113 protein-coding genes and 4 pseudogenes (1 of these 117 running past the window's edge) are annotated in these 112,226 nt (G+C 57.2%); 66 read left to right on the top strand and 51 right to left on the bottom strand.

Translation table 11 applies throughout. From position 1 onward, the window contains the following. Positions 1–84: the final stretch of a DUF488 domain-containing protein gene (locus BMZ63_RS10150; protein ID WP_091705170.1), read on the top strand. Its footprint begins 279 nt before the window's first position; 84 of the gene's 363 nt are visible here — the last part of the coding sequence; the start codon falls outside the window, past its left edge; the stop codon is at positions 82–84. Positions 85–192: 108 nt separating this feature from the next. Further along, positions 193–1,290: a methyl-accepting chemotaxis protein gene (locus tag BMZ63_RS10145; RefSeq protein ID WP_177187062.1), complete on the top strand. Its 1,098-nt coding sequence runs from the start codon at positions 193–195 to the stop codon at positions 1,288–1,290. A gap of 12 nt (positions 1,291–1,302) precedes the next feature. Here BMZ63_RS10145 and BMZ63_RS10140 read toward each other — a convergent pair whose 3' ends face one another. Both BMZ63_RS10140 and BMZ63_RS10135 read right to left on the bottom strand, forming a co-directional pair. Beyond that, entirely contained in the window at positions 1,303–2,463 is a 1,161-nt protein-coding gene (locus BMZ63_RS10140) for an NnrS family protein (protein WP_227663623.1), read from the bottom strand. Positions 2,464–2,466: 3 nt separating this feature from the next. Next, positions 2,467–3,630: a cytochrome P450 gene (locus tag BMZ63_RS10135; protein WP_091705164.1), complete on the bottom strand. Its 1,164-nt coding sequence runs from the start codon at positions 3,628–3,630 to the stop codon at positions 2,467–2,469. A 157-nt stretch (positions 3,631–3,787) separates the two neighbouring features. Here BMZ63_RS10135 and BMZ63_RS10130 point away from each other — a divergent pair, with 157 nt between their 5' ends. Further along, positions 3,788–3,991 carry a YgaP family membrane protein gene (locus BMZ63_RS10130; protein ID WP_091705161.1) on the top strand — a complete coding sequence of 68 codons (204 nt, stop codon included), beginning with the start codon at positions 3,788–3,790 and terminating at the stop codon, positions 3,989–3,991. Between the two features lie 7 nt (positions 3,992–3,998). On the opposite strand, the gene ubiT is transcribed toward BMZ63_RS10130, so the two are convergent. The 3 genes from ubiT to BMZ63_RS10115 all read right to left on the bottom strand — a co-directional run bounded on the left by ubiT (position 3,999) and on the right by BMZ63_RS10115 (position 7,149). After that, positions 3,999–4,520, bottom strand: coding sequence for a ubiquinone anaerobic biosynthesis accessory factor UbiT (gene ubiT, locus BMZ63_RS10125; RefSeq protein WP_091705159.1), 522 nt, complete (start codon positions 4,518–4,520; stop codon positions 3,999–4,001). An 89-nt stretch (positions 4,521–4,609) separates the two neighbouring features. Next, positions 4,610–5,269: a two-component system response regulator NarL gene (gene narL / locus BMZ63_RS10120; protein ID WP_091705156.1), complete on the bottom strand. Its 660-nt coding sequence runs from the start codon at positions 5,267–5,269 to the stop codon at positions 4,610–4,612. 26 nt (positions 5,270–5,295) lie between these two features. Then, positions 5,296–7,149 (bottom strand): histidine kinase, encoded by a 1,854-nt coding sequence (locus tag BMZ63_RS10115; RefSeq protein ID WP_091705154.1) that lies wholly within the window; start codon positions 7,147–7,149, stop codon positions 5,296–5,298. Between the two features lie 191 nt (positions 7,150–7,340). Between BMZ63_RS10115 and BMZ63_RS10110 the strand changes: the two genes are divergently transcribed. From BMZ63_RS10110 to BMZ63_RS10090, 5 genes are all read left to right on the top strand, one after another. Then, positions 7,341–8,606 (top strand): MFS transporter, encoded by a 1,266-nt coding sequence (locus tag BMZ63_RS10110; protein ID WP_091705152.1) that lies wholly within the window; start codon positions 7,341–7,343, stop codon positions 8,604–8,606. 109 nt (positions 8,607–8,715) lie between these two features. Continuing rightward, positions 8,716–9,465, top strand: coding sequence for a Crp/Fnr family transcriptional regulator (locus BMZ63_RS10105; protein ID WP_091705149.1), 750 nt, complete (start codon positions 8,716–8,718; stop codon positions 9,463–9,465). Between the two features lie 45 nt (positions 9,466–9,510). After that, complete coding sequence (locus tag BMZ63_RS10100; protein WP_091705355.1) at positions 9,511–9,903, top strand: YbaN family protein; 393 nt, start codon at positions 9,511–9,513, stop codon at positions 9,901–9,903. A 24-nt stretch (positions 9,904–9,927) separates the two neighbouring features. Further along, positions 9,928–10,365 carry an RrF2 family transcriptional regulator gene (locus BMZ63_RS10095; protein WP_091705146.1) on the top strand — a complete coding sequence of 146 codons (438 nt, stop codon included), beginning with the start codon at positions 9,928–9,930 and terminating at the stop codon, positions 10,363–10,365. Between the two features lie 38 nt (positions 10,366–10,403). Beyond that, the gene (locus tag BMZ63_RS10090; RefSeq protein ID WP_091705143.1) at positions 10,404–11,762 is read left to right on the top strand and encodes a TrpB-like pyridoxal phosphate-dependent enzyme; all 1,359 of its coding nucleotides are present in this window, start codon (positions 10,404–10,406) and stop codon (positions 11,760–11,762) included. 14 nt (positions 11,763–11,776) lie between these two features. Here BMZ63_RS10090 and BMZ63_RS10085 read toward each other — a convergent pair whose 3' ends face one another. The 4 genes and pseudogenes from BMZ63_RS10085 to tmpT all read right to left on the bottom strand — a co-directional run bounded on the left by BMZ63_RS10085 (position 11,777) and on the right by tmpT (position 14,930). Beyond that, positions 11,777–13,351, bottom strand: a complete 1,575-nt coding sequence (locus tag BMZ63_RS10085; RefSeq protein ID WP_091705140.1) for a SpoVR family protein — start codon at positions 13,349–13,351, stop codon at positions 11,777–11,779. Next, positions 13,348–13,578, bottom strand: a pseudogene (locus BMZ63_RS10080) (DUF444 family protein); the annotation flags it as partial. The pseudogene BMZ63_RS10080 and the gene BMZ63_RS10085, both read right to left, overlap by 4 nt. A gap of 1 nt (position 13,579) precedes the next feature. Beyond that, positions 13,580–14,050 (bottom strand): annotated as a pseudogene (locus BMZ63_RS10075) (PrkA family serine protein kinase); the annotation flags it as partial. 220 nt (positions 14,051–14,270) lie between these two features. Beyond that, entirely contained in the window at positions 14,271–14,930 is a 660-nt protein-coding gene (gene tmpT, locus BMZ63_RS10070) for a thiopurine S-methyltransferase (protein WP_091705137.1), read from the bottom strand. Positions 14,931–15,013: 83 nt separating this feature from the next. On the opposite strand from tmpT, the gene BMZ63_RS10065 reads away from it, so the two are divergent. The 10 genes from BMZ63_RS10065 to BMZ63_RS10020 all read left to right on the top strand — a co-directional run bounded on the left by BMZ63_RS10065 (position 15,014) and on the right by BMZ63_RS10020 (position 23,892). Beyond that, positions 15,014–15,952: a D-2-hydroxyacid dehydrogenase gene (locus BMZ63_RS10065; RefSeq protein ID WP_091705134.1), complete on the top strand. Its 939-nt coding sequence runs from the start codon at positions 15,014–15,016 to the stop codon at positions 15,950–15,952. A gap of 229 nt (positions 15,953–16,181) precedes the next feature. Then, complete coding sequence (locus tag BMZ63_RS10060; RefSeq protein ID WP_177187061.1) at positions 16,182–17,690, top strand: COG3014 family protein; 1,509 nt, start codon at positions 16,182–16,184, stop codon at positions 17,688–17,690. A gap of 21 nt (positions 17,691–17,711) precedes the next feature. Beyond that, positions 17,712–18,107, top strand: a complete 396-nt coding sequence (locus tag BMZ63_RS10055; RefSeq protein ID WP_091705131.1) for a YcfL family putative periplasmic lipoprotein — start codon at positions 17,712–17,714, stop codon at positions 18,105–18,107. A gap of 12 nt (positions 18,108–18,119) precedes the next feature. Then, positions 18,120–18,722: a penicillin-binding protein activator LpoB gene (gene lpoB, locus BMZ63_RS10050; RefSeq protein ID WP_091705128.1), complete on the top strand. Its 603-nt coding sequence runs from the start codon at positions 18,120–18,122 to the stop codon at positions 18,720–18,722. An 11-nt stretch (positions 18,723–18,733) separates the two neighbouring features. Then, complete coding sequence (locus BMZ63_RS10045) at positions 18,734–20,134, top strand: DUF6844 domain-containing protein (RefSeq protein ID WP_091705125.1); 1,401 nt, start codon at positions 18,734–18,736, stop codon at positions 20,132–20,134. Further along, the gene (locus BMZ63_RS10040) at positions 20,128–21,384 is read left to right on the top strand and encodes a CsgG/HfaB family protein (RefSeq protein ID WP_091705123.1); all 1,257 of its coding nucleotides are present in this window, start codon (positions 20,128–20,130) and stop codon (positions 21,382–21,384) included. The genes BMZ63_RS10045 and BMZ63_RS10040 overlap by 7 nt, the downstream gene beginning before the upstream one ends. A gap of 78 nt (positions 21,385–21,462) precedes the next feature. Next, positions 21,463–21,681 (top strand): zinc ribbon domain-containing protein, encoded by a 219-nt coding sequence (locus BMZ63_RS14970; protein WP_091705120.1) that lies wholly within the window; start codon positions 21,463–21,465, stop codon positions 21,679–21,681. A 40-nt stretch (positions 21,682–21,721) separates the two neighbouring features. Then, a complete protein-coding gene (locus BMZ63_RS10030) occupies positions 21,722–22,060 on the top strand; it encodes a DUF805 domain-containing protein (protein ID WP_091705118.1) in 339 nt (112 codons plus the stop codon). Positions 22,061–22,074: 14 nt separating this feature from the next. Beyond that, entirely contained in the window at positions 22,075–22,428 is a 354-nt protein-coding gene (locus BMZ63_RS10025) for a DUF4870 family protein (RefSeq protein WP_227663624.1), read from the top strand. 132 nt (positions 22,429–22,560) lie between these two features. Next, complete coding sequence (locus BMZ63_RS10020) at positions 22,561–23,892, top strand: YihY/virulence factor BrkB family protein (protein WP_091705115.1); 1,332 nt, start codon at positions 22,561–22,563, stop codon at positions 23,890–23,892. A 4-nt stretch (positions 23,893–23,896) separates the two neighbouring features. On the opposite strand, the gene BMZ63_RS10015 is transcribed toward BMZ63_RS10020, so the two are convergent. The 3 genes from BMZ63_RS10015 to BMZ63_RS10005 form a co-directional block, all read right to left on the bottom strand. Next, on the bottom strand, positions 23,897–24,949 hold the full coding sequence (locus BMZ63_RS10015; RefSeq protein ID WP_091705112.1) for an HDOD domain-containing protein: 1,053 nt from the start codon (positions 24,947–24,949) through the stop codon (positions 23,897–23,899). 85 nt (positions 24,950–25,034) lie between these two features. After that, complete coding sequence (locus BMZ63_RS10010; protein ID WP_091705109.1) at positions 25,035–25,763, bottom strand: 16S rRNA (uracil(1498)-N(3))-methyltransferase; 729 nt, start codon at positions 25,761–25,763, stop codon at positions 25,035–25,037. A gap of 23 nt (positions 25,764–25,786) precedes the next feature. Further along, positions 25,787–27,136 (bottom strand): adenosylmethionine--8-amino-7-oxononanoate transaminase, encoded by a 1,350-nt coding sequence (locus BMZ63_RS10005; protein WP_091705105.1) that lies wholly within the window; start codon positions 27,134–27,136, stop codon positions 25,787–25,789. 181 nt (positions 27,137–27,317) lie between these two features. Between BMZ63_RS10005 and BMZ63_RS10000 the strand changes: the two genes are divergently transcribed. Beyond that, the gene (locus tag BMZ63_RS10000) at positions 27,318–28,376 is read left to right on the top strand and encodes a mechanosensitive ion channel family protein (RefSeq protein WP_091705103.1); all 1,059 of its coding nucleotides are present in this window, start codon (positions 27,318–27,320) and stop codon (positions 28,374–28,376) included. 15 nt (positions 28,377–28,391) lie between these two features. Here BMZ63_RS10000 and BMZ63_RS09995 read toward each other — a convergent pair whose 3' ends face one another. The 7 genes from BMZ63_RS09995 to BMZ63_RS09960 form a co-directional block, all read right to left on the bottom strand. After that, positions 28,392–29,138 (bottom strand): amino acid ABC transporter ATP-binding protein, encoded by a 747-nt coding sequence (locus BMZ63_RS09995; protein ID WP_091705101.1) that lies wholly within the window; start codon positions 29,136–29,138, stop codon positions 28,392–28,394. A 13-nt stretch (positions 29,139–29,151) separates the two neighbouring features. Then, positions 29,152–29,823, bottom strand: a complete 672-nt coding sequence (locus tag BMZ63_RS09990) for an amino acid ABC transporter permease (protein ID WP_091705099.1) — start codon at positions 29,821–29,823, stop codon at positions 29,152–29,154. A 90-nt stretch (positions 29,824–29,913) separates the two neighbouring features. Then, entirely contained in the window at positions 29,914–30,663 is a 750-nt protein-coding gene (locus tag BMZ63_RS09985) for a transporter substrate-binding domain-containing protein (protein ID WP_091705097.1), read from the bottom strand. A gap of 300 nt (positions 30,664–30,963) precedes the next feature. Further along, positions 30,964–31,833, bottom strand: a complete 870-nt coding sequence (metF, locus tag BMZ63_RS09980) for a methylenetetrahydrofolate reductase [NAD(P)H] (protein WP_091705095.1) — start codon at positions 31,831–31,833, stop codon at positions 30,964–30,966. A gap of 12 nt (positions 31,834–31,845) precedes the next feature. Further along, complete coding sequence (gene ahcY / locus BMZ63_RS09975; protein ID WP_091705093.1) at positions 31,846–33,228, bottom strand: adenosylhomocysteinase; 1,383 nt, start codon at positions 33,226–33,228, stop codon at positions 31,846–31,848. Between the two features lie 429 nt (positions 33,229–33,657). After that, positions 33,658–34,848: a methionine adenosyltransferase gene (gene metK / locus BMZ63_RS09965; RefSeq protein ID WP_091705089.1), complete on the bottom strand. Its 1,191-nt coding sequence runs from the start codon at positions 34,846–34,848 to the stop codon at positions 33,658–33,660. A 49-nt stretch (positions 34,849–34,897) separates the two neighbouring features. Beyond that, a complete protein-coding gene (locus tag BMZ63_RS09960; protein ID WP_091705087.1) occupies positions 34,898–35,887 on the bottom strand; it encodes an ArsR/SmtB family transcription factor in 990 nt (329 codons plus the stop codon). A gap of 201 nt (positions 35,888–36,088) precedes the next feature. Here BMZ63_RS09960 and tkt point away from each other — a divergent pair, with 201 nt between their 5' ends. The 4 genes from tkt (at position 36,089) to fba (ending at position 41,851) form a co-directional block, all read left to right on the top strand. After that, positions 36,089–38,089 (top strand): transketolase, encoded by a 2,001-nt coding sequence (tkt, locus tag BMZ63_RS09955; RefSeq protein ID WP_091705084.1) that lies wholly within the window; start codon positions 36,089–36,091, stop codon positions 38,087–38,089. Beyond that, complete coding sequence (gap, locus tag BMZ63_RS09950; RefSeq protein ID WP_091705082.1) at positions 38,089–39,120, top strand: type I glyceraldehyde-3-phosphate dehydrogenase; 1,032 nt, start codon at positions 38,089–38,091, stop codon at positions 39,118–39,120. Before tkt ends, gap begins: the two co-directional genes overlap by 1 nt. A 250-nt stretch (positions 39,121–39,370) precedes the next feature. After that, complete coding sequence (locus tag BMZ63_RS09945; protein WP_091705079.1) at positions 39,371–40,531, top strand: phosphoglycerate kinase; 1,161 nt, start codon at positions 39,371–39,373, stop codon at positions 40,529–40,531. A gap of 255 nt (positions 40,532–40,786) precedes the next feature. Next, complete coding sequence (fba, locus tag BMZ63_RS09940; protein ID WP_091705076.1) at positions 40,787–41,851, top strand: class II fructose-bisphosphate aldolase; 1,065 nt, start codon at positions 40,787–40,789, stop codon at positions 41,849–41,851. 127 nt (positions 41,852–41,978) lie between these two features. Here fba and BMZ63_RS09935 read toward each other — a convergent pair whose 3' ends face one another. From BMZ63_RS09935 to BMZ63_RS09920, 4 genes are read right to left on the bottom strand one after another with little or no spacing between them, the layout of a single operon-like run. Beyond that, entirely contained in the window at positions 41,979–42,602 is a 624-nt protein-coding gene (locus tag BMZ63_RS09935; RefSeq protein ID WP_091705074.1) for a DUF2894 domain-containing protein, read from the bottom strand. Then, on the bottom strand, positions 42,602–43,258 hold the full coding sequence (locus tag BMZ63_RS09930) for an OmpA family protein (RefSeq protein WP_091705071.1): 657 nt from the start codon (positions 43,256–43,258) through the stop codon (positions 42,602–42,604). Before BMZ63_RS09930 ends, BMZ63_RS09935 begins: the two co-directional genes overlap by 1 nt. After that, positions 43,258–44,721: a hypothetical protein gene (locus tag BMZ63_RS09925; RefSeq protein ID WP_425319894.1), complete on the bottom strand. Its 1,464-nt coding sequence runs from the start codon at positions 44,719–44,721 to the stop codon at positions 43,258–43,260. The genes BMZ63_RS09930 and BMZ63_RS09925 overlap by 1 nt, the downstream gene beginning before the upstream one ends. A 44-nt stretch (positions 44,722–44,765) precedes the next feature. Further along, positions 44,766–45,428 carry a DUF3348 family protein gene (locus BMZ63_RS09920; protein ID WP_091705066.1) on the bottom strand — a complete coding sequence of 221 codons (663 nt, stop codon included), beginning with the start codon at positions 45,426–45,428 and terminating at the stop codon, positions 44,766–44,768. Between the two features lie 180 nt (positions 45,429–45,608). Between BMZ63_RS09920 and BMZ63_RS09915 the strand changes: the two genes are divergently transcribed. Both BMZ63_RS09915 and BMZ63_RS09910 read left to right on the top strand, forming a co-directional pair. After that, positions 45,609–46,577: a DnaJ C-terminal domain-containing protein gene (locus tag BMZ63_RS09915; RefSeq protein WP_091705063.1), complete on the top strand. Its 969-nt coding sequence runs from the start codon at positions 45,609–45,611 to the stop codon at positions 46,575–46,577. A 10-nt stretch (positions 46,578–46,587) separates the two neighbouring features. Then, entirely contained in the window at positions 46,588–46,932 is a 345-nt protein-coding gene (locus tag BMZ63_RS09910) for a chaperone modulator CbpM (RefSeq protein ID WP_091705060.1), read from the top strand. 38 nt (positions 46,933–46,970) lie between these two features. Here the strand turns inward: BMZ63_RS09910 and BMZ63_RS14895 are convergent, their stop codons facing one another. Further along, complete coding sequence (locus BMZ63_RS14895) at positions 46,971–47,147, bottom strand: DUF6435 family protein (RefSeq protein ID WP_143072209.1); 177 nt, start codon at positions 47,145–47,147, stop codon at positions 46,971–46,973. 81 nt (positions 47,148–47,228) lie between these two features. Here BMZ63_RS14895 and BMZ63_RS09905 point away from each other — a divergent pair, with 81 nt between their 5' ends. The 4 genes from BMZ63_RS09905 (at position 47,229) to BMZ63_RS09890 (ending at position 50,517) form a co-directional block, all read left to right on the top strand. Then, positions 47,229–47,807, top strand: coding sequence for an acyl carrier protein phosphodiesterase (locus BMZ63_RS09905; RefSeq protein ID WP_091705058.1), 579 nt, complete (start codon positions 47,229–47,231; stop codon positions 47,805–47,807). After that, positions 47,800–48,525 (top strand): DsbA family protein, encoded by a 726-nt coding sequence (locus BMZ63_RS09900; RefSeq protein WP_091705055.1) that lies wholly within the window; start codon positions 47,800–47,802, stop codon positions 48,523–48,525. Before BMZ63_RS09905 ends, BMZ63_RS09900 begins: the two co-directional genes overlap by 8 nt. A 219-nt stretch (positions 48,526–48,744) precedes the next feature. Further along, positions 48,745–49,764 (top strand): oxygen-dependent tRNA uridine(34) hydroxylase TrhO, encoded by a 1,020-nt coding sequence (gene trhO, locus BMZ63_RS09895; protein ID WP_091705052.1) that lies wholly within the window; start codon positions 48,745–48,747, stop codon positions 49,762–49,764. Between the two features lie 24 nt (positions 49,765–49,788). Next, on the top strand, positions 49,789–50,517 hold the full coding sequence (locus BMZ63_RS09890; protein ID WP_091705050.1) for a DUF481 domain-containing protein: 729 nt from the start codon (positions 49,789–49,791) through the stop codon (positions 50,515–50,517). Between the two features lie 65 nt (positions 50,518–50,582). Here BMZ63_RS09890 and BMZ63_RS09885 read toward each other — a convergent pair whose 3' ends face one another. The 3 genes from BMZ63_RS09885 to BMZ63_RS09875 all read right to left on the bottom strand — a co-directional run bounded on the left by BMZ63_RS09885 (position 50,583) and on the right by BMZ63_RS09875 (position 55,105). Next, on the bottom strand, positions 50,583–51,530 hold the full coding sequence (locus BMZ63_RS09885) for a YbgA family protein (RefSeq protein WP_091705047.1): 948 nt from the start codon (positions 51,528–51,530) through the stop codon (positions 50,583–50,585). Positions 51,531–51,794: 264 nt separating this feature from the next. Further along, positions 51,795–54,050 carry a glycosyltransferase gene (locus tag BMZ63_RS09880; RefSeq protein WP_091705044.1) on the bottom strand — a complete coding sequence of 752 codons (2,256 nt, stop codon included), beginning with the start codon at positions 54,048–54,050 and terminating at the stop codon, positions 51,795–51,797. Next, positions 54,050–55,105, bottom strand: coding sequence for a lysylphosphatidylglycerol synthase transmembrane domain-containing protein (locus BMZ63_RS09875; protein WP_091705041.1), 1,056 nt, complete (start codon positions 55,103–55,105; stop codon positions 54,050–54,052). Before BMZ63_RS09875 ends, BMZ63_RS09880 begins: the two co-directional genes overlap by 1 nt. Positions 55,106–55,245: 140 nt before the next feature. On the opposite strand from BMZ63_RS09875, the gene gloA reads away from it, so the two are divergent. Further along, complete coding sequence (gene gloA / locus BMZ63_RS09870) at positions 55,246–55,794, top strand: lactoylglutathione lyase (RefSeq protein ID WP_091705040.1); 549 nt, start codon at positions 55,246–55,248, stop codon at positions 55,792–55,794. 42 nt (positions 55,795–55,836) lie between these two features. Here the strand turns inward: gloA and BMZ63_RS09865 are convergent, their stop codons facing one another. The 5 genes from BMZ63_RS09865 to atzF all read right to left on the bottom strand — a co-directional run bounded on the left by BMZ63_RS09865 (position 55,837) and on the right by atzF (position 63,978). Continuing rightward, positions 55,837–56,781, bottom strand: coding sequence for a DMT family transporter (locus BMZ63_RS09865; protein ID WP_091705038.1), 945 nt, complete (start codon positions 56,779–56,781; stop codon positions 55,837–55,839). A 112-nt stretch (positions 56,782–56,893) separates the two neighbouring features. Beyond that, the gene (locus BMZ63_RS09860; RefSeq protein ID WP_091705035.1) at positions 56,894–57,166 is read right to left on the bottom strand and encodes a ComEA family DNA-binding protein; all 273 of its coding nucleotides are present in this window, start codon (positions 57,164–57,166) and stop codon (positions 56,894–56,896) included. 376 nt (positions 57,167–57,542) lie between these two features. Continuing rightward, positions 57,543–58,250 (bottom strand): GntR family transcriptional regulator, encoded by a 708-nt coding sequence (locus tag BMZ63_RS09855; protein ID WP_091705032.1) that lies wholly within the window; start codon positions 58,248–58,250, stop codon positions 57,543–57,545. Between the two features lie 180 nt (positions 58,251–58,430). Then, entirely contained in the window at positions 58,431–62,063 is a 3,633-nt protein-coding gene (gene uca / locus BMZ63_RS09850) for an urea carboxylase (protein ID WP_091705028.1), read from the bottom strand. A gap of 91 nt (positions 62,064–62,154) precedes the next feature. Further along, positions 62,155–63,978 carry an allophanate hydrolase gene (atzF, locus tag BMZ63_RS09845; protein WP_091705027.1) on the bottom strand — a complete coding sequence of 608 codons (1,824 nt, stop codon included), beginning with the start codon at positions 63,976–63,978 and terminating at the stop codon, positions 62,155–62,157. Between the two features lie 338 nt (positions 63,979–64,316). Here atzF and urtA point away from each other — a divergent pair, with 338 nt between their 5' ends. The 14 genes and pseudogenes from urtA to BMZ63_RS09780 all read left to right on the top strand — a co-directional run bounded on the left by urtA (position 64,317) and on the right by BMZ63_RS09780 (position 78,559). After that, a complete protein-coding gene (gene urtA / locus BMZ63_RS09840) occupies positions 64,317–65,624 on the top strand; it encodes an urea ABC transporter substrate-binding protein (protein WP_091705024.1) in 1,308 nt (435 codons plus the stop codon). Positions 65,625–65,705: 81 nt separating this feature from the next. Next, entirely contained in the window at positions 65,706–67,304 is a 1,599-nt protein-coding gene (gene urtB, locus BMZ63_RS09835) for an urea ABC transporter permease subunit UrtB (protein ID WP_091705021.1), read from the top strand. 3 nt (positions 67,305–67,307) lie between these two features. Further along, positions 67,308–68,444 carry an urea ABC transporter permease subunit UrtC gene (gene urtC, locus BMZ63_RS09830; RefSeq protein ID WP_091705019.1) on the top strand — a complete coding sequence of 379 codons (1,137 nt, stop codon included), beginning with the start codon at positions 67,308–67,310 and terminating at the stop codon, positions 68,442–68,444. Next, complete coding sequence (gene urtD, locus BMZ63_RS09825; protein WP_091705016.1) at positions 68,441–69,265, top strand: urea ABC transporter ATP-binding protein UrtD; 825 nt, start codon at positions 68,441–68,443, stop codon at positions 69,263–69,265. Before urtC ends, urtD begins: the two co-directional genes overlap by 4 nt. Next, entirely contained in the window at positions 69,265–69,963 is a 699-nt protein-coding gene (gene urtE, locus BMZ63_RS09820) for an urea ABC transporter ATP-binding subunit UrtE (RefSeq protein ID WP_091705014.1), read from the top strand. Before urtD ends, urtE begins: the two co-directional genes overlap by 1 nt. Then, positions 69,960–70,103 (top strand): annotated as a pseudogene (locus tag BMZ63_RS15155) (urease accessory protein UreD); the annotation flags it as partial. The gene urtE and the pseudogene BMZ63_RS15155, both read left to right, overlap by 4 nt. Beyond that, a pseudogene (gene ureG, locus BMZ63_RS09815) lies at positions 70,090–70,672 on the top strand (urease accessory protein UreG). The pseudogenes BMZ63_RS15155 and ureG, both read left to right, overlap by 14 nt. A gap of 41 nt (positions 70,673–70,713) precedes the next feature. Beyond that, positions 70,714–70,899, top strand: coding sequence for a hypothetical protein (locus tag BMZ63_RS09810; protein ID WP_091705011.1), 186 nt, complete (start codon positions 70,714–70,716; stop codon positions 70,897–70,899). Positions 70,900–71,298: 399 nt separating this feature from the next. Beyond that, positions 71,299–72,201, top strand: a complete 903-nt coding sequence (locus BMZ63_RS09805) for a hypothetical protein (RefSeq protein ID WP_227663641.1) — start codon at positions 71,299–71,301, stop codon at positions 72,199–72,201. 1 nt (position 72,202) lies between these two features. Continuing rightward, positions 72,203–72,661, top strand: a complete 459-nt coding sequence (locus BMZ63_RS09800) for a hypothetical protein (RefSeq protein ID WP_091705008.1) — start codon at positions 72,203–72,205, stop codon at positions 72,659–72,661. Positions 72,662–72,663: 2 nt separating this feature from the next. Next, complete coding sequence (locus BMZ63_RS09795; protein WP_091705006.1) at positions 72,664–74,691, top strand: hypothetical protein; 2,028 nt, start codon at positions 72,664–72,666, stop codon at positions 74,689–74,691. Between the two features lie 195 nt (positions 74,692–74,886). Then, positions 74,887–76,278, top strand: coding sequence for an RNA-binding domain-containing protein (locus BMZ63_RS09790; RefSeq protein WP_091705004.1), 1,392 nt, complete (start codon positions 74,887–74,889; stop codon positions 76,276–76,278). Between the two features lie 477 nt (positions 76,279–76,755). Further along, on the top strand, positions 76,756–78,042 hold the full coding sequence (locus BMZ63_RS09785) for a S41 family peptidase (RefSeq protein WP_177187060.1): 1,287 nt from the start codon (positions 76,756–76,758) through the stop codon (positions 78,040–78,042). Positions 78,043–78,064: 22 nt separating this feature from the next. Next, the gene (locus BMZ63_RS09780; RefSeq protein WP_091704999.1) at positions 78,065–78,559 is read left to right on the top strand and encodes a gamma-glutamylcyclotransferase family protein; all 495 of its coding nucleotides are present in this window, start codon (positions 78,065–78,067) and stop codon (positions 78,557–78,559) included. 237 nt (positions 78,560–78,796) lie between these two features. Here BMZ63_RS09780 and BMZ63_RS09775 read toward each other — a convergent pair whose 3' ends face one another. Both BMZ63_RS09775 and BMZ63_RS09770 read right to left on the bottom strand, forming a co-directional pair. Continuing rightward, positions 78,797–79,087: a helix-turn-helix domain-containing protein gene (locus BMZ63_RS09775; protein ID WP_091704996.1), complete on the bottom strand. Its 291-nt coding sequence runs from the start codon at positions 79,085–79,087 to the stop codon at positions 78,797–78,799. Continuing rightward, positions 79,084–79,407: a type II toxin-antitoxin system RelE/ParE family toxin gene (locus BMZ63_RS09770; protein WP_091704994.1), complete on the bottom strand. Its 324-nt coding sequence runs from the start codon at positions 79,405–79,407 to the stop codon at positions 79,084–79,086. Before BMZ63_RS09770 ends, BMZ63_RS09775 begins: the two co-directional genes overlap by 4 nt. Positions 79,408–79,514: 107 nt before the next feature. On the opposite strand from BMZ63_RS09770, the gene BMZ63_RS09765 reads away from it, so the two are divergent. Next, positions 79,515–79,994, top strand: a complete 480-nt coding sequence (locus BMZ63_RS09765) for an FKBP-type peptidyl-prolyl cis-trans isomerase (protein WP_091704990.1) — start codon at positions 79,515–79,517, stop codon at positions 79,992–79,994. A gap of 64 nt (positions 79,995–80,058) precedes the next feature. On the opposite strand, the gene BMZ63_RS09760 is transcribed toward BMZ63_RS09765, so the two are convergent. From BMZ63_RS09760 to rlmF, 3 genes are all read right to left on the bottom strand, one after another. Then, entirely contained in the window at positions 80,059–80,271 is a 213-nt protein-coding gene (locus BMZ63_RS09760; RefSeq protein ID WP_091704988.1) for a penicillin-binding protein, read from the bottom strand. Between the two features lie 99 nt (positions 80,272–80,370). Then, positions 80,371–81,039, bottom strand: a complete 669-nt coding sequence (tenA, locus tag BMZ63_RS09755) for a thiaminase II (RefSeq protein ID WP_091704986.1) — start codon at positions 81,037–81,039, stop codon at positions 80,371–80,373. Between the two features lie 107 nt (positions 81,040–81,146). Beyond that, positions 81,147–82,094 carry a 23S rRNA (adenine(1618)-N(6))-methyltransferase RlmF gene (gene rlmF / locus BMZ63_RS09750; RefSeq protein ID WP_091704984.1) on the bottom strand — a complete coding sequence of 316 codons (948 nt, stop codon included), beginning with the start codon at positions 82,092–82,094 and terminating at the stop codon, positions 81,147–81,149. 126 nt (positions 82,095–82,220) lie between these two features. On the opposite strand from rlmF, the gene trxC reads away from it, so the two are divergent. Together trxC and BMZ63_RS09740 are read left to right on the top strand one after the other, a co-directional pair. Next, complete coding sequence (gene trxC / locus BMZ63_RS09745) at positions 82,221–82,661, top strand: thioredoxin TrxC (RefSeq protein ID WP_091704981.1); 441 nt, start codon at positions 82,221–82,223, stop codon at positions 82,659–82,661. Between the two features lie 38 nt (positions 82,662–82,699). Further along, the gene (locus tag BMZ63_RS09740; protein WP_091704979.1) at positions 82,700–83,086 is read left to right on the top strand and encodes a DUF2750 domain-containing protein; all 387 of its coding nucleotides are present in this window, start codon (positions 82,700–82,702) and stop codon (positions 83,084–83,086) included. A gap of 33 nt (positions 83,087–83,119) precedes the next feature. Here the strand turns inward: BMZ63_RS09740 and BMZ63_RS09735 are convergent, their stop codons facing one another. Beyond that, the gene (locus BMZ63_RS09735) at positions 83,120–83,578 is read right to left on the bottom strand and encodes a YchJ family protein (RefSeq protein ID WP_091704976.1); all 459 of its coding nucleotides are present in this window, start codon (positions 83,576–83,578) and stop codon (positions 83,120–83,122) included. 35 nt (positions 83,579–83,613) lie between these two features. Continuing rightward, a complete protein-coding gene (locus BMZ63_RS09730; protein ID WP_091705350.1) occupies positions 83,614–83,970 on the bottom strand; it encodes a helix-turn-helix domain-containing protein in 357 nt (118 codons plus the stop codon). Between the two features lie 106 nt (positions 83,971–84,076). On the opposite strand from BMZ63_RS09730, the gene BMZ63_RS09725 reads away from it, so the two are divergent. From BMZ63_RS09725 to radD, 3 genes are all read left to right on the top strand, one after another. Then, on the top strand, positions 84,077–85,069 hold the full coding sequence (locus BMZ63_RS09725; RefSeq protein WP_177187059.1) for a GGDEF domain-containing protein: 993 nt from the start codon (positions 84,077–84,079) through the stop codon (positions 85,067–85,069). A gap of 182 nt (positions 85,070–85,251) precedes the next feature. Then, on the top strand, positions 85,252–85,494 hold the full coding sequence (locus tag BMZ63_RS09720) for a hypothetical protein (RefSeq protein ID WP_091704970.1): 243 nt from the start codon (positions 85,252–85,254) through the stop codon (positions 85,492–85,494). A gap of 142 nt (positions 85,495–85,636) precedes the next feature. Continuing rightward, complete coding sequence (gene radD / locus BMZ63_RS09715; protein WP_091704967.1) at positions 85,637–87,406, top strand: DNA repair helicase RadD; 1,770 nt, start codon at positions 85,637–85,639, stop codon at positions 87,404–87,406. Positions 87,407–87,418: 12 nt separating this feature from the next. Here the strand turns inward: radD and BMZ63_RS09710 are convergent, their stop codons facing one another. Next, positions 87,419–88,024 carry a DUF938 domain-containing protein gene (locus tag BMZ63_RS09710; protein ID WP_091704965.1) on the bottom strand — a complete coding sequence of 202 codons (606 nt, stop codon included), beginning with the start codon at positions 88,022–88,024 and terminating at the stop codon, positions 87,419–87,421. A gap of 86 nt (positions 88,025–88,110) precedes the next feature. Next, positions 88,111–88,878, bottom strand: a complete 768-nt coding sequence (locus tag BMZ63_RS09705; protein ID WP_091704962.1) for an SDR family oxidoreductase — start codon at positions 88,876–88,878, stop codon at positions 88,111–88,113. Between the two features lie 268 nt (positions 88,879–89,146). Here BMZ63_RS09705 and BMZ63_RS09700 point away from each other — a divergent pair, with 268 nt between their 5' ends. From BMZ63_RS09700 to BMZ63_RS09680, 5 genes are all read left to right on the top strand, one after another. Continuing rightward, positions 89,147–89,665: a DUF4823 domain-containing protein gene (locus BMZ63_RS09700; protein ID WP_091704958.1), complete on the top strand. Its 519-nt coding sequence runs from the start codon at positions 89,147–89,149 to the stop codon at positions 89,663–89,665. Positions 89,666–89,712: 47 nt separating this feature from the next. After that, on the top strand, positions 89,713–90,714 hold the full coding sequence (locus BMZ63_RS09695; protein WP_091704955.1) for a hypothetical protein: 1,002 nt from the start codon (positions 89,713–89,715) through the stop codon (positions 90,712–90,714). Positions 90,715–90,762: 48 nt separating this feature from the next. Further along, complete coding sequence (locus tag BMZ63_RS09690) at positions 90,763–94,230, top strand: class I SAM-dependent DNA methyltransferase (protein ID WP_091704952.1); 3,468 nt, start codon at positions 90,763–90,765, stop codon at positions 94,228–94,230. Between the two features lie 189 nt (positions 94,231–94,419). Further along, positions 94,420–94,893: a sll1863 family stress response protein gene (locus BMZ63_RS09685; RefSeq protein WP_143072208.1), complete on the top strand. Its 474-nt coding sequence runs from the start codon at positions 94,420–94,422 to the stop codon at positions 94,891–94,893. Next, positions 94,820–95,503 (top strand): glutathione S-transferase family protein, encoded by a 684-nt coding sequence (locus tag BMZ63_RS09680; RefSeq protein ID WP_342351336.1) that lies wholly within the window; start codon positions 94,820–94,822, stop codon positions 95,501–95,503. The genes BMZ63_RS09685 and BMZ63_RS09680 overlap by 74 nt, the downstream gene beginning before the upstream one ends. On the opposite strand, the gene BMZ63_RS09675 is transcribed toward BMZ63_RS09680, so the two are convergent. Together BMZ63_RS09675 and ltaE are read right to left on the bottom strand one after the other, a co-directional pair. Further along, positions 95,500–96,147 carry an HPP family protein gene (locus BMZ63_RS09675; protein ID WP_091704944.1) on the bottom strand — a complete coding sequence of 216 codons (648 nt, stop codon included), beginning with the start codon at positions 96,145–96,147 and terminating at the stop codon, positions 95,500–95,502. The genes BMZ63_RS09680 and BMZ63_RS09675 overlap by 4 nt on opposite strands. Before the next feature lie 107 nt (positions 96,148–96,254). Further along, the gene (ltaE, locus tag BMZ63_RS09670; protein ID WP_091704942.1) at positions 96,255–97,268 is read right to left on the bottom strand and encodes a low-specificity L-threonine aldolase; all 1,014 of its coding nucleotides are present in this window, start codon (positions 97,266–97,268) and stop codon (positions 96,255–96,257) included. Between the two features lie 109 nt (positions 97,269–97,377). Between ltaE and BMZ63_RS09665 the strand changes: the two genes are divergently transcribed. Continuing rightward, positions 97,378–98,016 (top strand): SDR family oxidoreductase, encoded by a 639-nt coding sequence (locus BMZ63_RS09665; RefSeq protein WP_091704939.1) that lies wholly within the window; start codon positions 97,378–97,380, stop codon positions 98,014–98,016. A 17-nt stretch (positions 98,017–98,033) separates the two neighbouring features. Here the strand turns inward: BMZ63_RS09665 and BMZ63_RS09660 are convergent, their stop codons facing one another. From BMZ63_RS09660 to BMZ63_RS09645, 4 genes are all read right to left on the bottom strand, one after another. Then, positions 98,034–98,171 (bottom strand): entericidin A/B family lipoprotein, encoded by a 138-nt coding sequence (locus tag BMZ63_RS09660; RefSeq protein WP_091704936.1) that lies wholly within the window; start codon positions 98,169–98,171, stop codon positions 98,034–98,036. A 96-nt stretch (positions 98,172–98,267) separates the two neighbouring features. Further along, a complete protein-coding gene (gene arfB, locus BMZ63_RS09655) occupies positions 98,268–98,681 on the bottom strand; it encodes an alternative ribosome rescue aminoacyl-tRNA hydrolase ArfB (RefSeq protein ID WP_091704934.1) in 414 nt (137 codons plus the stop codon). Between the two features lie 232 nt (positions 98,682–98,913). Next, positions 98,914–99,270: a DUF3703 domain-containing protein gene (locus tag BMZ63_RS09650; RefSeq protein WP_014420763.1), complete on the bottom strand. Its 357-nt coding sequence runs from the start codon at positions 99,268–99,270 to the stop codon at positions 98,914–98,916. Between the two features lie 64 nt (positions 99,271–99,334). After that, entirely contained in the window at positions 99,335–100,231 is an 897-nt protein-coding gene (locus BMZ63_RS09645; protein WP_014420764.1) for a cation efflux transmembrane domain-containing protein, read from the bottom strand. A 172-nt stretch (positions 100,232–100,403) separates the two neighbouring features. Here BMZ63_RS09645 and BMZ63_RS09640 point away from each other — a divergent pair, with 172 nt between their 5' ends. From BMZ63_RS09640 to BMZ63_RS09625, 4 genes are all read left to right on the top strand, one after another. After that, complete coding sequence (locus tag BMZ63_RS09640; RefSeq protein ID WP_091705348.1) at positions 100,404–100,871, top strand: hypothetical protein; 468 nt, start codon at positions 100,404–100,406, stop codon at positions 100,869–100,871. 602 nt (positions 100,872–101,473) lie between these two features. Continuing rightward, positions 101,474–103,336, top strand: coding sequence for a copper-translocating P-type ATPase (locus BMZ63_RS09635; RefSeq protein ID WP_425319893.1), 1,863 nt, complete (start codon positions 101,474–101,476; stop codon positions 103,334–103,336). A 31-nt stretch (positions 103,337–103,367) separates the two neighbouring features. After that, positions 103,368–103,553, top strand: coding sequence for a hypothetical protein (locus tag BMZ63_RS09630; RefSeq protein WP_091704931.1), 186 nt, complete (start codon positions 103,368–103,370; stop codon positions 103,551–103,553). Beyond that, on the top strand, positions 103,531–104,280 hold the full coding sequence (locus tag BMZ63_RS09625) for a TVP38/TMEM64 family protein (RefSeq protein ID WP_091704929.1): 750 nt from the start codon (positions 103,531–103,533) through the stop codon (positions 104,278–104,280). Before BMZ63_RS09630 ends, BMZ63_RS09625 begins: the two co-directional genes overlap by 23 nt. Positions 104,281–104,313: 33 nt before the next feature. Here BMZ63_RS09625 and merA read toward each other — a convergent pair whose 3' ends face one another. The 3 genes from merA to merT all read right to left on the bottom strand — a co-directional run bounded on the left by merA (position 104,314) and on the right by merT (position 106,468). Next, the gene (gene merA / locus BMZ63_RS09620; protein ID WP_091704926.1) at positions 104,314–105,720 is read right to left on the bottom strand and encodes a mercury(II) reductase; all 1,407 of its coding nucleotides are present in this window, start codon (positions 105,718–105,720) and stop codon (positions 104,314–104,316) included. An 86-nt stretch (positions 105,721–105,806) separates the two neighbouring features. Further along, the gene (gene merP / locus BMZ63_RS09615) at positions 105,807–106,103 is read right to left on the bottom strand and encodes a mercury resistance system periplasmic binding protein MerP (RefSeq protein WP_011784884.1); all 297 of its coding nucleotides are present in this window, start codon (positions 106,101–106,103) and stop codon (positions 105,807–105,809) included. A gap of 14 nt (positions 106,104–106,117) precedes the next feature. After that, entirely contained in the window at positions 106,118–106,468 is a 351-nt protein-coding gene (gene merT, locus BMZ63_RS09610) for a mercuric ion transporter MerT (protein ID WP_011784885.1), read from the bottom strand. Positions 106,469–106,541: 73 nt separating this feature from the next. Here merT and merR point away from each other — a divergent pair, with 73 nt between their 5' ends. From merR to BMZ63_RS09580, 6 genes are all read left to right on the top strand, one after another. Further along, the gene (gene merR / locus BMZ63_RS09605) at positions 106,542–106,982 is read left to right on the top strand and encodes a mercury resistance transcriptional regulator MerR (RefSeq protein ID WP_011784886.1); all 441 of its coding nucleotides are present in this window, start codon (positions 106,542–106,544) and stop codon (positions 106,980–106,982) included. Between the two features lie 693 nt (positions 106,983–107,675). Beyond that, on the top strand, positions 107,676–108,494 hold the full coding sequence (gene dsbG, locus BMZ63_RS09600) for a thiol:disulfide interchange protein DsbG (protein WP_011784888.1): 819 nt from the start codon (positions 107,676–107,678) through the stop codon (positions 108,492–108,494). Further along, positions 108,494–109,684, top strand: a complete 1,191-nt coding sequence (locus BMZ63_RS09595; protein WP_091704924.1) for a protein-disulfide reductase DsbD family protein — start codon at positions 108,494–108,496, stop codon at positions 109,682–109,684. Before dsbG ends, BMZ63_RS09595 begins: the two co-directional genes overlap by 1 nt. A 16-nt stretch (positions 109,685–109,700) precedes the next feature. Continuing rightward, entirely contained in the window at positions 109,701–110,291 is a 591-nt protein-coding gene (locus BMZ63_RS09590; protein ID WP_091704921.1) for a protein-disulfide reductase DsbD domain-containing protein, read from the top strand. Between the two features lie 49 nt (positions 110,292–110,340). Next, positions 110,341–111,036: an SCO family protein gene (locus tag BMZ63_RS09585; protein WP_091704918.1), complete on the top strand. Its 696-nt coding sequence runs from the start codon at positions 110,341–110,343 to the stop codon at positions 111,034–111,036. Between the two features lie 137 nt (positions 111,037–111,173). Further along, the gene (locus BMZ63_RS09580) at positions 111,174–111,668 is read left to right on the top strand and encodes a TlpA family protein disulfide reductase (protein WP_227663643.1); all 495 of its coding nucleotides are present in this window, start codon (positions 111,174–111,176) and stop codon (positions 111,666–111,668) included. A 46-nt stretch (positions 111,669–111,714) separates the two neighbouring features. Here BMZ63_RS09580 and cadR read toward each other — a convergent pair whose 3' ends face one another. Beyond that, positions 111,715–112,116: a Cd(II)/Pb(II)-responsive transcriptional regulator gene (cadR, locus tag BMZ63_RS09575; protein ID WP_008173755.1), complete on the bottom strand. Its 402-nt coding sequence runs from the start codon at positions 112,114–112,116 to the stop codon at positions 111,715–111,717. Between the last annotated feature and the right edge of the window lie 110 nt (positions 112,117–112,226).

Here is a 112,226-nt window from a genome sequence, read left to right as displayed (position 1 = left end):
ATAACGCTGGTATTTGCCGCGAAGGATACCGAACACAACAATGCCGTGGCCCTTCGGAGCTATATCCTGAACGGGCAGCTCTGAAGGCATTTCCTGTCCCGGGCATTGACCGTTTCCCTGTAACAAATCCTTACTGCTTTGCCCATAAACATGTATACAATATGAATGAAATTGAAAGGCTGGAGCATTGGTATGGGTTTTTGGTCATCCATCAAGCGCGCGAAGGTGCTGGAAGCGGAGCTGTCGGAACTGAACAAGGCATTTGCCGAAGTCAGTGAGCGAAACGGCGAGCTGGAGGCGGAGTTGGAGCAGGAGCGCCGGGCCCTGACGAAAACACGGGCAGAGCTTCAGCTCGGGCATCGATTGATGGCCGGTCTCGGTCAGTTCGGTTCCTCATTGACCGAACTCAAGGGGTCTTTCAGCGATTTGTCGCACTTGCTTGGCTCCCGTCGCAGCGAGGCCTTGAAGACCCGTGATGAATCCGGTCAGGTGCGGGATGGCATGGCAACGCTGGTTCAGCGTCTGGATGGTGCCCGTGAGAGGGCTGTGAGTTCAGCCGGGCAGATGGAAGCACTGGAGGCAGAAACCGGGAGTATCACGTCACTGGTGGATGTCATTGATGGTGTGTCTGACCAGACCTCATTGCTTGCCCTGAACGCCAGTATTGAAGCGGCGAGGGCCGGCGAGCATGGTCGGGGGTTCAGCGTGGTGGCAACGGAGGTTCGTAACCTTGCGTTCAGGGCCGGCGAGGCCACCCGTGAAATCGATGAAGCCATCAACCGGATCCGCAGCCAGACCTCCGCGGTCTCCGGTGCCAGCAAGTCGAGCAGCGAAGAGATGCAAGCGCTTGCTGAAGAAGCCGGAGTCGCCCGGGACCGTTTGATGTCGCTGATTGGTCTTGCCGACAATTCGTCCACGGCCCTGGGTAACGCCGCCCTTCTGGCGGAAATTGAACTGGCGAATCTGGAAGAGCTCGAGATCAAGCTTACCGTGTATCAGATCCTGGCCGGTCTGTCAGACCGCAGTGCAGACAGCCTGCCAGCGGAGACCGAGTGCCGGCTTGGCCAGTGGTATTATCAGGGTGACGGAAATGAACACTACGCCGGGCGAATGGACTTCAAGGCGATAGAGGAGCCGCATCGGCTGGTGCACGTGTACGCCGTCGAAGCCGTGCAGGCACACCAGGACAACCGGCCCGAAGACGCCCTGAGAGCGTTGGAAGCCATGGAAGCCAATAATCTGGATGTGATGAGCCGATTGAGAAAGCTGGTTTCTGCGGAATCATCGTAAGGGGAGCACCCATCATTTCCGGCGCTGTTGGCTGTGGCGAAAGAGCAAGACCAGTTGCGTCGCACACAGTCCGTAAGCCGCCGACCAGCACGTGGCTGAGAGCCAGAGTGTTTCAGGATGCGCGAAGGGTGTGGTGCCAGCCTGCAGGCGCGCCAGTGCCGCCACCAGGATCAGGCCGGCAATGCCGAGCACCTGCCAGGTGGGAGGGAAGCTTCGCCTGGCACGCTGCCAGGCCAGGCGCAGCATGACGCTGATGGACAGTGTGCCGAGAGCACCGATGGTGATGACATGCAGCGCTGGAAGCGGGTTCCTGTCCTGCCACAGGTGCATGCCGGTCAGGCCTGCTCCCGCGGCAAGCCAGAGGTATCCGGTTGCCAGTACCAGCAAATCCGGCCGGTGGGCGCAGTGCCACAGTTTCCAGCGCAGAGTGCGGACCACTATCAGAGCGGACGCCAGCAGCAGAAGGGGAGTCGTCACCCGGTCGGGTATTGGTACCATGGTTAAAATCATGGCCAATGGCAGAATGACCAGCAGCGCACCCTCAATGCGTGGTTGCACCCGCGCTTCCAGATTGATGCCTTGTTTTTCCAGGGTGCCCGCCACTGCCGGGGCAATGATTCTGCCTCCCATAAACGTCATCAGCAGTAACAGGCCAATAATGGCAACCACCATAATCTGGCGTGTATCCGGCGCGGTAAAGGCGGAGCTGGCCCGGGCATAAGCCGTCAACCCGAACACCACGGATAACAGGCAAAGAACCAGGATCAGCGGGCCGGCGATTTTGTTGCGCCACTTTTTGGCGGCCTGAAACCTGGGAACGACGTATCGCGCAAGCAAAAGGGCGAAGGCCGGGCTCAATAGCTGAGAGGCCAGGTTATCCGGGGCCAGCAGCCAGCTCAGGCGGGCAAGCAGCCAGAGCAGGAACAGGGGCGCAAGAATACGCCAGGGCTGGGGACCCAGGGTATACCCCGCGATAAGGGCGAGGGCAAAGCCGAAAATCAGCTCATGGCCATGGCCGGCGCCCAGAAGCCCGGGAGGCCAGCCGGAACCTGACAGTACCGCATGAATGGAAAGCGGCACAGCCAGAGCGGCCCACACCGACGCGGCAGGGAAAAACAGCCAGAATGCGTGAAACGGTTTGGTCTTGCCGGACGCCATTGTGTGCTGTGTCAAAGGTTAACGTTTCTCGACAACCAGTGGCAGGTGATGAAAGCCACCGGCCGGGAACAAGGCCCGTTCAGGCTTTGAGTGATCGGCTGCCGTGACCCTGGTTACCGCTGCCAGCCACTCCTCCATCAGAATTCTTAATTCCATTCTGGCCAGGGGAGCGCCCGGGCAAACATGGATGCCTGCGCCGTAAAGCAGGTTGTTCTGGTGGTTCCTTGCCGGACAGAAGGCGTCCGGGTCACCGAATACCCGTTCGTCCCGGTTGGCCGAGGCCCACAGAATCGTGATTTTCTCGCCGGCCGGAATGGTGCGCCCGCCAAGCTCGACCGGCCTGGTTGTAACGCGGCGGTTGGACATTAATGGCGCGTCCATCCTCAGGATTTCATCAATTGCCTCCGGCAGTTCCAAAGGGTTCCGGGCCAGTTGCCGGTGCAGTTCCGGATGGCTGGCCAGGTAATTCAACAGAATGGACACACAGGCACTGATGGTGCCCAGCTCGCCTACCGTCCAGTTGCGCAGCAGGCTGATCAGCTCTTCGTCGGTCATTCGACGTCCGTTAACGGTTTCTTCCATAAGCAGGCTGGTGTTGTCTTTGGCAGCCTCAGCGCCTGCGTTCCGGCGAACCTCGAGCAACTGCCGGATATAGCCATCAAATTGCTCGGCAATAAAGGCCATGGCCTCCCTGTCGCCGGACAGTGTGGCCCGATGGTTGGCCTTGACCCACTGGTTCAGTGGCGCCTGCAGGGATTCCGGCCAGCCCATGAAGGCGCACTGGATTTGCAGCGCGAATGGCTGGCTGAGCGCATCCACCGCATCAAACGGTTCGTTGGTCTGGAGTTTTTTGACCAGCTTACGGGCGATGCTCCGGCAAGTGGGTTCAAACCTGGCCATGGCCTGGTCGGAAAAGTAGGGTTCAATCACCTTCCGGTAGGGCGTGTGGATTGGCGGATCCATGCCGTTGGGCACCGACAGGTGACTGGACACCACGTTGCTGAACGTGTCGTGGTCATTCAGAACGGTCATTACGTCTGCGTGGCGGAAGACGGTCCAGTGCTGGTACTCGCTCCAGGCCACCGGGCAGCTTTCGCGCATCTGGTCGTAGGTGGCCAGTTGGTTGTTCAGTGCCTCTTCTGAGCGGGGTTGCCAATCGGGGGTGCGGTCAACTTCCGGCATGCCATGGCCTCCTCTGTGCTGTTTGAATCAGCATCATAACGGCTTTGCCCATTCTCATCCTGAAGATCGGTCAAGTTCCGCTGGCGTCAATGATTTGAATTGTGGGTTATGCTATATAATGTTTAGGCATAACTAAATTTCTATCTGGAGGTGCGGTATGACTGTCAACGAAGGCCTTCGCCTGATAGCCGGCGTGTTTACGCTGATTTCCATCCTGCTGGCCCACTATGTGAGCCCCTACTGGCTTTTGTTCACCGGCTTTATTGCCCTGAATCTGATCCAGTCTGCCTTCACCAAATGGTGTCCGGCGATGGTGATCCTCAAAAAGATGGGGTTCAAAGAGGAGCGGCCGGTTAGCTGAGCCCCTGTTAGCCGGCGTGGAACAGTAGTTGTTTCAGGCTGATATCCCACTCCAGGCTGTCCAGCAGGTTCTTCAGGGCAAGGCCCAGTTCGGTGTCGCCTTCAATGACCAGGCGGCGCTGAAAAAACAGCTGGTCCGGGTCCTGTTTGCGTTCGGCCAGGGTTTTGAAGGCCGCCAGTGAGCCCCGGATGGTGGCTTCGCCGGGGCCTGTCAGCACGCGCAGCCTGTTGTTCTGAAAACCCAGTGTCAGGCCCGGATGACCACCGGTGACTTCCAGGCGAATGCGGCGGTCTTCGAAGTCATCAAAATCGCCGTCGGCAATGGCTTCCTGAAACAGCCGGTTCAGCGACGGCTCCACGGCCCGGCGTTTGATGGCCAGTGGCAGGCGCCGGTCGATGCCGCCCAGCAATGGCAGGGGCGAGGGCAGGTACTCGCCGAGCAGGGCAATGGACTGATCAAGCAGGCCGCCGGATGAAGGGGCGGACAACTCGGGCATACGGGGCAGTGTGCGGGGCAAAGACAGCGGCATGGCAATCTCCGGACATGGGGTGTTGTGCCCAGAGTATCGAAAATTGGCGACAACCGGTTTGATATAACTCAGTTGCCGCCTTGCTGGCTTCAGGCCCGGTGAAAGCCTTCCTCCACTGCCCAGACAGCTACTTCCACCCGGGAGCGCAGGTTCAGTTTCTTCAGCAGGTGTTTGACGTGCACTTTCACGGTGCCATCGCTGATGTCGAGTTTGCGGCCGATCATCTTGTTCGACAGACCCTCGGCAATCAGTCGAAGAATGTCCTTCTCCCGCGGGGTCAGGCTGTCGAAATCCGGGCGTGAGGCCTGCCGGGGTTTGTTGGAGCGAAGGGCTTCGGCCAGCAGGGTTGTCAGGCGGTCACTGATCACCATTTTGCCTGTGGCGGCCTGGTGCAGCTGGGCGATCATGTCTTCCGGCTCCATGTCCTTGAGCAGGTAGCCATCGGCACCGGCGCGCAGGGCCGCAACCACGTCTTCTTCCTGATCCGAGACGGTGAACATGACAATGCGCGAACTGATGTTGCGCTCGCGCAGGGCACGAAGCGCCTGGATACCATCCATTTCTGGCATGTTCAGGTCCATCAGGATCAGGTCGGGTTCCAGCTCCTCGGCCATCCGGATACCATCGGCGGCATTGCTGGCTTCGCCGGCAATCATCATGTCATCTTCCATGTTCACCAGTTGTTTGATGCCCTGGCGCAACATCGGGTGGTCATCAATCAACAGGATAGTCGCGGGTGTTTCTGCCATGTGGTCTCTCTTCGGTGTTGCTGGCGCTAAGCGGTGGTTGTGTCGGTGGAAATCAGGTTCCGGCTCTTGGGAACGAAGGATAGCGTGACTGCCACGCCGCCTTCATCCCGGTTTTGTACTTGTACCTGACCGCCGAGGGTGCGGGCCCGGTCCTGCATGATCACCATGCCATAGTGATTCACCGGTTGCCCGGTGCCTGGCAGCCCTTTGCCATCGTCCTGTATCCGTACTTTCACGGCGGGGGTTTCAAACAGAACGGCCACGCTGATTTCTTTCGCTTCGGCATGCTTGACCGCATTGGCCAGGGCCTCGCGGATGATCTGCAGGGTGTGAATTTCTTCATTGGGCGAGAGGGTTTGCGGCGGCAGGTTGTAGTCCAGAGCCACCGGGTGCCCGAGCCTCTCGGTAAATTCATCAATGGTTTTGCGCAGGGCGGTGAGCAGGTCCGGCGTGTCCAGCTTCAGGCGGAACGTGGCCAACAGCTCCCGCAGTTGGCGGTAGGCGCTGTTCAGGCCGGTGCTGAGCTCATCGAGGATGTCGTCGTGCATGGCTTTCTGGTCGCCTTCAATGTTCAGGCGCCGCATGCGGGCCACCTGCATTTTCAGGTAGGAAAGCGACTGTGCCAGGGAGTCGTGCAGCTCACGGGCAATCACCGTGCGTTCTTCGGCCAGGGTTTGTTGCTGCTCTTCGGTGATCTGTTTTTCCAGGTAAATCGCGGTGGCCAGTTGGTCGCTCAGGGTTTCCAGCAGGCGGCGGGCGGTGGCCGGTAAACCCTGTTCTGCGGGGTACCAGACTTCCAGGGTGCCGAGAATCTGCCCTGGTGTGCGTATGGGCAGCAGCAGTCGGCGCCCATCATTGCCGGGTAGGGGGAGTTCGTCCAGCTGTTCGGGGGTGACCAGGCAGGCCGTGCAATGGTGATCCCTGCAGTAAAAGGGCCGCTCATCGGTTGCCGTGGTCACCGCTTCAACCGGTTGCTCCGACTCCTTGTCGTGCAGGTACAGGCGAATGGGCCCAATGCCTAGCAGGCGTTCAAGTTCCTGCAGCATGGGGATCGACCCGCCGCACAAATCATGGTTGGCAAACAGGTTGCGGCTGGCCGAATGCATGACCTGCAAGGCGGAATGGCTGACTTCCAGTTCCCGGGTTTTTTCCCTCGCCTGGCTCTCAAGCTGTTGGTAGGTTTGTGCCAGCTGGTCGGTCATCTGGTCAAAGGCGTTGCCCAGGCGTGCCAGTTCGTCGCTACCCTTGAGCTTTGCCTTGTGGGAGAAGTCTTTTTCACCCACGGCGCCGGCGATATAAACCAGTTTGCGCAGTGGTTTGATGACCCGGTTCCGGAGATCAACAAACAGGGCGCTAACGATCAGTACCGAGAACACCATGCTGCTGATCTGGATCAGGTGCAGCAGGTCAATGCGTGCCTCTGTGCGGTGTTCGAGCATGGTGACGAGTGAGTTCACTTCACCGATGTAGTGCTCGGCTGCAGCCATCATTTCACGGGTCACCGGGGTGCCTGCCTGGTGAAACTCAATGGCCGGTTTGAGCAGAGATTGCCAGGTTTGCCGGACTTGCTGGTATTGACGGGCCAGAGGGTGGTCTTCGGTGCGGGGGATGGAGCCGGTGATCGCGTTGGACTCCAGTTTCTGGTTGTAATCCTGTATCAGCTTCTGAACCTCGTCATTGCCCCGAGTTTCCCTGGCTGCCGAGCGCGAGACCAGCTCAAACGCTCCGAGGCGCAGAGCGCCCGCCTTGTTGATGGCCGTGGCATTGCCCTCGATGCTTGTGGAAACCGCCAGGGTACTGGCCATGCCGACCAGAGCGGTCAGCAGTATGGCGCCGATTACAACGGCGACCCTGTTTACCAGGGGGTGCTTTGAGGTCATAACAGCTTTAGCCTGAATACAGAGATGATGATTTGGCCCTTGCGCGCGAAAGTATGTCCGAAAACCTGTTGTTTTAGTACCTCTTTCAGGATAGTCAATTACCCCCATGGTTGGTAACCCGTTATAGCTTTTGACCGGGATTGTTGTGACATCTGACAATGTTCGCTGGTTTTTTACGCTGGGGGCTCGCTTTGCAAAGTCTGGCAGACGATGATGACAAACTGGCATCGCTGGCGGTGGTCTTGCCGTTGGCGGTGATCGGCTTTGTCATTGCGGCAGGCTGTTGGACGCTGTTTGCGGTAGCCGGTGTTCATATGCGTGAGGGACTGGAGCTGAACAGCATCCAGTTTGGGCTGTTGTTGTCGGTGCCCATGTTGTCCAGCGCGCTCATGGCCATGCCGGCCGGGCTGGCTGCACACCGTTACGGCGCCCGCCGCGTAATGCTCTGGTGTCTGGTCGGGCTGGCCCTGTGTATGGCGCTGCTGCTGGCCACCAGCAGTTATTATGGTTACCTGGTGGTGGCAACCGGGCTGGGGTTTGCCGGCGGATTTTACAGTGCCGGCCTGCAATTTGTGATCGCTCACTGTGATCGCCGTCATCTCGGGCTGGTTCTGGGGATTTTCGGAGCCGGGGTTACCGGCGCCGGCATTAGTTATTTTCTGGTGCCGGTGTTCCATGAGGCGTTCTCGTGGCAGGGCGTACCGATTGCCTATCTGATTGTTCTTTTGCTGCTGATTGCCTTGCTATTGCTACTGACTTCGCCGGAACCTAGGTCTGCGCAGCCGGTACACGAAACTTCCCGACTTCGTTTCTATTGTTTGCTGAAACAGGGCCACACTCTGCAAATGGCACTGCATTTTGGTCTTGTCGCCGGCAGTTTTTTTGCGCTGGCGGTGTGGCTGCCGGATTTTCTGTCATCCCAGTTTGAGTTGCAGCTGGAAACCGGCGCGGGCATGGCTCAGTGGTTCATCCTGCCGGGCGCGATCGCCCAGGTGGCGGGTGGCTGGTTGTCTGACCGAATCGGCAGTGGGCGGGTAACCAAGTGGGCGTTGGCGCTTTGTCTGGTGGCCTTGTTTGTTCTCTCGTACCCGCCCATGACCATGCTGATTCGGGGCATTGATTCGGTCATCGTGGTGAATTTCGCCTTGCCGTTGGTTCTCGCGGTGGCACTGGTTGTGGTGCTGGGGGTGGCCATGGGGTGTGTGATGGGTAGCACGCAGCGGAGCGTGATTCTGGAAAATCGTACCGATGCTGCGTTGTTCGCGGGCTTTTTGCTGGTGGTGGCCTGCTCGGTGGCATTTGTGTTGTCGTTGCTGTTCGGTGCCATCAACCAGTGGGTAGGCGTACGTACGGCGGTCTTCATGGTGTTGTTCGGCCTGTTCGGTGGCAGCTTGCTGCTGTTTGTCTGGCGCACCAGGGGGGAGGAGGTTAGCCAGAGGTGTGCCGGAGTGCCATAACGGGACACCAGGGCGGACATCTACCTCTACAGGGGGAGCGATTTTTGCTCAATTGCCTTCTACTATTCAATAACAAACATTATTAATGCATGAAATAAGAGGCCAAACCATGGTAATGACTCAAGCTGCGGACAGTCACTACGCCAAACCCCTTCTGGTGGCGGTTAATGAAGCGCTGGGCGATTACGATGACCTGGAGGCCCTGTGCGAGCACACCATGTTCCGGGCCATGGCTCCGGATGATGTTGCGGACCTGGTTGGGCAATCCCGCAGGCTGGTGCTGGGGCATCATCAACTGCTTTACCGACAGGACATGCCCGCCCACCATTTTTTCTTCGTGATTTCAGGACAGTTGCGGTTGTACCGGCTTGATTCCTCAGGTATTGACCGCACTCTGGACAGTATCGCACCGGGCGACTGTTTTGCCGAGGTGATGATTTATGCCGAGCCGGCCCGTTACGCGTGCTACGCCGAGGCGCTGAAATCCAGTGAGGTGTTGATGATCCCGATCAAGGCCTACCGGGATTTGCTGGACCGCAATCCCGAATACGCCCGGGCTGCGCTGAGTCATTACGCCAGCCGGGCGGTCAGCCGTTTCCATGATCTGGAAATCATGACCGTGCAAAATGCCCGGGAAAGGCTGGTCCGGTATCTGATTGATTTGTTGCCTGAAGGTTGTGACCGGGAGACGGAAGTGGAGCTGCCTCTACCGAAACGGCTGGTCGCCTCGCGCCTGGCGATGCAGCCGGAAACCTTCTCGCGCATCCTGGCTGACTTGAAAGCCAGCGGGCTGATCAGGGTGGACCGTTGTCGTCTGTTTATTCCCGAACCAAGCAAACTGCTGGATATTTGCCAGTAGGGTATGTGATTTTGCGTAACAAATAAGGGTAGAATGGTGCGTTATATGAGCAGTCACGAGGTGCAGGTCGTGGGTTTGTTCAGTCGCAAAACCGGTTACCAGGTTCTGGCGTATATATTTGCATTGTTGGCGTTGGCCGGCGTGGTTCTGCCGCTTTTGCCGACAACGCCCTTTGTTATAGTGGCGGCGTTTTTTGCCAGCAAAGGGTCGCCGGCGTTTGCCCGGTGGCTGGAGCAGCATCCGACATTCGGCCCCGCCATAGCGCATTGGCGGCACCGGAGAGCTATTTCTGCCAGGGCCAAGGGGCTGGCCTGTGTGATGATGGTTGTGAGCTGGGGCACCCTGGTGGTGCTGGGAAGCCCGGCGCTGGTGTTGACCATTTCGGGGCTGTTTTTGCTGGGGGTTGCCACGTATTTGTTGACGCGCCCGACCTGTTGACGTCTTCCGTTTTTGGAGCAGCACATGCACATCACCCGCTACACTGATTATTCCCTTCGGGTTCTGATCTATCTGGCCGCCGAGCCCGAGCGACTGGCGACCATCCAGGAAATTGCCGACAGCTACGATATTTCCAAGAATCACCTGATGAAGGTGGTGCACCAGTTGAACAAGAAAGGCTACATCGAGACTATTCGCGGCAAGAAAGGCGGTATGCGCCTGCACATGGCGCCTGAAGATATCAATATCGGTATCCTGGTCCGGGAAACAGAGCAGGACCTGAATATCGTCGAATGTTTCTCCTCAAAAAATGCCTGTAAGATCACCCCTGTTTGCGGTCTGAAAAGCATGTTCAATGAAGCCCTCAAGGCTTTTCTGGAAGTGCTGGACAAGTACACACTGGCGGATGTTATCCGCGGTCATCACCGCCCTCAGTTGTTGCGCCTGCTGCAGATCGCCTGAACGTGTCAGTTTAACCGTAGTGAATATCAGGGAACCCCATGCAGACCAAATTCCTTCTTGATGAAAACCAGATGCCGAAGTACTGGTATAACCTTCAGGCCGACCTGCCGAAGCCGTTACCACCGGTACTGCACCCCGGAACGCACCAGCCTGTCACCGCCGATGACATGGAACCCTTGTTCCCCAGGGCACTGATCGAGCAGGAAATGACCACCGAGCGGGAAGTGGAAATTCCCGGGCCGGTTCGCGATGTTTATCGTTTATGGCGTCCGGCACCTTTGTACCGCGCGCATGGCCTTGAGAAAGCTCTGGGCACGCCGGCCAAGATTTTTTACAAGTACGAAGGTGTAAGCCCGGCTGGCAGTCACAAACCCAATTCGGCCATTCCGCAGGCTTTCTATAACCGGGAGGCGGGTATCCGTACCCTGACCACGGAAACCGGGGCCGGGCAGTGGGGCACCTCGCTGTCGTTTGCCGGTTCGCTGTTCGATATGGACGTGACCGTGTTCCAGGTGAAGGTTTCCTACGACCAGAAGCCTTATCGCCGGGCGGTGATGGAAACCTACGGCGCCAACTGCGTGGCTTCGCCCTCGAATCTGACCGAGTTTGGCCGTAAGGTGCTGGCGGAAACCCCGGATCATACCGGCAGTCTGGGCATTGCCATTTCCGAGGCGGTGGAGCTGGCGGTCAAAGACCCCAACACCAAATACGCGCTGGGCTCGGTGCTCAATCATGTACTGCTGCACCAGTCGGTGATCGGCCTGGAATCCATGCAACAGATGGAAATGGCGGACTGCTGGCCGGATGTGATTGTGGGCTGTACCGGCGGCGGCTCGAACTTCGCCGGTATGGCTTTCCCGTTCATGGGGCACGCCCTGCGCGGGGGTGAAAAGTCCCGTATTGTGGCGGTGGAACCGTCCGCCTGCCCCACACTGACCCGCGGCAAGTACGCCTACGATTACGGCGATACCGCCCAGATGACCCCGATGACCAAGATGCACACCCTGGGCTCGGGCTTCACCCCGCCCGGCTTCCACGCCGGCGGCCTGCGCTACCACGGCATGGCACCGCTGGTGTCCCACGCCAAGGAGCTGGGCCTGTTTGATGCCGTGGCCTATACCCAGCGCCAGTGTTTCGAGGCCGGCGTGCTGTTTGCCCGCCATGAAGGCATTGTGCCGGCGCCGGAAGCCAACCATGCGGTCAAGGGCGCTATTGAAGAAGCTCTTCGCTGCAAGCGCGAAGGCAAGGAAGAGGTGATCCTGTTCAACCTCTGTGGTCACGGCCATTTCGACATGGCGGCCTACACCTCTTACTTCGCCGGTGATCTGAGTGACCATGAATACGATGACCAGGAACTGGCCATGGCGCTCTCGGGCCTGCCGTCCGTTAAATCCTGATTACTGACCAGCTATTACTGCCCGGGTCTTGCGCCCGGGCAGTGGAACTCTTCCACCACCACACCTTCGTCCACGCTCTCCAGGTGCACGTCAAAGCCCCATAAGCGGTGCACGTGACGAATGACCTCTTCGGTGTCCTCGCCCAGTGGTACCCGGTCCACCGGCACATGCCGCAGAGTCAGTGAGCGATCGCCACGGACATCCACGTTCCACACCTGAATGTTCGGTTCCCGGTAACTGAGGTTGTACTGGCGCGCCAGTTTCTCACGCAGCGGCCGGTAGCCAGGGTCATCGTGGATGGCGGTGACGGTGTAGTGATCTTCCAGTTCGTCGTTTTCGATGGCAAACAGCCGGAGATCACGCATGACCTTCGGTGACAGGAACTGCTGGATAAAGCTCTCGTCCTTGAAGTTGTGCATGGCGAAATGCAGGGTTTCCAGCCAGTCGCTGCCGGCGATGTCCGGGAACCACTCGCGGTCCTCGTCGGTGGGGTGTTCGCAGATCCGGCGCAGATCGCTGAAAATGGAAAATCCCAGGGTGTAGGGGTTGATGCCGGAGTAGTAGGGGCTGTCGAAGGGCGGCTGGTAGATCACCGCCGAGTGGCTTTGCAGGAATTCCAGCATGAAGCCGTCGTTCACCAGGCCCTTGTCGTACATGCGGTGCAGCAGGGTGTAGTGCCAGAAGCTGGCCCAGCCCTCGTTCATTACCTGGGTCTGGCGTTGGGGGTAAAAGTACTGACCCAGCTTGCGCACGATGCGCACGATTTCCCGCTGCCAGGTTTCCAGCAGCGGCGCGTTCTTTTCGATGAAGTACAGCAGGTTTTCCTGGGGCTCTTCCGGGTAACGGCGCCGACGGTGAGCCGGGTCTTCGTCTTCCTCGGGCCTGGGAATGGTGCGCCACAAATCGTTCAGGCGCCGTTGCAGGTACTCCTCCCGCTCCTGCTGCCGGCGAGCTTCCTCGGCGGCGGAGATGGGTGGCGGGCGCTTGTAACGGTCCACGCCGTAATTCATCAGCGCGTGGCAGGAATCCAGGATTTCCTCCACCGCATCCACGCCGTAGCGCTCCTCGCATTCGGACACGTAAGTGCGGGCAAACACCAGGTAGTCGATAATGGCGCTGGCGTCGGTCCAGGTGCGGAACAGATAATTGCCCATGAAGAAGGAGTTGTGGCCATAGCAGGCATGGGCAATGACCAGGGCCTGCATTGGCAGGGTGTTTTCCTCCATCAGGTAGGCGATGCAGGGATTGGAGTTGATGACGATTTCATAGGCCAGCCCCACCTGCCCGCGCTCGTAACCCTTGGCGGTGTTCAGAAACTGCTTGCCGAAGGACCAGTGGTTGTAGCCCACCGGCATACCCACGGAGCTGTAGGCGTCCATCATCTGCTCGGCACTGATCACCTCGATCTGGTTGGGGTAGGTGTCGAGGCCGAACTCATCGGCGCACTTGGCGATTTCCTCGTTGTATTCCCGAATCAGGTCGAATGTCCACTCCGAGGTGGTGGAGATCGGTTTGCGGGCCGGTGCGGGTTCCACCGGCTCCACAGGCTCGCGCTCCGGGGCGTTCGGACGGTCAGCGTTACGGCTCATGCGGCTTTCCTCTCGAACAGTTGTCGGAATACCGGGTAAATGTCGCCGGGGTCGGCGATCTGCTGCATGGCAAAGGCGTCGGGGAGCTGCTCCTGGACTTCCTCGTACTGGTACCAGAGCATCTGGTGGTCGTTCGGGGTGATCTCCACGTAGGCGTAATACTGCACCAGCGGCAACAACTGGTTGGCCAGCAGCTTGCCGCAGATGGGGGAATCGTCGTTCCAGTTATAGAATATGGGCATCCTCGGCCGGGTCAAACAGCCCCAGGGGCGATTCGTTTACCGGCGAGCCCTTGATGGCGTAGAAGGGCACCTTCTGCATCAGTTGTTTGAGCTTTTCAGCCAGTGAGGATTTGCCACTGCCGACGGGGCCGAGCAGGTACAGGATCTGTTTCTTTTCCTCCAGCCCCTGGGCGGCGTGGCGGAAGAAGGAGACGATGTTTTCCACGGCGTCTTCCATGCCGTAGAACTCGGAGAATTCCGGGTATCGCTTGATCACCTTGTTGGAGAAGATGCGGGAAAGCCGAGGGTCGAGGGACGTGTCCACCAACTCCGGCTCGCCAATGGCGAGGAGCATGCGCTCGGCGGCGGTGGCGTAGGCGGCCGGGTCTTCCTTGCAAATCGCCAGGTACTCTTCCAGGGAATATTCTTCCTCCTGGGTGGCCTCGTAACGGTCCTTGAACTGCTTCAGTATACTCATGGGTCTTCCCCCGATCGCTCTGTTATCTGCCTGTTAGATCACGCAATATCCCCGTTGGTTTAAGTCGCCGAGTGTGGCGATGGGTGTCTGGTTAATGAGAAAAGAGTGGTGGCAGGCTCCCTTAATTATTATCTGGGCCGGGAGCGCTGCCTGATTTCATATTAGTTCAGAGAAGGCCGGGTGGGGCAGAAAATGTGCGAATCGGTCTTATTAAATTCTGTTATTTTCGGGTGAGGACGAATACGCTCTCGCTCACGCCGTTTTGCAGGCCTTTTCGTTTGACGAACAGATCATCCCTGGCCAGATCATTTCTCAGGATCTGGCGGACGTCATAATCCTCGTCAAACAGCTGGTGCACTTCACTGTCCGGCACATTGAACGGTGGTCCCTGCATCTCCGTGCCGTCGTAATCCAGGGTGATCAGCAGGATCCGCGCCTGCTCCGGTAGGATGGCGTTAAGGTGCTGCACATATTCCGGACGCAGGGTGGGCGGTAGCGCGATCAGTGCCGCGCGATCGTAAACCAGTCGCACATGTCGCAGGTCGTCCGGCACCAGTTGGAAAAAGTCTCCACACCAGATCTCCAGGTCATCGTGCCGGAAGGTGGTGAATGGTTCGCCGGGATGTACCGATGCCTTTTCACCGGCTTCCTCGAAGAAGTCCTTGCAGGCGATGTCGCTCAGTTCCACCCCGATCACCGGATGGCCACGGTCGTGCAGCCACCAGATATCATGGGCCTTGCCGCACAGCGGCACGAAAACCGTGTCGGTGCTGTCGCCCGCCAGCTCTGGCCAATGATCGTGCAGATACTGGTTCACCGTGCCCTGGTGAAAGCCTATTTCGTTTTTTTTCCAACGTTCGTGCCAGAATTCGTGTTCCATGGTCGCTCTCCGAATTTGGACGTTTCTCCCAGTCTAACTTAATCTGAGGTTTTGTTTAGGAGCCTCTGATTCAGGAGAGAGCCATGAAAGCCGTTTTTCTTGATGCCGCGACCCTGGGCCACGACGTTGACCTGGAGCCGATTGAAGAAGTGACCGGCGGGTTGACCTGTTATCCGCGCACTGAGCCAGAAGAAGTCACCGAAAGGCTGCAGGGATTCGATACCCTGCTGGTGAACAAGGTGGTCATCGGCCGTCAACACTTTGAGGCCTGCCCCGAGCTGGAAACCATCGCCGTGGTGGCCACCGGCCTGAACAACATCGACCTGCAGGCCGCCAATGACCATGGTGTTCAGGTGATGAACGTGACCAACTATGGCCGTTCGACCGTGGCACAGCACACCATGGCCCTGATCCTGGCGCTGGCTACACGCTTGCTCGACTATGACCGGGACGTGCGGGCCGGGCGCTGGGGCGAGAGCGACATGTTCTGTCTGATGAACCACCCGATCATCGAGCTGGAGGGCAAAACCCTGGGGATCATCGGCTACGGTGACCTGGGACAGGGAGTGGCTGAACGTGCTAAAGCGTTTGGTATGAATATCGTGCTGGGCTGCCGGCCTGGGCAGAAGCCCGGTGTTGTTGACGGTTACGAGCGCCTTCCCCTCGAGGAGTTTTTGGCTGTTGTCGATGTGTTGTCCCTGCATTGCCTGCTGACCGAGGACACGCGTCACCTGATTGGCCGGCGTGAACTGACTCTGATGAAACCCGGCGCGTTGTTGGTCAATACCAGTCGCGGCGGCCTGGTGGATGAGGTTGCGTTGGCCGATGCCCTGCGCAACGGCGAGATTGCCGGGGCCGGCTTTGATGTGTTGACCGAGGAGCCACCCCGCCATGGCAACCCGCTATTGGACAATGCTATCCCCAACCTGATTGTTACACCGCATTCGGCCTGGGCCAGCCGGGAGGCGCGACAGAGGATTGTGGAAATTACGGCGGATAATCTCAAGAGTGTTCCGTTGTGAACTTTGTCAATTCATATGAGGGCGATTTTGTGTATCTATTTGTGCAGTTAATGTAAAAAAGTGCAACATTTTCAAGGTGTGAGCTTCCGGTTTATTAACTTTCAGACTAACTTAGCCCTCCTGTAGATGTAATAAGCATGTCGTAATGGACTCCGGTGGTAAATGGAATTGCCGCAATCGCCTAATTCCTTGTATTGCCGGGTGATTGATATTTCCAGGGAGTGTTCTTGTGAAATTACTGAACCATTCTGTTCTTGCCCTCACTGTTACCGCACTGATATCCGGTTGCTCCTCGTTCCAGCAGCGGGATCAAATGTCCAAGTTCAATGATGCCTATGCCTCTGGTGATTACCACGGAGCACTGGACGTTGTCAGCTTTAAAACGGACGAAGACAAACCGGTGGATTCGGAGAAGTATCTACTGGAGTTGTTACACCAAGGCGAGATGTTCCGTCTCAATGGTCAGTTCGAAGAGGCCGCGCAGGCTTTTGATCTGGCAGAGGAGGGCATGAAGTATTTGGACACGGAAAGCCTGGCTGAAGAGGCGGGTGAGGGCTTTCTTGCGGTTATGGTTAATGATTCGGAGCGAGATTATGAGGCTCTGATGTCGGAGGCCGTCCTGGTCAATACCTATAAAGGCTTGGCGTTCCTGGCCGCTGGCAATAACGACTATGCCAGGGTGGAATTCAACCGAGCTGATGACCGTACCCGGCGTGCTGTTGAATTCTTCCAAAAAGAAATCGCAGAGCAGAAAGAAGCCCTGGCCAAAGAAGCTGAAAAGGAGGAGAGCCAAGCATCGCTGATTAGCGATAATCTGCAAAGCGACGATCTGAACTCGGCCATTGCCGAGAACTATGGGGCCTTGTCTGAGTGGTCTGTTTATCCGGAATTCATGGTGCCCGCCAGCACCTACCTGCACGGTTTGTACTTTTTGGCAAATTCAAGCACCAGTGCCGAATTTGGAAATGCCGCGACTTCCCTTATGCGCGTTTCGGAAATGAATCCAGACAGCGACGTGTTGAAAGCGGATGCCAAGTTGGCAAAAGAGTTGGCCGATGGACGCCAACAAGCTACTGATCTGCAGCCGCAAGTCTGGGTGGTCTATGAAAATGGCCTTGGCCCGGTATTGGAAGAAACCAGGTTTGATATTCCACTGATCTTGTTCCATCAGAACCAGCAGGCTCCGGCGTATTTTGGCATTGCTCTGCCGAAATACGCTGATCGCGCCGCCGTGCCTGGCAACTTGGATATTGCAGCTGATGGTGGCGACGTGGTGTCCACTGAACAGATTGCCGATATGGGAACGGTGATTCGCACGGAAATGAAGGAGCGGTTCCCCGGCGTCCTCACCCGTGCGGTGGCGTCAGCTGTTGTTAAAGCTGTGATTCAGAATGAGGCGAGTGAGCGGCTGGGTGTCTGGGGGCAGTTGGGGTCAGCTGCATTGACCATTGCAACGACTCAGGCGGATCTCCGTGGCTGGCAAGCAATGCCCAATCACTGGCAGGCGGCACGTCTTGATCGCCCGGAAAGTGGCACTCTGACCCTGCTCGACCAACAGGGCTCATTGCTTGGTACGGTAGACATTCCCGAACGTCCCTTTACGCTGGTTTACGTCAAGCGTCCTTCGATTACCGCTCCCGCAACAGTTATCACAATGGATTTGCGAGGCGAGACCGCCGCGAGTATCAGTCAACTGCCAAAGCCGGCAGATGGTACTCAGATTTCCAGTACAGACTGATCACCATCGGGAATCATAAGCGTGAAACTATTCAGCAAAACCATCGGTTGTGCCCTGTTGTTGCTTTTGGCCGGTTGTGCCAGTCAACCGCATACAACGGGAGTTATCGAGCGTGACAGCCTGCAAGTTGATCCGGACGTGCTCTACTCAATGACTGTGACGGAGTTGTTTGAACAGCGCATTCGCCAGCCGGATGGGACGTCGATCCTGCAAGTTCAGTTTGCTGTGGATGCCCACTCTGATGCCGAGCTGGCCTGGAAAGTGAGCTGGTTTGATGCCAACGGAATGATGGTGAAAGGCGTGGCTGATGGTTACAGGCGAGCTTCTGTACTCCTTGGCCAAACCCGGTATTTCAAGGCGACAGCGCCCCATCCCCGAGTGACTACCTATCAATTACATATTCGCGAACCTCAATAAAAGGGAAATTTCATGTTGAAACGAGCCATTGTACTTACCGCCGGTGTCCTTATGTTGGCCGGTTGTGCCACTCAGACCCGTTACGTTGACCCGGCGGCCGATGACGGTCCCGTCGCCATGACCATGGATTACCGGGATTTTGAAAAAGCTGCCACCGAGGCTGTTGAAGATATGGTTGCCAGTGGTGCGGTCAGCAACCCGAATGGTGGTCGCTACATCATGGTGGTTAGCCGAGTCACTAACGACACCATGCAGCGCATCGATACTGACCAGCTGACCAAGAAAATTCGTGTCGCCTTGTTGCGTTCTGGAAAAGTGGTGACCACTACAGCTGTTGGGCTCAATGGGGCAGAAGACGAAATGTCCATGGCCGCGCGTGAGCTCCGGAATTCCGAGGAATTTGACCAGTCCGGTGTCCAGAAAAAAGGCACTCTGCAAGCGCCAGATCTCAGTCTTTCTGGCAAGATTCTCCAGCGTAACCATACGGTTGGTAAAGAGCAGCAGGTTGAATATTACATCATGCTTTCTTTGACCGATCTGGCTACCGGACTGGCCTTTTGGGAAGGTGAAACCCCCATTATTAAACGTGGCTCCAACGACTCAGTTAGCTGGTAAAGGAATACGTAATGACAATCAGAAAAAAAGCCTTGTCAGTCATGGTCGCAACTGTGTTGGTCTCCGCGATGCCTGCAATGTTGATGGCTCAGGATTCTGATATTGCAGCTCAAACCCAGGCAGCAGAAGAGGATGCCAGCAAAACGCCGCCCTCTCCGTTTATGGCGGTTTCAGAGGTGGACCCTGGCGACAAGAAAATTCAGGAATTTCTGGATGCTCGTGGGTGGGTTCGTGGTCAATCAGAGAAGAATCCGGCGGGTGGAACCTTGGTCGTTGCCAGCCAGGCAATTTCCGCTGATCCAACCAACATTTCATTCAGTCAGGCGCGCATTATTGCGACCGAAGAAGCTTTTCTGAAGGCGATGGGGGAGCTGGTTTCTCAAGACTCTGTGGATATTGGCGTGGCGATGGTGGATCGTTTCATGAAAGATGATCTGCCGGAGGATGTGAGAGACACCACCAGCATTGAGGCGTTAGGTGAGGCCATTGCCGGCAGGGCAGCAGAGTTGACGGTTCAGGGCATGAACGCTCTGTTGGAAGAGCTTGGTGCAGATACGTCCAAAATGCCCGAGATGACAATCGCCGAACGCAAGAACATGATTTATGACGAATTTGTCAGTGAAACGACTTGGCAGGCAATGGGAAGGCTGAGCGGTGTAGGCATTTTTGGTGTGATCGAAGAGGTAGGTGGTGATGGTCCGCTGAATAATGGTCGTATGAGTGTGGTGGTTGTTCGCTCCGATCGGTTTAGTGAGTTTGGACGACAGCTGCGCACGGGGGATGTAGCGCCCGGCCAGGCCATTTCTCTTGATGAAATTCGCGAGCGATTGGATCCGCAGCTACGGGAAGGAACACCTATGCTGGGTTACTTCGGTGTGCAGCCGGTTGTTGACAAGCAAGGTCGTTACGGACTTATGTCATTTGGTACGTCCGGGCCGCAGCTGGTGCGGGGAACCATGGAGGAGTTTGAAATAGCTGCTGAGATGGAAGCTGCCAGGGAAGAAGCCATGATGATGGCGGATGGTTGGCTCGCGCAATTTGCGTCGATGACCGTGCAGGGGCAGAAAGAAGCTACTCGCAGGAAAATCCAGCAGAAAGTCCGGGAAACCCGGGGTGACGGTAGTACTGAGTTTAAAACCTCGGAAGGGACTGGTCGTATGGTCAACAATATTCTGCGCTCTGAGGCCAATGCTCGCCTGACTGGTATTCAGACGGTTGGGCAGTGGGATGCCGTAGACCCGGCTACCGGCCATCCTTACCTGGGCTATGTGAAATATTGGTCACCGGCTACGTCAGCCAAGGCACAGGGGCTGGATAAAAAGCCTGAGCCGGCCAGTAACGGTAGTTCTGGCGATGGGGAAGCGGCCACAAAGAAATCCACTCGTAGCACAGGATCGTTTGGATCATGGTGAGGCAATTGGTTGCGATCCTTCTGTTGTTGCCAGGTCTTGCCCTGGCAGCAACAGAGATTCGCACAGTTCAGGCTGAGGCGACCGGAGTGGATCGGGAACAGGCCATTATCAATGCTCTTGGCGATGCGGTGCGCCAGGTGCGAGGTGCCGAAATAAGTGCCAGCCGGCAGATGCAATCGGCGTTGAGCAGAATCTCAGTGCGCAATGATGATGGCCGTACCTCGACCACAGCGATGCAGAAAGCTTCCTCCAGCCAGACTCGGGTTTCGGCAGAAGGCTTGATCAGTGGATACAAGGTGCTTTCTGTTACCAATGCTTCTGGTGGGGGCAAGTTGGCAAGGCTAAGTGTGGACGTGCCTGTCTATAAAACGCCCGGTAACCCCAATGATGGTCGCTGGCGGATGGCCGTCTACCCGGTATGGTCGGCCCGCCCTGCCTACCAGGTTGCGGATATGAGGCTGTCTAGGGATGAGGTTTCTTCTCGCATGACTCAAGCCATCACCGAAGCTTTGGTGCAATCCCGTCGATTTGCCATGCTCGCCCGTGATCGGGAAAGAGCCATTATGGCGGAGCGGGCCCGAATGAGCGGTGAAGATATTCCTGTTGGTGAAAAAGCAATGCTTGGTAACGAGCTAGGTGCTGAGTATTTGGTTTCGGCTCAGGTCACTGATTTCACGTTCAGTGCCGAAGAGAAGGTGTCAAGATTGACTGGCGAGCGCTCTATTGTTCAGTCCGGGGGGCTGGTGCTGGAAACCCGTGTTCTGGTACCTGCGACTGGCGCGATTGTCTGGAGTGAAACGCTTAATTTGTCGACTGAGCAATTAGGTGTGGAGTTCGATGGCTCCAAGCACTCTCTCCAAGCATTGTTCGAGCGCGCGGGGCAGGAGGTGGCACTTGCTGTCATCGATGTAGTCTGGCCGCCTTTGGTTGAGGGGCAGCAGGCAGGAGAACTGGTTATTAATATGGGGGGCGAACTGATGCAGCCCGGTCAGCGTTGGGAGGTCTTTGCGCTGGGTGACGCAGTCCGCAACACCCACAATGGGAATGGTCTGGGGCGCACAGAATCGCTGGTAGCAACCGTGGAGGTGGTTCGTTCCACCCCGAAAATGGCCTATGCCCGAGTTATTGAAGGGGAAGTGCTTGGTAAGGGACAGGTCCTCAGACGGCCAGCTCTCGCAAAGGTAAAGGATCCTGCTGAATCCATCCGTGGCACGCGAAAGCGGACTTGTTTGCCCATCGATCCCTGCTGATGAAGTTTGGTTGAAGTTTTGTGGGGCACGATTTGCCCTGGAAAAGGATGTTTTATAATCGGAACAAGGAAATGTGACATGGAGCAAAAACAGTGCCCTTTCTGCGCGGAAGAAATAAAACCAGAAGCCATTAAATGTAAGCATTGCGGCTCTAACCTGCGGATCAATGAGGTGACCGACCCCAACACCAGAGCAGTGACGCAGTTTGTTCCGGTGAGCAAAGGTACGCTTTGGTTACCCGTTCCGTCATTGGTATTGAGCATACTGGCCGGGTTTGGCCTATTAGCCGGGATGTGATGAACACACCCATTACAACTGCTTTATACAAGGACTTAAAATGGATCATTTTCTCGACGCATTCAGGAATTATGCAACGTTTCAGGGACGCGCAACCCGCACCCAATACTGGATGTTTTTTCTGATTTACCTGTTGATCTACATTGCACTCAGTGTGATTGATGGTCTGTTCGGTGTGCCGGTTCTCTCCACGATTTTTGCGCTCGTCATGCTGATTCCCAGCATTGCTTACGCCACGCGGCGGCTGCATGACACGGGCCGCACAGGATGGTGGCAACTGATTGCCCTCATTCCGTTGATTGGCGCCATCGTGCTGATCGTATTTCTGGCAATGCCTTCTACCTCTGACGAGAAATACGGCGTTCCTGTGGCGGCCTGAGGAGAATAAAGCGCATGACCGAGTCAGTAATAAACTCCGCGCCTCAGCTCAATGTCGAGGAAGACAAGAATAAAGTCACCATCGTCTATGTACTTCAGGCCATTGGTTTTGTGGTTGGGGTGACATTCATCGCAGCAGTGATTCTGAACTACGTACAACGTAACGAGCTGAAGACCGAGATAGCTCGCAGCCATTCTCGGTGGCAGATTCGGACGTTCTGGTTCAGCCTGTTATGGTCGGCACTGGGCATCCTGTCGTCCATGGTACTGGTGGGCTACTTTATTTTGTTGGGCAATTTCATCTGGACGCTTTATCGCGTTATCAAAGGATGGGTTCGCCTGAATAAGAGCGCGCCTATGTACTGTTAGGCCTGGCACGCCGGGGCCGCTATCTGTGCGGCTTCGGTGTTTTGCCTCGGGCGATATTGTCCCACCATTTCTTTTATCTGTACCTCCCTTTAATCCATACTGGCTCTGTAACCATTACAGCAGGGAATTCGTGTGGCGTCATTTCAGCTAAAAGACCGGTTTGATCAATTCGAGCGCTGGATTCTGGCCAATCCCAACCCACCGGAAAAATGGCCCTGGACCTGGCTGTACAAGACCGGGCGCTCGCTGTATGCATTAATCCGGGATGTACTCAGCGGGCAATTGACGCTGCACGCCATGAGCCTGGTGTATACCACACTGCTGAGTATTGTGCCGTTGCTGGCGCTCAGTTTCTCGGTGTTGAAGGCGCTGGGTGTGCACCAGCGTATGGAGCCGTTCCTGTTTCAGTTTTTCGAGCCCATGGGGCCGCAGGGCATGGAGGTGGCCGAGCGGATTCTCGGGTTCGTCGACAACATGAAAGTTGGCGTGCTGGGCTCGGTGGGCCTGGCGTTGCTGGTGTATACCGTAATCTCCCTGGTTCAGAAGATCGAACGCTCGTTCAACATGATCTGGCGGGTGCCGGAGATGCGTTCATTGGCGCAGCGCTTCAGTAACTATCTGAGCGTCATTATGGTGGGGCCATTGTTAATGGTCTCGGCTATTGGTGTGACCGCTTCGGTGTTTTCGTCCGAGCTGGTGCAGCGGGTGATGGACATCGAGCCATTTGGGTCGTTGATTGTGATGGTCAGCCGGTTTACGCCGTTCTTTCTGGTGGTCGCTGCCTTTACGTTTGTTTATGTGTTTATCCCCAATACCCGGGTAAAGCTGCGTTATGCTTTTGTGGCCGGCGTGCTGGCGGGTGTGTCCTGGCAGGCAGCAGGCATGCTGTTTGCGTCTTTTGTGGCGGGTTCCGCGCGTTATGCGGCGATTTACTCCGGTTTTGCCGTGGGTATTATTCTGCTGATCTGGACCTACCTGAACTGGATGATTCTGTTGCTTGGCGCCAGCCTGGCGTTTTATATGCAGAACCCCGGTTCGGTGGCCAAACGCCGCAATGTGCAGCTGGCACCGGAGCTTCAGGAGCGGGTGGCACTGGCGCTGGTATGGCTGGTGGCCAGGCCATTCAGCCGGGGCGAGCCGGCGCCCCAGCAGGAATCGCTGGAACAGGCGTTGCGGGTGCCGGGAGAGGTTACCCGGGATATCAGTGACAAACTGATCCGTTCGGGAATACTGAGTCTTGCCGGCCCGCATGGTGATCAACTGGTGCCCGGCCGGGCGCTTGACCTCATTACCATTGATGCTGTGCTTGCGGCTGTTCGCAAGGATGAAGATCGCGTCGTGGACCGGTTACCCGCCAACGCACTGCCTCCTGAAATTCAGGCCAAGGCGGGCAGTGGTGATCAGACCTCATTCGCGCAGTTGCTCCTCGATCAGCCGCGAGAACCGGCGGCCACAAAACGCTGACGGGTTATCCGCTGGTGGGTGAGGTTTTCCCTTCTTCCAGCATATCCACGAGCATGTTGCGCACCCGGGTGACATCCTCGGGTGGCAGGTGCAGGATCTCGTACAGTTGCTGTTCAGGCAGGTTTCGCTGGTGGGAGTGGCGCAGAATCTCCCTCGAGCCCAGCAGCAAGCCATCGGTCAGCGGTGAATGTGGCTGGCCAGGTGCCGGTCGTTCAGTTGCGAACAGCCAGGCGTGGTACTTGGGTGGCAGGTTCCAGCTATTGGCCAACACCTGGCACACGTGCCACTGGTATTTGCCAATGGCGGCACGGATCAGGGCCGGGTCTGGTTCCGGACCAGTGCCCAGAGTTCGGCTGATTCGTACCAGCTCCCGGCGAATGGTCAGGTAGGCCAGCCCGGGCATCAGCCCCACCACAAAATAGGCGCTGGTGTCCTGGCCTCGCAGTTTGGCGATCATCTCCGTTGCCCTGGCACAGGTCAGTGCCCAACGCCAGGCCCGTTGTGCAAACAGGGCTTCACGGCTGTTCCGGGCCGACATCATTGGGCGCATCATGGCTGCCGCCGCCACGCTGCGAATACCGTTGAGTCCCAACACGAACACTGCCTGGTCGACTGATTCAATCCGGTTCTGGTTGTAGCGGAAAAACGGGCTGTTAACGATCTGCAACAGATGTTCTGTCAAGACCGGGTCACTCAGGATGATTCGGGAGATCTGCCGGCGCTCCGTGGTTTCGGCCGACAGGGCTTTCAGTAACAAGGGGAGCGTGCCCGGTTGCCGGGGCAGTTCTTCCAGTTTGCCGGTGGCAATGCGTTGTTCCAGCTCATGGAAAGCGGGTTCAAAATCGGAAAGGTCCGCCTTGAGTTTTTTGGGTTCGGTGTCCAGCAGCCAGGCAAAAAGGTTGTCTTCCAGCTGGCCGATCCAGTTGCCCTGAATATCCGGGGTATCCCGTTTTTCGGAATGGGTCGGATTGAACAGGCGGGTGTCGTGACCGGTGTCGGCGGAGCTGTCTGGTTGTCGTGAAAACAGGCTTGCTATCCAGGAAAGAAATCCTGACATCCATGCCTCCGGGTCAGCATGTTGCGGAAGTGGCTGGCTCAGCACGCAGTATAGTGATGCGGGATCGCGGCTGCACGGATACAGGTCAAATGTCGCCCCACAACCACTGGCACAGTGCCAGTGCTGCCACGGGGGCGGTCTCGGTGCGCAGTACCCGTGGGCCCAGGGCGACGGGTACGAAGCCTCCCGCCTCTGCCTGGAGAATTTCCCCGGGTGACAGCCCGCCTTCCGGGCCAATCATCAGAGCCACGGTGGCAGGCCTGGTCATTGAAGCCAGGTTCTGTCCGGTTCGGTGGTGCAGCACCAGGCGCACGTCGCAACCCTGGGTGTGTTCCAGCCATTGGCTCAGGGTCATGACCGGCAGGATTTCCGGTACCCGGGCCCGCCCGCATTGTTCAGCGGCGCTAATGGCGACCTGCTGCCAATGGCGCAGGCGCTTATCTTCCCGGTCACCCTTGAGTTTTACGTCACAGCGCTCGGTACTGAGCGGCACAATCTGGCTAACACCCATCTCTACCGCTTTTTGCACCGCGTAATCCATCCGGTCGCCCTTGGACAGGGTCTGTCCGAGCACAACATTGAGCGGCGATTCGGTGGTGTTTTCCAACTGTTCGTGAACCTCAACCGTCACGTTTTTCTTGCTGGCGGCGACAATGCTGGCGCGGTAATCATAGCCATCGCCGTTGAACAGAAGCAGTTCCTGTTCCGGCTGCATGCGCAATACCCTGCCCACATGTTGGGCGGCGTTGTCGTCAAGCTCGCACTGGTGGCCGGCAGCCAGCGGCGAGCCGGTGTGGATTCTGGGTATGCGCATGCAACGTATCCTTACAGCGTTAATTAATCTCTGACGGCGATATCAATGCCTTCGCCGGCCACCTGGCCGAGGTGGCGAATCTGCTCCTCGGTGATCACGTACGGCGGCATAAAATACACCACATTGCCCAGCGGGCGAAGCAGGGCCTCGCGGGTCAGTGAATGTTGATAGACTCGCAGGCCCCGGCGCTCCTGCCAGGGGAAAGGTGTTTTATCTGCCTTGTTTTTTACCATTTCCACCGCCAGGGTCATGCCGTGCTGGCGGATGTCGCCCACGTTGGGGTGATCCGCCAGGTGCGCCACCGAATCCGCCATGCAGGCTGACAGCCGGCGGTTGTTTTCGATCACGTTATCATCCCGGAAGATATCCAGCGTGGCCAGGGCCACCGCGCAGCCGATGGGGTTGCCGGTGTAGCTGTGGCTGTGCAGGAAAGCACGTAGAGTCTCGTAATCGTCGTAAAACGCGTTGTAGACATCGTCCGTGGTCAACACTACGGACAGGGGCAGGTAGCCGGCGGTCAGGCCCTTGGACAGGCACATGAAATCCGGGGTAATGCCGGATTGCTCGCAGGCGAACAGGGTGCCGGTGCGGCCAAAGCCAACGGCGATTTCGTCGGCAATCAGGTGCACGCCGTAGCGGTCGCAGGCTTCCCGCAGTTTGGTGTGGTAGACCGGGTGGTGCATGCGCATGCCGCCCGCGCACTGGATCAGCGGTTCCACCACCACCGCACAGATTTCCTCATGCTTCTCGGCCAGCAGCTGCTCCATGGCTTCGAACTGGCGCAGGGCGTATTCCTCGTCGGTCTCACCGGCTTCCTTGTTGAAGGCATCGGGGGAGGGCGCAGTGAGCACTTCCATCAGCAGCGGCTGGTAGGTGTCCTTGTAAAGGGCGACATCGCCCAGGGCCAGGGCGCCCAGGGTTTCGCCATGGTAGCTGTTGGACAGGTTGACGAAGTTCTTCTTGCCCGGTTTTCCATGGTTCTTCCAGTAGTGGTAGCTCATCTTCAGAGCCGCCTCGATGGCCGACGAACCATTGTCCGCGTAGAAGCACTTGTTCAGGCCCTCGGGTGTCACCTCAATCAGCCGCTCGGACAGCTCCACCACCGGCTCATGGCTGAAACCCGCCAGGATCACGTGCTCGAGTTTGTTGACCTGTTCCATGATGGCGTTGTTGATGCGCGGGTTGGCGTGGCCGAACAGGTTCACCCACCAGGAGCTGACCGCATCGATGTAGCGGTTGCCCTCGAAATCTTCCAGCCATACGCCTTCGCCTCGCTTGACCGGGATCAGCGGCAGGGACTCGTGGTCTTTCATCTGGGTGCAGGGGTGCCACACGGATTTCAGGTCGCGGGCAACGAGGTCGGCATTGCGCATGGGAGTCTCCGTTCTGTTTATTGGATCGCTGTTAACCTGCGCGAATATTACAGTTAACAGCGGGCCGGGGAAACCCGGGCCCCTCCCCCACCTTGGTCGGACTTTTCTGCCGGGTTATTGGTGCTGCCACCCGTCTGCCGCTATGCTCCGGTTTACAATCACTGGGGCTCGTGGAGGGCACATGCTGGACTCGTTGCAGGTCAGCCTGCAAAGCTGGCTCTGGCCAGGGTTATCCGCCGTTTTGTCGGTGTTGGCAACGTACGCCGTTTATCGCCTTGCGCTGGGAGTCTTTCGCCATTTTTCCAGTTCACGAACGGTACTCCGTCTGTTCCTGGATGCGGCGGCCCGGGCACTGGGCGTGGTGTTCTGTCTGTTGGCGCTGGTCGGTGCGCTGGAGACAGCGCCGGATGATCTCCCGTTCATGCAGGCGGTTCGCCAGATCACGACGCTATTGCTGGTACTGGCGGTTACCTGGGCCTCGGTGCGTCTGACCTCGGCCATAGGTGAGGTGATTGTTGCCCTGAACCCGGTGCTGGAGGGGCAATGGAAGCGCGCCCGCAAGGTTGAAACCCAGACCCGCTTTCTGGTGCGGGCATTGAACATCCTGATCGTGATCATTGGCCTGGGCGCCGCCCTGATGACTTTCGAGTCGGTTCAGCACATGGGCGCCAGCCTGCTGGCTTCGGCCGGTGTCGGTGGCCTGATACTGGGCTTTGCGGCGCGGCCGGTATTGAGCAACCTGCTGGCCGGGATGCAGATCGCATTGACTCAGCCTTTCCGCATTGATGATGTGCTGCATGTGCAGGGGGAGTGGTGCTGGGTGGAAGAAGTGACGGCCACCTATGTGGTGGTCCGGGTGTGGGACCTTCGGCGGTTGGTCATACCCTTGCAGTGGTTTATCGAAAACCCGTTCCAGAACTGGTCAAGGAACAATTCTGACCTGCTGGGAACGGTGTTTCTCTGGGTTGACTACACCATGCCAGTGGAACCGCTTCGGGAGGAATTCAATCGGTTGCTGGCGAACTCGAATCTCTGGGACGGGAAGCTGGCGACGGTCCAGGTTACCGACTCCAGTGATCAGGCCATGCAGGTGCGCTTTCTGATGAGCGCTGCGGACTCCACCCGGAACTGGGATTTGAGATGTGCGGTGCGTGAGGGGCTGATCACCTTCATCCAGCACAACTACCCGGACCAGCTACCTCGCCTGAGGGCCCGGCTGGTGGACAGCCCGGACCCCTGAGCTGTCCACCGTGTTTCAATGTGCAAGCACCCGGGAGAGGAATGACTGGGTGCGTTCGTTCTGGGGGTTATCGAAGACATCGGCTGGTTTGCCTTCCTCGACAATCTGCCCTTCGTGAATGTAGATCACCCGGTCCGCCACTTCCCGGGCAAAGCCCATTTCGTGAGTGACCACGATCATGGTCATGCCTTCCTTGGCCAGTTCCCGCATCACGTCCAGCACTTCGCCGATCATTTCCGGGTCCAGCGCTGACGTGGGCTCGTCAAACAGCATCAGCCGGGGTTCCATGGCCAGTGCGCGGGCAATGGCCACGCGTTGTTGCTGGCCGCCCGACAGCTGGCTGGGATACTTGTCCGCCTGGTTGCCGATGCCCACCCGGTTGAGCAGGCGTTCAGCGGTGGCGTTGGCCACCACCTGGGCCGCGTTTTTGACCTTCATGGGGGCCAGCATGATGTTCTTGCGCACGGTCAGGTGCGGAAACAGGTTGAACTGCTGGAACACCATGCCCACTTCCTTGCGGATCTCGGCCAGGGCCTTCTGGTTTCCCCCTTTCGGGGCCAGGGGGTGATTGTCGACTTCCAGTGTGCCGGATTCGAATTCTTCCAGGCCGTTGACGCAACGGATCAGGGTGGATTTGCCGGAGCCGGACGCCCCGATAATAACGACCACTTCGCCTTGTTCGACGGTGAGGTCAATATCTTTAAGGACATGAAGCTTGCCGAAGTACTTGTTCATGCCCTTTATTTTTACAATCTGAGTCATGGATAACGTTCCTTCAGACAGACGCAAGGCCACGGCGTTCAAGCAGCCGCAAAATCAGGGACAACGATAGTGTGATCGCCAGGTACATGATGGCGACAACAAAATACACCTCGAACGCGGTGAACGTGTTGGCGATGTAAACCTGGCCCTGGCGGACCAGTTCGCCCACGCCAATGACCGAGAACAGCGAAGTGTCCTTGATGCTGACGATGCCCTGGTTGCCCAGTGGCGGAATCATGCGGCGGAAGGCCTGGGGCCAGATGATCGACCAGAAGGTCTGGCTGCGGGACAGCCCAAGAGAAAGGCCTGCCTCGGTCTGGCCTTTGTCGATTGACTGTACGCCGCCGCGAACCACTTCTGAAATATAAGCGCCGGAGTTCAGGGCAATGGCGGCAATGCCGGCGGTCAGTGGGTCAATCGGGCCGCCAATCAGATCCGGCAGGCCGTAAAAGATAAAGAGCACCTGCACCAGGATGGGCGTGCCCCGGAAAACTTCGATATAAGCGGTTGCCGGCCAGCGCAAGAACCACTTTTTGTTGATGCTCAGCAGGCCAAAAATGATGCCCAGAACAAAGCCGATGAGCAGGCCGCCAAAAGAGATCAGCAGTGTGTAGGGAATCCCCTTGGCCAGATAGGGGATCGAGTCGATGGCTGCTTGCCAGTCAAACTGAAACTGGAATTCCACAGGCAATGCCTCCGCAGGGAGTTGACGTCAAACTTCGCCGGGGCGGGCGCCCCGGCATTGAGAATTACCCGGGTTGGGCGGTGGCTGCCATTATTCCGGCATCGGGCCGAACCACTTCTCATAGATGGTCTTGTAGGTGCCGTCTTCCTTCATGGAAGCCAGCGCCTCATTGACCTCATCCACCCATTCGCTGCCGTCTACCAGGGCAATCCCATACTGTTGACCTTCATACAGCGGGCCAACCGTGGTGACCTGGCCTTCGCCCTTGGTGCGGGCAAAGTAGCCGACATTCGGAGCGTCATAGAAAACCGCGTCAATGGAACGGGACATCAGTGCCATGTACATGTCTGAACTGCCCGGGTACGGCGTTACACCGTGGTCTTCGTCCAGGTTTTCTATCAGATAGTCATAAGAAGTGGAGCCGATTTTGGTGCCCACCTTCATGCCTTCGAGATCTTCGAGTTCGTCAATATCACTGCCCTCACGCACCAGAATGCGCAGACCGGAGTCGTAGTAGGGGTCGGAGAAATCGACAATCTGTTCGCGCTCATCGGTAATGGTGATGCCGGCAATGGCGATGTCCACATTACCGGTTTGCAGGGCCGGGATGATGCCGTTGAAGTCCATGGTTTGCAGGTCGTAGTCAAAGCCTGCCCGCTCGGCCACTTCGGCGATGATCTCCATATCGAAACCGATCATCTCGCCGGTTTCCTGATCCATCATCTCGAAGGGAACGAAGCTGGGATCGGTGACAACCTTGAGGGTCTCAGCGCTGATGCTCGTAGCCGCGACTGACAGAGCCAGACCGGTGCCCAGTGTTTTAAGCCATGTTGTGCTCATGAGTGCTCCTTTGTTCTTCTCAGGGTTTCGTGATGCCGCGTTCACAGGCGGGAGTGCGAAACCGGTTGATGGGATAGCAACAAATACACTTTAGAACACAAATGGGGGATTTGCAGTAAATCAGGAGGTTATGGAGAGAAGAAGGGGGCTTTTTATCCCCCTCTCCCTAGCCCTCTCCCGCCAGGGGAGAGGGAATAAATGCAAGTCGCCGCATTCCCGCCAGGGGAGAGGGAATAAATGCAGGACGCCCCTCTCCCCTGGCGGGAGAGGGGTTGGGGGAGAGGGGGAAGAAGATAAATCTCAGAACGAGATTTTCTCCCGCTCGCTGATACCCAGGTTCTCCCAGATCGAAAGGCTCGGCTGGGCCTGGTTCAGGGTGTAGAAGTGCAGGCCCGGCGCGCCGGCGGCCAGCAGTTTCTCACACATGCGGGTAACCACTTCTTCACCAAACTGGCGGATGCTTTCGCTGTCGTCACCGTAGGCTTCCAGCTGCTTGCGGATCCAGCGGGGGATTTCCGCACCGCACATGTCGGAGAACCGCACCAGGTTGGAGAAGTTGACGATGGGCATGATGCCTGGCACCACCGGAATGGTCACGCCCATCTTCTCCAGCCGGTCGATGAAGTAGAAGTAGCTGTCGGCGTTGAAAAAGTACTGTGTGATGGCGCTGTTGGCGCCGGCCTGTACTTTGCGCGCGAAGTTCTTCAGGTCATCTTCGGCACTGCGGGCCTGAGGGTGGAATTCCGGATAGGCGGCCACTTCCAGGTTGAAGTGGTCACCGCTGTGTTCCCGGATGAATGCCACCAGCTCGTTGGCGTAACGCAGCTCACCGGAAGCGCCCATGCCCGAAGGCATGTCGCCCCGCAGGGCGACGATCCGGTTGATGCCGTTCTCCTTATACAGATCCAGCAGCTCGCCGATCTCCTGGCGGGTACCACCCACACAGGACAGGTGCGGCGCCGTGGAAATGCCCTGCTTGTGCAGGTTGAGCACGGTCTCGATGGTGCGGTCCCGGGTGGAACCGCCGGCACCAAAGGTGACCGAAAAGAAATCCGGGTTCACCTCGGCCAGTTCGTTGCGCACGTTCTGCAGTTTTTCCCGCCCTTTGTCCGTCTTGGGCGGGAAGAACTCGAAGCTGAAGCGGCGCTTGAATTGCTTCTGGGATTCCATGAGTGCTTCCGTTTAGTACCTGTAGGTTTCCGGCTTGTACGGGCCTTCGACCGGCACGCCGATGTATTTCGCCTGGTCCGGGGTCATCTTGGTGATCACGCCGCCAAAGCCTTCCACCATGGCGCGGGCCACTTCCTCGTCCAGTTGCTTGGGCAGTACCTGAACGTATACGCCCTTGTCCTTGGATTCTTCCGGCAGGTCACCGAACTTGCGCTCGAACAGGTACATCTGGGCCAGCACCTGGTTGGCAAAAGAGCCGTCCATGATCCGGGACGGGTGACCGGTGGCGTTACCCAGGTTCACCAGGCGGCCTTCGGACAGCAGGATCAGGTGGTCATTGGCAGCCTTGTCGCGATAGATCACGTGAACCTGAGGTTTGACCTCGTCCCACTCCCAGTTCTTGCGCATGAAGGCGGTGTCGATTTCATTGTCGAAGTGGCCGATGTTGCACACCACCGCGCCGCTCTTCAGCGCTTTGAGCATGTTGGCGTCACACACGTTGACGTTACCGGTGGTGGTCACTAGCAGATCGGTGGTACCCAGCAGCTCGGTGTTGATGCCCTGCTCGGTGCCGGTGTTGATGCCGTCAATGTACGGAGAGACCACTTCAAAGCCGTCCATGCAGGCCTGCATGGCGCAGATCGGATCGGCCTCGGTCACCTTCACGATCATGCCTTCCTGGCGCAGGGACAGAGCGGAGCCCTTGCCCACGTCGCCGTAACCAATCACCAGTGCTTTCTTGCCGGACAGCAGGTGGTCGGTGGCGCGCTTGATGGCGTCGTTCAGGCTGTGGCGACAGCCGTACTTGTTGTCGTTCTTGGACTTGGTGACCGAGTCGTTCACGTTGATCGCCGGCACTTTCAGGGTGCCGTCACGCAGCATTTCCTGCAGGCGGTGTACGCCGGTGGTGGTTTCTTCGGTGACACCGTGGCAGTTGGCGATAACCTGCGGATATTCGTTGTGCAGCAGCTCGGTCAGGTCGCCACCGTCGTCCAGGATCATGTTCGGTTCCCAGCCGTCCACGTCGGAACCCACGGTCTTGTGCAGGCACCACTCGTACTCTTCCTCGGTTTCGCCTTTCCAGGCAAACACCGGAATGCCCTGAGCCGCGATGGCGGCGGCGGCCTGGTCTTGGGTGGAGAAGATGTTGCACGAGGACCAGCGCACGCTGGCACCCAGTTCTACCAGTGTTTCAATCAACACGGCGGTCTGGATGGTCATGTGGATGCAGCCCATGATGTTGGCGCCTTTCAGCGGCTGCTCGGCTTTGTATTTTTCGCGCAGCTTCATCAGGGCCGGCATTTCGCCTTCGGCGATTTTGATTTCCTTGCGGCCCCAGTCGGCGAGTTCGATATCGCGGACTTTGTAGTCGGTGAAGTTGTTCGGAGTGCTCATGGTGTTCTCCTGTTAGCCTTTGTCCGGTCCCGGAACTGTGTCGGGTACCGCTTGATTTGATGGCGTCGGAGATGGGGAACGTCTTTCGCGGAACCGCTACAAGCACATCCCTGTGCGCTTCTCTCAGGCCATCCATGGCCTTCGAAATTCCGCGAAAGACGTTCCCCATCTCCTTTTTTAAACTGTTGGCGTTTGCCGTCTCCGGTACGCTGAAATACTTGATCCGGCTTTGGTTAAATTAGGCCGATTGTTATTTGTAACTCTGATCAGCCCTCACCATTGGTGACATAGCGGTGGTGAGGGACGTCTTCCCGGGACTATCTTTGGCCATGGATGGCCAAAGCTAAGCGCCCAGGGATGGCTTGAGCGTGTCCCGGGAAGACGTCCCTTGCCGCCGCGTCCCCCAAACCCGAGAGGGCCGGGCTACAGTCAAACCCCGGCAGCGTCCTTCAAGGCCGCCGCGCGGTCAGTTTTCTCCCACGGGAACGCGGTAAAGGTGTCGTTACCCACGGTCATCTCGAAAGGCTCACGGCCAAAGTGGCCGTAGGCCGCGGTCTGCCGGTACATCGGGTGCAGCAAATCGAGCATGTTGGTGATCGCGTACGGACGCAGGTCGAAGTTGTCACGAACCAGTTGGATGATTTTCTCGTCGCTGATCTTGCCGGTGCCGAAGGTGTTCAGGGAAATCGAGGTGGGCTGGGCCACGCCGATGGCGTAGGAGACCTGGATTTCGCACTTGTCGGCCAGACCGGCGGCGACGATGTTCTTGGCCACGTAGCGGCCAGCGTAGGCGGCGGAGCGGTCCACCTTGGACGGGTCCTTGCCGGAGAAGGCGCCGCCACCGTGGCGGGCCATGCCGCCGTAGGTGTCGACGATAATCTTGCGGCCGGTCAGGCCACAGTCGCCCACCGGGCCGCCGATCACGAACTTGCCGGTCGGGTTGATGTGGAACTGGGTGTCCTTGTGCAGCAGTTCGGCCGGCAGGGCGTGCTTGACGATCAGCTCCATCACCGCTTCTTTCAGGTCTTCCTGGGTCACGTCTTCGTCGTGCTGGGTGGACAGCACCACCGCGTCGATACCGGCAACCTTGCCGTTTTCATAGCGGCAGGTGACCTGGCTCTTGGCGTCCGGGCGCAGCCACGGCAGCAGGCCGCTCTTGCGGGCCTCGGCCTGGCGCTGAACCAAACGGTGCGAGAAGTTGATCGGGGCCGGCATCAGCACGTCGGTTTCGTTGCTGGCGAAGCCGAACATCAGGCCCTGGTCGCCCGCGCCCTGGTCTTCCGGCTTCTGGCGATCCACGCCCTGGGCAATGTCGACGGACTGTTTGCCGATGATATTGATCACGCCACAGGTGTCGCCGTCGTAGCCCACATCCGAGGAGGTGTAGCCGATGTCCTTGATCACACCGCGCACCAGGTCTTCCAGGTCAACCCAGGCATTGGTGGTGATCTCACCGCCGACGATGGCCACGCCGGTCTTGACCATGGTTTCGCAGGCCACGCGGGCGTGTTTGTCCTCGGCCAGGATCGCATCCAGCACGGCATCGGAGATCTGGTCGGCCAGTTTATCCGGGTGGCCTTCGGAGACCGACTCGGAGGTAAAAATGCTGTAGTCAGACATAAGCGTGCTCCTCGTTGAGCGTTTTCAAATTTTTTGTTTCATCAAACGGTTATTGTTTCCAGAATTCTCGAACCTGCACCTGGAAGCCATTGCGCAGGCCGATAAACAGTTGTTCTCCGGCGACCAGGCCGGCGTCCGCCGCCCAGGCGGTCAGTTCCTCGGGTTCAAAGCCGAGCCACAGATCGCCGCAGTTGTCCTTGGCCCAGTCCTGGTCATGGCTGCACAGGTCGCTGACCACAAAACAGCCGCCGGGATTCATCAGGGCCGCCGCATCCAGGAAGATGTCGGCGGGGCTGGGCACGTGGTGCAGCACCATGTTGGCCACGATCAGGTCAAAGGTCGTTCCCCGGGCCAGAATGGTCTCCGTGATTCCCTCCACCAACTCCACATTGGTCAGCCCGGCTTCCCGACAGCTGTCGGTGGCTTTGGCCAGCATGTCCTGACTGTTATCCACGGCCACCACCTGCTCGAACAGCTCTGCCAGTACTGGCAGGAACCCCCCTTCGCCCGGCCCGATTTCCAGCACGCTCTGCCAGTGTTCGCGGGCATGGCGCTTGCGGATCAGGTCAGCCGTGGGTTCCGCGTACAGGTCAAAAGCAGCAATCAGTTCCTGTTGCTCGCGGAACTGTTCGGCATGCCGGGCAAAAAATGCCCGGGATTGTTCCGCCCGCTGCTCCCGGATGGCTTCAATTTTTGCATCCAGCGGCAGCGGCAACGGGGCCTGGTCCACCGTTTCGAAAATCTGCCGGATTGTCTGGTCGGCCAGTTTGTGGCTGTCCAGATTCAGCGGCCGGCGATAAAAAATGGCATTGCCTTCCCGCTGTGGCTCCAGCAGTCCGGCCTTATGCATCACCTTTAGGTGGTGGCTCATGCCGGACTGACGCATATCAAACAACTGGCTCAGCTCCAGTACACCGAAAGTATCCCGGCGCAGTACCCGCAGGATCTCCAGGCGTAACGGATCGCCGCTCGCTTTGAAGATCGGTGCCAGGTCGTCCACGGAGGACAGGGCGGGTTCGCGGGTGCTTTTTGATGTCATGGCTCGCAGTTTAGGAGGGTTTTTGTGGTTATTCAATATCCATATCAAAGTTTTTTGATATAGATTTATAGCCCGTGGCATTTGCCCCGGCACACCCTAATCGGCGAAAATACGCGCTTCATTTTTGACCAGCTCTGCAGGGGCGTGATCAGGCGCCCCTAAAAAGTCATTTTTTTCCTGAAAACCACTGGAGAATAGTCAATGCCGTCCCGTAAAGATCTCGCCAACGCCATTCGCGCGCTGAGCATGGATGCGGTTCAAAAAGCCAAATCCGGCCACCCGGGTGCGCCCATGGGCATGGCGGATATCGCCGAGGTGCTGTGGAACGATTACCTGAGCCACAACCCGGCCAACCCGCACTGGGCCAACCGTGATCGCTTCGTGCTGTCCAACGGTCATGGTTCCATGCTGCAGTACTCGCTGCTGCACCTGAGCGGGTACGACGTCAGCATTGACGACATCAAGAACTTCCGTCAGTTGCACTCCAAAACTCCGGGTCACCCGGAATACGGCTACACGCCGGGCGTCGAGACCACCACCGGCCCGCTGGGGCAGGGCATTGCCAACGCTGTTGGCTTCGCCGTGGCGGAGAAAGCCCTGGCGGCGCAGTTCAACCGTCCGGGTCATGAGATTGTGGACCACTACACCTACGCGTTCCTGGGCGATGGCTGCCTGATGGAAGGCATCTCCCACGAGGTGGCCTCCCTGGCGGGTACCCTGGGCCTGGGCAAGCTGATCTTCTTCTATGACGACAACGGCATCTCCATCGACGGTGAAGTGGACGGCTGGTTCACCGACGACACGCCCAAGCGTTTCGAGTCCTACGGCTGGCAGGTGATCCCGGCGGTTGACGGCCACGATCCGGAAGCCGTGCGTGCAGCCATCGAGGCCGGTCGCGCCAACACCGAGCAGCCCACCATCATTTGCTGCAAGACCATCATCGGCTTCGGCTCGCCCAACAAGCAGGGCACCGAATCCTGCCACGGCGCAGCCCTGGGCGAAGACGAAGTGCAGCTGACCCGTGAGCAGCTGGGTTGGGAATACGGTCCGTTTGAAGTGCCTTCCGAGATCTACGCCGGCTGGGACGCGAAAGAAAAAGGCGCCGCGGCGCAAAGTGCCTGGGAAGCCAAGCTGGCTGCCTACGAGGAAGCCGAGCCGGAACTGGCCGCCGAGTTCAAGCGCCGCATGAGCGGTGAACTGCCGGCGGACTTCTCCGAGAAGGCTCAGGCGTACATTCAGGAGTGTCAGGAGAAAGGCGAGACCATTGCTTCGCGCAAGGCCTCCCAGAACACCCTGAACGCCTATGGCCCGCTGCTGCCGGAACTGATGGGCGGCTCCGCCGACCTGGCCGGTTCCAACCTGACCATCTGGTCCGGCTGTAAAGGCCTGAGCAAAGACGACGCCTCCGGCAACTACATCTACTACGGCGTGCGTGAATTCGGCATGGCCGCGATCATGAACGGCATCGCCCTGCACGGTGGCCTGGTGCCTTACGGCGCCACCTTCCTGATCTTCATGGAATATTGCCGCAACGCGGTACGCATGGCCGCGCTGATGAAACAGCGTTCCATCTTCGTGTTCACCCACGACTCCATCGGCCTGGGTGAAGACGGCCCGACACACCAGCCGGTTGAACAACTGGCCAGCCTGCGCACCACGCCGAACATGAGCACCTGGCGCCCGGCTGACACCGTGGAAACCGCCGTGGCCTGGAAATCTGCCCTGGAACGCACCGACGGCCCGACCGCCATGGTCTACTCCCGCCAGGGCCTGCCGCACCAGGAGCGTGATGCCGAGCAACTGGCCAACGTGGCCCGGGGTGGTTACATCCTGTCTGACAGCGAAGGCATGCCCGAGCTGATCCTGATCGCCACCGGTGGCGAAGTAGGCCTGGCCCAGGACGCCGCCGCCAAACTGCGTGAGCAGGGCAAGGCCGTGCGTGTGGTGTCCATGCCATCCACCGATGTATTCGACGCCCAGAGCGCCGAGTACAAGCAGCAGGTGCTGCCGCTGGAAGTCACCAACCGCATCGCCGTGGAAGCAGGCATTGCCGACTACTGGTACAAGTACGTGGGTCTCGATGGCCGCGTGGTGGGCATGACCACCTTCGGCGAATCCGCGCCGGCCGGCGAGCTGTTCAAGGAATTCGGCTTCACCGTCGACAACATCCTGGAAGTGGCCGACGAACTGCTGGACGCCTGATGAACCAAGCCAAGCCTTTTCGAGTTGCCATCAACGGCTATGGCCGCATCGGCCAGTGCGTGTTGCGGGCGCTTTATGAAAACGGCTATCGCGACTATCTGCAGGTGGTCGCGATCAACGAACTTTCGGACATCGACACCATCGCCCACCTGACCCGCTACGACTCCACCCATGGCCGGTTTCAGGGCGAGGTGTCGGTGGACGACAGCGACCTGGTGGTAAACGGCGACCATATCCGCGTATTGCGCCACGCCGACCCGGAAGACCTGCCTTGGGGCCTGCTGGACGTGGACCTGGTGCTGGAATGTTCCGGCTCCTTTTCCGACCGCAGCATGGCTGAGAAGCACCTGGACTCCGGCGCCAAACGCCTGCTGTTCTCACAGCCAGCGGAGTCGGACGTGGACCGCACCGTGGTCTTCGGTGTTAACGAAGCCGATCTGGACGCCTCGGACCGCATCGTGGCCGCCGCTTCCTGTACCACCAACTGCCTGGTGCCGGTAATTCACGAGCTGGACAAGGCTTTTGGCGTGGAGCAGGGCAGCACCACCACCATCCACGCTGCCATGAACGACCAGCCGGTCATCGACGCCTACCACCACCAGGACCTGCGCCGAACCCGCAGCGCCCTGCACAACATCGTGCCGGTGGACACCGGCCTGGCACGAGGCATCGAACGCCTGCTGCCGGCGATGAAAGGCAAATTCAGCTCCGTGGCCATGCGCGTGCCCACGCTGAATGTGTCTGCCATCGATATGGTGGTCAATGTGCGCGAAAGCACCGATGTGGCTGCGGTGAATGGTTTATTGCAACAGGCGGCGCACGGTTCGTTGAAAGGCATTCTTGGTTACACCGACGAACTGCTGGCCAGCTCCGACTTCAACCACGACGCCCATTCCGGCGTCGTCGACGGCGGCCAGACCCGCGTGACCGGCGGAACCATGGTGAAAGTACTATGCTGGTTCGACAACGAGTGGGGCTTCGCCAACCGGATGCTGGATGTGAGCCGGTGCTGGCTCAAGAAAACTGATTAATTTTTATTGGCCACGGAATCCACGGAAGAACACGGAAAGAAAAACGAAAAGAAAAGATGAAAAGATTTTTTAGCCACTAAATCCACGAAAGAACACGAAATAAAAACAAAGATTTTTTGTCAGTTAATTTTTTCGTGTTCTTTCGTGGATTTCGTGGCAACTCGTCTTGTTCTTTGTCTTTTTTCCGTGTTCTTCCGTGGATTCCGTGGCAAAAAAATATCTTTAAATGCGTAAAAATGGAACTGCGATTATGGCCATCAAAAAAATGACCGACCTGGACCTCGCTGGCAAGCGGGTTCTGATTCGTGAAGACCTGAACGTGCCGGTCAAAGACGGCAAAGTATCCAGCGACGCCCGTATCCGCGCCTCTCTGGACACCATCAAGGCCGCCCGGGACGCCGGCGCCAAAGTCATGCTGATGTCCCACCTGGGCCGTCCGGAAGAAGGTGTATATGACGAAGCGGCCTCTATGAAGCCGGTGGCTGAACACCTGTCTACCCTGTTGGGCCAGGAAGTGCGCCTGATCAAGGACTACCTGAACGGCGTGGAAGTGGCCGACGGTGAAGTGGTCCTTTTCGAAAACGTACGTTTCAACAAGGGCGAAAAGAAAGACAACGAAGAACTGGCCAAACAGTACGCCGCCCTGTGCGATGTGTACGTCATGGACGCCTTCGGCACCGCCCACCGCGCCCAGGCCTCCACGCACGGCGTGGCCAAATTCGCCCCCGAAGCCTGCGCCGGCCCACTGCTGGCCGCCGAGCTTGAAGCTTTGGGCAAGGCCCTGGACAACCCGGCCAAACCGGTGGTTGCCATCGTCGGTGGCTCCAAGGTTTCCACCAAACTGGACGTACTCAACGCCCTGGAAAAAGTCTGCGACCAGATCATCGTGGGTGGTGGCATCGCCAACACCTTCCTGGCCGCCGCCGGCCACCCGGTGGGCAAGTCCCTGTGCGAGCATGACCTGATCGACACCGCCAAAAACATCGCCAGCCGCGTGGAAATCCCGCTGCCGGTGGATGTGGTGGTCGCCCCGGAATTCGCCGAAAACGCCACCGCCACCACCAAGAACATCTCCGACGTCTCCGACAACGACATGATCCTGGACGTGGGCCCCGAAACCGCCGGCCAGTTTGCCGAGTTGCTGAAAAACGCCAAGACTATCCTTTGGAACGGCCCGGTGGGCGTGTTTGAATTCGACCAGTTCGGCAACGGCACCAAAGCCCTCGCCGAGGCCATCGCCGAAAGCGACGCCTTCTCCCTGGCTGGCGGCGGTGATACCGTGGCTGCCGTTGACAAATACGGCGTAGCTGACAAGATTTCCTATATCTCCACCGGTGGCGGCGCCTTCCTGGAATTCGTGGAAGGCAAAACCCTGCCAGCGGTAGCTGTACTGGAAGAACGCGGAAACTAAGCTGATGGTCGTCTTATAAAACGCGACCACAGGTTACAAGTTACAGAAAGCCAGAATCGCGAGGAGAGTGAGGTAGGTCTTTCCGGGACTGTCTGCAGCAAGGATGCTGCAGTCAAGCGTACAGGGAAGTATTCACAGCGTGTCCCGGAAAGACCTACCTCATTCTCCGTAGCAGACTCCGGAGCTATTAAACACTCTCCCAAGTCTGTGAGACCAGAATTCAAACATCACGAAGTTTAATGAAGGAGAAAACCCATGGCCCTGATATCGATGCGGCAACTACTCGACCACGCCGCCGAGCATGGTTACGGTGTACCCGCCTTTAACGTCAACAACCTTGAACAAATGCGCGCCATCATGGAAGCCGCCGACAAAACCGACTCCCCGGTGATTGTCCAGGCCTCCGCCGGTGCCCGCAAATACGCCGGCGCCCCCTTCCTGCGCCACCTGATCCTGTCTGCCATCGAAGAATGGCCGCACATCCCCGTGGTCATGCACCAGGACCACGGCACCAGCCCCGGTGTGTGCCAGCGCTCCATCCAGCTGGGCTTCAGCTCCGTCATGATGGACGGCTCCCTGGGTGAAGACGGCAAAACCCCGACCGACTACGAATACAACGTGGACGTCACCCGCCGCACCGTGGAAATGGCCCACTCCTGTGGCGTATCCGTGGAAGGCGAACTGGGCTGCCTGGGCTCCCTGGAAACCGGCCAGGCCGGCGAAGAAGACGGCGTGGGCGCAGAAGGTACCCTCGACCACAGCCAGATGCTGACCGACCCGGAAGAAGCCGCTGACTTCGTCAAGCAAACCCAGGTGGACGCCCTGGCCATCGCCATCGGCACCAGCCATGGCGCCTACAAGTTCACCCGTCCGCCGACCGGTGACATCCTGGCGATCGAGCAGATCAAGAAGATCCACGCGCGCATCCCGGACACTCACCTGGTCATGCACGGCTCCAGCTCCGTACCCCAGGACTGGCTTCAGATCATCAACGAACACGGTGGCGAGATTCCGGAAACCTACGGTGTGCCGGTGGAAGAAATCGTGGAAGGCATCAAGCACGGTGTACGCAAGGTCAACATCGACACCGACCTGCGCCTGGCCTCCACCGGTGCCATCCGCCGTTTCCTGGCGGAAAACCCGGCCGAGTTCGACCCGCGCAAATACCTGAAAGAATCCATGAAGGCCATGACCGAGCTGTGCATTGCCCGCTACGAAGCCTTTGGCACCGCCGGCAACGCCAGCAAAATCCAGCCGATCAACCTCGAGCGCATGTTCGAGCGTTACGCGGCCGGCGAGCTCGACCCGAAGGTCAAGTAAGCTCGTTGTTCCACAGTCCCGGACGCCTGTCCGGGACTGTCTTATCTCCCTTTCAAAACCCTCCCGAATCCGTTTCCCATTTCAGTCAGGAGGGGCATCATCACCGGCTCCCTTCCGCCTTGCCGGGTCAGTGCTTTCTCGCCAGCTGTTCCAGCACCATCAACGTATCCGCGTAACGGGCAAACCGGTCCAGATACGCCGGGGACAGGCTCTGCATTCTGGCAATGGCCCGACTGACCAGCCGATGGGCGTTCATTGGCCCGGCATCCTCGGGCGTCTGGTGTATGGCGTGACGAATGCGCGCCTCACGCATTTCAGAATCACGATCAGCCTGGGCCCTGGCCATCGCTTTCAGTGGTTGCAGGTGTTGAGCTGCCGACTTGCCGTTGCTCGGCTTGGGTGGGTTTTCCGTAGGACCGAAGATCAACTGCTCGAGGGTAGAGGAACGATTGGCGGCCGGAGCCGGTGCCCGAACCTGATCGAGCTGCTCAGTGAGTGCGCCAAGAAGCGAGGGCGTGTTGGTCTCTGCCGGTTGGTATTCCGGTTCTGACTGATCATATGTGGCGTGATAATCAGAAACGGCCTGTTCCAGTTTTTGCCAATGTACGCTTCCCTGAAGTCCTCGGGCGCGAAGGCGCTGCTCCAGTGATTCCAGGTATCGAAAGCGCACCGGGTCCGCATGGCCCGCGCCGTTTTCCTGCAGGTGCCTGAGCAGGGGCAGATCAGAAGTAGTGGTGATCGTGCCAGGCATCAGCCCTCGACTCCTGTACTTTTCTCAACGGGCCCATCCTCGGACGCTCTTGGCACTGTGCTGATCTCCACCCGCCGGTTCTTCGCGCGCGATTCGGGATCCTGATTCGGGACGGCTGGCTGGTGCGGGCCGAAAGCGGCGGCAAACACCCGGTCTTCCGGGAGCCCCTGGGCGATCAGCGTGCGGGTCACCGTCAGCGCCCGCTGGGCCGAGAGCCCCCAGTTATCCTCGTAACGATTGCCGCTGAGCAGCGGCAGGTCGTCGGTAAAGCCGCTGACCATCAGCAGTTCATCGTGCTCCGTGAGGTACGCCTGCAGTGGTTCCACCAGCGAAGCCAGTACTTCCTCGCCGTCCGCCTGCAGGGCGTCGGAGTTCAGTTCAAACAGCACGTTGCCACTGATGCCAATGCGCCCGTTGCGGAAAGTTACCAGGCCCTTGGTCAGCGGGTCTTCCAGTGCCTGCTCCAGGGCTACCCGGCGCTCCTGCTCCGCTTCCCGTTTGGCTTTCTCCTCGGCCAGGGACTGGCTCAGTTCCAGTTGCAGGCCGATCACCCATACCAGAAGCAGCACCAGAAGGCCGACAAGGGCGGCCATCAGGTCGGAGAAAATCGCCCACACCGGGGCGGATTGCTGCTCACCGCCTTCCAGGTGTTCCATCACACGGCCTCGGTTGCCGGTTTGCGAAGCGCGGCGGCTGCATCGATCACATCTTTCTGCGCGCTCACGCTCAGGTCAATCACCTCACGGGCCTGGGCCACATAGTAGGCCAGTTGTTCGTCGTGGCGGGTGCCGGCGTTATCCAGCGCCTTCTGGATGTCCGCCAGGCTAGCGATGACCTGCTCATTGGACTGGCTGAACTGTTCAATCGCCGTGCCGAAGGCATCGCTCAGGGCGCCCACTTCCTGGCTGCTGCCGGTCAGGTGTTCACCCAGTTGGCCCAATTGCTGGCTTTGCTCTTCAATCAGCGCACTGAACCGTTCGCCAATGCCGGTGAGGGTGTCGCCGGCGCCGTTCACCAGGGCATCCACCGCCTGGCGTTGGCTGTCGATCTGCTCCCGGTGGTTCGCCAGCAGGGCATCCAGTTCGCTGACCAGTTGCTTGCGTTCTTCCAGCAGCTCGTTATCCCGTTCGCTGTTGCGGGCCATTTGCCCTTCCAAGGCAGACAGTTTTTCGGCCGTGCTGGTGGTCAGTTGCTCAAAACCAGCCCCTTGGCGTTCCAGCCATTCGCCGGCGACCGACGCCCAGTTCCTGTGTTGGGCATCGGCATCGGCCCGCAGCTGATCCATGGCTTCGCGCACCACGGGCTGAATCTGTTCGGCGGTTTGTCGGCTGCTGGCCTCCGTGGCGGTTTTCAGGGAACGGGCCACCGAATCGGCCAGCGCCTGGTATTGGGCTTCCACGTTCTGGTGAAAGGTCTGCTGGTTCTGCGTCAGGGACTGCTCCAGCCGCTCGCCTAACTGCTCCATGCGGGCGGTCATGCGTTCCATGGCCGAGGCCATGTCCGGCAACGCCCGGGCCTGGCTCTCGATGGCCTGGAACGCCTGTTCACGCTGGTAGTCGCCAGACAGGTGGCGCAGCTTGTTGCGCAAGTCCCCGTCCAGGCGCCGGGACACCTGCAGGCGTTCCCGCCGGCTCAGGGTGGAGGCCAACCCCAGCATGGCGGAGGCGGCCACACCGGCGATGGAGGTGCCAAATGCCAGACTCAGGCCGGCAATGGGGGCGGCCAGTGCGCTGCGAACGGCGCTCAGTTCGGTGCTGTTATCCAGCGCCGAAGCCGCGCCGCTGAGGGTAACGATCATGCCGGCAAAGGTGCCCAGCAAGCCGAGCATCACCAATAGGCCCGTCAGGTAAGGGGTGAGTTGCGGGCCGGGCAGGGGTGCCGTATGGCCTTCGATGCGCCGCTGGACGGGCAACTGCATGGCACCTGGCAGGCCGTTGAGCCAGCCGCTGACTTCCCCGGTTTTCGAGGGCAGGGTGTCCAGGGCGCTTGCCAGTTGCCCGGTGCTGCGGCGAAAGTTCACCAGTTCGCCAAAGCCCAGGCAGTACACCAGCGCAATGAGCCCGGTGAAGGCCAGTGCCAGTGGCTCGGAGCCAATAAAGCCGGCGCCGATCCAGGCCACCACGGCCAGGCCGAGGGCAAAGGCAATAACAAAAAACAGTCTGCTCATGAATGTTCACTCACTTCGTTGTGACAGGCCTCCAGCAACCCCAGTACCGGCTCCAGCCGAACATCCAGTTCGGCGAGTAACAGGTTCCGCGCTTCCTCGCAGTAACGGTGGAGCCAGTTGTCGGACTCGGGTGTTGGCCTGTCGGCGTTTTGCAGTGTCTGGAAACGCTGCTCCAGTTCTTTGGGAATGGCGGCGAAGCACTGGCTGGTGTAACCGGCCATGGTCTGGTCAAACACCGCATCCAGCTCTGCCAGGTGCGCCAGGGTCGGGCCCTGCTCTTTCATGGCCTTGCGCACCTTGTCACGTAGCTGCCTGCTGGTGGCGGCGACTTTGCGCTGTGCACCCAGCCACGCGTTTTGCAAGGGCTCGAAGGCCGGTTCATCGTCAAATGTGACATCACCGGCCCAGTCTTCGATCCGCCGGACCAGAGCCCGGCGACTGGTCGCCAGCTCTTCGGTCAGCCGTTCAACAACCGCCGCCTGCGGGCTGCCCGGGTGCCGTGAACGCCCGGCGATGGCCGCATCCAGGCTCATGGTGTCGCCCAGGCCGAAGAGCCGGCCCAGCCGTTCTGCCAGGCAGGGCAGGCTGGTACTGTCTGATGACCGGGACAATTGTTGCAACAGCCGGCTTCCGGGCGAATGGTCAGTGTTCACGGCCATGTTGTTCCCAACAGGTGATGGAGCCTAAAGGCGGCTATTCTACTGGGTATGCAGTGCCATTGATAATGGACCAAAAGCAGATGACGGGTCGGGATTGCCGGGCGTGGCCACCTTGTAATTTGGCTGCCAGCGTCAAATATAGGTACTCAGAGACATGTTTAACGATTCATGAGGAGTGCCATGGACTTCAAGGACTATTACGCCACGCTCGGAGTGAGTGAGTCGGCCTCGCCGGAAGACATCAAGAAGGCCTACCGCAAGCTGGCACGCAAGTATCATCCGGATGTAAGCAAAGAGGAAAACGCCAGTGACAAGTTCAAGGAGGTGAGTGAGGCCTACGAGGTGTTGAAAGACCCGGAAAAACGGGCCGAATACGACCAGCTGCGAAAATACGGTTCCGCTGGCGATGGCTCCTTTGAGCCGCCACCCGGCTGGCAGAGTGGGTCAGGCTTCGGCGGTGGTGGTTACACCGAAGCCGATGCGCGCCAGTTCAGCGAATTTTTTGAACAAATGTTTGGGGGAGGCCACCGCACGGGATTCTCCGGCGGCGGTTTTGGTGGTTTCCGCCAGACTATGCGAATGCGCGGTGAAGACGTGCACGCCAGGCTTGCGCTGTTCCTGGAAGAGGCAATCAACGGCTGCGAGAAACAGGTGTCTTTCACCGTACATGACACCGATAGTCACGGCCGGGTCATTCCGCGCCAGAAAACCCTGAAAGTGAAAATCCCGGCCGGCATGCGTGAGGGGCAACATATACGCCTCAAGGGCCAGGGTGCGCCCGGTGCTGGCGGTGGAGAATCCGGCGACCTGTTCATTGAGGTGGAGCTGGCCCCCCACCCGCACTTTACTGTGGAAGGCCGGGATGTGCTCGTGACCTTGCCCGTCGCACCATGGGAAGCGGCGTTGGGTGCCACCGTCACCGCGCCCACCGTAACCGGTAAGGTGAAAGTGAAAGTGCCAAAAGGATCTACCAGCGGTCGCAAGCTGCGGCTCAAAGGCAAGGGGTTCCCCGGCAAGCACCCGGGTGACCAGATCATCGTGCTGCAGGTGGCCATGCCCGAACAGCACAGCGAAGAAGCTGAAAAACTGTACGCACGGTTAGCCGAGCTGGAAAAGAACTTTAATCCACGCAGCAAGCTGCACGTGTGAGGGGGAGGCCATGAATCACCAGGACCAGATACTGACCGTTGAAGTTGTCGACGACAATGGCACAACCTTCACCCTGCGCGAAGTGTGCGAGCGGGGTGATTGTCACGCGGAATTCATCATCAAACTGGTAAATTACGGCATCATCGCTCCGCTTGAAGAGACAGAGGAAGCTCTCCAGTGGCAGTTTGATGTGCCGGCGCTGAATCGCCTGCAAAAAGCCCTGCGACTGCAACGGGATCTGAAACTGAACCTGCCGGGCCTGGCGTTGTCACTGGATTTGCTGGACGAGCTGCACACTATGCGCCGGGACATGGCACGCATGGAGCAGCGCCTGAGACAGCTAACCGGTGAGTGAGCACAGCGCCAACAGACCCCGGTGATGATGCCCCGGGGTCACGACTGTGCCTGCTCCAGCTTTTTGATCTCTGCATACAGTTTTTCCGCCTCTTCCATCAGCGTGCCATGAGTCCGCAAATCGCCGTTGCGCTGTGCGTGTAATGCTTCTGCAAGCTTGCTTTCATAAGCTTTGCGCAGTTTCTTCTCTGGATTGCCTTTCAGAAAACCAAGCATGGTTGTTGCCCGTGTTGCTACATTGTAAATGGCTATACGCAAGCGCTCAGCCAGAGTTCACCCACTAATCACGGTATATTTATGAATCACCTGGCCCACCTGTTCCTCGCCCCGGACTCGCCAGAGGCACGCATTGGCAGTGTGCTGGGCGATTTCGTGCGCGGTGTGGACCTGTCCACCTATCCCGGCGAAGTGGTGCGGGGAGTGCATCACCATCGCGCCGTGGATAGCTTCACCGACAGCCATCCGGCGGTCCTGGACTCCAAGGGCTTGTTTTCAAAGCGGCGCAGGCGTTTTGCCGGGGTGGCCCTGGATATCCTGTACGACCATTTCCTGCTACGCCACTGGTCCCGGTTTTCCGAAAAAAACCGTGATACGTTCATCCAACAGGTGTACGGCGAATTTGCAGACTACGAACATCTGATGTCCGCAACCATGGTTCAGACCACCCGGCGGATGGTCGCCCATGACTGGTTTGGCGCCTATCAAAGCCTGGACAACATCGGCCATGCCCTGGACCGGGTGGCCAGCCGTATACGTTTCGCCAACCGCTTTGACGGTATAATCGAGGAAATTTACCAGCACGAGGAAGAACTGGAAGCCCGCTTCCTGAACTTTTTCCCCGAGCTACACACCTTTGCAGGAGAACACCATGGGTGAAGCCAAACGCCGCCAACACACTGGTGCGCCATCACCAAAACGCAATGGACGTCGCACCTCGGTCCTGATAGGCGTGGTGGCACTGGCCGCACTGATCATGACCGGTCTGTACATCCTGACCAAACCACCAACCCCCCAGGACGAAACCCTGCCCGTCGCCGGCCCGGACACCCCGCCGTTCCCCGAGGACATGGACCGTTACGGCGTTTCCATCGGCCCGGACGATGCCCCGGTGGTGGTTCGCGAGTTCGCCGACTACCAGTGCCCCGGCTGCGCCAACTTCGCCGAAGCCAGCCAGCGCCTGAAGCGCGAATACGTCGAGAGCGGCCAGGTACGCTTTGTCTACTTCGACCTGCCCCTGCGCCAGCATGTCAACGCCATGCCCGCAGCCATGGCCGCCCGCTGCGCCGGCGACCAGGACCAGTACTGGGACATGCACGACCGGTTGTATGAAAACCAGAGCGAATGGAGCGATTCAGCCAACCCGCTGGACATCTTCACCCGCTACGCCAACGACTTCGGCCTGGAAGAACGCCGCTTCCGCCGCTGCATGACCACCGAACTGCACCGTGAAACCATCGAGCAAAGCGCGGAAGTGGCCGAGCAGATGCGGGTGATGAGCACGCCTACTGTGATGGTCGATAACATCCGATTGACCCGGCCGGGGTGGGGGCAGTTGTCGGCCGTTGTGGAAAGAGAGTTGGAGCAGGAACAGTAAATTTCAGGTAACTCTGTACAAGCTTCAGTGCGGGGTGGCTTTCCGAAAGTCTTCTCCGCCATCCAGGCTCCGCAAATTTTTAACAGGCCTACCCGACTGACAGCGCTCAGAGTAGCGATTCCTGCGGCCACCCCTCATTTCAAACCACCCCGCACTTGGTTACACTCCCGCACCCCAAATCATGCTCCGGATTTACGATCCGGCCCGCAGGAGAACACTATGAGCAACAACGTTGTGGTCTGCGCCCTATACAAGTTCGCAGTCCTGAACGACTACAAACAGCTGCGCCAGCCGCTGCTGGACCTGATGCTGGAAAACGACGTGCACGGCACCCTGTTGCTGGCCCGTGAAGGCATCAATGGCACCATCGCCGGCAGCCGTGAAGGCATCGACGCCGTCAAACACTGGATCGCCAGCGACGAGCGGTTCGAGGGCATCGACTACAAGGAATCCTTCGTCGACATCCAGCCGTTCAAGCGCACCAAGGTCAAACTCAAGAAAGAGATCGTCACCATGGGCGTGGAGGGCATCGACCCCAAACGCGTGGTGGGCACCTACGTCGAACCGAAAGACTGGAACGACCTGATCTCCGATCCCGAAGTGCTGCTGGTGGACACCCGCAACCAGTACGAGGTGGAAATCGGCACCTTCAAAAACGCTGTGAACCCGGCCACCGACACCTTCCGCGAATTCCCCGAGTACGTGAAGGAAAACCTGGACCCGCAGAAACACAAGAAAGTCGCCATGTTCTGCACCGGCGGCATTCGCTGCGAAAAGTCCACCGCGTTTCTGAAAGAACAGGGCTTTGACGAGGTGTATCACCTCAAGGGCGGCATCCTGAAATACCTGGAAGACGTGCCCGAGGAGCAGACTCTGTGGCAGGGCGAGTGCTTTGTGTTTGATGACCGGGTGACTGTGAACCACCGCCTTGAGCGCGGCGATTACGACCAGTGCCACGCCTGTCGCCGGCCAATCACCGAAGACGACAAACAGCGCCGGGAATACGAGCAGGGAGTGAGCTGCCACCAGTGCATCGAATCGCTGACCGAAGAGCAGAAAGCCCGTTTCCGTGAGCGTGAACACCAGATGCGCCTCGCCGAAGCCCGGGGAGAAGCCCACGTGGGCGGCGAAGCGGCCCGGATAATTGCCGAGCGCAAGGCGCGTAAGAAAGCTGAGCAGCAGGAACAGGCCCGCAGAAGTCTGTTGGGCGTTCGCGAACGTACTACCGAGCCGAATTGATCCCTGAAAACGAAAGGAGAACCGATGCGGATTCAGACCTCACTGGCCGTTGCCTGCCTGGCGCTGACCCCTCTGGCACAGGCGGAAGACAACAACCTGACTGGCGAAGCAGAACTGGGTGTGTTGATGACGTCCGGCAACACCGAGGAAACCAAGGTGAACGGCCGCCTGGCGCTGGCCCAGGAAACCGCTCGCTGGCGTAATAGCGGGAACTTCAGTACCCGTTATACCGAAGCGGATGACGAAACCACGACCGAGGAATACCAGGCGGCCCTGGAAGCCGATTATAAATTCGATGATCGCCAGTACTGGTTTGTACGCGGCGCCTGGGAGGATGATCGCTTTTCCGGTTATGACTTTGAATCGAGTGCCACCACCGGTTACGGCAATCGGGTCTGGCAGAGTGGTGAGCGGTCGTTCCTGGATCTGTCGGCAGGTGTCGGTTATCGCTACAACAAGTTGCAGCAGGTCAACGCAGGGGGTGACGACACCGAAGACGAAGCCATCGCCCGGCTGGCCGCGCGGTTTGATTATGCGTTGTCCGATAACGCCCTGTTCCGTCAGAAGTTGAGCACCGAGACCGGACTGGACGAGAACAACACCATCTCCGAATCGGAAACCTCGCTGCAGAGCAACATTGTGGGCAATCTGTCGATGAAAGCCGCATTCCGGGTCAAGCATGTGTCGGATGCGCCGGAAGGCATCGACAGCACCGACACGGAAACCAGCTTGTCGCTATTGTACGGTTTTTGAAGCCTAGCGTGTTTACCAAAAAAGGGCAGCCTCGCTGCCCTTTTTGCTGTTCGGTGATTGATCCGTTAAACGTTGTTACGAAGCCCCAGCTCATCCGGGTAGGGCGTCAGGTATTTCTGGCTGGTCAGGTAATCCGCCGGCTCCTTACGCTGGGCCAGACGCAGCAGCGTCATCGGCACTACCAACGGCACCTCCTCCCGGCGATAGGCTTCAATCTGCTCGAGCAGAACCGATTTTTCCTCCGAAGACATGTTGTCCTTCAGATAACCCAGAAGATGCTGCATGGCGTTTACATGCGAGCCCCGGCTCACCCGCTGGCTCATGGCTTCCATGAACAGGTGAATATAACGGTCGGCGATCTGCTCCAGCGGCTCCGATTTCAGATCCGCCAGCAGCGGCCCGAGCTGGCGGTAAATCCTCTCCGAGTGGGCCATCAGCGTGAACTTGTGCCGGGTGTGGAATTCAATCAGCGCCTGCTTGCTCAGATTCTCACCCGCGACGTTCTGCAGCCAGTCGTCATAGGCAAACACCCGCTCGATAAAATTCTCCCGCAGCATGCTGTCATTCAGCCGGCCTTCTTCCTCCACCGGCATTAGCGGATAAGCTTCCATCAACGCCTCGGCAAACAGACCCACGCCGGAACTGTCGATGTGATTGCCCTTTTCCGTGTACACCTTCACCCGCTCCATGCCACAGGTGGGCGATTTCTTCATCAGGATGTAACCGCGCAGATTGCCCAGCGTTGGCAGCACCTCGTCAATAAACCCGCGTATTTCATCGGTATGGTCGGCGTTACCGCTGGTTTGGATCAGGCGCATGCCTTCAGGATACTTGCGCAGGTGAATGGTTGGCCGGGGCACGCCCAGACCAGCCTCCAGTTCCGGGCAGATTGGTCGAAAATCAAAGTGTTTCGCCAGCACTTGCGTGCAATAGCGTGAGTGCTTGTGGCCACCATCGTGGCGAACTTCCTTGCCCAGCAAACAGGTGCTGATGCCTACAGGGATACCGGTCACAGAGTTCTCCAAATCACATAAGCGGCATAATCAGGATCAGGGGAGGTGTGGGTACGCTTTCCAAAAATTTTGAAGGCCATGGATGGCCTGAAATAAGCGCACATGGGCTAAGCAAACGTTTTAGAAGCGAAGCTTCCCGTGCCGCTTAGCGACAGCAATCTATGATTGCTGGCCGGACCCGCTTGCGGGTGCTTGTAGCGGTTTTTGGAAAGCACACCCAAACCTTGTCGTCTGGTTATCTTACGTGACTTCAGTGTAAAACGATTAACCTTTAGTGCCCAGCCAAGACAGCCGCTCGGCCTGCCTGCGTTTCTCATGGGCGGCCAAAGTGGTGGCATAAATGGTGCGAACATCCCGGGCAAATTGTTCCACCGAATAATCCGCCGCGAAATCCCGCGCCTTGTCGGAGAGCTGATGGCGCAGACTGTCGTTTTCCAGCAGCTGCCGGGCGCGGGCCAGCCACTGGCTCTGGTTCTCCGGAGTCTTGAAGCCGTTATAGCCATCGCGAACCACATCCTCAATGCCACTGGAACGCACGGCCACCACCGGCAGCCCGGCCGACATGGCTTCCAGGATCACCATGCCCTGGGTTTCGGATTTCGAGGCAAACAGGAAGGCATCGCCCAGGTTGTACCAGAGGGCCATGTCCTCCGGTTTCACCGGCCCGACCAGCTGGAAATGGTCGGTCAGCTCCAGCGCTTCGATTTTGCCCTGCAAACGGTCACGCTGGTGGCCATCGCCAATCATCAGAAAACGGAAGGGCACATCGGTTTCCCGGCGCAGTTTGTCGATGGCTTCGATCATGAAATCGATGTTTTTCTCGTTCGACAGCCTGGACACACTGACAAACACCTTCTCATTGGTCAGGCCCAGTTGCTGGCGCAGTTTTTCGACCTCGGCCGGCTGCACCGCCTGGAAGCGCTCGTATTCAATGCCGGTGGGCTGCACGAAGGTGGGGGTGGTGACCCCGATCATGCGCAGATATTCCTCGGTGGAATAGGTGGGCACAATCACGCCATCGCAGCGGTTGGCGAAGTGCTTGATCAGCGCATGGGAAATCAGGTTACGGAACAGCATGCCCGGCAGCGGCACGAAATGGGCGTAGTGCTCCAGCCGGGTGTGGTAGGTGTACACGGCGGGAATTTTCAGACACCGGGCAATGAAAAGCCCCAGGCTGCCGAGCCAGAACGGGTGGTGCAGGTGCACAATGTCTGGCCGGAAGCAGCGAACCCGCTTGCGAACCCGCCCCAGAAAAATGTTGGCCACCCGGAATTCCCGGTTCGAGCCCATGGCCACCAGTGAGGGTACCCGCAACACATTGGCCTCCTGCTCCGGCTGGTCCTTGTAGCGGGGGGCAACCACCAACACGGTATCTTTCAGGCTTTCCAGCCCCCGGCGCAGCCGTTCAATGGAAATAGGCACGCCGCCGATAAAGGGAAGATAGTTGTTGGTGAACATGGCCACCCGCAAGGGCTTTTCCAGCCAGGGCGTGGGGTCCAGGTCGTAATCCGGGTAGTAGTTCTTGCCGACAAAAATCAGCTGGTAAAGCTTGATGGTGATGGCCAAAAACACCGTGAGAATCAGAATGAAGTTGACGAAACCGGTGTAAAACAGCGAGTAAACAAAGAACCACAACGCTTCCAGCTGTTTCAGAACCGGGTGTTGTCCCACGTCCAGGCGCTGCATGGCATGCTGGATGTCGCCGTCCGGCGTTACCTGCACATCCACGTAATGGTAGAAGCTGGTTTCCGTGTTCAGCACCAGGCCACCCGCACCGCCGGTGGTAATGAAATCCGTATCACCCACGGTTTGCTGGTCGTACAGGGCCTGGTTGGCGGAGAACACCAGGTCAATGTCACGGCTTTTGATCACTTCCATCAAAGCATCGCGAAAGGCCTCGGGTTGCAGATAGTCTTCTTCGTCGGCGAACAGGGCCTGGCTGGACGGTTTTACCGGAGGGTGGCCGATAAACAGGATGCGGGCGTTACTGGTGTCCTGGCTGAGGGAGTCCTTCAACCAGCGTATCTGCCACTGCCAGGGCGTTTTGCCCGTGCTGTCGAGAAAAATCAGCCGGGCATTGCCGGTACGCACGCTGTAGAAATGAGGGCCGAAATGATCGTAGAAGCGAAAGCTGCCGAAGTCCTCGTATTCGTGAGGCCCGAAAGTCAGAAGGTAAGGCAGTTCCAGTTGTTGCAGGGTGCCATAAAGCGCCCGGTACTTGTCCTCGCCGCCGCCACTCACCGCATTGCCGGCCGAGACCAGAAAATCCAGGCCGGCACTGTTCAGTTCCGGAATAATACGGCGCTCGAAAATGCCCACCGAATTGTTGATGTTACCCACCACCGCGAAGCGAATAGCGTCGCCCGGCGGTGTGTTGTCATGAATGCGCTCGACCTGCCGGGTATGCAGCGCCTCGAAATCCTCCATGACGAAATTCAGGTACAGCTTGTAGCCCACCAGAAAAGCGGTGATCAGCAGGCAGAGATAGAACAGCAGTTTCAGAGGCTTGTTTCTGATCATCACGAATCCTGGTGGCTTTTGATCAGTTCGCGCTGCATAACCAGCAGCCCGGCCAACATGCCCAGATAAATGGTGATAAAACGCCAGGCAATGGTGACCAGTACCAGGTGGTTACCGGTCAGTATGTCACGGAAAAAACTCCCGAACACACCCTCCGAAATGCCCGAGGCGCCGGGTGTCGGGGAGAAGTACATGATAAAGGTGGTGACCACCAGCAGCCCCAGGGTCACCAGGTAATTCACCTCATAACCCAGGCCGTGAATCAGCAGCGCCGGGAAGCTGAACAGGCTGAGCAGGAACAGGGCGGTGAAGAACACGGACAACATTACAAACCGGCGTTCGCCCTTCAGGTAATCGGTGAAGCTTTCGGAGAAGCGCAGCATTTCCCGGCGCAACTTGAACTGCCAGAGGTCATGCCGGCAGGCGTTGATCAGGTGGAACCGGCGGATGCCGGCAACCAGACCACTCAGGGGCGCAATCAGCCAGCGAGTCTTGAACAGCAGTGTCAGGAAAAAGCCCAGATACAGGGTGACAAACACCGCCAGGGCACTGGCAATGCTGGAAGACCAGAGTTCACCGTCCAGCGCCCGCAGAGTGAGCAGGAAAATCGGCGTCAGAGAAAAAATGAAAATAACCGCCAGTACCGTGCGGATGGTGGTGGCGGCAGTAGCGCGGGCCACGGGGACGCCATTGCGCGTGAGGTACCAGATCTGGGCAAAGCCGCCACCGGTGGCCATGGGGGTGATGTTGGAGAAAAACAGGTTGATGAAAACCAGTTTGAAGACCTTGGGCAGGGGTAACCGGTGGCCCAGGGCCCTGAGCGTGAAATGCAGCCGGAGGCCATCGGAGACATAATAAACCGCCAGAAGGGCGAGCACGGACATCAGCACGCCGGGGCTCAGCAGCTGGGTGTCGAGTTCGAAACTGCGGTCGGCAAAACGATCGTAGACGGCCCAAAACCCGGCGCCGGTCAGTAAAAGAAACAGCACACCGAAAACAATCAGGCGTCCGGTAGAGGCCTGTTTTCGGTAGGTATCTTCGGTCTCGTCTGCCATGGGGGCTCCGTTTCTCAAGGGCCGGCAGTTTACCCGCTGCGGTCGGGGGGTTGAACCTTCCGGAGCGTTACGGGCTTGAAATTTTTTGCCAGGACGCGCACAAATAGTAGCCGAATCCTCGAACAACAAGGTAAATCGACATGCCCAAGCATTTTGAACAGGCACCGGGTTTATACGAAGATCCTGTGCCGGAAACCGAAGGATACGTATTCAACCAGACCATGATGCGTATCAAGGAGCCGGAGCGCTCCATGGATTTCTACACGCGGGTGCTGGGTATGCGTTTGATTCGCAAACTGGATTTCCCGGAAATGAAGTTTACCTTGTACTTTCTGGGTTATCTGGATGACCGACAGGCGCAAACCGTCCCCTCGGACGACGCCCACCGCACCACCTATATTTTCGGCCGTGAGGCCATGCTGGAACTGACCCACAACTGGGGCACGGAAAAAGATCCGGACTTCAGCTACCACAATGGCAATGATGAACCCCAGGGGTTCGGCCACATTGGCATTGCCGTGCCGGACGTCTATGCCGCTTGTGAGCGTTTTGAAGAGCTGAGTGTGGATTTCGTGAAAAAGCCGGACGACGGCAAGATGAAAGGTCTGGCCTTCATCAAGGACCCGGACGGTTACTGGATCGAAATCCTGCAGCCCAACATGCTGGAGAAACAGCGCAAGGACAGCTGATCCAGATCTCTTGCAGGATCAGCCAGCAGACAACGCCCGGTATCAGCCTTCCTCGCTGGTGCCGGGCGTTTTGCCATAACGGGAGGCGATAATCACCGCGACGGTCAGAATCACCGCACCCAGAATGCCCGTTGGCCCCAACACCTCGCCCAGAATGATCCAGGCCAGCAGAGCCACGAACAAGGGTTCGAGTGTGACAATAATGCTCGACAGCGTGGCGGGTGTGTTCTGCATGCCCTTGAAGAACAACAGGTAGCCCAGGCATGTGGGCACCACCCCGATATAAACCACCATAAGCCAGTGCCGGGCCTGCAGTGTGGCCAGGCCGTCAAAACCACCGCTCAGAGCCACAACCGGTAAAAGGATCAGTGCCGCGGTAAAGAAGCAGATAAACGCGGTGGTGAATACGGGCATGCCCGCCGAGTTATGCCGGCTGGTAAGCGTGAAACCGGTGTAAACCGCCGCCGCCAGTAACGCCATCAATATGCCTGCAACCCGGAATGAGCCGGCGGTTTCCATGTCGCTGATCACCAGCATGCTGGTGCCGAGGATGGCGGCAATGGCCGACAAGACCGTCAGTAAGCCGGGTTTTTCGCCCAGCAAAGGCGCCGCGAGAATGGCCACCAGCACGGGTGGCAGGCACAGTGAAATCAATGTCGCGATACCGGCACCGGTCAAATCCACCGCCAACAGGTAACTGCCCTGATAAAACGCCTGAAACAGTCCCATGGCCGCCAGTGGCAGCAGGGTTTTGAAGGTCAGTGTTCGCAGGGAGCTGCCCGGGACGAGTTGGCCGGGGTTGGCATCTTGCAGCTGCTTTTGCTCCCGGCGCATCAGCAGCCAGAAAAAGGGCAGGGCCACCAGCAAACGCAACAGTGCCAGGGTAATGGCCTGCAGGTCTGAACCGGTAAAGAGAAACTTGGCAACAATGCCAGTGGTGGCCCACAGCAACGCTGCCAGGGCAATAAGTAGAGCGCCTTGAATCATTCAATTTGCCAGCATGCTAATGAATTAAGCGAATGGGCAAGATTAACAGTAGGCGGTGCAAGGTGCTATAGGGGTAAGAACGGGGCGCGGCACGCCCCGGGGAATGCAGCCGTTATTTAACGGCCATGCGCTCGGCGTTTTTCTCAACCGTGCGGGCGCCAATGCCCTTCACTTCAGAAAGTTGCTCTACGCTTTCAAACGGGCCGTTGGCCTCCCGGTAGGTCACGATGGCCTCGGCTTTTGCCTCACCAATGCCATTGAGCGCGGTCAGTGTGGACACGTCTGCGGTATTGATGTTCACGGCGGCAGGCTCTTCCGCCCAGGCGGGGCTCATGATCAGGGAGAAAAGCAGAACCAGAGTAGCCAGAATGGATTGTTTTTTCATGGGATAACTCCTGAATACAAATGCATTTGTTGAGATTCAGCCAGGAGGCCAAGTGGCCGGAAAGCGGGCAGAACATCTGCAGGTGTGATTTCAGGAGAAGATAAAGGAAGAGGTCGAAACACAGAAAACCACGTTCCTTGTGGTGTCGCCATTCCGTGACCGCCCTCTGGCCTGATCCTTCAGGCACCGCGTGTTCCCGTGCGTGTCATCCCTGTGTTCTTCCCTGTAGCCCTGATCCGTCGGGCAACTTCATTCTGTGAAGTTATCGTCCCTGAGCCGGCATTCCGTGCGGCTTGCCATCCCTGACGCTTTTGAGTGTACAACAGGTAATCTGGCTAGCCAGAAGACATTGCCATCGTGTTTTGTAGGAGATCGCTTACGTGGCTGTAGGTTGGGTATTTTGCGCGGCTTTGTCCCGGGCAGCTTCCCGAATGCGTTCCATGGTGATTTCTTTTACCGCCTGCTGGCTGACCCGGATGTGGCGGGCCAGTTCATCGGCGGCGGTCCGGGCGTCGCCCCGGCGGATGGCGTCGAGTATCCGGGCGTGCTCCAGGTAAGTGGCGTCCACCCGGTCGTTGCGGGTGAAATCGAGCCGGCGGATGATGCGCAGCCGGTCGCTGATTTCCCGGTGGATGCGGGTCATCTCCCGGTTGCCGGCGGCGGCCACCAGGTCGCAGTGGAAGCTTTCATCCAGAGCCCGGACGGTGCTGCCGACCGCCCGTTCCGAGGGGTGGTCCGGATTCCAGATGGCCGTCAGGGTGCGAACAGCCGCCGGCTCTTCCGGCAGCTCGCAGATCTTGTAAATGGCGGCTTTTTCCAGGGTGATGCGCAGATCGTACAGGTCTTCGATCTGCTCGAAATCCAGGGGCTTCACCCGCCAGCCGCTTCGGAACAGCACTTCCACATAGCCCTCCCGCTGCAGCCGGTACAGGGCCTCCCGGACGGGCGTCCGGGAGGCGTCCAGGCGGGTGCCCACGTCACCTTCGCTGAATTTGTCGCCCGGCAGCAGGCGAAATTCGAAGATGTCGTCTTTCAGGGCTTCGTACACCCTGTCGGCCATGGAGGTTTTGCGTTTGCTGGTCATTGTCTGGGTCCTTTCCCCCTCTCCCCGGCCCTCTCCCGCGAGGGGAGAGGGAGTTAATGTGTGAAGCTTTTTGCACCTCTCTCCCGCGAGGCAGAGTTAATTTATGAAGCCTCTGTTGGGTTAGGGCATTTTGCACCCCTCTCCCCTCGCGGGAGAGGGGCAGGGGGAGAGTGGGTTGCGTTAAACCTCTATACTCAGCAACGGCTCCCCGGGAGTGACTGCCTTGCCGGCCTCCACGTGCAGGGCGCTGATCTTGCCCGCTTGCGTGGCATTCACCTCGAACTCCATTTTCATGGCTTCCACGATCACCAGCGGGTCGCCCTCGGCCACGGTGTCGCCGGGCTTCACCAGGCATTTCCAGATGTTACCGGCAATCTCCGCGCTGATCAGCTCGCCGAATTGTTCCAGATCAGAAACATCCGGTTTTGGTGGCGCCTTGGCCAAACGGTCGAGCTCTTCGGCCTCGCTTTCCTTCCACAGGGCCACCTCCTCAGCGTAGGCCGCCTGCTGCATCTTGCGAAAGTCGCTGATGGAGTCGGCGTTGGCATCCAGGAAGGCCTGGTGGGATTTGAGGTCGAAGGTTTCTTCCTCGATTTTGATGGTCAGCTTACCGGCCCGGAACTGATCGCGCATCTCTGTCAGCTCTTTTTCGCTGACCGGGTAGTAGCACACCTGGTCGAAGAAGCGCAGCAGCCAGGGCGCGCCCTCGGCAAACTGCGGGTTCTTCAGGTACTTGTTCCAGATCGGCAGGGTCCGACCCACCAGCTGGTAGCCGCCGGGGGAGTCCATGCCGTAGATACACATGTACACCCCGCCAATGCCCACGGTGCCCTCGGCGGTGTAGGTCCGGGCCGGGTTGTACTTGGAGGTGAGCAAACGGTGGCGCGGATCCAGCGGCACGGCGCAGGGGGCGCCCAGGTAAACATCCCCCAGGCCCAGCACCAGGTAACGGGCGTTGTAGACCACCTCCTTCACCTGTTCCCGTTCTTTCAGGCCATTGATGCGCTGGATAAAGTCCACGTTGTTGGGCAGCCAGGGCGCGGTGTCCCGTACCGACTGGCGGTACTTGTCCACGGCTTCCAGGGTGGCGCTGTCTTCAAAGGCCATGGGCAGGTGAATCACGCGGCTGCGCACTTTCAGTTCATCGGTGGCCGGCAGGGTGCCTTCCAGGTCCAGCAGGTATTCCATCAGGGCCGGCTGGGGCAGGATGCGCGAATCGTAGCGCAACTGCAGGGAGCGCACGCCCGGCGACAGTTCCAGCAGGCCATTGGGTTGCACATCGGCGATGGCCTCCATCAACGCATGAATCCGCAGGCGGAACCCCAGTTCCATCACGTTCGGGCCGTATTCCAGCAGGATGTACTGGTCGCCGGCCTGGCGGTAGGTCACCTCCGGCCGCCCGTTGGTTTCCGGCAGGTGGGCCAGGATGGTGGCGGACAAATCGTTCACCGGTTCGAGGGCAGGGGTCTCGAGTTCAACGGTCGGTGGCGCCATCAGGCTTTTCACCGCCAGTTCCTGGCGCTCGGAGAGTTCCACGGCAGTGTCGTAGTCAATCGGCACGAAGCGGATGGTGTCGCCGGGTTTCACCTGGCCGACTTTCCATAGCTCCGCCTTGGCGATGGTCACCGGGCACACGAACCCGCCCAGGCTGGGGCCGTCCTTGGTGAGGATCACCGGCATGTCGCCGGTAAAGTTGATCGAGCCGATGGCGTATTCGGTGTCGTGAATGTTGGAGGGGTGCAGACCGGCCTCGCCGCCGTCTTCCCGGGTGAATTCCGGCTTTGGGCCGTTCAGGCGAATGCCCAGGCGGTTGGAGTTGTAGTGCACCTCCCAGTCCTGCTCGAAGAACTTCTCGATAGACTCTTCGCTGAAGAAATCCGGCGCGCCGTGGGGGCCATAGAGCACGCCGATTTCCCAGTGGTCCGGGTAGTCCGGGATCAGGTCCGGGTCCGCCGGGGCCGGGTCGTGGGTTGGGCCCGGGGTGGTGCAGGCGGGCAGTTCCAGCTGGCTGATGCCCAGCATGTCGCCGGGGCGCAGGGGCCGGCCGCCGTGGCCGCCGAACTGGCCAAGGGCGAAGGTGGAGCGGCTGCCCAGGTACACCGGCACGTCAAAGCCGCCGCGCACCGCCAGGTAGGTGCGACAGCCCTTGATGGCCTTGCCCACGGCCAGCACCTGCCCGGCTTTCACGGTGATGGGCTTCCAGAATGCCACTGGCTGGTCGTCCAGGGTGGCTTCGGTCAGCGCGCCGGTCAGGGCCACCACGGCGTCCTTGTGGAACTTCAGGCTGGGGCCGATCAGCGTGGCTTCCAGCCCGGCGGCGTCGTTGTGGTTACCGACAATGCGGTTGGCCAGGCGGAAGGCGTAGTCGTCCATGGGGCCGCTGGGCGGCACGCCGATGTTCCAGTAGCCTACGCGGCCTGGGTAGTCCTGCACTGTGGTGTAGGTGCCGGGTTTGACGATTTCCGCCACCGAGGGCCGGAATTCGAAGCTTTCCAGTGCGCGGGTGGAGACAATGCCCTCGGCGAAGCTGGGCTGGGCCACCACCTGGCGGAGGTAATCCAGGTTGGTGGCAATGCCCATCAGCCGGGTTTCGGCCAGGGCGGTTTTCAGTCTGGCGAGGGCGTCGGCGCGGTCGTTGCCGTGGACGATCAGCTTGGCGATCATCGGGTCGTAGTGGGCGGACACCTCGCTGCCGTTTTCCACCCAGGTGTCGATGCGCACGCCGTCTTCCGGCCAGTGCACGTCGGTCAGCTCGCCGGGCGAGGGCTGGAAGTCCTTCAGCGGGTCTTCGGCGTAGATGCGCACTTCCATGGAAGCGCCGTTCAGGGTGGGCTCGAAGTTCGTCAGGTCCGGGCTTTCGCCGGCGGCGATTTTCAGCATCCACTCAATCAGGTCCAGCCCGGTGACCGACTCGGTAACCGGGTGCTCCACCTGTAAGCGGGTGTTCACTTCCAGGAAATAGAACTCGTCCCGGTCGGCGTCATAGATGTACTCCACGGTACCGGCGGAGCGATAGTTCACCGACTGGCCGAGGGACACGGCGGCGTCCAGCATGTTCTGGCGAGTGTCGGCCGGCAGGTTGGGGGCCGGGGTTTCCTCCACCACCTTCTGGTTACGGCGCTGCAGGGAGCAGTCCCGTTCACCCAGGGCCACCACGTTGCCTTCGCCATCACCGAAGATCTGCACTTCCACATGACGGGCGCGGGCGATGAAGCGCTCCAGAAACACGCCGCTGTCGTTGAAGAAGCTCTGGCCCTGGCGGCGCACGGTTTCAAAGGCCTCGCGCAGCTCGCTTTCGCTATTACAGCGGGTGAGGCCGATGCCGCCCCCGCCAGCGGTGCTTTTCAGCATCACCGGGTAACCCAGGCGTTCGGCGGTTTGCAGGGCTTCCTCCCGGCTTTCCAGCAAGCCACTGCCCGGGGCCAGGGGCACGCCTGCGGCTTCGGCCAGTTCCCGGGCCCGGTGCTTCAGGCCGAACTCGCGCATCTGCTCCGGGGTGGGGCCAATGAAGGCAATGCCGTCGGCCTCGCAGGCCTCGGCGAAATCGGCGTTTTCCGACAGAAAACCATAACCGGGAATGATGGCCTCGGCGCCGGTCTGTTTCGCGGCGGCCAGGATCTGGGCGGTGTCCAGGTAGGTTTCACTGGCGCCGTTGCCGGTCAGGGCCACGGCTTCGTCGGCGTTGGTTACGTGCAGGCTGTGGCGGTCTTCATGGGAATGCACGGCCACACTGCCCACGCCCATGGCCTTGAGGGTGCGAATGGTGCGAACAGCGATTTCGCCCCGGTTGGCGATCAGAACTTTACTAAACATATCAACAATCTCCACATCTTGGGGTCGGGTCCGGGGTCGGGTCCGGGGTCTGACCCCGTACCCGACCCCGGACCCGACCCCATTTCAGGAATCAGGAATGGATGAAGGCGCGCCAGCCGCCGAATTCGGTCACGTCGCGGGCGCCGTCCAGGCCGTAGCCTTCACAAATGAAGCCGTTGACCCAGCGGCCATCGGCCAGCTCCACGTTGCCGATGCCCAGGGGCGCGGGAATCAGATCCACGAAGGAACCGAATTCCGAAGCGGGCATTTCCCAGACCTCCAGGATGATGTCCGTGCCGTTGGTTTCATTGCGCTGAAGGCCCGGCTTGGGCGGTGTGGTGTTGGGCAGGGCGTACAAGCGGTAGTTGGGGGATGTGGTGGTTTGCTCCAGTAATCTGGCCCGGCGTTCGGTGAGCTGGGTGTTCAGCGGCATGCCGGATAGGTGAGCGCCCACTACCGCTACTTTTATCGTGGGTACTGCTTGCCGGGGAGTGACGACTTCGGCCGGGCGAGGTTTGTCGGTGGCGCCCAGGGAAGTGGGATGGGCGTTCAACCACTGGCTGGCCAGGGCCTGAAGCTCACGGTCTTTCCAGGCACCGGAGATCAGGGTCACGCCGAAGGGCAGGCCGTCGTCGCGGAAACCGGCGGGCACCGCCAGGGCGCAGAAATCCGCCAGGTTCACGAAGTTGGTGTAGGTGCCAAGCTGGCTGTTGAGAGTCACCGGGTCGGCGTTCACCGCCTCGATGCTGGGTGCGGTGGGTGCCGTGGGCACCAGCAGGCCATCCACCTCGGCCAGCAGCTCATCAATTTCGCGCAGCAGTTCTTTCTTGCGGTACCGGGCCTTGAAGGTGTCGGTGGCGGTGAACTTGTCGGCGTTGCCGATGATGCTGCGCACAGTGTCGTTCATGTCGGCGGCGTGGTTCGCCATAAACCCTTCCACGGCGGCATGGCGCTCGGCCACCCAGGGGCCTTCGTACAACAGGGCGGCGAGTTCCAGCAGGGGGGAGAAGTCCAGCGGCACCAGTTCCACGCCGGCGGTGTCCAACTGTCGCCACTGGCTGAGGGCGGTGTTCCAGGCTGCCTCGGCCTGCTGATCGCCGTGGAACAGCGGGGCTTCGGGAATACCCAGGCGTTGCACCGGCCCGGGGCGGCGAATGGCCGGGGCATCCAGGGGCAGGGCCGCTGGAACTTTACGGGAAAACGCATCGCCCGGCTCGAAACCGCCCATGGTGTCCGCCACCAGAGCGGCATCATTAACGGTGAGACCAAACACCGACACACAATCCAGCGACTTACAGGCCGGCACCACGCCATCAATGCTGAACCAGCCCTTGGTGGGTTTCAGCCCCACCAGATTGTTGAGGCCCGCCGGCACCCGGCCGGAACCGGCGGTGTCGGTGCCCAGGGCAAAGGGCACCAGGCCACGGGCCACCACCGAGGCGGAACCGGAACTGGAACCGCCGCTGATGATTTCGGGGTTAAAACTGTTTGGCACTGCGCCATAGGGTGAGCGAGTGCCCACCAGGCCGGTGGCGAACTGGTCCAGGTTGGTCTTGCCCACCAGGATGGCGCCGGCGGCTTTCAGTTTGCGGATAACGGCGGCGTCCTGTTCGGGAGCGTAGGCGTAGGCCGGGCAGGCGGCGGTGGTGTTGAAGCCGAGGGCATCAATGTTGTCTTTGGCGGCGAAGGGCACACCGTAGAGGGGCAGCTGTTCCAGTTCGCCGCCGGCGGCTTCCAGTTTGTTGGCCAGCTCGGCCAGCGCCTTGGTCAGCCCGTCTTCTGAGAGCCGGGCAATCCAGGCCGGGTCGTCTTCCTCTAACTGCCCGATAAGCGGGCGAAGCAGTTCCTCTGGCCGGGCGCCTTCCTTATACGCCTGCTGCCAGTCAGCAATGGTCCATCCGAGGGTGGTTGGCATGGTGTGTCCTCACGCTTGATTAATCTTGTATACATGATCAATCGCAAGGCTCATGCCATGCCGGGAAAATTCGAAGTAAGTTGCTGTTATTCCATGATTTATCGTGTTTTGGCCTATTTCAGGCGATTCTGGCGGCGCACCAGTTGGGCGCAAATTGCTGAAAATAGCACCAGATTTGAGCCTGTTTCGGGAGGAATATCCCTGGAATTACCACCACCGAATACTTGTATACTAGTTAATTTATTGTTTTACGGTGCTTTTTGGCTTGGTTGGAACAGCAAATGCAGCGGAGGCTACGAGTTACAAGACTCCTGACCCAACGAAAAAGGACGCACAACATGAGCATTAAAAAACACGTGAAAGTGGGCCTCTCCGCCCTGGCGCTCTCTGTTTCCATGCATTCCGTGGCTGCCGAAGACCCGATCAAGGTCGGCATCCTGCACTCCCTGTCCGGCACCATGGCCATCAGTGAAACCGTGTTGAAAGACACCGTGGAAATGCTGATCGAACAGCAGAACGAGAAAGGCGGCGTGCTGGGCCGTGAACTGGAAGCCGTGGTGGTGGACCCCGCCTCCGACTGGCCGCTGTTCGCCGAAAAGGCCCGCGAACTGCTGGCGCAGGAAGAAGTGGACGTGATCTTCGGCAACTGGACGTCCGTTTCCCGCAAATCGGTGCTGCCGGTGGTGGAAGAACTGAACGGCCTGTTGTTCTACCCGGTGCAGTACGAAGGTGAAGAATCCTCCGAAAACGTGTTCTACACCGGCGCCGCGCCCAACCAGCAGGCGATTCCGGCGGTGAACTATCTGAAGGATGAAATCGGCGTGGAGCGCTGGGTGCTGGCGGGCACCGACTATGTTTACCCGCGCACCACCAACAAGATCCTGGAAACCTACCTGAAAGACCAGGGCGTGGCTGACGAAGACATCATGGTCAACTACACGCCGTTTGGTCACTCCGACTGGCAGAACATCGTCTCCGACATCAAGAGCTTCGGTTCCGCCGGCAAGAAGACCGCCGTGGTTTCCACCATCAACGGCGACGCCAACGTGCCGTTCTACCGCGAGCTGGGTAACCAGGGCATCTCCGCCTCCGACATCCCGGTGGTGGCTTTCTCCGTGGGTGAGCAGGAACTGTCCGGTATCGACACCGGCCCGCTGGTGGGTCACCTGGCCGCGTGGAACTACTTCATGAGCGTGGACACCGACGCCAACTGGGACTTCATCGACGCCTGGATTGACTACAAGGGCGACGACACCGTGGTCACCAACGACCCGATGGAAGCCCACTACATCGGCTTCAACATGTACATCGAAGCGGTGAAGAAAGCCGGCACCACCGATGTGGACGAAGTGAAAGACGCCATCATCGGCGTGAGCGTACCGAACCTGACCGGCGGCTACGCCACCATGATGCCGAACCACCACATCACCAAGCCGGTGCTGATTGGCGAGATCCAGGACAACGGCCAGTTCTCCGTGGTCTGGGAAACCCCGTCCACCGTGGCTGGCGATGCCTGGTCCGACTTCCTGCCGGGTTCCCGCGACATGATTGCCGACTGGCGCAAGCCCATGTTCTGCGGAACCTTCAACACCGCAACGGGCAGCTGTGGCGCCTCTTCCGGTGAAATGGCGGCGGAAGCTGAATAACACGCCGTACCAAAGGCAATCCGGGGTCCTGGTGGCCCCGGATTGTTGCCCCAACCCCTTTTCAACAGACAGGACACACTCATGAGCATCATCCGCCGATCGCTCACATCGCTGCTTATTGCCCTGGCGTGCCTGGTGTCGGTGCCGGCCATGGCGCAGGAAGATCCGGGCAAAGCCTTGCTGGTGAACCTGGCCGAGGCGCCCTCAAGCCGGGTGGAAGAGGCCATCAATGCCATTGTCGACAGCGGTGATGAAAGAGCCAGGGGCTGGCTCGAAGCCTATGGCAACAACCGCCTGAGCCGGATCAAAGACACCGGCCAGGTGGTGCTGGTGCTGAACAACCGGGGCCGGGACTGGGAAATTGCCGACCCGCTGACCGGGGAAAACCTGGGCGAGATGTCTCGCCGTAAGCTGGACCGCGTGGCGATCAATAACGCCATACGGGGCAAGCTGGAAGGCATCATGGCGATGCTGGACCTGAACGCGGCCGACCCGGACGTGCGTGAAGCCTCCGCACGGGACATGATGGGCAAGGTAGATGCCGCTCTGGTGGCACCCTTGGAAGCGCGACTGGAGAAAGAGGAAAGCGCCGCCGTCCGTGACCGAATTGAAGCCGCTCTGGCCATCTACAGGGTGGAGCAGGGCGACATTGAAGCCGTGGAAGTGCTGGCCGGTAGCCTGCACTCCCGCGCCCGTGCAGCGCTGAACAACGCCGCTGCCAGTGACAATTCCCAACTGGCCGAGGCCGCCAACAAGGCCCTGGCCAGCATTGAACAGAAGCTGAAACTCAATAAAGCCGCCGAAACCCTCTACTTCGGGCTCTCCATGGGCTCGGTGCTGGTGCTGGCGGCCATTGGCCTGGCCATCACCTTTGGCGTGATGGGCGTGATCAACATGGCCCACGGCGAGCTGATCATGCTCGGGGCCTACACCACCTGGGGCGTGCAGCAGTTGTTACCGGGCCAGCCGGGCCTTGCCCTGTTGCTGTCCATCCCCGCCGGCTTCCTGGTGGCGGCCATTGCCGGCATCATTATCGAACGCAGCGTGATCCAGCACCTCAAGGGCCGCCCGCTGGAAACCCTGCTGGCCACCTTCGGCATCAGCCTGATTCTGCAGCAGCTGGTGCGCACCGTGATCTCCCCGCAGAACCGCACCGTGGTGACCCCGGAATGGATGAGCGGCTCGCTGGTGATCAACGACGCGCTCTCCCTCACCCTGAACCGGCTCTACGTGATGGCCTTCGCCCTGATCGTGTTTGCCGCGCTGATGATGATCATGCGCCGGACCCGCCTGGGCCTGGACGTGCGCGCCGTTACCCAGAACCGCGCCATGGCCCGTTCCATGGGCATCAAAGCCACCAAAGTGGACATCCTCACCTTCGCCCTGGGCTCCGGCGTGGCGGGCCTGGCCGGCGTGGCACTGTCGCAGCTCACCAACGTGGGCCCGAACCTGGGCCAGAACTACATCATCGACTCGTTCATGGTCGTGGTCTTCGGCGGCGTGGGTAACCTCTGGGGCACCCTCATTGCCGGCCTGTCGCTGGGCACCATCAACCAGCTGCTGGAGCCCTGGGCGGGCGCCGTGCTGGCGAAAATCATCGTGCTGGTGTTCATCATCCTGTTCATTCAGAAACGGCCGAAGGGGCTCTTCCCCCAGAAAGGCCGCGCGGCGGAGAACTGAGTTATGGCAACGTCTACAACCTGGCTGCTCCGGCCGTTACAGGAGCGTTCGACACAATTATTCCTGGGCATCCTGACCGCCGCGCTGGCGGTGGTGACCATCCTTCACCTGGCCATGCCCGAAGACAGCGCGCTGCACGTGAGCGCCTACACCGTCACCCTGCTGGGCAAGTACCTGTGCTACGCACTGCTGGCCGTGGCGGTGGACCTGGTGTGGGGCTACCTGGGCATCCTCAGCCTGGGCCACGGCGCCTTCTTCGCCCTCGGCGGTTACGCCATGGGCATGTACCTGATGCGCCAGATCGGCGACCGGGGCACCTACGGCGACCCGGTATTGCCGGACTTCATGGTGTTCCTGAACTGGGATTCGTTGCCCTGGTACTGGCACGGCTTCGACATGGCGTGGTTCGCCTTCGCCATGGTGCTGCTGGTGCCCGGTGCCCTGGCGTTCGTGTTCGGTTATCTGGCTTTCCGTTCCCGGGTGACCGGCGTGTATCTGTCGATCATCACCCAGGCGCTGACCTTTGCCCTGATGCTGGCGTTCTTCCGCAATGAGATGGGCTTTGGTGGCAACAATGGGCTGACCGACTTCCGCGACATTCTCGGCTTTAACCTGCGCACCGACGCCACCCGCCTGGGGCTGTTCATCGCCACCGGCATCGCCCTGGCCATCGGCTATGTGATCTGCCGGGGCATTGTCACCAGCAAGCTGGGCCGGGTGAGCATCGCCTGCCGCGATGCCGAAGCTCGCACTCGCTTTTTGGGATACCGGGTAGAACGGGTGCAGCTGTTCGTGTTCGTGGTCTCCGCCATGTTGGCGGGCGTGGCCGGGGCGCTCTACGTGCCCCAGGTGGGCATCATCAACCCCAGTGAATTCTCGCCGCTGTTCTCCATCGAAGTGGTGGTGTGGGTGGCACTGGGCGGCCGGGCCACCCTGTACGGCGCGGTGATTGGCGCGCTGCTGGTGAACTACGCCAAAACCGTGTTCACCGGCGTAATGCCGGACGCCTGGCTGTTCGCCCTCGGCGGCCTGTTCGTGCTGGTAACCGTGTTCCTGCCCAAGGGCATCGCCGGCCTGCTGCAAAAGCGCCGAAAAGCCCCTGAAAAAGACCGCTCCAACCCACAGGAGGCCACCGCATGAGCATGCTCGAACAACTCACCAACCGGGACCAGGTGTTCGATTTTCTGGCCCCGGTGGCATCGCCGGTAGACGTGCGCCACGGGCCGATTCTGTACATGGAAGACGTGAACGTGAGCTTCGATGGCTTCAAGGCCATCAACAACCTCAACCTCACCATCGACGATGGCGAACTGCGCTGCATTATCGGCCCCAACGGCGCGGGCAAAACCACCATGATGGACATCATCACCGGCAAGACCCGGCCCGACACCGGCTCGGTGTGGTTCGGCAGCCGCCACAACCTGCTGACCATGAACGAGCCGGACATCGCCACCCTGGGCATTGGCCGCAAGTTCCAGAAGCCCACCGTGTTTGAAGCGCTCACCGTGTTCGAAAACCTGGAACTGGCCATGGCCGCCGACAAACGCATACTGCCCACCCTGACGGCGATCATGAAACCCGAAAACCGGGAGCAGATCGACGAAGTGCTGGAAATGATCGGCCTGACCGCACTGCGCGACAAACCTGCCGGCATCCTCTCCCACGGCCAGAAACAGTGGCTGGAAATCGGCATGCTGCTGATGCAGAAACCACGGCTGCTGCTGGTGGACGAACCCGTGGCCGGCATGACCGAACAGGAGATGGAACGCACCGCCGAACTGCTCACCAGCCTGGCCGGCAAACAGTCGGTTGTGGTGGTGGAACACGACATGGGCTTCGTGCGCTCCATCGCCCGGCAGGTGACCGTGCTACACCAGGGCAGCGTACTGGCCGAAGGCACCATGGACCAAGTCTCGAACGACCCGGAAGTAATCAAGGTGTACCTGGGGGAGGAAGCGTAATGCTCAAGATTGAACAACTGAACCACTACTACGGCGAAAGCCACACCCTCTGGGATCTGGACCTGGACATCCCCCAGGGCCAATGCACCTGCGTGATGGGCCGCAACGGCGTGGGCAAAACCACCCTGATGAAATGCATCATGGGCGAGGAAGCCACGGAAAGCGGCCGCATCACCTTCGCCGGCGACGTGGAGCTCACCAAAAAGAAAATCGAAGACCGCTCACGCCTGGGCATCGGCTACGTACCCCAGGGAAGACAGATATTCCCCCTGCTGACCGTGGAAGAAAACCTCCGCACCGGCCTGGCCGTGCGCAAGGACGGCAGCAAGAAAATACCGGAGCGGGTGTATGAGCTGTTTCCGGTGCTGAAGGAAATGCGGCACCGTAGAGGCGGTGACTTGTCTGGTGGGCAGCAACAGCAGCTGGCGATTGGGAGGGCGCTGGTGATTGAGCCCAGGCTGCTGATTCTGGACGAGCCGGGGGAGGGGATTCAGCCGAATATTGTGGCGCAGATTGGGGAGGTAATTCGCAGGCTTATTGAGGAGGACGGGCTGACGGTTTTGCTGGTTGAGCAGAAGTTGCCGTTTGCTCGGAAGTATGCGGATCGGTTTGCCATCATCGACCGGGGTCGCCGGGTGGCGGAAGACGAAATCGCCGGCCTGACCGATGAACTGATCAAGAAGCACCTGACCGTATGACCGCCTACCAGCCCATCGCCGCTCACGCCTCCGGCCACCGGTTCGACTGGGAGCGGCGCTGGGCAGCGGCCCTGGATCTGAGATTTGAAGCCCGCAACGAGAGCGGGTCCGGGCCGGTTACCCGGCTTGTACGTCGGCGGCCCGGTTGGCTCCGGTAAAACCGCCCTGCTGCGCCAGTTATGCAAAGCCCTGCGGGACCACTACGACATCGCCGTGGTGACCAACGACATCTACACCCGGGAAGACGCCGATTTCCTCCTGCGCCACGAAGCCCTGGCCGCAGACCGCCATCCGGGAGGACGCCTCCATGAACCTGGCGGCCATCGACGACCTCCAGCGCCGCCACCCGGACCTGGAACTGATGCTGGTGGAATCCGGCGGCGACAACCTCTCCGCCACCTTCAGCCTGGAACTGAGCGACCTCACGCTGTATGTGATCGACGTCTCCGCTGGCGACAAGATTCCCCGCAAAGGCGGCCCCGGCATCACCAAATCCGACCTGCTGATCATCAACAAGATCGACATCGCCGAACAGGTCCACGCCTCTCTGGACGTGATGGAACGGGACAGCAAGAAAATGCGCGGCGAACGCCCCTTCGTGTTCACCAACCTGTACGACGGGGTAGGGCTGGAGACGATTATCAGCTTCATTCTGGAGCGGAGGATGTTGCCGGAGAGGCGCCCCGGAAAAGTCGCTGAATCCGCCTGAACACATTGACTAAAAGATTAACGAATTAAGGAGAAACAACCATGAAACTTAGCAACCAACTCGCTGTCACTGCCAGCCTGATTCTCGCCTCTGGTGCTGCCTGGGGACACTCGGGCCATGAGGCTATTGGGGATGTTTTGCATTTTGAGTATTTGTTGGCCGGTGTGGCTGCTGTTGCAACGATAGTTTATGGTGTGGTGCGGCATAAGCCGGATGGAAAAGGCTGAGGCCTCCACTCGGAGGGCTCGCTGTTCCTTGCCAAAGAATTGGGTAACGAACTGCAAAACAAAAAGCTGTGTGGCTATGCCACACAGCTTTTTGTTTTAGAGAGAGTAGTCTTTTTGTAACTAAAGCAGACAGATACGATTGAGATGGTCTAATGTAGCTAGCAAAAGGCTACGGAAGCACCGATTGTTACGGAAAACGAGCTATGCGCCTTTCGGAATTGAACGACACCTTCGCAGTATCGGGAACGTTGTTTCATGGTTACCCTTTGTCGTTGCTTTGTGTTTCCTTTGGCGGACCTCCCAGTTAGATGATTTTACTTGGTGTTTCGTTGCAGGTGTTAAAGCGTTTAGTGTTTCAAAGAATCCATGAACAAAAATTAAGTTCGGGTGAAAAATATTATGCTGGTTGATCCAAAGAGTGATCCGAAATCATGGGAGCATTACTTCAAAGACATTTTGAGAAGGCATTATGGTCCATCTAACCTAAAAGATGTCCCAGACTCCTACGGCGGAGATTTTGGAGTAGAGTGCTACACCTTTGGCGGACATGTCTTTCAGTGTTATTTGCCGGAACAGACGTCTGATAAAGAAAAGCTGACTAAAGCCCAAAAAAACAAAATAAGAAAAGATATATATAAATTAACAAACAAAAATCTAAATAGTTTCAAGAAACTGTTTGCAGGTATAAAGATAAATCGGTGGGTTTTAGCGACGTCCGAGTACGTTGACTCCGATGTAGCCCTTTATTGTTCCGCAAAGTCCGTGAAGGTCAGAAAGCTTGATATACCCTTCATATCCGACGATTTTCATATTCTTGTTCAGACGGAAAATGACTACAAGTCTGAGGTTAGGTCCCTAAAAAAAGACGTTTATCAGTTGAATTTAGTATTCGATAAAGTTGAAGGCGACGAGGCTGAGGCTTGGATTGACGATAATTTGGCGTTTTTATATAAGCTGGATTCGAAGCTACCAAAAGTAATTTCGAAAGAAAGGATTCTTAGTATGAAGTCGCATTTAGTGCAAAAATATCTGGAGTTTCAAAATTTAATGGCTCACCTAAGTGTTGAGTGGCCAGAAATAAATAGCTTAATAAGAGATTCAATTGCTAATAGGCGTAGTTACTTAGAATTAAGGTTTCTGACAGATTCAGGAAAGCAAGCTGGTGCAGTTATAGCATCAGAGATGAAAAAATTAGAGGATGATATTCAACGAAAAGTCCCAAGTTTAAAAAAAGACGATATGGAACTGATCCAGCACGGCGTAATTGCTGACTGGCTAATTCGATGTCCACTGGATTTTTAATATGAGTATCGAAGAGTTTTTTGATTTTCCTTTTACCTTCACCAAGCGGAAAGATTTTACGCCATGTGATACTCGCCCGCTTTGGAAGGCAAGCTTGATCATACTGATTTTGGGTGTAGTGGGTAGAAATAATAGCGCCTCTTTGCAAAAAATTCATGTTGCTAACTGGGTAGTGAAAAGCGCGGAGCATTTGAACAGCATTCTTGAGTGGCAGGGCAAAGAAGAAAGGATGCGTCCAAATGTCCGCCTAGAGCCTGCAATAGATCATGTTTTAAATTTTATGATATCAAATAAGATCTTAGAAAAAGAAAATGGCTCTATGTGTTTGACAGAGCTTGGTGTTGAGATATACCAAGAGCTAGATCAAGAAAACGTATTTTGCGATGAGAAAAGGTTTCTTCTGGAATCCAAGAAGTATCTTTCTGAGGCCGCAGTAAAAAGAATTTTTGAAGGAGTCTGATTGTGTCAATGATAATTGATAGGCTGGTAATAGAAGTTCAGACTGCCGATGGACCATATGGCCTCGATCTTACCTTTTCTAAGGGGTTATGTGTACTTCGAGTTGAAAACTCGCACGGAAAGTCGACTTGCGTAAACGCAATAGCCTATGCGCTTGGAATGGAGATGGCTCTGGGTCAACAAACTGCAAAGCCTCCCTTTCCCCCATCACTTCTCAAGACGATACAGGACGAGCAAGGTGCAGAGAAGTTAGTCATATCATCTCATGTGAAGTTACAAGTAACTAACAATGCCGGTCATACTGTTACGCTTAAAAGAAATGTGCTTGGTGCAGACTCTGAATCCATAATAGAGGTTTTTCAGGGTGGTATTGATTCAGTTGAGGGGGAATCTCAAAGACTATTTCTACATCGTGAGGGTGACACAACAAGAGAACTTGGATTTTACTCTTGGTTTTCCAATTTTATGGATTGGAAGCTACCTTTGGTTCCGAATAACGTTGGTGGTGAATATCCTCTTTACCCTCCAGCTTTTTTTCCGCTTTATTTCGTTGAGCAGAAAAAAGGTTGGAGCTCGATACAAGCTACAACGCCATTTCATTTTAATATTCCTCAGGTCAAAAAACGTGCGTTTGAATTTATAATGAATTTAGACGTAAATGATATCATTAAAAGGAAGGCGGCAAACAAAAGCAATATCGATGAAGTACAAAAAAAATGGAGTTTGGATTTTTTCGATATAAGCAATTGCGCGATACGCATTGGAGGTAAGGTCGTAGGAATACAGGAAACACCTAAAGCAAAGTTTGATGCCTACAAACTGGATCTTTTAGTTGAAAGTGGTCGACGCTGGCGTTCATTGTCAAGTGTATTAGACGAAAAACGTATTAAGTTATTTGAGCTTAAGCGAGAGTCTAGTAAAACCGAGAATATAGCGGCTGAAAGCGGAAGCCAAATTAAAGAGTTAAGAAAGCTAAAAGAAGATTTGAGATTCTCCGAAGTGAAATATGATGAGTTCAAAGAAGAGATTGGTTTTCTTATAGATCAAATTAGATCGACCAATATTAGAATTGATGGTTTGATCGACGATAAGAGAAAGTACGAAGATCTTAAGAAGATTAAGTCTTTCAGCTCCTTGAATGGTTTGCCTATTATTGATAACGAATGTCCAACATGCGGTCAGTCCTATGCGGATCACACGTCGGCTTTAACCTGCGATGACGAGCTTATGACCTTAGACGAAAGTCTTGACTTTGTAAAAAGTCAGTTGAAGACTTTTAGAAGTGTTTTGGGCTCTTATAAAAACCAGTTAGGCATAAAGAGAATTGAAGAAAGAAGTTTGGCTGAGTCAATTGATAGGACTGTCAAAGATATTGAGTGGATTGAAGAAGACTTGTATTCTGGCGCGCCTTCAGTCGATGAGACTTTACTGAGAGAAAAAATAAATATTGAGAATCAGATTGGAGAGTTCGAGGCGGCACTTGTCACACTTGCAGAATATAGATCAAAATTTGATAGCCATCATTCTAAATATAGAGAGTTAATCAGAGTTCGGAGATCGTTTCCGGAGCATGGTTTTAGTGTTCGCGACAAGGAAAAACTAACTGCATTGGAAAAGCAAGTAGTAATGTATTTAGAACAATTCGGGTTTTCTAGCTTCTCCGCAGATTTGCTTAGAATTTCTTTTGACAATTACCTTCCAACGAGGGAAGGGTTTGATCTTGGGTTCGACACGTCCGCTAGTGATGGTATTCGGGTAATTTGGAGTTATTTGTTGGCGATATTTAGTTTGAAAGATGAGTTTTATACGAATCACCCTGGGGTCCTTATTTTTGACGAACCAAGGCAGCAAGAAGCTAACCATTTGAGTTTTATTAATTTGCTCAAGGGCGCATCTACAGCTTCAGAAACCGGTCAGATAATATTTGCGACGTCCGAAGAGGAGGAGGTCCTGAAGAAGGGGCTCATTGGATTCGACTATGACCTGATTTCGTTTTCGGCCGCTTTAGGAAAGGTTTTGAGGAAGCTTTAGGGTTCAAGTCTCAATATTTCCGCTAGTATTTATTTGGCGCTGTAAACCTAGTTGAAGTTTTGATTCGGGGAAATAGATCCGAGTCTATGCTCAGGTAAGCGCGCGAGATATTTCTTCATTATTTCGATGATTTTAATTATTTACATTTTTTCTTCTATTATTAAATATTTAATAGTGTAGTTCGAGGTTTTGACGATGGAGTTTCGGGAAATATCAAAAAGAGATGCAATTCATTATTGTACGTGGCAAGAAGATCATTTTTTTGATAGAAAAGCATTTGGTTTGAAAGGTGACAAAGTCCAGCGCATAGCGGTTGCTTTTGCAAACGCGGATGGTGGTGAGTTTGTCGTTGGGGTGTCCGATGAAAAAGAGTCGAATGATCCGAGTATGAGGTGGAAGCCGGTAGATAAAATTGAGAAATTTAACGAGATTATTCAGAATTTGTCGATGCCCGAGCCGACTATAGACTACAGATGCGTTTTTCTGAGACAGAAAGGAGTTCCCGGCTATGTTCTTCATGTGACTATTGAGAAGGGGTTGCAGGTACATGAAACAAGTAGAAAGCAAGTAATTGTGAGAAATGGAGCGCAATCTCAAGAGTTGAAAGGAAATTTAAGAATAGCGGAACTTGCTTATGCTAAGGGACAAAGATCTTACGAAGATATTACCATACCTGACGCCAATATAGATGACCTCGAAGCCTCCGATCATTTAAGAGAATTCGCAAATAATCTTCCTGCTGATAATATTGAGCCGCTTGATGTTCTGTTAAAGCAGAATCTGGTTGATAAGGAGTGGCTGCCACGTGTGGCGGCGATTTTGCTTTTTTCTGATAATCCGTCGGCAATTCTGCCAAAACAATGTGCGATTCGGATTGCTCGTTACAATACTTCGGATGATGATCCCGAGCGTGATGATTTGACTTCTGATGTTTTTTCTATCGAAAAGCCTATTTTTGAGCAAATTGATAGGGCCTACGATAAAATCGTTGAACTTTTAAATGTTCACGAGGTATGGACAATGGATGGTAAGCGTCCAATGAGCTTTCCTAAAGAAACGATTTGGGAATTGCTCGTAAATGCCGTGATTCATCGAGATTATGCAATTTCGGATAATATTTTTGTCGGCGTATTTAATGATCGTATTGAAATACGAAGCCCTGGAAAACTACCTGGTTTTGTGAAAGTTGAAAATATTTTGGAGAATCGTTTTTCAAGGAACTCAAAGTTGGTAAGACTGCTTTCGAGATATCCGACGTCGCCTAACAAGGATTTGGGAGAAGGAGTAAATACGGCTTTTCAGCGAATGATGGCAGTTGGTAAAAAAACACCAGAAATATTAGAGGATGGTAATTTTGTTAAGGTGACTATAAGGCATTGTATGGATGGAGAACCCATCGCTTTGATTAAGATGTTTGCTGAAAAATTTGGTGAGATAAGTAACAGGCAAGCTAGAGATATAACAGGTATAAGAGATTCTTCAAGGATAACGACTATCTTCTCGAAACTAAGAGATGAAGGAATTCTGGTCAAGGATGATTCAGATTTAGCTAAAGGTATAGTTTGGTCTTTAGCCGCAAAGCTATAAAGAAGGAAATTTAACTGACAGAAATGCTTTGCGGAAAACCGGGACAGATCTATTTTTCCGGGCTTTTGATATAGAGAACGTTCTTATCTCGTATTGTCATCTCGAAGAGATCACTGGCTCGGATAAGATCGCTCAGCTTCTTTTACCCGTAGTTTACGGGGGAAAAGATCTGTTATAGAAAACCGGGACAGATCTATTTTCAGCCCCGGTTTTCCCTCACATTGTCGGCTTTTGAAACCAGGTTGCTAAACCAGCGGTATTGATTTGAATAGACTTGGCGTTCGGATCGGGCCTTTTCCTGTGCGCTACACTTCCAGGCAGCAGTTATCTTCTCAACTGTCAGAGTGGGGGAGTCACAATGCCGGGCGCACGGACCTGGAGTCTTCTATGAAACCCGCCCAACACCGCGGCAGTTCTCTTTCCAGCCCTGATTTTACAAGCCTGCAGGGTGTCTGGCGTTCCCAGGGTTATGGCACTGTGTTGCTGATCGAGGAAGATTGGTACACCCTTTTTGAAGAAACCAGCATCAGCTGCCTGAAGATTCATGCGGGCAGTATTGAAGAACTTGGCCACTATTACGATGATTTGGCGGTATCCCCTGGTGGCCAGGCGTTCAGTGCCCATCGGGTAACTGGAGTAGCACGTATCAGCTTCCGTCGCCTGAAAGGGTTGCCCGCCAGTGTCACTGAAAGTCACAGGCACGGGGCAAAGGATCCGCAATACAACTTTGACGTTTTCTGGCGAACCTTTCACGAGCAATACGCCCTGTTTGAACTCAAGGGTGTGGCCTGGGACCGGGCGCATCATGACCATCTTCCCCAGATTAACGCGAACACATCACAGGAAACGCTCTTTGCCATCATGGTTGCGATGCTACGGCCCCTGAAGGATGGCCATATTCGTCTGCATTCACCCTGGGGGCATTACAGGGCAGGTGCCCAGCCGGCGCTCTTCAGGCGGCTGACACGGGAACTTGAAGACGCCAATGATGACCGGGAGCTAACCAGCTACCTGGGCGATCTCAAAGAGTCGGCGCGTGACGTGATCCATGAGGATTATCTCGCAAGTGCCGTTAGCCATGGCGGCAACCGGCTGGTGGAGTGGGGACGCCTTAATGACCTCATCGGTTACCTGAATATCCGGGCCATGGCCGGGCAAAGCGGCAAGTCAGGCAAGCCGGCTGCGGATATCAGTGCGGTCGATAGTGTGATGAAGAGGGTGCTGGCAGACGTTGGCGAGCTCCCCAATCTGGTGATCGATCTTCGCAATAATGGTGGGGGGTACGATGGTGTCGCACTGCGCTTTGCAGCGTACCTGATGGATCGCAAACGGCTGGCTTTCACCAAGTCAGCCCGTCATGGCAATGGCTTCACCGGAAAGCAATCTGTCTATGTCGCGCCTGTTAATGAGACTTACCAGGGCAACCTGTTTGTGCTGACCAGCGAGCTAACGGCCAGTGCCGCAGAAATCTTCGTGCTCTCATTGCTGCAGCATCCCCGCCTTACTCTTATTGGCGAGCCTACCCTGGGCATCCTTTCCGACACGCTCGAGCGCCATCTGCCAAATGGCTGGCACGTGACCTTGTCCAGTGAAATCTACCGGGCCCACGACGGTGAGATATACGAAGATGTCGGCATCCCGCCACACATCCGTCTCAAGTACCTTGGCCGAAAAGGGCGCGAGGAAGGCAAAGACCCGATGCTGGAGCGGGTAATTAAGTTGGTCGGCGGTTTTGCTAGGATGATGACTGTGGGTTCTGAGTGAATAGTGCAGACACAGAGGCAGCATGAAGTATTTCGCTTACGGCTCGAATATGTCACTCCTCAGGTTAAGAGCGAGGGTTCCAAGCGCGGAGCGAATCGGTATGTTCACGCTCGCTGAGCATGCCCTTCGGTTTCATAAGTGGAGCAGGAAAGATAAATCCGCAAAATGCGACGCGCTGTTTACCGGAAATCCGGAGGACTTCGTCATTGGCGCACTGTTTGAGATTCCGCGCGACGAGAAAGGCCCGCTAGACAAGGCTGAGGGCTTGGGCTTCGGTTACGATGAAAAGTGGGTCACGGTTACGGATACTCTCGGCAATTCCCTTGACGCTTTTACCTACTGTGCAACGTCAACGGATCCATCTTTGCTGCCTCACTCCTGGTATTTGAATCACGTCATCGTTGGTGCGAAAGAAACAGGCGTTCCCGCTGACTACCTCGATGCCATTTCAGCCACGCGAAGCCAGGAAGACCCTGATCGAAAACGAGATGCGAGAGAGCGGGCCATCTACGATTAAAAGCGGCTCGCTGGGGTTTCAGAAATGGGGTCGCCCGTAGTTTCGCTGGTGATCGGCGGCCAGTCCCGAACGATTCCAAAGTTGTCTCAAGAATAGCGTCAATATCCGCCAGGGCAGCATCAGTGAAAATAACCTTCCATGGTTTCATTGGCTTCAGGTGTTTCGCTTGTCGTCGATGATCTTGTCTGTGCGCTCGGAGAGGTAAGTGGCGAATTGATCTTGCTGCTCTTCGCCAGTTCATGCTGACGCCCGGTCTTCCTCAATCGTTTCAAGCTTCACCCGAAAACCACAGGCTGCGGCATACTTGTTTAGCGTCTCCCAACTTGGATTACTTCGGCCACGTTCAAGCCTGGAGATGTTGCTTTTATTGGTTCCGAGTTTCTTTGCAACGTCCTCTTGGGTGAGACCCGCTTTTGTTCTCATGGTGATCAGCTGATCAATCAGGCTGAACTCTTCTTGAAGAGCATCATATTCCTGACGAACCTCTGAGTTTTCCAGTGCCTGCTGCTTAAACTGTTTGAAATTCATGATTTCTTGACCTCCTTTAATCGCTCCTTGGCGAGCGCTAGGTCCTTCTTTGGTATCTTCTGACCCTTCTTTACAAAGATATGCAGAACGATAATTCGTTTGCCCTGCATGTAGCAGAAGGTGCCTCTGCCTATTCCTTCCTTGGCTTTTGCGCGGATTTCGAAAAGCTCTTCACCCAGCGGCTTTGTGTGTGGCTCCCCCAGATTCGCCCCATGTTTCTCCATAAGCTCCATCAGCCGAATCATTCTGGCTTGGATCTTTGGTGGCATTCCGGCCAATTCTTCGCCTACCTTCCCGTAGAATTCTATTTCCCAATCCATGGGCCCTCCTTTTCCTTTTAAGTTATCACATATGATAACATTTAGCCACTGCATTGAAAGCTACGGCTGTTTATAATGGCGTGCCGTGAATCACCACAGAGAACCCTATGCCCATCGAAAAGAACCAAGTCGTCCTGTTCCACTACAGCGTTCGTGATGAACAAGGCAACGTTGTTGAAGACTCCCGCAGCGGTGAGCCGAACGCCTATCTCCATGGCCACGGCGGTATTATCAAGGGCCTGGAAGAAGCTCTGGAAGGCCGCGAGGCGGGCGATGTCTTCAGCGTTACCGTCACCCCGGAAAAAGCCTACGGGCCGCGCAAGCCTGATGCCATTCAGCGTGTGCCGATCAAGCATTTGGTGGGTGCCAAGCGCTGGAAGCCGGGCATGATCGCCCAGGTACAAACCGAAAAGGGCCCGCGCCATGTGCTGGTTGCCAAGGTCGGCCACAAATTTGCCGATGTGGACACCAATCACCCGATGGCCGGCAGAACCCTGACCTTCGATATCAACATCCTTGAAGTGCGCGATGCTGATGCGGAAGAGTTAGCCCATGGTCACGCCCATGGGCCAGGCGGGCATCACTGAGGCATGCAAAGCATCTGCTCGGAAGTGGCGTTGTCGGAACTGCTTGAGCCCAGGTCAGCGCAACCTAATAGCACGAGTTGGGCGCGGCGCTCGGGTTGATCTCGTCCGCCACTTCCTCCGGATCGATGCCGTGCCTGTCCAGAACCTCTCGGACAAAGTTCACCTGCTGAAGAATTCTGTCTGCGTCGTCACCATACTCAAAGCGGTTCACTTCCACCGGCTGAGGCATGAAGGTGAAGGCGGTTTTAAGGGCTTTGAGGGTATCGTCGTCTGTCATGGGATGAACTCCTGCAAGTTGGGTTGTGGGCGATTATTCTATATTTCGAGCTACGGGCTTCGACGGAAGTGGTCTTTATCGCCGGTTACCGGGTGAGCGTCAGTCACTCAGATTGAGGCCCATTTCCCAGAAATCGATTTCCAGGCGGGTGGCGTCCCGGAAGATGCGGCCCAGTTGTTCAAACCGCTTTGGAGACACGTCTGCCAGTTGCTCGTTCAGCCAGGCAATTTCTGATTGCATGGCTTCCTGGAATTCGTCGCTTTCGTACATCTCGATCCAGGCATCATAGGGATTGGCTTCGCCACGCCGGGTTTCCTGGCGGGTATTCAGCCAGTTGGCGATTTCGCCGTAGCCCACCATGCAGGGGGACAGGGCCACGTGCAGGTCCAGCAAGTCGCCCCGGTTTCCGGTGTCCAGTACGTAGCGGGTGTAGGCGAGGGTGGCGCGGGCCTCTGGCAATTCGGCCAGTTCCGCCTCTGAAATGCCCCATTCACTGCAGTAACGAATGTGCAGATCCAGCTCGGTGTCCAGAATGGCTTGTAGCCCCTCTTTGGCCTGGCGAAGATCGGACATGGTGGCGCTTTTATAGGCAGCCAGCGCAAAGGCCCGGGCAAACTGGATCAGGAACAGGTAATCCTGTTTCAGGTAATGCCGGAAGGCATCTGGCGCCAGGGAGCCATCACCCAGCTGGCGCACAAAGCGGTGCTCGATGTACGCCTGCCATTCCTCTGGGTAGGCGTTTTTCAGGTCGTCAAATTGATACGTCATGATTGCTTGCTGCTCCCGGTTTGGATAAGCGTTGGGTGTATCATACAGGCGGTTGTCTGACAGGCAATGAGTTGAAGGCTGCTCTCGGCTCTCGGTGTCTGCTTTTGTCATTCGATGAATGTCCAGGCCAATACCCTCGTAATCTTGTTTCCCTGCTTCATCTCTATTTCCCGCACATCAACGGCACCGAGCTTGCGAATCAGCTTCTTTGCAGGCTTAACGTTGTCGGCTTTTGAGACCAGGCTGGTAAACCAGCGGCATTGAGTGGAATACGCCTGGCTTTCTCTGATCAGTTTTTTCAGAAACAGCTGTTCGCCGCCCTTACACCAGAGCTCTGCGCCCAGCCCGCCAAAATTCAGAGAGGGGGAGCCGCGTTTGGCGTTTTGTTCACCGCGGCTACGAGCCAGGTTATTGAGTTTCAGCCGGTTACCTTTGAGCGCTTCATCGAGCGAGGCATGGAAAGGCGGATTACATACGCTGACGTCAAAGAACTCTCCCGGTTGGATGATCCCTTCAAACATGTGGTTTTTATCGTGCTGCATGCGCAGCGTGAAGCGCTCTTTGAGTGTGGGGTTGCTGGCGATAATCCTGGCGACGTTCTCAAGCGACTGGGCGTTAATGTCGCTACCAACGCACTGCCAGCCGTAAATCTGGCAGGCCAGTAGCGGGTAGATGCCGTTGGCTCCAGTGCCTATATCGAGCAGTTTGATCCTGGGCTGTTCAAGGCCGGGTTCAACGCCAAGCAGGTCTGCCATGTGATGGATATAGTCGGCTCTGCCGGGGATTGGCGGGCAAAGTGCGCCCTCTGGAATATCCCAATCGACAATGTTGTAGTGTTGCTTCAATAGCGCGGCGTTGAGCGTTTTTACGGCCAAGGGGTCTGCGAAATCGATGGAAAGGTCGCCATGAGCGTTCGGTTTCACATGGGGCGCCAGTGCTGGGTGGCTTTTTACCAGAGCCGGGAAGTCATAGCCGTGGTTGTGTGAGTTCCTGGGGTGTAGGCCTTTGCGAACGGGTTTTGCCTGGCGTTTTTTGCTTCGATGGAGACTGTTCACAATAATAGGCCCGAGGTTTGGGGTTTCAATAGTAGAGGGGTCTGGCTTGGTTCGTGATTATAATCTTGATTTCTTCCACTCTGCCCCGATGGTCTAAACCAGTAAACAGTCAGAGGCAAATTGATAATGACCGACATTCGACACGTTGTTTGTCCCCATTGCCACAAAGTGAATCGCGTGCCCGCCGACAAGCTGTCATCCGGCGGCAATTGCGGTGCCTGCAAGCAGCCGCTCTGGCCGGACCAGGTTCTGGAGTTGGGAGATCAGAGCTTTGCAGCCCATACAACGCGCAGTGATGTGCCGGTGCTGGTGGATTTCTGGGCCAGCTGGTGTGGCCCCTGCAAGGCGATGGCGCCTCAGTTCGAGCAGGCTGCGAAAGCCTGGCACGGTAAAGTGCGCTTTGCCAAGCTCAATACCGAGCAATCCCCCGGGCCGGCCGGGCAGTTTGGCATCCGCAGCATACCCACGCTGATCCTGTTCCAGAATGGCCGGGAAATAGCGCGCCAGAGCGGCGCCATGAACCAGGCGCAGATCAGCCAGTGGCTGCAATCAAACGGTATGCGGTAGACTCCGCCAAAACCACCAATTCGGCAATGGAGCCATTCATGAGCAATAACGCCTTACAAGAGATTCTCGAACTGGATGGCGAGGAGCGGTACGACTACTTCCTGGATGCTGTTGTTGACGAACGGGACATCTGGATCCTGGTGAATGCGGACAATCAGTTCCTCAAAATGGTTGCCGAGGAAGACGGTGTGGCTTACCTGCCGGTTTGGCCGGGCAGTGAGTTCGCCGAAGAATACGCCGCTGGTACCGATGGTCTTTCGCCGAAGGCGGTATCCATGCCGGATTTCTTCAGAAAATGGGTGCCCGGCCTAACCCGTGATGGTATCGAAGTGGGCGTGTTTCCGGGGGCGGATGAGGAGCTCTGGATCACGGCCCCGGAAGAGCTCAAGAAGGACCTGCAGGAAGTGATGTCCAGCGCATTCTGACCGGACATCGTATGAACCAGGGCTCCGTGCCGGCTAAAGGCAGCAGGCCTTGTATTTCTTGCCGCTGCCACAGGGGCAGCGGTCATTCCGGCCCGGTTTCAACTGGCCTTCGCTGGTGTCACCTTTCAGGTAATACCAGCGCCCGTCTTCCTTGATGAAATCCGATTTTTCTTCCAGAAAACCCCAGCCGCTCCCGGCGCGATAAATCGCCCGAAAGTGCACCATGCCCTGGTTGCCGTCTTCGTGGCTGTCCAGAATCTGCAGTGAGGCCCAGTCCGGCGAGTTGTCCAGGGTCAGGGTGGCCGGCCGGGTATCCGGGTGCCAGGTTGCCTTCAGGTAATCGGCCATCTGCAGCACAAAGGCGGCGTAGCGCGAACGCATCAGGGCTTCGGGCGTGGCAGCGGCCCGGCCTTGGTGCAGCGGCAGACAACACTCGGCGTAGCGGGCACCACTGCCGCAGAGGCAGGGTGCGGATTCGGGGAAGTAGCTCATGGGTACTTATTGCGCCGTGGTTACGTATTTGGACATTAGTCCTTGGACTTGCTCAGGTCTGCGCTTGGTTCCGAGGCATCGGAGTCCTTGTCAACAGTGTAGGCTCCGTTCTGTGTCTCGGCGACCATCCGGGGTTTCTCTCGTGCCGGCATTGGATACAGGTTTTCAAACTCTGAGGCAAAGCTGCTTAGTGTGATGTTGCACGCCAGGCAGATCATCTCGACTTCCAGATACTCTAGTCGCCGCTCACCGCTTTCATACTTGGATACGAAGCTCTGAGGCTTGCCCAGTCGCTCGGCAAGGGCTGCCTGACTAAGTTGTGCCTGCTGCCGTATGGTTCGCAGGGCCTTGCGAAAGGCCTGTTGTCGGTATGTCCACAAAGTATTTGCCATTACGGCACTCTATGGGCAAAATCGGTATATCCCATTTTGGGATATTGGTCCGCGCAAGTTGTTTCTCCGTGGGTCGGAGTCAGCCAGACTAAGGAAGGGTAAGCAGATGGAAAAGACCGGCGACCTCAGCTTCGGTGAGCTTGATGTCAAGAGGGGCCGTAATGGATTGTTGGAAACGTTACCGTTGTTGATGATGGAGGCCCTGTCGTCCATCCAGCAGGGCGAGCACCTTACCGCAATACTGCCGGCAGTGTTACGCGAGGTGGAAAAATATATTCCGACAGCCCGCTGCAAGCTGTATCTTGCCGATGAGTTACTTTGTGCCCAGTCACTGAGTTCGGCTTCCGGCTGGTCGTCGGGAGAGCATTCGGGGATACCTCGTTGGCTGGCCCTCGGAAACGGCGGTGATGCGAGGGCGGGAGATGGGTTCCCCTTGTATTCGTCTGTCGGTAAGTTATCGGGAACCCTTCAGGTATATTGGAAGGGGCCTCCAGACCCGGCCTATGCACCGGTTTTACCCCTGGTCGCCAAGGCATTGGCTGCGCTGGTTGAGCACTTTTGCTTCTGTGCGCAACTAACCCGCAACGCCAGTCACGATGACCTCACCGGCCTGCTCAACCGAAGCGTCTTCTTTGAATTTCTGGAGGCGGAGCTTAACAAGGCGGCCCGGATGCAGACAGCCTTCAGTGTGATGATGATGGATCTTGACCATTTTAAGTCCATTAATGATCGCTACGGTCACGCCACCGGTGATCAGGTGCTGAAGCAGTTTGCCGAGCTGCTGCGTTCTTTGCTGCGCAAGAGTGACATTATTGGTCGGATTGGAGGAGAGGAGTTTGCGGTGATTCTCCCTGACACTCACCGCCAGGCCGCGGCAAAGTTGGCGGGCGAAATTTTGCGCAGGACTGCGGCTCGGGCCGTGATTCAGGGCCGGGATGGCTCCATCAATTTTACCGTCAGTATCGGGATCTCCACGTACCCGGAATTTGCCAACGTCAATGCCCTGATGAGTGAAGCAGACAGGGCTCTGTACCGGGCCAAGAAAAATGGCCGAAATACAGTGGATGTTTATCAGGGACGGGCAAACCATGCTGACTAAAGTTGATGGTGGCGGGAAGGTAGGCGGTTTCAAGGCAAAAAGTTGAATGACGCCAGCGCATCAGCGCTTTGGCCTATTGTGGCAGTGCCTACGGGCAATACTGCGCCGTCAGTCGCGTGATTTAGCCCGGCAGGCCAACGTTGTCTACACTGAATGGAGCGAGCGACGAAGGAGGAACCATCATGCGTTATCTTGCGGCTCTAATGTTAACAGTGTTTTTCGCGGGCAGTGCTTTCGCTTATCAGTGCCCGACGCTGGTTAACCAGATTGATCAGCAACTGCAGTCCGCGCAACTGGATAGTGAAACCAAGACCAGGGCCACTGAACTTCGTGATCGTGGCTCATCGCTTCACAGTGAGGGTAAGCACGGCGAGGCTGTAAAGGTTCTCAATCAGGCGATCAGTGAGCTGGAAGCTGCATCCTGATAACCAACCGCCAGGGCTCCGGGTCCTGGCGGTTGTCACCCTTCATGAAAACAGCAGCAAACCCGGTTTCCCTCGCTCAGCTAAAGACGGCTGCATTTGTTAGTATGGTTCCCTCCATCCTGAACCCGATGTAGCCGGCAAAATGAACGCCCCCTTCACACTGCGCCCCTACCAGCAGGAGGCGGTTGATGCCACGTTGCGGCACTTCCGCCAGTCCGACGAATCCGCCGTCATTGTGCTGCCCACCGGCGCGGGTAAAAGCCTGGTCATTGCCGAGCTGGCGCGCCTTGCCCGGCGCAGGATTCTGGTGCTGACACACGTAAAAGAGCTGGTGGAGCAGAACCACGCCAAGTACGAGAGTTACGGGTTAGCGGGCGGTATCTTCTCGGCCGGGTTGAAGCGCAAGGACAGCGGGCATCAGGTGACCTTTGCCAGCGTGCAGTCAGTATCGGCGAATCTGGAGCAGTTCCAGGACGAATACTCGCTGGTGATCATTGATGAGTGTCATCGGGTGAGCGGAGAGGACACCAGCCAGTATCAGCGCATCATCGAGTTGCTGCGTCAGCAGAACGATTCCCTCAAGGTGCTCGGGCTTACCGCCACTCCCTATCGCCTGGCCATGGGCTGGATCTATCGTTACCACTACCGGGGCTTTGTGCGCGGCGACGAAGGCAAGCCCTTCCAGCACTGCATTTACGAGCTGCCGCTGAGTTTCATGATCAACCGGGGCTATCTCACCAGACCCGAACTGGTGAACGCGGCGGTGGCGCAATACGATTTCTCCGCACTGCCCAGTGATCGCTTCGGCGAATACGCCGAGAAAGATGTCAACCGGCTGCTGAGCAAGCACAAGCGGGTGACCCGGGCCATCATCGAGCAGGTGGTGGAGCTGGCGGCCGAGCGCAAAGGGGTGATGATTTTTGCCGCCACGGTGGACCATGCGAAGGAGATCACCGGCTACCTGCCGGAACACGAAACCGCTCTGGTCACCGGTAGCACGGACACGAAGGAGCGGACGCAGCTGATCCACCGCTTCAAACGGCGGCAGTTGAAGTACCTGGTGAACGTATCTGTGCTTACCACCGGTTTTGATGCGCCCCATGTGGATTTCATCGCCATTCTCCGACCCACCCAGTCGGTCAGTCTGTACCAGCAGATTGTGGGCCGGGGGCTCCGGCTGGATGAGGGCAAGCGGGATTGCCTCGTGATCGATTACGCGGGCAACAGCGTGAACCTGCACCACCCGGAGGTGGGCGAGCCCAAACCCAACCCGGACAGCGAGCCGGTGCAGGTGTTCTGCCCGGGCTGTGGCTTTGCCAATATTTTCTGGGGCAAAACCGACAGTGATGGCCGAGTGGTTGAGCATTATGGGCGACGTTGTCAGGGGCTGATCGGGGCAGCGGAAGGGGAGGAGCCCGCCCTGCAGAATGGCTGCCCGGAGCAGTGCGATTACCGGTTCCGGTTCAAGGAATGCCGCCATTGCGGTGCCGAGAATGATATTGCGGCCCGCAAGTGCCATCAGTGCCAAGGCGCGATCATTGATCCGGACGATCAGTTAAAAGATGCTCTGAAGCTGAAAGATGCCATGGTGATTCGCTGTGCCGGGATCACGCTGAACGCGGCTGGCAGCAAGCTGAAAATAATTTACCACGGCGAGGATGGCGAAGAGCTCGGCGAGTCGTTTGATTTCAGCAAACCCGCTCAGCGTACCGTGTTCAACAGGCTGTTCGGGCGCCGGTTCGCCAACAGCCAGGCCCCGAAAACCTTCGGCACGGCGGACGAGGTTCTGGAAATGCAGGCGCTGTTGTCAGCCCCGGATTTTGTGATCGCCCGCAAACAAAAGCACTACTGGCAGGTGCAGGAGCGGATTTTTGATTACCAGGGGAACTACCGTAAGGCGTATGAAACCTGAAGCCTCGGTCTGTTAATGCGAGCTCGGCCGGAATACCAATAGCTGGTTGTTGGCGGGCATGCCGTGTTTTTCCGCAAGCCGCATTCCCGCCGATTCCGCCAGGGCGCTGAGATCGGCCAGATCCCGGATGCCCATGTGGGCGGCCTGAGCTCTCAGGTTCTGGTCAAATCGCCGGTTGCTGTCGCTGGTGTATGTTCCCTGCTCGTTGAACGGGCCGTACAGGCAAAACGCGCCACCGGCTGCCAGGCGCTTGCCAATGCCATGGAACATTTTTTCCACTTCGGGCCAGGCCATGATGTGGGCGGTGTTGGCGGAGAAGGCCCATTGGAAAACATCGACTGGCCAGTTGGTAGCTCCCACGTCCAGCGCAATCATGGGCAGGATGTTGGGCAGCGCGGCCTGTTCCAGCCGTTCATGGCACAAGTGAGCCGAGTCCGGATGGTCGCTCGGTTGCCATTGCAGGTGGGGCATGGCGCTGGCGAAATGCACCGCGTGTTGCCCGGTGAGTGTGCCGATTTCCAGAACCTTGCCGGGGGCCACGAAGACCTCCCGCAGCCGCGCCAGAATCGGGGCCTTGTTGTTTTCGCAGGCCTGGGAAAAGGGCAGGTTGTTGGTCATTGGGCAAACGTCTCCGTCATTGGGGGAGTTTCCATGCTCTCCGAAGTCTGTCCTGGATACAACGCTTTCAAGGTGCCGCCGGCGGCTTAATCCTCGTAAATCATTTTGCGGGTCATACCGCCGTCGATGACGAAGTTCTGGCCCGTTACAAAGCGCGCCTCTGGTGACACCAGGTACGCCACCATGGCGGCCACATCTTCCGGTGTGCCCACGCGGCCGCTGGGGTGCTGGTTGCGGTCGGAAGCCGACAGGGGCTCGGGGTTGGCGGGTGCATTGGCCTGCCAGGCACGAACGTCGATCCAGCCCGGGCTGATGCTGTTGGCTCGCACATCCGGGCCCAGACTGATGGCCAGGGAGTGGGTGAGGGCAATCAGGCCGCCTTTGCTGGCGGCGTAAGCCTCGCAGTTCGGTTCCGACTGCAGGGCGCGGGTGGACGCGATATTGACGATGCTGCCCTGGTTTTTGCGCAGGTGCGGCACCGTGTGCTTGGCCATCAGGAAGGCGCCGGTCAGGTTTACATCGATTCGCCGCTGCCATTCGGAAAGCTCCAGTGTTTCTATTGGCCCGGTTTCCGGGTCTGGGATTCCCGCGTTATTGACCAGCGCGTCCAGCCGTACGGCCCATTCCATCGCCTCTGCCAAGGCGCGGATCACGTCCGGCTCCCGGGAGACATCCACGGTTATCAGGCTCAGGTTGTCCGGTTCGCCGAGATCCTGCCGGCAGGCCTCGATAGCCTCTGCATCCCGGTCAAGGACCGCCACGCGCCACCCCTTGTTCAGAAAATGGCTGGCAATGCCTTTGCCAATGCCCTGGGCGCCGCCGGTAATCAGGATGGCTGGGGGTTGCTGGGTCATGTTTGTTCTCTCCAGAGTTATAAGTGGTCGCTATCGACTCAGTAAGCGCTCATTCGCCTGTCCGCTGGCGCAAGTGAAGACAGATCTGAGCTCTTGCGCTAAGGTAGAAGCCCGCATAGCTATGCGTGTTCAAAATGTTAGGGAGGACTGATGATTGCTGTGCTTCTCTTTCCTTCCTACAGATCTTTTACCCTGACCGTTTCTTTCTGGTTGATCCATAGTTGGTTCGGCTGATTTTGTGAATGTTTCAGTATATTTGAGGTGATTTGTGGTTCAAAAAATATTCGCGATCGCTTTGGTAGTGTTGTTGTCCGGTTGTGCATCAACGTATAAGCATTCGGAACTCAAGCAAGCCAGCGAACAGCTTGACCCTTCCCGGGGTGTCTTGATAGCCGTGCCGGAAGATGGTTGGTATGGAGATACCCGATACCAGCGTTCGGGGCAAATGACTGCTAACGCTGCCCTTGCGGCATTTTCTAAGAATGCCAAGAAAGTGGACCTGACTGACCGTTGTGAAGGGGCAGAATGTCTCGAAGAAATTGATAGCCAGGAGTACGGTTATTTTGTCGAGCCGATTATTCTTCACTGGGAAGACCGGGCTACCGAGTGGTCGGGAAAGCCGGACAGAATTGAGATTCAGCTTATTGTTTACAGCACGGCTACCAACCGGCAGGTGGCGAATTCCTCCTTTACCGGGAAAAGTTCCTGGTTCACCTTCGGTGGTGATCATCCGCAAGATTTGTTGGCAAAGCCTGCGGATGAGTTTGTTCGGGGTTTATATCGATAAGAAGCTGCAGCCAGTCGGTTATTGTTTACGAGAAGGAATCGCGTTCCATGAACTCTGCAGAAACCAGAGCTCAATTTCAGAAGGATCTTGATGAGATTTGCCGATCATTAATTCGTGCTTACCGCCTCGAATTCACCGAGGCGGTAAGTAATCTTGCTGACCCTTTGTGCCGTTGGTTGGATTTCAGACTTCGTTATATAGACCCTATCCCGCGAACTGTTTTCTTGTCGACAAAATTTCCGAAAAGGCTGCCCGAAGCGGTGGCTCAAGGCCTAGACGAGCTTAAAAGAAAAATACAAGTTGGTGAGGATGTTAATGGGTATCAATCAAAAACATTGATCCGTTTTCACGACTTTAGCGGCAAAAAACACTCAAAGCGAACCGATTTGCTCTGGGCTGACTGGGGCATCATGCATCTACATATAACCGACCTACCAATTCCAGAAGGCCAGTTTTTTTCAGATAGAAAGTGCAGTTCAGGAGAGTCCTGGTTGTTGTTTTGTCTTGTTGCTGGTGACACGGTCGGCTTTATTGATGTCCGTCCCCATGACGATGCTGATTTATTCCAAGATAAGGATCTGATTTTGACGGTTAGGCAGAGTTGGCCTGACTACCTTGATCAGTTCAAACTGCACGGCTTGATCGGAAGCGAAGAAAATCTGACCGCTACGGAGATTGCTACCCTGCGAAGAAATGGAATTAACCCGCCATTATCTTTGGGCGATGAGATGTTCATGGGCCCCGGAATGGGCATAGCTTCTTCGGTTACACCTGCGATTGTAACGGACCGTGAAATTCGCGTGCGGGATTGGGTCGATAGGCTGGCCGATGCAGTTGCTGACGAAGATGAAATAGTATGGCGTGAACTACGGGCTCGGGATGTCAAAAAACCAGAGTTTTCTTTGATCCGATTAACTCAAGGTCTGGCGGTCTATGAGGAGAGCATTAAGACCGCATTTGCCTTCAATTTTAAGTCTGAGGCAGATGCGTACAGTCAGGAAATGGTTTCCCTGATTTACCCTTTCTGGGCTCGCCATGTAATTGATTAAAAGTTGTATTCGACAGAGATTCACCACAACACCAGGGAGTCCCCCCGCTTGGAAGCCATCGCACAACCTTATGCAGTAAACAGCTTTCTCAAACGCTGGCAGGGTAATTCCGGCAGTGAGCGTTCGAATTTTCAATCTTTCATGCGCGACTTGTGCACGCTGCTAGACCTGCCGCTGCCAGACCCCGGCCATAGTGATACTGGCCAGAATTCGTACGTGTTTGAGCGATTTATTGCGTCTGCCCGAGTTGATGGCAATACCGATAACCGGTATATCGATTTGTACCGGCGGGATTGCTTTGTTCTGGAAGGGAAACAAACGGGAAAAGAGCTTGCGTCTCGCAGCCACCAGAATGCGATCAATGCGGCGGTGGCGCAGGCGGAACGCTATGTGCGTGGATTGCCCCAAGAAGAAGTGGAGCACGGCCGGCCGCCGTTTATTGTGGTGGTGGATGTTGGCAACGCCATTTACCTGTATTCGGAGTTCACCCGAACCGGCGGTAACTACGTCCCCTTTCCAGATCCGCGCCATTATGAGGTCCGACTGGAAGATTTGCACAAACCTGAGATTCAGCATCGGTTGCGCCAGCTATGGCTGCAACCTGAACAGTTGGATCCCAGTAAACACGCTGCGAAGGTTACCCGCCAGGTCAGTGCCAAGCTGGCTGCGTTGGCTAAGTCACTGGAGCTGAACGGTTACGATGTGGAGCGTGTAGCCAGCTTTCTTAAACGCTGTCTGTTCACCATGTTTGCCGAAGACGTGGAGTTACTCCCAAGATCGTCCTTTCACGATTTGCTGGTCGACATCAAAGAACGTAACCCCGAAGCTTTTCCCCACGCCTTGAAGGCGCTCTGGGAAACCATGAACACCGGTGGTTATAGCGAACGGTTGATGCAAACCATCAAGCGTTTTAACGGTGGCTTGTTCAAAGATATTGACCCAATTCCGTTGAACGTTCAGCAAATCCAATTGCTGATCGACGCGGCAGCAGCAGACTGGCGCTTTGTTGAACCTGCCATCTTTGGCACCTTGCTGGAGCGGGCGCTTGATCCCCGTGAACGCCACAAACTGGGCGCCCATTACACGCCACGGGCTTATGTCGAACGCCTGGTCAAGCCCACACTCATTGAACCCTTGCGCGAACAGTGGGGAGACATTCGTGGTGCTGCTGAAACTCTGTTGCGCCAGGGCAAGACCGACAAAGCGCTGCAGCAAGTTCAGGCGTTTCACTATCAACTCTGCGAAACCCGTGTGCTGGACCCGGCCTGTGGCAGCGCGAACTTTCTGTACGTGGCGCTGGAACATATGAAGCGTCTGGAGGGCGAAGTGCTGGGTTTCATCTCCGAATTGACCCAGGGGCAGGGCGTTCTGGAAAGTGAAGGGCTGACGGTAGATCCTCACCAATTCCTTGGCCTGGAAATAAACCCGCGTGCTGCCCAGATTGCCGAACTGGTGTTGTGGATTGGTTACTTGCAGTGGCACTACCGCCTGAATGACTGGCTGGATTTGCCCGAGCCAATCCTGCGCGATTTCAAAAACATTGAGTGCCGTGACGCCTTGATTGAGTATGACAGCCGCGAACCGGAACTGAATGAAAAAGGCGAGCCGGTGACCATCTGGGATGGCATCAGTATGAAAGTCAGTCCCACAACTGGTGAACTGATCCCGGATGAAACCGGGCGCGCGACGGTGTACCGCTACCATAACCCGCGCAAAGTCCAGTGGCCGAAAGCGGACTATATTGTGGGGAACCCGCCGTTTATTGGTGAGAAACGGATGCGGGATGCCTTGGGCGACGGTTATACACATGCTGTGCGTGGTGTCTATTCAGAATTACCCGCCTGTGACTTCGTTATGTATTGGTGGCATAAAGCCGCAGAGCTTGTTGCTGATGGCGCTGTGAGGCGATTTGGTTTTATCACTACTAACAGTATTGGCCAAACCAAGAGCCGAGGCGTGACATCACGTCACCTTGATAATGATGCACATATCCGGCTGGCTATTCCTGATCATCCTTGGGTAGATGGAAACGATGGCGCTGCAGTGCGGATTGCTATGACAGTTGTATCGCCGGGAAAGGGAGCTGGTTCTCGCCTTAAAGTTACAAGCGAAATGGCAACAGCTGATGGTGATGCCCGGCAGGTTACCTTCTCTGCAACTCATGGCGTAATTTTCGCTGACCTTGGAGTCGGAGCTGCTTTGGTGGAAGCTGCAAAGCTCGAAAGCAACGATGGTCTGGTGTTCCAAGGAGTCAAGTTAGTCGGAGACGGTTTTTTGGTTTCGCCAGAGCAGCGTAGTAAATGGGTTTCAGAACGACCCGAGCTCCGTCACTTTCTTCCCAGGTTGGTCGCCGGTAGCGACCTGACTAGGCGTCGGGCGCCACGCTACTGCATTGATTTTTACGGTTATGATTCTGAATCGGCGCGCAGAGCATTTCCATCCGGGTTCCAGAAAATACTATCTGATGTAAAACCATTTAGAGACGAAGTTAGACGTAAAGGTCATCGCGAAAAATATTGGTTGTATGGTGAAACTCGCCCAGCCATGAGAAGAGCTTTGCACGGATTGCGAAAATACATCGTCACAAGTGAAGTCTCAAAGCATCGAATTTTCACGTTCCTCGATAAAGGCGAAGCTTTGGCTGATGGCTCTCTGGCGGTTTTGGCGTTTGATAATGCTGCGTTGTTCGGCGTTTTATCCAGTCGCCTACATGTCTGTTGGGCCTTGGCTCAGGGTGGACGCATGGGTGCAGGAAATGACTCACGCTGGCAAAATGGTCCTTGTTTTCTGAATTTTCCCTTTCCCGAGTTTTCTGACGAGTTGGGTGACAAGATCCGTCACTTGGCTAACCGTATTGATGCTCACCGAAAGCAGCAACAGGCTGACTACCCGCTGCTCACTCTGACCAACATCTATAACGTTCTCGAGAGGTTGAACGCTGGTGAGCCTATCCATGATAAACCGAAAGAAAAGGAAACCTACGAGCAAGGTCTGGTAGAGCTCCTCAAGGAGCTCCACGACGATCTCGACCGAGCCGTATTCGAAGCCTACGGCTGGCCCGACCTCGCCGATAAGTTGGTTGGCCGCCCCGGCGCAACTATGCCGCTCCCGAACAAACCGGCGGAGCAGGCTGAGGCTGAAGAAGAATTGTTGATGCGTCTGGTGGAGTTGAACAAACAGCGGGCACAGGAAGAGGCTCAAGGCATCGTACGCTGGCTGCGTCCGGAATATCAGGCACCGGATGCCGTTCAGCAGGAAGTAGATGTTGCCCCGAAACAGGCTGCTGTCAAACAGGAGACTGCTGGGAGCAAGGGTAAGGTTGCCTTTCCAAAAACCATTCCGGAACAACTGCGTGTTTTGCGAGAAGCGCTGGCAGAGCGAGCCCACACTACGGAAAGCCTGTCCGAACTTTTTAAGCGGAAGCCTAGGAAATCTGTAGAGGAAGGTCTGCAATCGTTGGCGGCAGTTGGTGTTGCCGAATATGAGCCAGATTCTGACACTTGGCATGTTGTGTAAAGGCTTCCAGCGTCTGCCAGTTGGGTAGCTATCAGCGCCCAGCTCCAATCATGGCCAGAATGGTAGCCAAACAGGCCGCCATGATCCGCTGCCATGGCAACCAAAGGTTCCCATGCGCCGAGGCCTCCGGTATGGTCTGCTCCAGTAAGCTTGACCGTATAGGTTCATATTCAGAGGAGGTACCAGACCGTGCGATCTGCACTTCGTATACAGGCCAGTGCCCTGATGCTGGCCATGATGATGCCGTTGGTTCATGTCCATGCGGCGGAGGATGACAGTGAACCCACTGTCGAAACCCTGCGCGAGGATGTCGCGAAACTCAACCAGGAGCTGGAGGATTTCACCACCGAGCGGCGGGAACGGTTGATGACAGACATCGAGGATGTTCTGGATGCCATCGATGGCCGTATAGCCGCGCTGGAAAACAAGCTGCAGGATGGCTGGAGCAAGGCCGACAAGTTAACCCGGGCCCAGGCGCAGACAGCACTGGCATCGTTGCGCCGGGAGCGCTCGCGGGTTGATGAGTGGTACCAGCGTATGCAGGACAGCGCCGATTTTACCTGGGAGTCCATGAAGGACGGTTTCAACGATGCTTTCGATACGCTCTCCGAAGACTGGCAGAGTGCTGAAGAGAAAGTGCGCGAGGCCGGCGAAGAAGACTGACATGAAACTGTATCTCAACAAAACCTCCCCGTACGCTAGGGTTGCTCGCGTTTGCGCGCTTGAAAAGCAGTTGGGGGCGAAAGTGAGCCTCAAATGGGTAGACCCCTGGGCGGATGACGCGGAGCTGCTGGCGGTCAATCCGAACGGGAAAATCCCGGTACTGGTCACGGAGGCGGGCGAGGCAATTTCAGAGTCCTTGCTGATTGCGCTTTATCTGGACGGTCGTTCGGCTGTGGGAAGCCTGGTTCCGACGCCGGATCAGGCGAATGTTCTGGCGCTGGCAGGTCTGGGCCAGGGGCTGACGGATGCGGCTTTTACCACGGTGATCAGCCGTAAGCACCTGGGGCCGGATAGTGACAGTACGGTGCTGGGGCAGCGCAGGCACAATGCCCTGAGTCGCTGCCTGGAGCAGCTTGAGGGGCTGGTGGAAACCGATGTCATGCAAGCCGGGATCAACCTGGGCCAGATCGTGACCGCCGTTGCCCTGAGCTACATGGAGTTCAGGCTGCCGGAGGTGCGCTGGCACCAGCAGTGTCCGCGTCTGGCTGAATGGCTGGCGGTTTTTGCCGAACGCGCGAGCATGAAAGAAACGTCATTCCCGGCGCCTTAACGGGCTTCGGGCTGCCCCTGAGCATTTGCTCTCGCCACTTTGGCCGGTTTTGCGGTTCCGGCCCGCCAGAACGGGTAGGGAATGCCGGCCAGTCGGTTCATGATGAAGGCGTGAACCAGCAGCATTAGCACACCGGCCATCAGAACCGGCAATTGTGCGGGGTTGGGCATAAGCCCCAGGGCAACAATGAGGGCGGTGGCGCCGGCTGGCGGGTGAGCCAGGTTCAGGCCCACCATCAGGCTGCCGGTCAGCCCCATGGCGACCGCCACAGCACCTACCCGGGCCAGGTCCACGCCGTTGGCCATGGCCGAGGGGGCATCCTGCAGGCCGAACAGGTAAAGGCCGACAAGGCCCATGGTGGCCCCGATAAAATGGCCACACAGGGCGTTGCGCGGGGACGCCGGTTGGCTCAGGGGCACGTAGAACAGGATAAAGGCCGTGGCGCCCAGGGAGGGGAAAATAAACGCTTCCTGGGTAATCAGTGCCACAACGGCCACCAGTGCAATGGAAATGCCGCTGTTTACCAGATTGAACACAGCCATCACCACGCTGTGCGGGTATTTGTCGGTTAGCCGTTCCAGGTGCAGTGCCTGCAATACGCCACTGACCAGCTGCCAGCGCAGTTTCTCGTTTCTCTGACCCATGTTGTCCCGTGCGTGTGGTGCTTGCAAAAGCGCAACAGGGTAAAGCGGTATTTGCTGGATATCAAAACGGGAATTTCGATAAGGCTTATTGACCCGCCATGGTCCGGTTACCGGTGCTGGTAAAACGTTTTGATGGCCTTCAGCAGAGTGTCGATGTCCCGTTGATTGATGTCCAGGTGGGTAACAAACCGGATGGGATTGGCCGCTTTGATCAGGATGCCCTCGCGCGCCAGATAATCGCTCAGCTCTCCGGTTTTGTCCCGGCGGCAGCGGGCGTGAACCATATTGGTTTGAGGGCTGTCGGGGTCCACCTCCAGTTCGGGGATGCTGGCCAGCCCCCTGGCGAGGTACTGCGCATTGGCGTGGTCGTCCTGCAGGCGCAGTGGTCCCTGCTCCAGGGCGATCTGCCCGGCAGCGGCGAGTACGCCGGCCTGGCGCATGCCGCCACCGACCATTTTGCGCAGCCGTCTGGCCCGTTCGATAAAGGCTCCGGAGCCCAGCAGCAAGGAGCCCACCGGCGCACCCAGTCCTTTCGACAAACAGACGCTGACGGAATCGTAATACCGTGTGATGTCGGTTATGTCGCAGCCGGTTTCCACTGCGGCATTGAACACCCGGGCGCCATCCAGGTGCAACAGGAGCCCGTGGTTGTCGCAGAATTGGCGGGCCTGTTGCTGGTAGTCCAGAGACAGTACCCGGCCGCCGATGGTGTTTTCCAGCGACAGCAGGCGCGTGATGGCAAAGTGCGCATCGGCCGGTTTGATGGCGGCGCGGGCCTTGTCCAGGCTGATGCTGCCATCGGGCTCGTTTTCAATCGGCTGTGGCTGCACACTGCCCAGTACGGCGGCACCGCCGCCTTCATAGCGGTAGTTATGGGCGTTTTGCCCGCACAGGTATTCATCTCCCCGGCCACAATGGGCCATGATGGCCAGCAGGTTGGCCTGGGTGCCGCTGGCGGTGAACAGGGCGGCTTCAAAGCCCAGGCGCTCGGCTGCGTAGCTCTGCAGGCGATTGACGGTGGGGTCGTCTCCGTAAACATCGTCGCCCACTTCGGCATTGGCCATGGCTTCGCGCATGGCCCGGGTGGGACGGGTGACGGTGTCGCTGCGGAAATCGATCATGCTCGCGCCTCGCAAGTAACGGGTTGTCATCAAAGAACTTGAATTGTGCCTGCCCGGGACTCAGCTATAAAGAATAACTCATACGATGGATGAATCAGGAGATCCGCACATGCATGTGTTTATTGCCGGCGCCAACGGGCAAATTGGCCAACACCTGCTGCAGGAAATGGCAGACAGTGATCACGAAGCGCGCGCCCTGATCCGCCACCCGGACCAGGGGCCGGACCTGCAAAAACTCGGTGCCACTGAAACGGTGGTGGGTGATCTGGAGCACGATTGCAGCGAAGCCATGCGTGGTTGTGATGCGGTGGTGTTTACCGCTGGCTCCGGCCCGCATACCGGCCCGGACAAGACCATTGATGTGGACCAGGACGGCGCCATTCGCCTGATTGATACGGCAAAAGCCATGGGTATCAAGCGGTTCATCATGGTCAGCGCCCTGCGTGCCGAGAACCCGGATGAAGGCCCGGAGAAACTTCAGCATTATCTGTGGGCCAAGCGCAAGGCGGACGATTATCTGAAAGCTAGTGGGCTGGATTACACCATCGTGCGCCCGGGCAGGCTGACCAACGAAGAGGGCACTGGCAGGGTGGCGGTTTCTGCCACGTCGTCAGAACTGGGGGACATTCCCCGGGAAGATGTTGCCAAAGTACTTCTGGCCGTGCTGGATGCGGACAACACCCACAGGCTGGTGTTTGATGTTATCTCCGGTGAAACGTCTGTGGCCGAAGCCGTAGCCAGCCTGTAGGGGGCTGGCCAGGGTTATTAATCACGGTCGGCTTTGCGCTCGATGGCCTCGCCGGCCTGCTTCATGTCTTTTCCCAAGCCTTCCATGGTGTTACAGCCAGCCAGTGCGGTGCCCAGCACGAGGGCCAGAAGTACAGTTCTAAGGGTGACGGTCATGCTTATCTCCTGGGTTCGGCAATTTTTGCGAGCTTGAATTCAAGCAGGGTTTGATGGTTTGCACAAGCCCGATGAGATGAATTTGCGTTCAGCCCCTTAGAGCTGGACTTTGCCCCGTAACGCCTTGGTTTTCCCGTGTTTGGTTTTCTTGTCCACGCGTTTTCGCCTGGCGGACCTGGAGGGTTTGGTCGGGCGGCGAGCCTTTTGCGGTTTGACCGCCTCCTGGATCAGGGCTTTCAGCCGTTGCAGGGCATCGTCCTTGTTCTGCTCCAGTGTGCGGAACGATTGAGCCTTGATGACAATAATGCCGTCTTTGCTGATGCGCTGGTCCGAAAGTGCCATTAACCGTTCCTTGTAGAACGGCGGCAGCGACGAATGCAGAATGTCGAATCGCAAGTGCACGGCGGTGGCAACCTTGTTCACATTCTGCCCGCCGGCACCCTGGGCGCGGATCTGGCTAAGCTCTAGTTCCCAGTCGGCAATTTCAACCGCATTGGAGATTTTCAGCATGGGGGTTATCCATTGGTCAATTTCCCTTCAGTTTGCGCAGGGCCGGTGTTTCTGGCCCTTCAGGGCACCTATCCTGTCCATGCTAACAAAGTTATCCACAGTTTTTGTGAGTAACTGAGTCCGATTTCCCGGTAAACCGATTGTTCTTAACATCGCGTTTTGGCTGGCTCGGCCAGATTGTGGTGACATGACCTCTAGTCGTGGCTCTCGCTCTTAAACAAAAGCGAACATTCTAGTCACGCCTTCCCTCCGCCTCCGAAAGCACCACTGCCAAATCCTCGGGCACCGGCATGGGTGCAAACGCGCTGACGTTTGCACGACCGGTGTTTCCGACCGGAACCCAAATTCGGGAAAAGACCAGGGCGGCAATGGTTCGGGTCAACTGCCCCAGCACCTCACGAACGTCTCTTGTTCGCCAACCCAGTCTGAGCATCCGTAAGTGGGTTGCAGCGTGCGCCAGAGCATATTTCTGGCTGAGGATATGGGCACGTTCCAGATGGGTGAAGGCTGTCTGGAAATCGCCTGCGCCTTCCGCCCTGCCTGTCGCCTCAAGCTCCGCAATATAGGATGGCTTCAGTTCACTGTGCATTGATGTTTACTCCCCGTAGATTGGCAACGGCAAGCCGATAATCGACCGCCTGCCCCCGAAAGGTTCAGCCTTTCAGTGCCAGTATGCGTTTGGCACCCATCAAGACGATGCCACCGACAATTCCGCCAATAATCAGATCTGGGTAGTTGGACCCGGTCCAGGCAACGAGCAGCCCCGCAAGTATTACCCCCAGGTTGATGACCACGTCGTTGGCTGAAAATATCCAGCTGGCTTTCATGTGAGCACCGCCTTCACGGTGTTTTGCGATCAGGAGCAGGCAACTGATATTCGCAATGAGAGCAACAGAGGCGACGGCCATCATCATTAACGACTGAGGATCACTGCCGAACAGAAAACGTCTGCTAACTTCAACCAATACCCCAGCGGCAAGGATAAGCTGGAGGATGCCTGCCACATGGGCCGCTCTGACCTGCATTTTGATGCCGTGCCCAACGGCGTAAAGTGCGAGACCGTAGACGGCGGCATCGGCAAGCATGTCTAGCGAGTCTGCAATCAGGCCAGCGGACTGGGCGATCAGGCCCATCGTCATCTCGACCAGAAACATCAGGCCGTTGATTGCCAGCAGTATCCATAAAGTGCCGGATTCTTCGCTTTCGTTGGCCTTAGAAGATTCAGCCGCTCTGACGGATTCAGCGCTGGCGTCTTCTGTCCGCTGCAAGGAAGCACCCAGGCCCAGGTTTTCCAGTTTGCTGGTAATAGGACCGGTTTCTCCATGGTGGATAATTTCCAATGTACGACCCGATAAATCGAATGACAGCGACTGAATGTTTTCAACGCCAGTCAGTGCCATTCGAATCATTCGCTCTTCCGAGGGACAATCCATTTTTGGTATTTTGTAGGTGCTTAGCTGGCTACCTGTTTCGGCGGTGGCGCGTCCCTGAAACTTGTCATCTACGACAGAGTCTTCACTACCACACTGCCCATTGCAGGGTTTGCTCATTTTCTCGGCTCCGGTTTTCGTACAAATGATGCAATTTAAAACCCTGTAGCCACTACAGGGTCAATAACTAATCTACACTAGTAGTCGTCAAAATCGGCGTTTGTCTGGATAAAGATCTACAATGATAAGTGCGATGATGTGGACGTCTAATTTTATTTCGAGGGTAAACTTTATGATTTCATTTAAAGGACTTACAGCAACCGCTGCGTTGTTGGTTTTTCCTGTATTCGTGCTAGCGCATGGTGATCAAGGCTCATGGCAAGGGCATGGTCCTGGCATGATGATGGATCAGGAGCAAATGCAACAGATGCACCAGAACTGGTCTCACATGAACCAGCTGATGCAACGCATTCCTGATGAAGCTTCACCGCAAGAACGGCAACGATTGATGCGAGAACACAGGGAGGCGATGCAAGAGCAAATGGGTTTTATGCATCACGGTATGATGGGCCCCGGCATGATGCGTGGACAAAACGGCATGATGGGAGGTCAGCACATGATGAACGGCGGCGGTAAATCAAAGAATGGTGGTAGTCTGTCTAACGAGCAACAAATTCAGATGATGCAGGAGCGCATGGATCAAATGCAGCTGATGATGGAGCAAATGCTGCAATACCAGCAAAATCTAAAGGTAGAGTGATCGAGAAGCCTTCAAATACTTTTACTTAACAGACGCGTAGTAACTGGCGAGTTTGATAGGCTGAAGTTTGTGAAAACGGCGCAGTAGCTGGGTTTCGGTCTCAACGAAATCCCTGGCCTTTTACGGCTGGAAGATGGCGCTCTGGGCACCACTTCGAATGTTCGCTTTGCGACCCTTACGAACGCGTTTAAGCTCTCGTAGAATTTTCCCCCTGCCGAGTATGAACAGCCACCTATAAGTTGTCTGGCAACCTCCTGCCGTTCCCGCAACATTCAACGCGATTCCTGAATCTTGAAAGGTTACAATGAGCTCAAAATTACTCGGAAAACACCAAAAAGTGTCACTTTATTGATTTCTCGTAAAAACAGGCACTTGAGAAAATGTTACATGTTACTGGAGTACTAAAACCATGGGAAATCGTGGTGCCAGCCAGGTTTTAGTAGTTGCCGACTTTATTATCATGAAATGCCAGCCCTGCTACTCGAATCAACTTCAAAGTTACCAACTTTATTTTTCGTCACGTCGATGTTAAGGCGAAAATACGTGTCCTACAGCGACTTTTAGTTACCAATTTTTTTACGATCCCACAGTTTTATGCCGGATTGAGGTTTTTCCGGTCCGGGTACACCGAATTACGCCATGCCAACCCCGGCATGAACAGTTTGGTCATGATTGGCACCAGCGCTGCCTATTTCTACTCGGTAGCAGCACTGCTGGTTCCAGGATTCTTTCCCGCCGGTACCGCCGAAAGCTATTTCGAGGTAGCGGCAGTAATCGTGACGCTCATTCTGCTGGGACGCTACTTTGAGCACGTCGCCAAAGGCCGGACGTCGGAGGCAATCAAAAAACTTCTGCAATTGCAGGCCAAGACCGCCCGTGTCATTCGGGATGGGGAAGCCGTCGAAGTGCCCATCGAAGCCGTGGTACCTGGTGACCGTATCCAGGTGCGCCCGGGAGAGCGGGTTCCTGTTGATGGCGTGGTGGAGGAAGGCCAATCCTACGTGGACGAGTCCATGATCAGCGGCGAGCCCGTTCCCGTGGCCAAACAGAAAGACGCCGAGCTGGTGGGTGGAACCATTAATAAGAACGGTTCCCTGACGTTCCGGGCTACGAGGGTCGGTGCGGACACCGTTCTGGCACAGATCATCAGAATGGTGGAATCGGCCCAGGCTGATAAACCCCCGATTCAGGCGCTGGCCGACAAGATAGCGGGAATTTTCGTTCCCATTGTGATTGTGCTCGCGATTCTGACGTTCATCACCTGGTTCAGCTTCGGGCCCGAGCCGGCCCTGTCCTTTGCCTTCGTCACGACGGTCAGCGTACTGCTGATTGCTTGTCCCTGCGCGATGGGACTGGCTACGCCAACAGCCATTATGGTCGGAACCGGTAAGGGCGCCGAAATGGGGGTGCTGTTCCGCAAGGGAGCGGCTCTGGAGACATTGTCTCGGATGGACACCATCGTCCTCGACAAGACCGGCACCCTGACCCGGGGCCAGCCTGAGCTGACGGATTTCATTCTGGTGGAAGGCCGCGAGGATGAAGTCCTGGCCTGGGTTGCGGCTGTGGAGACCGAAAGTGAACATCCGATCGGGGAAGCCATCGTCAAAGGTGCAAGGGATCGCGGGCTCACGTTGCCCGCGACCAGTGAATTCCAGGCGGAGCCGGGCTATGGCATTCAGGCACAGGTGGCCGGACGCCGGGTCAATGTGGGCGCGGACCGTTATATGCGCCGCCTCGGTATCGACCTGGCCAGCGTCGCCGACAGTGCCGTGTCTCTCGCTGAAAAAGCCAAATCCCCGCTGTATGTTGCCGTCGATGGCCGCCTCGCCGCACTGATTGCCGTGGCCGATCCTCTCAAGGACGGCTCGATGGAAGCGATTGCCGCGCTCAAGGCTTCAGGGCTGAGTGTAGCCATGCTCACCGGTGATAATCGCGCCACGGCCGAAGCTATTGCGCTGCAAGCCGGCATCGAACGGGTGCTTGCGGAGGTATTGCCGGACCAGAAAGCGGCCGAAGTGAAGCGCCTGCAGGAAGAAGGTGCCCGGGTTGCTTTTGTGGGTGACGGTATCAATGACGCACCGGCCCTGGCGCAAGCCGATGTGGGTATCGCCATCGGCACCGGTACCGACATTGCCATTGAGGCCGGCGACGTGGTTCTGATGCGCGGCGACCTCCGAGGCATCGTGGATGCCGCAGCGCTCTCCCAGCGCACCCGCAAAACGATCCTCGGCAATTTTGTCTGGGCCTACGGATACAATCTGGCACTGATCCCCGTGGCCGCAGGTGTTCTATTCCCGTTTACCGGTTACCTGCTCAATCCCATGCTGGCTGCGGGTGCTATGAGCCTTTCCAGTGTATTTGTGGTGACCAATTCCCTCCGGCTGGGCCGGTTCAAATCCAATAGCGGAGACTCTGCGGCTAGCAATATCAGCGAAAGCGGAGCCGCACAGGCCAGCGTCTCGTAAGAGGCCTGGCACACAGAATCAGGAGATTGACATGATGACAAATGAGGCATGCATGTTTGGAATGGCGGGAATGGGGTTGATATCCCTTTTGCTCATCGTCGCCCTGGTACTTGGCGTCGCAGCCCTCGGCAAGTACCTGCTTTCGAAAAACAGGGACGATTCTGGACGCGCGAGTAAGAACGCCAGAGGAGATTATGACTACCACCCTGAAGCATGAATTTCATCGGGTACCCATGGCAAGTATGGGAGTTAGACCGAACGCAAAAGCAAAAATAGTCGGGGTTATGCTCTTGCTGGCTGCACTGGCTGCGATCTATTGGGTCATGCTGGAGACCGGAGCATTGACCACCGTGACCAACAAGGCGGCCTTGTCGGAATGGATTGACCAACTGGGGTATTGGGGGCCGGTGGGTATCATTGGCCTGATGATCACGGCCATTGTCCTGAGCCCGATCCCCAGCGCCCCGATCGCCATGGTTGCCGGTGCAGTCTATGGATCGCTATGGGGAACAGTCATCGTGGTTATCGGTGCTGAAGCCGGCGCACTGATCGCTTTCGCCATTGCTCGATCCTTGGGGTACGACGTTATCCATCGCTGGAAGCGACTACGTCCGGTATTGAATTGGCTTGGCAAGGAACGCTCTCAGGGCGCATTGATGCTTGTCATTTTTACATCAAGGTTGGTGCCTTTTATCTCCTTCGATGGGGTCAGCTATGCAGCGGGCCTGACACCACTCGCGTTCTGGCGCTTCGTGGTCGCAACGCTGGCCGGTGTTATTCCGACAGCCTATCTGATCACTGCGTTTGGTGGCTTGCTCATGGCCTCTGAGTCCGGGGTGGTGACGGTGCTTCTGATTCTGGTCAGTGGCATTACCCTGTTACCGATTGTTGCCAAGCTGCTCATGGCTCGCCTAAGGCACCAGAAAGCGTCCGAACTTGCATGATAGAGGTTGGGTTGAAGGCGCCTTGGCAAATACTCATCCCGCACAGCAGGACAGCTGTTTCACGTCTTTGGTGAAGGTTTGCGCGCAGAGCTTGAGGCCTTCCACCATGGTCAGATAAGGAAACAGTTCATCACCGATGTCCTGCACGGTCATCCGTGACCGAAGTGCAATGACTGCCGTCTGGATCAGTTCACCGGCTTCCCCGGCTACCGCCTGCACCCCCAGCAAGCGTCCCGAATCGCGCTCGGCCACCATCTTAATAAAGCCATGGGTGTTGAAATTCACCAGCGCTCGCGGCACGTTTTCCAGATCCAGCAGACGGGTGTCCACATTGTAGCCCTGCTTGAGCGCTTCGGCCTCTGTCAGGCCAACTGTGGCGACCTGAGGATCGGTAAACATCACCCCCGGCATGGCGCTGAGATCCAGGGTGGCCTCGCCTCCCGTCATGTTGACCGCAGCCCGGCTGCCCCCGGCAGCGGCGACGTAGACAAACTGCGGCTGATCGGTGCAGTCACCGGCGGCATAGACACCGGGGACCGTGGTTTGCAGTTGCCCATCTACCTGAATCGCGCCACGGGAGGTTTCCACACCGATGCCCGCCAGGTTCAGGTTTTCGGTATTGGGTATCCGGCCGGTCGCCACCAGCAGTTGATCAGTTCGTAAGGTACCGGCATTGGTCTCGATAACGAATTCATTGTCGGTATAGTCCACACGGCTGGCCTGGGTCTGCTTGAGCACCTCGATGCCCTCGCGCCTGAACGCCGCCTCTATGGCCTCACCGACGGCGGGTTCTTCACCGGATAGCAGGTGGCTGCGGGCCAACACGGTGACCTTGCTATCCAGCCGGGCGAACGCCTGGGCCAATTCCAGGGCAACAAAACCGGCGCCGATAACGATCAGCCGTTCAGGCACAGTAATTAATGCCAGCGCACTGGTGGAGGTGAGATAAGGCGTCTCAGCCAGCCCCGGTATCGACGGCTCTGCGGGACGGGCGCCAGTGCCAATAAAGGCGCGATCGAAATGGACGTTCTGCTCGCCGCCCTCGTTCAACTGGACCACCAGGTTATTGGCATCGACAAACCGGGCTTCACCGTTCAGGACCGTGATTGCCGTCTGGTCGCGCAGAATCCCTTCGTACTTGGCGTCGCGCAGTTCCTCGACACGCGTCTGCTGTTGCTGAAGCAGGTTCGCCCGGTCCACCTTCGGTATCTGGGCGCTGACGCCCCCGTCAAATGGGCTCTCCGTGCGCAGATGCGCGATATGCGCGGCACGACTCATGATTTTCGACGGCACGCAGCCGGTATTCACGCAGGTACCACCAATAATGCCGCGCTCGATCAGGGTGATGCGGGCGCCGCGCTCCGCGGCCTTCAGGGCAGCCGCCATGGCTGCGCCGCCGCTACCAATCACAGCGATATGCAGGTTTTTGTCACTATTCATTCCGAGTTCCTTGAATTACTGGGGCATTGTCACGGCAGGCGCCGAGTCGCGTGTAACAGAGGGCGCTTGGAGTCCTTTATCACAACTCACTTACTGTCCGTTTCCAGGGATTTCAGGGTGGAGGGATAGCCGACATCGCCCGTTGCCTGGGTTAAGGCTTCCACCGATGTTCGTGTGTCGTCAAAGGTAATCACGGCTTCTCGATCCGGATAGCTCACGTCGACTTGTGAAACACCGTCCACCTTGTTCAAGGCCAGCTTGATGGTAATGGGGCATGCGGAACAGGTCATCCCCGGAACTGAAAGCGTCACTGTCTGCATGGCGGCCCACGAGGGCATGCTGAGCAGGGCGAAAAGCAACGTCATGGCAAAGCGCATTTTCATGGGACAATCTCCTTTCAATAAAACAGAGGAAGAGCATAGGGAAACAACAGGGCGACCAGTATCAGTGCCGTTACTGCCCAAAAGATCACCTTATAAGTCGTTCGCACCCGTGGTACGGCACACACTTCACCGGGTTGACACTGTTCCACTGGCCGGAAGATTCGACGCCAGGCGAAGAACATGGCCACCAATGCAACGCCGATGAAAATCGGGCGGTAAGGTTCAAGAGCCGTGAGGTTGCCCATCCAGGCACCGGAGACACCCAGCGCGACAAGTACCAGCGGTCCGAGACAGCAGGCCGAAGCCAAAAGGCCCGCAATACCTCCCGCAGCCAAGGGGACACGCCCCGATTTGGAATTCGGCATAACGCTGACACCTTTCATGGTTTCATTCGATGAGATAAGATTACTTCCGTAGTCAGCTACGGAGTCAAGGGGTATGCCGGATAAAGCGAATTCATTGACCATCGGTGGCCTGGCTAAGGCTGCCAACGTCCATGTCGAGACAATCCGCTATTACCAGCGGCGACGTCTAGTACCGGAGCCGGAACGTCCTCCAGGTGGTATTAGGCGCTATGGTCCAGCTGATATCGAGCGGTTAATGTTCGTGAAAACGGCTCAGCAGCTGGGCTTCAGTCTTGTCGAAATCAGTGACCTGCTACAACTTGAAGATGGCGCTCACTGCCAGGAGGCCAGCGCTCTGGCCGAGCACAAGTTGCGGGACGTGCGTGAGAAAATCGACCAACTGGGGAGAATCGAGAAGGTACTGGGCGAGATGGTTGAGCAGTGCCATGCCCATCCGTACAATATTACCTGCCCATTGATTGCATCATTGCATGAGGGGGCAGTGGGGGGGAACGATCAACGTGAAAGAACATGATTTTCACTCGACTGAGGGCTCGAGGGAGAGCGGATGTTTTATCCCCGGATAGTCCCCACACCCAAGCTTCTGAGGAACTTATGTGCGCCGCCAACATCTTACTCTGGTAGCCGAATTGGCGGATACGGTGATGGAGCGTGTCTGTTTGCACTTCCGCCAATGTAGGTTAAAGTGGGCGACTATCTTCCCACGCGGAAGATGTTTTAGCTGTTCTGTAATCAGGATATCAGTGCGATGACCACACGGCTTATGGGACTGGCAGTACTACTGCTCGTGGCTCTTCTCCCCGTTGCACAGGGAGTTGCCGCGACCTCTTTTGAAGCGGAACCCATGGCCGAGGCTTGTGTCATGTTGCCAGACACCCAGGTGATGCATGACTGCGCCGGGCTCAATGCCGAGGGCAGCTGCAGTAGCCCGTGTTCAACGTCCCATGTCGGGAAATCTGCAATTAGAGACTCGGTAGTGCTGTTATCTTCCCCCTGCCCGAAAGGCTATTCTTCTCATTCCGGCCGTGTACTTTCTGGCCCAGACCCCTTTCCTCCCAAGTAATCAACAGTCTCCTGAACCTTTGATTACCAGAGGCTTTCGCTTCGAGTGCCTGTCGTTTGGCCTTGCGCGGTAGACCATCACGTAGGCAGCTTTGCTGGTGATTTTATCGACTGATGAATACATGAAAACGGGAACGTATCTGTGATGTCATTCTATCTGGAATACCCGGTGCGCGGCATGACCGTGCTCTGCCATAAGCTTTCGATGGCACTTTTTTTGAGTTTATTCGCTGCCTTGGCCTCGGCGTCACCACCAATGGACCCGGGAATCAAGGCACTGCAGGAGAGAATCGGTTTTACGGTGACTGAACGCTTCTCCACGCCAGCCGAGGGCGTGACCGGCTATGTTGTAAAGACCGGCGACGGGAAAACCGGAATCCTCTATGGTCTCGGTGACCTCACTTTTTCCGGCGCACTTCTGGAGAGTGATGGCAACGATCTGACCAGCGAATATTCCGCTCGTTATATACCGAAGCCGACGTATGCGTCGGTTGCCGAGCAGCTCTCCCGGGACCCCCATCTGGTGAGCGAGGGCGGTAAAGATGCCCCTGAGGTCTATATCTTCGCGGATCCCAACTGCATTTTTTGCCACAAATTCTGGCAGCAAACCAGGGATTGGGTTGCGGAGGGGAAAGTCAGGTTGCACTGGGTCATGGTCGGGTTTCTCAAACCGTCCAGCCTGGGGCTTTCTGCAGCAATCATGAACGCAGAGGATCGAGCCGCGGCGCTCCAGGTGTTTGAGGAAAACTTCGGAAAAAGCGGTGACGGCCGCGGCATTTCTGAACTCACTCCGATCCCGGCCGACCTTCAACAGGCCCTCGAACAACACGGTCAGTGGATGGCCGAGGCGGGTTTCAGCGGGACGCCAGGGCTGCTGTTCAAGGACACGAGCGGACAATGGCGGGGCCAGACTGGTGTGCCCAGCCAGGAAGCGCTCGGCAGGATGCTGGGAGTCACTGAGTAATGGATCAGCTGCCCTCATTACTCATTGCCGGCCAGATCATGATGGCGGTTATGGCAGGTCTACTGCTCAACCTGACGCCCTGTGTTCTGCCCGCGATTCCCATCAAGGTCCGGACCATCCTGCGGGAGGCGGGCGGCCAGAGGTCCCATCGGGTGCTGGCCGCGTTGGCATTCACGGCCGGAACACTCACCTTTTTCCTGACGCTGGGCGGCCTGACCGCACTGCTGCAGTGGAACTGGGGCACGTTGTTCCAGTCAACGCTATTCGTGGCCGTCCTGGTTGCGTTAATGGTCGGGTTTGCGGTGATTACCTGGCTCGATCTGCCCATCCCCGTCCCGACATTCGCCGCCTCGGCGCATGGCCGGCGTTACTTTGAAGCCTATGTATCCGGGCTGTTGAGTGCGATTCTGGCCGCGCCCTGCGCAGGACCATTCCTCGGTGGCGTTCTGGCCTTTGCCGTTACCCAGCCGACACCGGTCATCATGGGGATATTCGGCAGTATCGGGCTGGGGCTGTCGTTGCCCTACGCGGTACTGATGCTCAGGCCCGAGTGGCTGAGCCGGTTGCCCAAGGCGGGCCCCTGGACCCTGGCCATTCGTGAAGTGCTCGCGCTGATATTGCTGGCCGCCGCCGTCTTTTTCAGCGCGAGCCTGGTGCCCAAAGCGGTATACCCCTGGCTGTGGTGGGCCTGGCTGGCGCTGGTGCTGGTCTGGGGTCTCCGTCGTTTCGTTCAGGGGAGCGGTGCCGTTCGCGTGATCACTGCAACGGCGACAGGCCTTGCCCTTGCGGTGACAGTGGTATTCGCATCTCCGTTGGGCAGCGGCGAAGACGAACTTGTCTGGCAGCCCTACTCCGCAGAACTCCTGGCGGACACAAAAGCCCGGGACACACCGTATTTGCTGGAGTTCACTGCCGATTGGTGCATCAACTGCAAGGTCCTGGAGCGCACCGTGTATAAAGAGCCCGCTGTGGCTGAAGCCGTAGCGCGGGCCGGCATGGTGCCGATTCAGGTTGATGTGACAGCAAGCGATCCCGAAAAAGACGCATTGTTAACCGCAACGGGAGGGCAGGCTTTACCTTTTGCGGCGATTTTTGACGCTGACGGCACCGTTGTCGCCCGTTTCACTGGGCTATTTGATACCGACAGCCTGGTCGAGGCGATCAACCGCACCGAGAACTCACAACGCTAGCTACTGGAGATGAACCATGACAACCCGAACCAAAGTATTGCTGACCGGCGTAGCGGTTTTTCTGATCGCGATCGCGGCGTTCACGTTGATCGGTACCAATTCCGGAAACGCTCCTGGCTCGGCCCAGACCGAACGAGCCAATTCCGACCCCCAGGCACCAGTTGCCCGCACGGGGTTGGCAGATTCTTCCGATAAGGTCCGCCTCAATCTTGCGGAAGGCGGCAAAGCCCTGATAGGGGAGACCGGTGAAATTATTCTGACACTGGACATTGAATCGGGCTGGCACGTGAACGCCAACCCGGCCTCCTTGGAGTTCCTGATTCCCACCGTCGCCAGTTCTTCGGTCAACGGTCAGTCGCTTGACATCCCGACCCAGTACCCCCGCGGCAGGGTCAGTGACATCACACTGGGTGACACCGCCCTGGAGGTGTACGACGACGGTGCGAGTATCCGGCTGCTGCCAGACGAAAAACAGACCGCCGCGCTGAAAGAGGCAGGCAAGCTAGACATGACGGTACGGGTACAGGCCTGCAGTGACGAGGGCGTTTGCCTGGCACCAGCTGACCTGCCCGTTGCGCTGAATCTGGACGATATCAAGCCACAATAAACCGGGACTCCCTTCGGAAAACAACTCAAATGGAGAATGACTGTGAACAGTGTATTCAGAATTGCTGATTGCCATGGTTGCCCAGGTCAGCACCAATGCCATGGCCCATTCCATGGAAGATGTGGAGGCCTCGTTGAACGAGAAAGAGCGGTATGCCCAGTTTGTGGATCAGCCGGCCCCTGAATTTGATCTTACAGGCGTTGATGGCAATACCCTTGCCCTTGCCGACTTAAACGGCAAAACCGTTGTGCTTAACTTTCTCTACACGCGCTGTACCGAGGCCTGCCCTTTGCATATGAACCTGATCCGGCAGTTGCAAACCGGGGTTGAAGAAGAAGGGCTGAGTGAAGAGGTGGTGTTCATCACCATTGCCACGGACCGGGAAGATGTTGCAGGCACCCGGAGAAACATGCGTGCCTACGGCGAGAATTTCGATCTGAATCCCCGCAACTGGCAATTCCTCTACCGAGCCAGGATGGAACCACCTGAACTGACACCAGAACTTGCTAAAGCCTACGGCGTTCAGTTCAGGGATACGGGTGAGGGTGTACAGGTCCATGGTGTGGTAACCCACGTGATTGACCCGGAAGGGCAGATGCGGGCCCGGTTCCATGGATTGAAATTCAAGCCTGAACACCTGGTGACCTACCTGACGGCCATTGCCAAAGGCCCCAACGCGGCAGCCGGTGATGGGTTCTGGGGCCGGCTGCACGGGCGCATTGAAGCGTTGCTACAGAGCGAGTAACGCGTGGGGCACCATGCCGGCAGCAAACCGACCACTGTAATCAGGAGAAATGTCTAATGAGTCACCAGCGCATATCTGCCGCCCGGGGAATCGCCGTAGTCCTTTTCGCGCTTGCTATTTCCATAGCCGCTCCAGTTATGGCTGCAGGGAAGGTTCCGAAGTCCGTGGGGCCCCAGGGGTTCCTGATCTGGGAGTCCCCTCGCACTCTGCCCGAGCTGGCTTTTGAGGACGAAGACGGCAGGCCGCTGACACTGGCTGACTCTAAGGGTAAGGCGATATTGCTCAATATCTGGGCGACCTGGTGCCTGCCTTGCCGTGAGGAAATGCCGACGCTGGACTCACTTCAGGCTCAACTGGGCGGCGAGCAATTTGAAGTGGTCGCGCTGTCCGTTGACCACGCAGGCATCAGTGTTGTTGAGAAATTCTACCGGAAAACAGGCATCCAACATCTTCGCCAGTATATTGATCCGTCGACACTGGCGACCTCAACACTGGGCATAGCAGGTGTTCCTACAACGCTGCTGATTGATCACGACGGTCGCGAAATTGGCCGCCTGGTCGGTGCCGCGGAATGGGACAGCCCGGCCATGGTGGATTTGATGACCCGCACCATTGAAGGGGTTCCGGACTGACTGGATTTACGCAATTGAAAAGGCAGGTGCGTAATGCTTCAAGCTACTACTGCATGCTTCCTTCGCTGAGCCCTTCGAGAACCCCGCAGGCCTCAATTTCCCGATCATCGTTACAACTCGCTCGCAGCGACACAAGTTGTTTCTCCAGTACCTGCAGATCGGTTATCTGAGACCGTACTTGAGCGATGTGATCATCAAGCAAGGTGTTGATGGCCCTGCAAGGCTGATGGGGCGCGCCCTGATAACGCTGTAACTCGTGAATTTCAGCGAGTGACAGCTCAAGTATTCTGCAGCGCCGGATGAAGGCCAGTCGCTCAACATGCCGTTCGGTGTAAATACGGTAGCCGTTGTCCTGACGATCCGGCGGTGGTAACAAGCCCTCTCGCTCATAGAAACGGATGGTCTGGGTGTCAACCCCTACGGACCGCGCCAACTGACCAATGCGCATCGGGTGTCTCCTCAACAAATGGTATCTGCTCTATTGACCTTATAGTGGCTATATGGTTTTAAATCATAATCCGACAATACTCAAGTGGAGCCGTATCATGAGTAAATCCT

The sequence above is a fragment of the Marinobacter persicus genome (assembly GCF_900114155.1).
GTDB lineage: Bacteria > Pseudomonadota > Gammaproteobacteria > Pseudomonadales > Oleiphilaceae > Marinobacter > Marinobacter persicus.
The sequence above is the reverse complement of the archived record's forward strand: the minus strand, read 5'-3'. Positions and strand labels throughout refer to the sequence as shown.

Coding starts and splice junctions, on each gene's coding strand:
- BMZ63_RS10145 (WP_177187062.1), top strand. CDS start 193: ATGGGTTTTTGGTCATCCATCAAGCGCGCGAAGGTGCTGGAAGCGGAG.
- BMZ63_RS10135 (WP_091705164.1), bottom strand. CDS start 3,630: ATGCCGGAAGTTGACCGCACCCCCGATTGGCAACCCCGCTCAGAAGAG.
- BMZ63_RS10130 (WP_091705161.1), top strand. CDS start 3,788: ATGACTGTCAACGAAGGCCTTCGCCTGATAGCCGGCGTGTTTACGCTG.
- ubiT (WP_091705159.1), bottom strand. CDS start 4,520: ATGCCGCTGTCTTTGCCCCGCACACTGCCCCGTATGCCCGAGTTGTCC.
- narL (WP_091705156.1), bottom strand. CDS start 5,269: ATGGCAGAAACACCCGCGACTATCCTGTTGATTGATGACCACCCGATG.
- BMZ63_RS10115 (WP_091705154.1), bottom strand. CDS start 7,149: ATGACCTCAAAGCACCCCCTGGTAAACAGGGTCGCCGTTGTAATCGGC.
- BMZ63_RS10105 (WP_091705149.1), top strand. CDS start 8,716: ATGGTAATGACTCAAGCTGCGGACAGTCACTACGCCAAACCCCTTCTG.
- BMZ63_RS10100 (WP_091705355.1), top strand. CDS start 9,511: ATGAGCAGTCACGAGGTGCAGGTCGTGGGTTTGTTCAGTCGCAAAACC.
- BMZ63_RS10095 (WP_091705146.1), top strand. CDS start 9,928: ATGCACATCACCCGCTACACTGATTATTCCCTTCGGGTTCTGATCTAT.
- BMZ63_RS10090 (WP_091705143.1), top strand. CDS start 10,404: ATGCAGACCAAATTCCTTCTTGATGAAAACCAGATGCCGAAGTACTGG.
- BMZ63_RS10085 (WP_091705140.1), bottom strand. CDS start 13,351: ATGAGCCGTAACGCTGACCGTCCGAACGCCCCGGAGCGCGAGCCTGTG.
- tmpT (WP_091705137.1), bottom strand. CDS start 14,930: ATGGAACACGAATTCTGGCACGAACGTTGGAAAAAAAACGAAATAGGC.
- BMZ63_RS10065 (WP_091705134.1), top strand. CDS start 15,014: ATGAAAGCCGTTTTTCTTGATGCCGCGACCCTGGGCCACGACGTTGAC.
- lpoB (WP_091705128.1), top strand. CDS start 18,120: ATGTTGAAACGAGCCATTGTACTTACCGCCGGTGTCCTTATGTTGGCC.
- BMZ63_RS10045 (WP_091705125.1), top strand. CDS start 18,734: ATGACAATCAGAAAAAAAGCCTTGTCAGTCATGGTCGCAACTGTGTTG.
- BMZ63_RS10040 (WP_091705123.1), top strand. CDS start 20,128: ATGGTGAGGCAATTGGTTGCGATCCTTCTGTTGTTGCCAGGTCTTGCC.
- BMZ63_RS14970 (WP_091705120.1), top strand. CDS start 21,463: ATGGAGCAAAAACAGTGCCCTTTCTGCGCGGAAGAAATAAAACCAGAA.
- BMZ63_RS10030 (WP_091705118.1), top strand. CDS start 21,722: ATGGATCATTTTCTCGACGCATTCAGGAATTATGCAACGTTTCAGGGA.
- BMZ63_RS10025 (WP_227663624.1), top strand. CDS start 22,075: ATGACCGAGTCAGTAATAAACTCCGCGCCTCAGCTCAATGTCGAGGAA.
- BMZ63_RS10015 (WP_091705112.1), bottom strand. CDS start 24,949: ATGTCAGGATTTCTTTCCTGGATAGCAAGCCTGTTTTCACGACAACCA.
- BMZ63_RS10010 (WP_091705109.1), bottom strand. CDS start 25,763: ATGCGCATACCCAGAATCCACACCGGCTCGCCGCTGGCTGCCGGCCAC.
- BMZ63_RS10005 (WP_091705105.1), bottom strand. CDS start 27,136: ATGCGCAATGCCGACCTCGTTGCCCGCGACCTGAAATCCGTGTGGCAC.
- BMZ63_RS10000 (WP_091705103.1), top strand. CDS start 27,318: ATGCTGGACTCGTTGCAGGTCAGCCTGCAAAGCTGGCTCTGGCCAGGG.
- BMZ63_RS09995 (WP_091705101.1), bottom strand. CDS start 29,138: ATGACTCAGATTGTAAAAATAAAGGGCATGAACAAGTACTTCGGCAAG.
- BMZ63_RS09985 (WP_091705097.1), bottom strand. CDS start 30,663: ATGAGCACAACATGGCTTAAAACACTGGGCACCGGTCTGGCTCTGTCA.
- metF (WP_091705095.1), bottom strand. CDS start 31,833: ATGGAATCCCAGAAGCAATTCAAGCGCCGCTTCAGCTTCGAGTTCTTC.
- ahcY (WP_091705093.1), bottom strand. CDS start 33,228: ATGAGCACTCCGAACAACTTCACCGACTACAAAGTCCGCGATATCGAA.
- metK (WP_091705089.1), bottom strand. CDS start 34,848: ATGTCTGACTACAGCATTTTTACCTCCGAGTCGGTCTCCGAAGGCCAC.
- BMZ63_RS09960 (WP_091705087.1), bottom strand. CDS start 35,887: ATGACATCAAAAAGCACCCGCGAACCCGCCCTGTCCTCCGTGGACGAC.
- tkt (WP_091705084.1), top strand. CDS start 36,089: ATGCCGTCCCGTAAAGATCTCGCCAACGCCATTCGCGCGCTGAGCATG.
- gap (WP_091705082.1), top strand. CDS start 38,089: ATGAACCAAGCCAAGCCTTTTCGAGTTGCCATCAACGGCTATGGCCGC.
- BMZ63_RS09945 (WP_091705079.1), top strand. CDS start 39,371: ATGGCCATCAAAAAAATGACCGACCTGGACCTCGCTGGCAAGCGGGTT.
- fba (WP_091705076.1), top strand. CDS start 40,787: ATGGCCCTGATATCGATGCGGCAACTACTCGACCACGCCGCCGAGCAT.
- BMZ63_RS09935 (WP_091705074.1), bottom strand. CDS start 42,602: ATGCCTGGCACGATCACCACTACTTCTGATCTGCCCCTGCTCAGGCAC.
- BMZ63_RS09930 (WP_091705071.1), bottom strand. CDS start 43,258: ATGGAACACCTGGAAGGCGGTGAGCAGCAATCCGCCCCGGTGTGGGCG.
- BMZ63_RS09920 (WP_091705066.1), bottom strand. CDS start 45,428: ATGGCCGTGAACACTGACCATTCGCCCGGAAGCCGGCTGTTGCAACAA.
- BMZ63_RS09915 (WP_091705063.1), top strand. CDS start 45,609: ATGGACTTCAAGGACTATTACGCCACGCTCGGAGTGAGTGAGTCGGCC.
- BMZ63_RS09910 (WP_091705060.1), top strand. CDS start 46,588: ATGAATCACCAGGACCAGATACTGACCGTTGAAGTTGTCGACGACAAT.
- BMZ63_RS14895 (WP_143072209.1), bottom strand. CDS start 47,147: ATGCTTGGTTTTCTGAAAGGCAATCCAGAGAAGAAACTGCGCAAAGCT.
- BMZ63_RS09905 (WP_091705058.1), top strand. CDS start 47,229: ATGAATCACCTGGCCCACCTGTTCCTCGCCCCGGACTCGCCAGAGGCA.
- BMZ63_RS09900 (WP_091705055.1), top strand. CDS start 47,800: ATGGGTGAAGCCAAACGCCGCCAACACACTGGTGCGCCATCACCAAAA.
- trhO (WP_091705052.1), top strand. CDS start 48,745: ATGAGCAACAACGTTGTGGTCTGCGCCCTATACAAGTTCGCAGTCCTG.
- BMZ63_RS09890 (WP_091705050.1), top strand. CDS start 49,789: ATGCGGATTCAGACCTCACTGGCCGTTGCCTGCCTGGCGCTGACCCCT.
- BMZ63_RS09880 (WP_091705044.1), bottom strand. CDS start 54,050: ATGATCAGAAACAAGCCTCTGAAACTGCTGTTCTATCTCTGCCTGCTG.
- BMZ63_RS09875 (WP_091705041.1), bottom strand. CDS start 55,105: ATGGCAGACGAGACCGAAGATACCTACCGAAAACAGGCCTCTACCGGA.
- gloA (WP_091705040.1), top strand. CDS start 55,246: ATGCCCAAGCATTTTGAACAGGCACCGGGTTTATACGAAGATCCTGTG.
- BMZ63_RS09865 (WP_091705038.1), bottom strand. CDS start 56,781: ATGATTCAAGGCGCTCTACTTATTGCCCTGGCAGCGTTGCTGTGGGCC.
- BMZ63_RS09860 (WP_091705035.1), bottom strand. CDS start 57,166: ATGAAAAAACAATCCATTCTGGCTACTCTGGTTCTGCTTTTCTCCCTG.
- BMZ63_RS09855 (WP_091705032.1), bottom strand. CDS start 58,250: ATGACCAGCAAACGCAAAACCTCCATGGCCGACAGGGTGTACGAAGCC.
- uca (WP_091705028.1), bottom strand. CDS start 62,063: ATGTTTAGTAAAGTTCTGATCGCCAACCGGGGCGAAATCGCTGTTCGC.
- atzF (WP_091705027.1), bottom strand. CDS start 63,978: ATGCCAACCACCCTCGGATGGACCATTGCTGACTGGCAGCAGGCGTAT.
- urtA (WP_091705024.1), top strand. CDS start 64,317: ATGAGCATTAAAAAACACGTGAAAGTGGGCCTCTCCGCCCTGGCGCTC.
- urtB (WP_091705021.1), top strand. CDS start 65,706: ATGAGCATCATCCGCCGATCGCTCACATCGCTGCTTATTGCCCTGGCG.
- urtC (WP_091705019.1), top strand. CDS start 67,308: ATGGCAACGTCTACAACCTGGCTGCTCCGGCCGTTACAGGAGCGTTCG.
- urtD (WP_091705016.1), top strand. CDS start 68,441: ATGAGCATGCTCGAACAACTCACCAACCGGGACCAGGTGTTCGATTTT.
- urtE (WP_091705014.1), top strand. CDS start 69,265: ATGCTCAAGATTGAACAACTGAACCACTACTACGGCGAAAGCCACACC.
- BMZ63_RS09810 (WP_091705011.1), top strand. CDS start 70,714: ATGAAACTTAGCAACCAACTCGCTGTCACTGCCAGCCTGATTCTCGCC.
- BMZ63_RS09805 (WP_227663641.1), top strand. CDS start 71,299: ATGCTGGTTGATCCAAAGAGTGATCCGAAATCATGGGAGCATTACTTC.
- BMZ63_RS09800 (WP_091705008.1), top strand. CDS start 72,203: ATGAGTATCGAAGAGTTTTTTGATTTTCCTTTTACCTTCACCAAGCGG.
- BMZ63_RS09790 (WP_091705004.1), top strand. CDS start 74,887: ATGGAGTTTCGGGAAATATCAAAAAGAGATGCAATTCATTATTGTACG.
- BMZ63_RS09780 (WP_091704999.1), top strand. CDS start 78,065: ATGAAGTATTTCGCTTACGGCTCGAATATGTCACTCCTCAGGTTAAGA.
- BMZ63_RS09775 (WP_091704996.1), bottom strand. CDS start 79,087: ATGAATTTCAAACAGTTTAAGCAGCAGGCACTGGAAAACTCAGAGGTT.
- BMZ63_RS09770 (WP_091704994.1), bottom strand. CDS start 79,407: ATGGATTGGGAAATAGAATTCTACGGGAAGGTAGGCGAAGAATTGGCC.
- BMZ63_RS09765 (WP_091704990.1), top strand. CDS start 79,515: ATGCCCATCGAAAAGAACCAAGTCGTCCTGTTCCACTACAGCGTTCGT.
- BMZ63_RS09760 (WP_091704988.1), bottom strand. CDS start 80,271: ATGACAGACGACGATACCCTCAAAGCCCTTAAAACCGCCTTCACCTTC.
- tenA (WP_091704986.1), bottom strand. CDS start 81,039: ATGACGTATCAATTTGACGACCTGAAAAACGCCTACCCAGAGGAATGG.
- trxC (WP_091704981.1), top strand. CDS start 82,221: ATGACCGACATTCGACACGTTGTTTGTCCCCATTGCCACAAAGTGAAT.
- BMZ63_RS09740 (WP_091704979.1), top strand. CDS start 82,700: ATGAGCAATAACGCCTTACAAGAGATTCTCGAACTGGATGGCGAGGAG.
- BMZ63_RS09735 (WP_091704976.1), bottom strand. CDS start 83,578: ATGAGCTACTTCCCCGAATCCGCACCCTGCCTCTGCGGCAGTGGTGCC.
- BMZ63_RS09730 (WP_091705350.1), bottom strand. CDS start 83,970: ATGGCAAATACTTTGTGGACATACCGACAACAGGCCTTTCGCAAGGCC.
- BMZ63_RS09725 (WP_177187059.1), top strand. CDS start 84,077: ATGGAAAAGACCGGCGACCTCAGCTTCGGTGAGCTTGATGTCAAGAGG.
- BMZ63_RS09720 (WP_091704970.1), top strand. CDS start 85,252: ATGCGTTATCTTGCGGCTCTAATGTTAACAGTGTTTTTCGCGGGCAGT.
- radD (WP_091704967.1), top strand. CDS start 85,637: ATGAACGCCCCCTTCACACTGCGCCCCTACCAGCAGGAGGCGGTTGAT.
- BMZ63_RS09710 (WP_091704965.1), bottom strand. CDS start 88,024: ATGACCAACAACCTGCCCTTTTCCCAGGCCTGCGAAAACAACAAGGCC.
- BMZ63_RS09705 (WP_091704962.1), bottom strand. CDS start 88,878: ATGACCCAGCAACCCCCAGCCATCCTGATTACCGGCGGCGCCCAGGGC.
- BMZ63_RS09695 (WP_091704955.1), top strand. CDS start 89,713: ATGAACTCTGCAGAAACCAGAGCTCAATTTCAGAAGGATCTTGATGAG.
- BMZ63_RS09680 (WP_342351336.1), top strand. CDS start 94,820: ATGCTTTCGATACGCTCTCCGAAGACTGGCAGAGTGCTGAAGAGAAAG.
- BMZ63_RS09675 (WP_091704944.1), bottom strand. CDS start 96,147: ATGGGTCAGAGAAACGAGAAACTGCGCTGGCAGCTGGTCAGTGGCGTA.
- ltaE (WP_091704942.1), bottom strand. CDS start 97,268: ATGATCGATTTCCGCAGCGACACCGTCACCCGTCCCACCCGGGCCATG.
- BMZ63_RS09665 (WP_091704939.1), top strand. CDS start 97,378: ATGCATGTGTTTATTGCCGGCGCCAACGGGCAAATTGGCCAACACCTG.
- BMZ63_RS09660 (WP_091704936.1), bottom strand. CDS start 98,171: ATGACCGTCACCCTTAGAACTGTACTTCTGGCCCTCGTGCTGGGCACC.
- arfB (WP_091704934.1), bottom strand. CDS start 98,681: ATGCTGAAAATCTCCAATGCGGTTGAAATTGCCGACTGGGAACTAGAG.
- BMZ63_RS09650 (WP_014420763.1), bottom strand. CDS start 99,270: ATGCACAGTGAACTGAAGCCATCCTATATTGCGGAGCTTGAGGCGACA.
- BMZ63_RS09645 (WP_014420764.1), bottom strand. CDS start 100,231: ATGAGCAAACCCTGCAATGGGCAGTGTGGTAGTGAAGACTCTGTCGTA.
- BMZ63_RS09640 (WP_091705348.1), top strand. CDS start 100,404: ATGATTTCATTTAAAGGACTTACAGCAACCGCTGCGTTGTTGGTTTTT.
- BMZ63_RS09630 (WP_091704931.1), top strand. CDS start 103,368: ATGATGACAAATGAGGCATGCATGTTTGGAATGGCGGGAATGGGGTTG.
- BMZ63_RS09625 (WP_091704929.1), top strand. CDS start 103,531: ATGACTACCACCCTGAAGCATGAATTTCATCGGGTACCCATGGCAAGT.
- merA (WP_091704926.1), bottom strand. CDS start 105,720: ATGAATAGTGACAAAAACCTGCATATCGCTGTGATTGGTAGCGGCGGC.
- merP (WP_011784884.1), bottom strand. CDS start 106,103: ATGAAAATGCGCTTTGCCATGACGTTGCTTTTCGCCCTGCTCAGCATG.
- merT (WP_011784885.1), bottom strand. CDS start 106,468: ATGCCGAATTCCAAATCGGGGCGTGTCCCCTTGGCTGCGGGAGGTATT.
- merR (WP_011784886.1), top strand. CDS start 106,542: ATGCCGGATAAAGCGAATTCATTGACCATCGGTGGCCTGGCTAAGGCT.
- dsbG (WP_011784888.1), top strand. CDS start 107,676: ATGTCATTCTATCTGGAATACCCGGTGCGCGGCATGACCGTGCTCTGC.
- BMZ63_RS09595 (WP_091704924.1), top strand. CDS start 108,494: ATGGATCAGCTGCCCTCATTACTCATTGCCGGCCAGATCATGATGGCG.
- BMZ63_RS09590 (WP_091704921.1), top strand. CDS start 109,701: ATGACAACCCGAACCAAAGTATTGCTGACCGGCGTAGCGGTTTTTCTG.
- BMZ63_RS09580 (WP_227663643.1), top strand. CDS start 111,174: ATGGCTGCAGGGAAGGTTCCGAAGTCCGTGGGGCCCCAGGGGTTCCTG.
- cadR (WP_008173755.1), bottom strand. CDS start 112,116: ATGCGCATTGGTCAGTTGGCGCGGTCCGTAGGGGTTGACACCCAGACC.